Source organism: Jiangella aurantiaca (genome assembly GCF_004349105.1).
GTDB lineage: Bacteria > Actinomycetota > Actinomycetes > Jiangellales > Jiangellaceae > Jiangella > Jiangella aurantiaca.
Genome location: NZ_SMLB01000018.1, coordinates 1 through 107306, shown reverse-complemented (window position 1 = coordinate 107306; position 107306 = coordinate 1). Strand labels below are relative to the sequence as shown.

Annotated in this window: 101 protein-coding genes and 1 pseudogene; 38 read left to right on the top strand and 64 right to left on the bottom strand. The window is 72.3% G+C overall.

Annotated features, from left to right (window positions below; all coding sequences use genetic code 11):
• Window positions 1-149 precede the first annotated feature (149 nt).
• From E1262_RS15160 to mgrA, 3 genes are all read right to left on the bottom strand, one after another.
• The gene (locus E1262_RS15160) at window positions 150-578 is read right to left on the bottom strand and encodes a DUF3040 domain-containing protein (RefSeq protein ID WP_132103972.1); all 429 of its coding nucleotides are present in this window, start codon (window positions 576-578) and stop codon (window positions 150-152) included.
• A 266-nt stretch (window positions 579-844) separates the two neighbouring features.
• Window positions 845-1591 carry a class I SAM-dependent methyltransferase gene (locus E1262_RS15155; protein WP_132103971.1) on the bottom strand — a complete coding sequence of 249 codons (747 nt, stop codon included), beginning with the start codon at window positions 1589-1591 and terminating at the stop codon, window positions 845-847.
• Between the two features lie 4 nt (window positions 1592-1595).
• Window positions 1596-2657, bottom strand: coding sequence for an L-glyceraldehyde 3-phosphate reductase (mgrA, locus tag E1262_RS15150; protein ID WP_132103970.1), 1062 nt, complete (start codon window positions 2655-2657; stop codon window positions 1596-1598).
• 18 nt (window positions 2658-2675) lie between these two features.
• Between mgrA and E1262_RS15145 the strand changes: the two genes are divergently transcribed.
• A complete protein-coding gene (locus tag E1262_RS15145; protein ID WP_132103969.1) occupies window positions 2676-3497 on the top strand; it encodes a spermidine synthase in 822 nt (273 codons plus the stop codon).
• A gap of 119 nt (window positions 3498-3616) precedes the next feature.
• Window positions 3617-4285, top strand: a complete 669-nt coding sequence (locus E1262_RS15140; RefSeq protein WP_132103968.1) for a DUF998 domain-containing protein — start codon at window positions 3617-3619, stop codon at window positions 4283-4285.
• Between the two features lie 57 nt (window positions 4286-4342).
• Here E1262_RS15140 and E1262_RS15135 read toward each other — a convergent pair whose 3' ends face one another.
• From E1262_RS15135 to E1262_RS15125, 3 genes are all read right to left on the bottom strand, one after another.
• Window positions 4343-7219, bottom strand: coding sequence for a vitamin B12-dependent ribonucleotide reductase (locus tag E1262_RS15135; protein ID WP_132103967.1), 2877 nt, complete (start codon window positions 7217-7219; stop codon window positions 4343-4345).
• Between the two features lie 75 nt (window positions 7220-7294).
• Entirely contained in the window at window positions 7295-7810 is a 516-nt protein-coding gene (nrdR, locus tag E1262_RS15130) for a transcriptional regulator NrdR (RefSeq protein WP_132103966.1), read from the bottom strand.
• Between the two features lie 423 nt (window positions 7811-8233).
• The gene (locus E1262_RS15125) at window positions 8234-8695 is read right to left on the bottom strand and encodes a LysM peptidoglycan-binding domain-containing protein (RefSeq protein ID WP_132103965.1); all 462 of its coding nucleotides are present in this window, start codon (window positions 8693-8695) and stop codon (window positions 8234-8236) included.
• 223 nt (window positions 8696-8918) lie between these two features.
• Here E1262_RS15125 and lexA point away from each other — a divergent pair, with 223 nt between their 5' ends.
• A complete protein-coding gene (gene lexA, locus E1262_RS15120; protein WP_238992943.1) occupies window positions 8919-9644 on the top strand; it encodes a transcriptional repressor LexA in 726 nt (241 codons plus the stop codon).
• An 86-nt stretch (window positions 9645-9730) separates the two neighbouring features.
• On the opposite strand, the gene E1262_RS15115 is transcribed toward lexA, so the two are convergent.
• Window positions 9731-11707: an ATP-dependent DNA helicase gene (locus E1262_RS15115; RefSeq protein ID WP_132103982.1), complete on the bottom strand. Its 1977-nt coding sequence runs from the start codon at window positions 11705-11707 to the stop codon at window positions 9731-9733.
• A gap of 117 nt (window positions 11708-11824) precedes the next feature.
• On the opposite strand from E1262_RS15115, the gene E1262_RS15110 reads away from it, so the two are divergent.
• Together E1262_RS15110 and E1262_RS15105 are read left to right on the top strand one after the other, a co-directional pair.
• Window positions 11825-13669: a S9 family peptidase gene (locus E1262_RS15110; protein WP_132103963.1), complete on the top strand. Its 1845-nt coding sequence runs from the start codon at window positions 11825-11827 to the stop codon at window positions 13667-13669.
• Window positions 13670-13774: 105 nt separating this feature from the next.
• Window positions 13775-14944, top strand: coding sequence for a DUF5005 domain-containing protein (locus tag E1262_RS15105; RefSeq protein ID WP_132103962.1), 1170 nt, complete (start codon window positions 13775-13777; stop codon window positions 14942-14944).
• Window positions 14945-14967: 23 nt separating this feature from the next.
• On the opposite strand, the gene hflX is transcribed toward E1262_RS15105, so the two are convergent.
• The 4 genes from hflX to miaA form a co-directional block, all read right to left on the bottom strand.
• Window positions 14968-16380, bottom strand: a complete 1413-nt coding sequence (gene hflX / locus E1262_RS15100) for a GTPase HflX (RefSeq protein ID WP_132103981.1) — start codon at window positions 16378-16380, stop codon at window positions 14968-14970.
• 78 nt (window positions 16381-16458) lie between these two features.
• Window positions 16459-16623 carry a hypothetical protein gene (locus E1262_RS30355; RefSeq protein ID WP_158602750.1) on the bottom strand — a complete coding sequence of 55 codons (165 nt, stop codon included), beginning with the start codon at window positions 16621-16623 and terminating at the stop codon, window positions 16459-16461.
• A 173-nt stretch (window positions 16624-16796) separates the two neighbouring features.
• Window positions 16797-17636 (bottom strand): diaminopimelate epimerase, encoded by an 840-nt coding sequence (gene dapF / locus E1262_RS15095; RefSeq protein WP_132103961.1) that lies wholly within the window; start codon window positions 17634-17636, stop codon window positions 16797-16799.
• Window positions 17633-18547, bottom strand: a complete 915-nt coding sequence (miaA, locus tag E1262_RS15090) for a tRNA (adenosine(37)-N6)-dimethylallyltransferase MiaA (protein WP_203453888.1) — start codon at window positions 18545-18547, stop codon at window positions 17633-17635. Before miaA ends, dapF begins: the two co-directional genes overlap by 4 nt.
• 208 nt (window positions 18548-18755) lie before the next feature.
• On the opposite strand from miaA, the gene E1262_RS15085 reads away from it, so the two are divergent.
• Window positions 18756-18962 carry an antitoxin gene (locus E1262_RS15085; protein ID WP_132103980.1) on the top strand — a complete coding sequence of 69 codons (207 nt, stop codon included), beginning with the start codon at window positions 18756-18758 and terminating at the stop codon, window positions 18960-18962.
• 50 nt (window positions 18963-19012) lie between these two features.
• On the opposite strand, the gene E1262_RS15080 is transcribed toward E1262_RS15085, so the two are convergent.
• Window positions 19013-19723: a class III extradiol ring-cleavage dioxygenase family protein gene (locus E1262_RS15080; RefSeq protein WP_132103959.1), complete on the bottom strand. Its 711-nt coding sequence runs from the start codon at window positions 19721-19723 to the stop codon at window positions 19013-19015.
• Between the two features lie 66 nt (window positions 19724-19789).
• Between E1262_RS15080 and E1262_RS15075 the strand changes: the two genes are divergently transcribed.
• From E1262_RS15075 to E1262_RS15040, 8 genes are all read left to right on the top strand, one after another.
• Entirely contained in the window at window positions 19790-21841 is a 2052-nt protein-coding gene (locus E1262_RS15075) for a hypothetical protein (protein ID WP_132103958.1), read from the top strand.
• A gap of 300 nt (window positions 21842-22141) precedes the next feature.
• Complete coding sequence (locus tag E1262_RS15070; RefSeq protein ID WP_203453887.1) at window positions 22142-22405, top strand: cupin domain-containing protein; 264 nt, start codon at window positions 22142-22144, stop codon at window positions 22403-22405.
• A complete protein-coding gene (locus E1262_RS15065) occupies window positions 22398-23282 on the top strand; it encodes an ABC transporter permease (RefSeq protein WP_132103956.1) in 885 nt (294 codons plus the stop codon). The genes E1262_RS15070 and E1262_RS15065 overlap by 8 nt, the downstream gene beginning before the upstream one ends.
• Before the next feature lie 23 nt (window positions 23283-23305).
• On the top strand, window positions 23306-24316 hold the full coding sequence (locus E1262_RS15060; RefSeq protein WP_132103955.1) for an ABC transporter substrate-binding protein: 1011 nt from the start codon (window positions 23306-23308) through the stop codon (window positions 24314-24316).
• Window positions 24317-24336: 20 nt separating this feature from the next.
• Window positions 24337-25143: an ABC transporter ATP-binding protein gene (locus tag E1262_RS15055; RefSeq protein WP_132103954.1), complete on the top strand. Its 807-nt coding sequence runs from the start codon at window positions 24337-24339 to the stop codon at window positions 25141-25143.
• The gene (locus E1262_RS15050) at window positions 25140-26312 is read left to right on the top strand and encodes a purine-cytosine permease family protein (protein ID WP_132103953.1); all 1173 of its coding nucleotides are present in this window, start codon (window positions 25140-25142) and stop codon (window positions 26310-26312) included. Before E1262_RS15055 ends, E1262_RS15050 begins: the two co-directional genes overlap by 4 nt.
• A 96-nt stretch (window positions 26313-26408) precedes the next feature.
• Window positions 26409-27284, top strand: a complete 876-nt coding sequence (locus E1262_RS15045; RefSeq protein ID WP_132103952.1) for a sugar phosphate isomerase/epimerase family protein — start codon at window positions 26409-26411, stop codon at window positions 27282-27284.
• A 14-nt stretch (window positions 27285-27298) separates the two neighbouring features.
• Window positions 27299-31837 (top strand): ThuA domain-containing protein, encoded by a 4539-nt coding sequence (locus E1262_RS15040; RefSeq protein WP_132103951.1) that lies wholly within the window; start codon window positions 27299-27301, stop codon window positions 31835-31837.
• A 165-nt stretch (window positions 31838-32002) separates the two neighbouring features.
• Here the strand turns inward: E1262_RS15040 and E1262_RS15035 are convergent, their stop codons facing one another.
• Window positions 32003-32317, bottom strand: coding sequence for a VOC family protein (locus tag E1262_RS15035; protein ID WP_132103950.1), 315 nt, complete (start codon window positions 32315-32317; stop codon window positions 32003-32005).
• Window positions 32310-33803, bottom strand: coding sequence for a tRNA (N6-isopentenyl adenosine(37)-C2)-methylthiotransferase MiaB (miaB, locus tag E1262_RS15030; protein WP_132103949.1), 1494 nt, complete (start codon window positions 33801-33803; stop codon window positions 32310-32312). The genes E1262_RS15035 and miaB overlap by 8 nt, the downstream gene beginning before the upstream one ends.
• A gap of 398 nt (window positions 33804-34201) precedes the next feature.
• Between miaB and E1262_RS15025 the strand changes: the two genes are divergently transcribed.
• The 5 genes from E1262_RS15025 to E1262_RS15005 all read left to right on the top strand — a co-directional run bounded on the left by E1262_RS15025 (window position 34202) and on the right by E1262_RS15005 (window position 38399).
• A complete protein-coding gene (locus E1262_RS15025) occupies window positions 34202-34957 on the top strand; it encodes an amino acid ABC transporter ATP-binding protein (protein ID WP_132103948.1) in 756 nt (251 codons plus the stop codon).
• Window positions 34958-34989: 32 nt separating this feature from the next.
• On the top strand, window positions 34990-35883 hold the full coding sequence (locus tag E1262_RS15020; protein WP_132103947.1) for a glutamate ABC transporter substrate-binding protein: 894 nt from the start codon (window positions 34990-34992) through the stop codon (window positions 35881-35883).
• An 84-nt stretch (window positions 35884-35967) separates the two neighbouring features.
• Window positions 35968-36618: an amino acid ABC transporter permease gene (locus E1262_RS15015; protein WP_132103946.1), complete on the top strand. Its 651-nt coding sequence runs from the start codon at window positions 35968-35970 to the stop codon at window positions 36616-36618.
• A complete protein-coding gene (locus E1262_RS15010; protein ID WP_132103945.1) occupies window positions 36615-37499 on the top strand; it encodes an amino acid ABC transporter permease in 885 nt (294 codons plus the stop codon). Before E1262_RS15015 ends, E1262_RS15010 begins: the two co-directional genes overlap by 4 nt.
• 93 nt (window positions 37500-37592) lie before the next feature.
• A complete protein-coding gene (locus E1262_RS15005; RefSeq protein ID WP_203453886.1) occupies window positions 37593-38399 on the top strand; it encodes an aldo/keto reductase in 807 nt (268 codons plus the stop codon).
• 4 nt (window positions 38400-38403) lie between these two features.
• Here the strand turns inward: E1262_RS15005 and rny are convergent, their stop codons facing one another.
• The 8 genes from rny to E1262_RS14965 form a co-directional block, all read right to left on the bottom strand.
• The gene (gene rny, locus E1262_RS15000; RefSeq protein ID WP_132103944.1) at window positions 38404-40038 is read right to left on the bottom strand and encodes a ribonuclease Y; all 1635 of its coding nucleotides are present in this window, start codon (window positions 40036-40038) and stop codon (window positions 38404-38406) included.
• Between the two features lie 494 nt (window positions 40039-40532).
• Window positions 40533-41126, bottom strand: coding sequence for a regulatory protein RecX (locus E1262_RS14995; RefSeq protein WP_132103943.1), 594 nt, complete (start codon window positions 41124-41126; stop codon window positions 40533-40535).
• Window positions 41127-41133: 7 nt separating this feature from the next.
• A complete protein-coding gene (gene recA / locus E1262_RS14990; protein ID WP_132103942.1) occupies window positions 41134-42171 on the bottom strand; it encodes a recombinase RecA in 1038 nt (345 codons plus the stop codon).
• A 154-nt stretch (window positions 42172-42325) separates the two neighbouring features.
• A complete protein-coding gene (locus E1262_RS14985) occupies window positions 42326-43534 on the bottom strand; it encodes an MFS transporter (RefSeq protein WP_203453885.1) in 1209 nt (402 codons plus the stop codon).
• Window positions 43535-43584: 50 nt separating this feature from the next.
• Window positions 43585-44394, bottom strand: a complete 810-nt coding sequence (locus E1262_RS14980; RefSeq protein ID WP_132103940.1) for an ABC transporter permease — start codon at window positions 44392-44394, stop codon at window positions 43585-43587.
• Entirely contained in the window at window positions 44391-45185 is a 795-nt protein-coding gene (locus tag E1262_RS14975; RefSeq protein WP_203453884.1) for an ABC transporter permease, read from the bottom strand. The genes E1262_RS14980 and E1262_RS14975 overlap by 4 nt, the downstream gene beginning before the upstream one ends.
• Window positions 45185-46099 carry an ABC transporter ATP-binding protein gene (locus E1262_RS14970; protein ID WP_132103977.1) on the bottom strand — a complete coding sequence of 305 codons (915 nt, stop codon included), beginning with the start codon at window positions 46097-46099 and terminating at the stop codon, window positions 45185-45187. The genes E1262_RS14975 and E1262_RS14970 overlap by 1 nt, the downstream gene beginning before the upstream one ends.
• 373 nt (window positions 46100-46472) lie before the next feature.
• Window positions 46473-46667, bottom strand: a complete 195-nt coding sequence (locus E1262_RS14965; protein ID WP_132103939.1) for a DUF3046 domain-containing protein — start codon at window positions 46665-46667, stop codon at window positions 46473-46475.
• 123 nt (window positions 46668-46790) lie between these two features.
• Between E1262_RS14965 and E1262_RS14960 the strand changes: the two genes are divergently transcribed.
• Entirely contained in the window at window positions 46791-51386 is a 4596-nt protein-coding gene (locus E1262_RS14960; protein ID WP_132103938.1) for an ATP-dependent helicase, read from the top strand.
• A gap of 124 nt (window positions 51387-51510) precedes the next feature.
• Entirely contained in the window at window positions 51511-51957 is a 447-nt protein-coding gene (locus E1262_RS14955) for a GNAT family N-acetyltransferase (RefSeq protein ID WP_203453883.1), read from the top strand.
• Window positions 51958-52057: 100 nt separating this feature from the next.
• Here the strand turns inward: E1262_RS14955 and E1262_RS14950 are convergent, their stop codons facing one another.
• The 5 genes and pseudogenes from E1262_RS14950 to rimO all read right to left on the bottom strand — a co-directional run bounded on the left by E1262_RS14950 (window position 52058) and on the right by rimO (window position 55556).
• A complete protein-coding gene (locus E1262_RS14950) occupies window positions 52058-52537 on the bottom strand; it encodes a flavin reductase family protein (RefSeq protein ID WP_132103937.1) in 480 nt (159 codons plus the stop codon).
• Window positions 52538-52635: 98 nt separating this feature from the next.
• Window positions 52636-52905 (bottom strand): annotated as a pseudogene (locus tag E1262_RS14945) (helix-turn-helix domain-containing protein); the annotation flags it as partial.
• 171 nt (window positions 52906-53076) lie between these two features.
• Entirely contained in the window at window positions 53077-53571 is a 495-nt protein-coding gene (locus E1262_RS14940) for a CinA family protein (RefSeq protein ID WP_132103936.1), read from the bottom strand.
• Window positions 53568-54143 (bottom strand): CDP-diacylglycerol--glycerol-3-phosphate 3-phosphatidyltransferase, encoded by a 576-nt coding sequence (pgsA, locus tag E1262_RS14935; RefSeq protein ID WP_132103935.1) that lies wholly within the window; start codon window positions 54141-54143, stop codon window positions 53568-53570. The genes E1262_RS14940 and pgsA overlap by 4 nt, the downstream gene beginning before the upstream one ends.
• 9 nt (window positions 54144-54152) lie before the next feature.
• Window positions 54153-55556, bottom strand: a complete 1404-nt coding sequence (gene rimO, locus E1262_RS14930) for a 30S ribosomal protein S12 methylthiotransferase RimO (protein WP_132103934.1) — start codon at window positions 55554-55556, stop codon at window positions 54153-54155.
• A gap of 47 nt (window positions 55557-55603) precedes the next feature.
• Between rimO and E1262_RS14925 the strand changes: the two genes are divergently transcribed.
• Window positions 55604-57175 carry a beta-N-acetylhexosaminidase gene (locus E1262_RS14925; protein WP_203453882.1) on the top strand — a complete coding sequence of 524 codons (1572 nt, stop codon included), beginning with the start codon at window positions 55604-55606 and terminating at the stop codon, window positions 57173-57175.
• Here E1262_RS14925 and E1262_RS14920 read toward each other — a convergent pair whose 3' ends face one another.
• Both E1262_RS14920 and E1262_RS14915 read right to left on the bottom strand, forming a co-directional pair.
• Window positions 57176-57826, bottom strand: a complete 651-nt coding sequence (locus E1262_RS14920) for an alpha/beta hydrolase (RefSeq protein WP_132103932.1) — start codon at window positions 57824-57826, stop codon at window positions 57176-57178.
• Window positions 57819-60185, bottom strand: coding sequence for an FtsK/SpoIIIE family DNA translocase (locus E1262_RS14915; protein WP_203453881.1), 2367 nt, complete (start codon window positions 60183-60185; stop codon window positions 57819-57821). The genes E1262_RS14920 and E1262_RS14915 overlap by 8 nt, the downstream gene beginning before the upstream one ends.
• 323 nt (window positions 60186-60508) lie before the next feature.
• Between E1262_RS14915 and E1262_RS14910 the strand changes: the two genes are divergently transcribed.
• From E1262_RS14910 to E1262_RS14900, 3 genes are read left to right on the top strand one after another with little or no spacing between them, the layout of a single operon-like run.
• Window positions 60509-60871 carry a VOC family protein gene (locus tag E1262_RS14910; protein WP_132103930.1) on the top strand — a complete coding sequence of 121 codons (363 nt, stop codon included), beginning with the start codon at window positions 60509-60511 and terminating at the stop codon, window positions 60869-60871.
• A gap of 4 nt (window positions 60872-60875) precedes the next feature.
• Window positions 60876-61223: an ArsR/SmtB family transcription factor gene (locus E1262_RS14905; protein WP_132103929.1), complete on the top strand. Its 348-nt coding sequence runs from the start codon at window positions 60876-60878 to the stop codon at window positions 61221-61223.
• Window positions 61220-61672, top strand: a complete 453-nt coding sequence (locus E1262_RS14900; RefSeq protein ID WP_132103928.1) for an SRPBCC family protein — start codon at window positions 61220-61222, stop codon at window positions 61670-61672. Before E1262_RS14905 ends, E1262_RS14900 begins: the two co-directional genes overlap by 4 nt.
• 124 nt (window positions 61673-61796) lie before the next feature.
• Here the strand turns inward: E1262_RS14900 and E1262_RS14895 are convergent, their stop codons facing one another.
• The 6 genes from E1262_RS14895 to E1262_RS14870 form a co-directional block, all read right to left on the bottom strand.
• On the bottom strand, window positions 61797-63485 hold the full coding sequence (locus tag E1262_RS14895) for a ribonuclease J (RefSeq protein ID WP_132103927.1): 1689 nt from the start codon (window positions 63483-63485) through the stop codon (window positions 61797-61799).
• Window positions 63482-64414, bottom strand: coding sequence for a 4-hydroxy-tetrahydrodipicolinate synthase (dapA, locus tag E1262_RS14890; protein ID WP_132103926.1), 933 nt, complete (start codon window positions 64412-64414; stop codon window positions 63482-63484). The genes E1262_RS14895 and dapA overlap by 4 nt, the downstream gene beginning before the upstream one ends.
• A 42-nt stretch (window positions 64415-64456) precedes the next feature.
• Window positions 64457-65581, bottom strand: a complete 1125-nt coding sequence (locus tag E1262_RS14885; RefSeq protein WP_132103925.1) for a PrsW family intramembrane metalloprotease — start codon at window positions 65579-65581, stop codon at window positions 64457-64459.
• On the bottom strand, window positions 65578-66216 hold the full coding sequence (locus E1262_RS14880; protein WP_238992938.1) for an HAD-IA family hydrolase: 639 nt from the start codon (window positions 66214-66216) through the stop codon (window positions 65578-65580). The genes E1262_RS14885 and E1262_RS14880 overlap by 4 nt, the downstream gene beginning before the upstream one ends.
• 152 nt (window positions 66217-66368) lie before the next feature.
• Window positions 66369-67094: an ABC transporter permease gene (locus tag E1262_RS14875; RefSeq protein ID WP_132103923.1), complete on the bottom strand. Its 726-nt coding sequence runs from the start codon at window positions 67092-67094 to the stop codon at window positions 66369-66371.
• Window positions 67091-67792 (bottom strand): ABC transporter ATP-binding protein, encoded by a 702-nt coding sequence (locus E1262_RS14870; RefSeq protein ID WP_132103922.1) that lies wholly within the window; start codon window positions 67790-67792, stop codon window positions 67091-67093. Before E1262_RS14870 ends, E1262_RS14875 begins: the two co-directional genes overlap by 4 nt.
• Window positions 67793-67891: 99 nt before the next feature.
• On the opposite strand from E1262_RS14870, the gene E1262_RS14865 reads away from it, so the two are divergent.
• Both E1262_RS14865 and E1262_RS14860 read left to right on the top strand, forming a co-directional pair.
• Window positions 67892-68743 (top strand): sensor histidine kinase, encoded by an 852-nt coding sequence (locus E1262_RS14865; RefSeq protein WP_132103921.1) that lies wholly within the window; start codon window positions 67892-67894, stop codon window positions 68741-68743.
• A complete protein-coding gene (locus E1262_RS14860; RefSeq protein WP_132103920.1) occupies window positions 68740-69423 on the top strand; it encodes a response regulator in 684 nt (227 codons plus the stop codon). Before E1262_RS14865 ends, E1262_RS14860 begins: the two co-directional genes overlap by 4 nt.
• Here the strand turns inward: E1262_RS14860 and paaE are convergent.
• From paaE to E1262_RS14830, 6 genes are read right to left on the bottom strand one after another with little or no spacing between them, the layout of a single operon-like run.
• Window positions 69411-70514, bottom strand: coding sequence for a 1,2-phenylacetyl-CoA epoxidase subunit PaaE (gene paaE / locus E1262_RS14855; RefSeq protein ID WP_132103919.1), 1104 nt, complete (start codon window positions 70512-70514; stop codon window positions 69411-69413). The two genes, E1262_RS14860 and paaE, sit on opposite strands and share 13 nt — an antisense overlap.
• A complete protein-coding gene (gene paaD / locus E1262_RS14850) occupies window positions 70511-71026 on the bottom strand; it encodes a 1,2-phenylacetyl-CoA epoxidase subunit PaaD (RefSeq protein ID WP_132103918.1) in 516 nt (171 codons plus the stop codon). The genes paaE and paaD overlap by 4 nt, the downstream gene beginning before the upstream one ends.
• Window positions 71020-71772, bottom strand: coding sequence for a 1,2-phenylacetyl-CoA epoxidase subunit PaaC (paaC, locus tag E1262_RS14845; protein WP_132103917.1), 753 nt, complete (start codon window positions 71770-71772; stop codon window positions 71020-71022). Before paaC ends, paaD begins: the two co-directional genes overlap by 7 nt.
• Window positions 71769-72053 carry a 1,2-phenylacetyl-CoA epoxidase subunit PaaB gene (paaB, locus tag E1262_RS14840; protein ID WP_132103916.1) on the bottom strand — a complete coding sequence of 95 codons (285 nt, stop codon included), beginning with the start codon at window positions 72051-72053 and terminating at the stop codon, window positions 71769-71771. The genes paaC and paaB overlap by 4 nt, the downstream gene beginning before the upstream one ends.
• Window positions 72050-73006, bottom strand: coding sequence for a 1,2-phenylacetyl-CoA epoxidase subunit PaaA (paaA, locus tag E1262_RS14835; RefSeq protein WP_132103915.1), 957 nt, complete (start codon window positions 73004-73006; stop codon window positions 72050-72052). The genes paaB and paaA overlap by 4 nt, the downstream gene beginning before the upstream one ends.
• On the bottom strand, window positions 72901-74538 hold the full coding sequence (locus tag E1262_RS14830; RefSeq protein ID WP_132103914.1) for an MFS transporter: 1638 nt from the start codon (window positions 74536-74538) through the stop codon (window positions 72901-72903). The genes paaA and E1262_RS14830 overlap by 106 nt, the downstream gene beginning before the upstream one ends.
• Window positions 74539-74642: 104 nt before the next feature.
• Here E1262_RS14830 and E1262_RS14825 point away from each other — a divergent pair, with 104 nt between their 5' ends.
• The gene (locus E1262_RS14825; protein WP_132103913.1) at window positions 74643-75515 is read left to right on the top strand and encodes a helix-turn-helix transcriptional regulator; all 873 of its coding nucleotides are present in this window, start codon (window positions 74643-74645) and stop codon (window positions 75513-75515) included.
• A gap of 311 nt (window positions 75516-75826) precedes the next feature.
• On the opposite strand, the gene E1262_RS14820 is transcribed toward E1262_RS14825, so the two are convergent.
• Window positions 75827-76225 (bottom strand): hypothetical protein, encoded by a 399-nt coding sequence (locus E1262_RS14820; protein WP_132103912.1) that lies wholly within the window; start codon window positions 76223-76225, stop codon window positions 75827-75829.
• Window positions 76226-76515: 290 nt separating this feature from the next.
• Here E1262_RS14820 and E1262_RS14815 point away from each other — a divergent pair, with 290 nt between their 5' ends.
• The 3 genes from E1262_RS14815 (at window position 76516) to E1262_RS14805 (ending at window position 79044) form a co-directional block, all read left to right on the top strand.
• Window positions 76516-77694 (top strand): nitric oxide synthase oxygenase, encoded by a 1179-nt coding sequence (locus E1262_RS14815; RefSeq protein ID WP_203453880.1) that lies wholly within the window; start codon window positions 76516-76518, stop codon window positions 77692-77694.
• A gap of 148 nt (window positions 77695-77842) precedes the next feature.
• The gene (locus tag E1262_RS14810) at window positions 77843-78412 is read left to right on the top strand and encodes a GNAT family N-acetyltransferase (RefSeq protein ID WP_132103910.1); all 570 of its coding nucleotides are present in this window, start codon (window positions 77843-77845) and stop codon (window positions 78410-78412) included.
• Window positions 78409-79044: a DUF2461 domain-containing protein gene (locus E1262_RS14805; RefSeq protein WP_132103909.1), complete on the top strand. Its 636-nt coding sequence runs from the start codon at window positions 78409-78411 to the stop codon at window positions 79042-79044. Before E1262_RS14810 ends, E1262_RS14805 begins: the two co-directional genes overlap by 4 nt.
• A 12-nt stretch (window positions 79045-79056) precedes the next feature.
• On the opposite strand, the gene E1262_RS14800 is transcribed toward E1262_RS14805, so the two are convergent.
• Window positions 79057-79644, bottom strand: coding sequence for an ASCH domain-containing protein (locus E1262_RS14800; protein WP_203453879.1), 588 nt, complete (start codon window positions 79642-79644; stop codon window positions 79057-79059).
• 134 nt (window positions 79645-79778) lie between these two features.
• Here E1262_RS14800 and E1262_RS14795 point away from each other — a divergent pair, with 134 nt between their 5' ends.
• Together E1262_RS14795 and E1262_RS14790 are read left to right on the top strand one after the other, a co-directional pair.
• Window positions 79779-80471: an AzlC family ABC transporter permease gene (locus E1262_RS14795; RefSeq protein ID WP_132103907.1), complete on the top strand. Its 693-nt coding sequence runs from the start codon at window positions 79779-79781 to the stop codon at window positions 80469-80471.
• Window positions 80468-80779, top strand: coding sequence for an AzlD domain-containing protein (locus E1262_RS14790; RefSeq protein ID WP_132103906.1), 312 nt, complete (start codon window positions 80468-80470; stop codon window positions 80777-80779). The genes E1262_RS14795 and E1262_RS14790 overlap by 4 nt, the downstream gene beginning before the upstream one ends.
• On the opposite strand, the gene E1262_RS14785 is transcribed toward E1262_RS14790, so the two are convergent.
• From E1262_RS14785 to E1262_RS14750, 8 genes are all read right to left on the bottom strand, one after another.
• Window positions 80733-81110 carry an ArsR/SmtB family transcription factor gene (locus E1262_RS14785; protein WP_132103905.1) on the bottom strand — a complete coding sequence of 126 codons (378 nt, stop codon included), beginning with the start codon at window positions 81108-81110 and terminating at the stop codon, window positions 80733-80735. The two genes, E1262_RS14790 and E1262_RS14785, sit on opposite strands and share 47 nt — an antisense overlap.
• On the bottom strand, window positions 81100-81531 hold the full coding sequence (locus E1262_RS14780; RefSeq protein WP_132103904.1) for an SRPBCC domain-containing protein: 432 nt from the start codon (window positions 81529-81531) through the stop codon (window positions 81100-81102). The genes E1262_RS14785 and E1262_RS14780 overlap by 11 nt, the downstream gene beginning before the upstream one ends.
• 41 nt (window positions 81532-81572) lie before the next feature.
• Window positions 81573-82961, bottom strand: coding sequence for an MFS transporter (locus tag E1262_RS14775; protein WP_203453878.1), 1389 nt, complete (start codon window positions 82959-82961; stop codon window positions 81573-81575).
• 88 nt (window positions 82962-83049) lie between these two features.
• Complete coding sequence (locus E1262_RS14770) at window positions 83050-83403, bottom strand: hypothetical protein (protein WP_132103903.1); 354 nt, start codon at window positions 83401-83403, stop codon at window positions 83050-83052.
• Entirely contained in the window at window positions 83400-85301 is a 1902-nt protein-coding gene (ggt, locus tag E1262_RS14765) for a gamma-glutamyltransferase (RefSeq protein WP_132103902.1), read from the bottom strand. Before ggt ends, E1262_RS14770 begins: the two co-directional genes overlap by 4 nt.
• A 252-nt stretch (window positions 85302-85553) precedes the next feature.
• Window positions 85554-86000, bottom strand: coding sequence for a hypothetical protein (locus E1262_RS14760; RefSeq protein WP_238992937.1), 447 nt, complete (start codon window positions 85998-86000; stop codon window positions 85554-85556).
• Complete coding sequence (dapB, locus tag E1262_RS14755) at window positions 85997-86737, bottom strand: 4-hydroxy-tetrahydrodipicolinate reductase (protein WP_132103901.1); 741 nt, start codon at window positions 86735-86737, stop codon at window positions 85997-85999. Before dapB ends, E1262_RS14760 begins: the two co-directional genes overlap by 4 nt.
• Window positions 86738-86801: 64 nt before the next feature.
• Window positions 86802-87968 (bottom strand): hypothetical protein, encoded by a 1167-nt coding sequence (locus E1262_RS14750; protein ID WP_132103900.1) that lies wholly within the window; start codon window positions 87966-87968, stop codon window positions 86802-86804.
• A 501-nt stretch (window positions 87969-88469) separates the two neighbouring features.
• On the opposite strand from E1262_RS14750, the gene E1262_RS14745 reads away from it, so the two are divergent.
• On the top strand, window positions 88470-89069 hold the full coding sequence (locus tag E1262_RS14745; RefSeq protein ID WP_132103899.1) for a hypothetical protein: 600 nt from the start codon (window positions 88470-88472) through the stop codon (window positions 89067-89069).
• A gap of 23 nt (window positions 89070-89092) precedes the next feature.
• Here the strand turns inward: E1262_RS14745 and E1262_RS14740 are convergent, their stop codons facing one another.
• Window positions 89093-90412, bottom strand: a complete 1320-nt coding sequence (locus tag E1262_RS14740) for an MFS transporter (protein WP_132103898.1) — start codon at window positions 90410-90412, stop codon at window positions 89093-89095.
• A gap of 52 nt (window positions 90413-90464) precedes the next feature.
• On the opposite strand from E1262_RS14740, the gene E1262_RS14735 reads away from it, so the two are divergent.
• The 3 genes from E1262_RS14735 to E1262_RS14725 are packed head-to-tail and all read left to right on the top strand — an operon-like array spanning window position 90465 to window position 93428.
• Complete coding sequence (locus E1262_RS14735; protein WP_132103897.1) at window positions 90465-91424, top strand: GlxA family transcriptional regulator; 960 nt, start codon at window positions 90465-90467, stop codon at window positions 91422-91424.
• 17 nt (window positions 91425-91441) lie between these two features.
• Complete coding sequence (locus E1262_RS14730; protein ID WP_132103896.1) at window positions 91442-91903, top strand: tRNA (cytidine(34)-2'-O)-methyltransferase; 462 nt, start codon at window positions 91442-91444, stop codon at window positions 91901-91903.
• 43 nt (window positions 91904-91946) lie between these two features.
• Complete coding sequence (locus E1262_RS14725) at window positions 91947-93428, top strand: pyridoxal phosphate-dependent decarboxylase family protein (RefSeq protein ID WP_132103895.1); 1482 nt, start codon at window positions 91947-91949, stop codon at window positions 93426-93428.
• Here the strand turns inward: E1262_RS14725 and uppS are convergent.
• From uppS to rpsO, 4 genes are all read right to left on the bottom strand, one after another.
• Window positions 93425-94156: a polyprenyl diphosphate synthase gene (gene uppS / locus E1262_RS14720; protein ID WP_132103894.1), complete on the bottom strand. Its 732-nt coding sequence runs from the start codon at window positions 94154-94156 to the stop codon at window positions 93425-93427. The two genes, E1262_RS14725 and uppS, sit on opposite strands and share 4 nt — an antisense overlap.
• Window positions 94156-95475, bottom strand: a complete 1320-nt coding sequence (locus tag E1262_RS14715; protein ID WP_132103893.1) for a M16 family metallopeptidase — start codon at window positions 95473-95475, stop codon at window positions 94156-94158. The genes uppS and E1262_RS14715 overlap by 1 nt, the downstream gene beginning before the upstream one ends.
• A gap of 7 nt (window positions 95476-95482) precedes the next feature.
• Window positions 95483-97717, bottom strand: coding sequence for a polyribonucleotide nucleotidyltransferase (locus tag E1262_RS14710; protein WP_132103892.1), 2235 nt, complete (start codon window positions 97715-97717; stop codon window positions 95483-95485).
• 224 nt (window positions 97718-97941) lie between these two features.
• Window positions 97942-98211, bottom strand: coding sequence for a 30S ribosomal protein S15 (gene rpsO / locus E1262_RS14705; protein WP_131977549.1), 270 nt, complete (start codon window positions 98209-98211; stop codon window positions 97942-97944).
• A gap of 137 nt (window positions 98212-98348) precedes the next feature.
• Between rpsO and E1262_RS14700 the strand changes: the two genes are divergently transcribed.
• A complete protein-coding gene (locus E1262_RS14700; protein WP_162605914.1) occupies window positions 98349-99278 on the top strand; it encodes a class I SAM-dependent methyltransferase in 930 nt (309 codons plus the stop codon).
• 117 nt (window positions 99279-99395) lie between these two features.
• On the opposite strand, the gene E1262_RS14695 is transcribed toward E1262_RS14700, so the two are convergent.
• From E1262_RS14695 to infB, 8 genes are all read right to left on the bottom strand, one after another.
• A complete protein-coding gene (locus E1262_RS14695) occupies window positions 99396-100355 on the bottom strand; it encodes a bifunctional riboflavin kinase/FAD synthetase (protein WP_132103890.1) in 960 nt (319 codons plus the stop codon).
• A gap of 38 nt (window positions 100356-100393) precedes the next feature.
• Entirely contained in the window at window positions 100394-101932 is a 1539-nt protein-coding gene (locus E1262_RS14690) for an MFS transporter (protein ID WP_132103889.1), read from the bottom strand.
• A gap of 29 nt (window positions 101933-101961) precedes the next feature.
• The gene (locus E1262_RS14685; protein ID WP_132103888.1) at window positions 101962-102423 is read right to left on the bottom strand and encodes a MarR family winged helix-turn-helix transcriptional regulator; all 462 of its coding nucleotides are present in this window, start codon (window positions 102421-102423) and stop codon (window positions 101962-101964) included.
• 81 nt (window positions 102424-102504) lie between these two features.
• Window positions 102505-102948, bottom strand: coding sequence for a MarR family winged helix-turn-helix transcriptional regulator (locus tag E1262_RS14680; protein ID WP_132103887.1), 444 nt, complete (start codon window positions 102946-102948; stop codon window positions 102505-102507).
• Window positions 102945-103817: a tRNA pseudouridine(55) synthase TruB gene (truB, locus tag E1262_RS14675; protein WP_132103886.1), complete on the bottom strand. Its 873-nt coding sequence runs from the start codon at window positions 103815-103817 to the stop codon at window positions 102945-102947. Before truB ends, E1262_RS14680 begins: the two co-directional genes overlap by 4 nt.
• Complete coding sequence (rbfA, locus tag E1262_RS14670; protein ID WP_132103885.1) at window positions 103810-104271, bottom strand: 30S ribosome-binding factor RbfA; 462 nt, start codon at window positions 104269-104271, stop codon at window positions 103810-103812. Before rbfA ends, truB begins: the two co-directional genes overlap by 8 nt.
• Window positions 104272-104273: 2 nt before the next feature.
• A complete protein-coding gene (locus E1262_RS14665; protein WP_132103973.1) occupies window positions 104274-104573 on the bottom strand; it encodes a DUF503 domain-containing protein in 300 nt (99 codons plus the stop codon).
• Between the two features lie 107 nt (window positions 104574-104680).
• Window positions 104681-107306, bottom strand: a 2626-nt coding sequence (infB, locus tag E1262_RS14660) for a translation initiation factor IF-2 (protein ID WP_132103884.1), incomplete at its 5' end; no start/stop codon positions are given.

The window sequence follows — 107306 nt, the reverse complement described above, 5'->3', positions numbered from 1 at the left end:
CCCCCCGCCCGCCCGCGGAGTGAGCGGCGGGCCGGGAGGGCAGGTGACGGGCGTCGCCTCACCGCGAGGCGGCGACCTGCTTCCTCGGCGTCGCCCGGAAACACGATTGGCGCCGCCCGAGGGCGACGCCGTCCGCGTGGATCGAGGAGTTACTGCCCGTAGCCGCGCTCGCGCCGGTTGCGCCAGCGCTGCTCCATGCGCTCGATGAACGAGCCGTTGTTGCGCGGCCCCTTGGGGCGACGCTGCCGCCGCGGCGAGCCGGGGCTGATGTCGGGAACCTCGCCGGCAGCCGCTGCGGCGTCGGCCGGCGGGACGCGCCGCCAGGAGGTGACGGCGTAGAACGCCGAGCCGAGCATCACGACGAAGCCCGCCACACCGAGCGCGATCACCTGGGTCACGGCGCCCGTCATGAGCATCACGACACCGACGACGAAGACCAGACCGGCAAAGACCGCACGCCGCCGGTACCGCCGCCGCAGATCCGCGCCACGCATGGCCGTGGCGAACTTCGGATCCTCGGCGAGGAGCGCCTGCTCCATCTGCTCGAGCAGCCGCTGCTCATGATCGGAGAGTGGCACCGTTCCCCTCCAATGAACACGGAAACCTATGGGCACCTGCTGTAAGGACCAGCATATGCGGCCGACGCCACCGAAGAAAGCCGGGCGTTCGACCGAAGCGCATCGATGTCGGAGTACCCGTCCGACGGCCCGGTCACACGTCCGCCGCCGCAGGCTGTTCTCCCTTTCCTTGTGGGACTGGCCGCCGCTCGGGACCTCGCGGTCGGGCTGATTACCTTCTCCTCGAGGGGCTCGCGGCCGCCTGGACCTCGCGGTCGGCCGTCGCCTTAGGCCTTGGTGGCGAGCACGTGCAGGGCCGCGGCCACCGCCCGGAACGCCGGATGTGCGACCGCGGCGGCCTCGAGCTCGGCGAGCGCGGCCACCTCGGCGGGGTCGTCGACGACGCTGCCGGCGACCAGGTCGGTGAGCACCCGCACGCCGTGCACCTCGTCGACCCGCAGCCCGGCGCCCGTGAGCAGCGCCCTGACGCCGCTCTCGTCGAACCGGCGCGGCAGCGGGTCCGAGCGGCCCCAGTGGCCGTCCGGGTCGTCGAGCAGCCGCCGCGCATCGGCGAAGTGCCCGGCGAGGGCCTTGGCCAGCACGGCGGCGTACCGCTGGGCGACGACGACGCTGGCGACGCCGCCGGGGCGCAGCGCCGCCGCGATCGCCGTCACCGCGCCGGACACGTCGTCGACCACCTCGAGCACGCCATGACACACCACGACGTCGGCGCCGGCCGGTCCGACCACGCCGGCCAGGCCGGCGGCGTCGCCCTGGACGCCGGTGACTTGGTCGCCGACGCCCTCCTCGGCAGCCCGGCGGGCCAGCGTGGCCAGCGCGTTCGGGCTCGGGTCGACGACGGTGACGCGGTGGCCGATGCGGGCCAGCGGCACCGCGAACACGCCGCTCCCGCCGCCGACGTCGACGATGTCGAGCTCCCGGCGGCCGGTGGACGTGCTCAGCGCGGCCAGCGCCTCGTTCAGCTGCGTCCAGATGGCCTCGGTGCGCGGGTTGCGGCGCAGACGCTCGTTCATCGGGTCACTCGTCGCTCGATCGCGCCCAGAGGTTCAAACCCGCCTCGACGGCGTACTTGTCGATCTCGGCGAGCTCTTCGGCGGCGAAGTCGAGCCGGTCCAGCGCGCCAAGGCTGTCCTCGAGCTGCGCCACCGTCCGGGCGCCGATCAGCACCGACGTCACCCGCTCGTCACGCAGCGCCCACGACAGCGCCAGCTGCGCGAGCGTCTGGCCCCGCGACCCGGCGATGCCGGCCAATGAGTTGAGCCGCTCGACGACGTCCTGAGTGACCAGCGACGGCGAGAACGACCCGCCGCGGGCCGCGCGGGAGTCGTCGGGCACGCCGCCGAGGTACTTGTTCGTCAGCAGGCCCTGCGCCAGCGGCGAGAAGGCGATGATGCCGAGCCCTTCCTCCTCGCAGGCGTCGGTCAGGCCGGCCTCGATCCATCGGTTGAACATCGAGTAGGACGGCTGGTGGATGGCCAGCGGGGTGCCCAGATCGCGCATGATGGCGACCGCCTCACGGGTCCGTTCCGGCGAGTACGACGAGATGCCCGCGTACAGCGCCCGGCCGGACCGCACCGCGGTGTCGAGGGCGCCCATCGTCTCCTCGAGCGGCGTGTCGGGGTCGAACCGGTGCGAGTAGAAGATGTCGACGTAGTCCAGGCCCATGCGGTTCAGCGACGCATCGAGGCTGGCCAGCAGGTACTTCCGCGAGCCCCACTCGCCGTACGGGCCGGGCCACATGTCGTAACCGGCCTTCGTCGAGATGATCAGCTCGTCGCGGTACGGACGGAAGTCCTCGGCGAAGATGCGGCCGAAGTTCTTCTCCGCCGAGCCGGGCGGCGGGCCGTAGTTGTTGGCCAGGTCGAAGTGGGTGACACCGTGGTCGAACGCCGTGCGCAGGATGGCCCGCTGCGTGGCCAGCGGCGACTCGTCGCCGAAGTTCTGCCACAGCCCGAGTGAGATGGCGGGCAGCTTCAGGCCGGTGCGGCCGCTGCGGCGGTACGGGGTGTCGATGTAGCGCGCCTCGTCGGCCCGGTACGGCGCGCCTACGTGGAGGTTCCTTGTCGGACGGTCAGCCATGCTGCGAACCTATCGCTCGTGTCCCCGTCCCGTGGCAGCGACCGCCCCCGTCCCGAGTGGTTCGCCGGAGTCCATCACATCGACTCCGGCACGGCGGAGCTGGTGCCGGACCGCTCCGACCCGGGCGGCTGGTCGATTTTCGTCAACGGGGTGTCCAGTTCGTACGTCCACCTGGGCGACCCGACCCGGCTGGACTTCGAGTACATGCAGTGGGCCGGCCACGTCCTCGACGTCGCTGCGCCGCCCGGTGAGCCCCTATCCGCCGTCCACATCGGTGGGGCCGCCTGCACCCTCGCGCGCTACGTGGCGGCGACGCGGCCCGGCTCGCCGCAGACGGTGTTCGAGGTCGACGCCCTGCTGGTCCGGCTGATGCGGCAGGCGTTCGCGCTGCGGGCGGTGCGAGGACTGCGGTTGAAGGCCATGGACGGGCTGGACGGGCTGCGGTCGCTGCCGGACGTGTACTCCGCCGTCGTCATCCGGGACGCCTTCGACGGTGCGCAGGTGCCGCCGCACCTGGCTGACGTCGGGTTCTACGCGGAGGCCGCGCGGGTGCTGACCGCCGGCGGCGTGTACGTCGGCAACATCGCCGACACCGCGCAGGTGCGGGAGTCGCGGGTCGAGGCGGCGACGGCGCTGGAGGTGTTCGCGCACGTCGCGATGATCGCGGAGCCGGGCCAGCTGCGCGGCCGCCGGTACGGCAACGTCGTGCTGGTGGCGTCACAGGCGCCGCTGCCGGAGGACGCGCTGATCCGCAAGCTCGCCGGCGGCGCCGTCCGTGCCCGCTTCGTCGAGCCGGCCCGGGTGAAGGAGCTGGTCGCGGGCGTCAAGCCCCGGCACTGAACGTCGCCGTCCGCCGGCGCCGTGCGCGCCCACCGACAACTCCAGGCGTCTTGACAGTTTTTATTTTCGGTGGGACCGTTGGGTCAGCCGCTCACACGACGCCTCGGAAGGACCGGATCATGACCGCCATAGCCGCCACCGCCTCCGCTACCACCGCCGCCTCGACCACCGAGGCCGGCCGGGCCTCCCGCCGCCTGCTCACCGCCGGGATCGTCGCCGGCCCGCTGTACGTCGCGACCGTCGTCGGGCAGTACCTCCTCCGCGACGGCTACGACCCGAGCCGGCACGCCGCGAGTGTGCTGGCCAACGGCGACTACGGCTGGGTGCAGATCACGAACTTCGTCGTCGCCGCGGCGCTGACGCTGGCGGCCGCCGCGGGGCTGCGCCGGACGGGGCTCGCCGGCACATGGGCGCCCCGGCTGGTCGGCGTGTTCGGGGTGTCGCTGCTGGCCGCGGCCGCCTTCGTCGCCGACCCGGTCGAGGGCTTCCCGCCCGGCACGCCCGCCTCGGCCGCCGACACCATGAGCTGGCACGGGCTCGCCCACCTGGCCGCCGGCACCGTCGGGTTCACCTGCCTGGCGATCGCGTGCTTCGCGCTGGGCCGCCGGCTGCGCCGGACCGGCCGCGCCGGTGCCGCGTACTCCGTCGCCAGTGGGGTGCTGGTCCTGGGCGGCTTCCTCGCCGTGTCGGCGAGCGCGGGCGCCAGCTGGGGCGTGCTCGCCTTCACGGCCGGCATCCTGGCCGGCTGGACCTGGCTGGCCGTCACCTGCGCCCGGATGGCGCGCTGACCCCGTGAACGCGACGACGGCCGCAGGGAGATCCCTGCGGCCGTCGTGGTGCGTGCGTCAGCTGCAGCCGCTGGTGGAGCCGCAGCCCTCGCACACGTAGCAGCTGCCGGCCGGGCGCATCTTCGTGCCGCAGGTGAAGCAGAGCGGCGCGTCGGTGCTGGTGCCCTGGATGACCTCGAGCAGCTCGGCGGACGTGTGCGCCTCGATCGGGGCCGGCCGGGCGGACGCGACCTCTGCGGCCGGAGCCGCCTTGGCCGGCGCTGCCTCGGCCTTCACCGGGGCCGACTGCCGGAACGTGTCGACCTCGACCTCGACGTCGGAGTCGGGGGTGTACTCCCCCGTGTCGAGCTGCCGGGCCCGCTCCGTCGCGCTGTAGATGCCGAGCGCGGCGCGCGACTCGAAGGGCAGGTGGTCGAGGGCGAGCCGACGGAAGATGTAGTCGACCACGCTCTGCGCCATCCGCACGTCCGGGTCGTCGGTCATGCCCGACGGCTCGAAGCGCATGTTGGTGAACTTCTCGACGTACGTCTCCAGCGGCACGCCGTACTGCAGCGCGATGGAGATGGCGATCGAGAAGGCGTCCATGATGCCGGCCAGCGTGGAGCCCTGCTTGCCCAGCTTCAGGAAGACCTCGCCGAGGCCGTCGTCGGGGTAGGAGCCCGCCGTCATGTAGCCCTCGGCGCCGCCGACCGTGAAGGACGTGGTCCGGCTCGGCCGGGTCTTCGGCAGCCGCTGGCGGGTCGGCCGGTACTCGACTATGACATCGCTGCCGGCCTTCTCCTTTCCGGCGGTCTTGGCCTTGGCGTCGGACAGCGGCTGGCCGACCTTGCAGTTGTCGCGGTAGACGGCCAGCGCCTTGAGGCCGAGCTTCCAGCCCTGCAGGTAGATCTCCTCGATCTCCTCGACCGTCGCCGACTCGGGCATGTTGACGGTCTTGGAGATGGCGCCGGACAGGAACGGCTGGACGGCGGCCATCATGCGCACGTGGCCCATCGGCTCGATGGCCCGCGGCTGGCCGGCGGCGCAGTCGAACACCTCGTAGTGCTCGGGCTTGAGGCCGGGGGCGTCGACGACGTTGCCGTGCTCGGCGATGTACTCGACGATCGCCTCGATGGTCTCGTCGGCGTAGCCGAGCTTCTTCAGCGCCTTCGGGACCGTCAGGTTGACGATCTGCATGGAGCCGCCGCCGACCAGCTTCTTGAACTTGACCAGCGAGAAGTCGGGCTCGATGCCGGTGGTGTCGCAGTCCATCATGAAGCCGATGGTGCCGGTGGGCGCCAGCAGCGACGCCTGGGCGTTGCGCCAGCCGTTCTTCTCGCCGATCTTGTTGCCCTCGGCCCACACCTTGGTCGCGAGGCTGCGCACGTCGGCGTCGAGCGTGGCGACCGAGCGGAGGTCGTCGGTGGCGGCCGCGTGCTTGCGCATGACCCGGGCGTGCGCCTCGGCGTTGCGCGCGAAGCCGTCGTACGGGCCGACGACGCCGGCCAGCTCGGCGGAGCGCTTGTAGGCGGCGCCGGTCATCAGCGACGTGATGGCCGCGGCCAGCGCCCGGCCGCCCTCGGAGTCGTACGCCAGGCCCGACGCCATGAGCAGGGCGCCCAGGTTGGCGTAGCCGATGCCCAGCTGCCGGTAGGCGCGGGTGGTCTCGGTGATCGACTCGGTCGGGAAGTCGGCGAACGTGATGGAGATGTCCATCGCCGTGATGATCAGCTCGACCGCCTTGGCGAACGTGGCGCCGTCGAAGCTCCCGTCGGGCTGCAGGAACTTCATCAGGTTGAGGCTGGCGAGGTTGCAGCTGGAGTTGTCGAGGCTCATGTACTCCGAGCACGGGTTGGACGCGGTGATGCGACCGGTCTCGGGGTTGGTGTGCCAGTCGTTGATGGTGCCGTCGTACTGGATGCCGGGGTCGGCGCACTCCCACGCGGCCTGCGCCATGTCGCGGAACAGCTTGCGCGCGTTGACGGTGGAGATGACCTCACCGGTCATGCGGGCCCGCAGGCCGAACTCGTCGCCGGACTCGACCGCGCGCATGAACTCGTCGTTGACCCGGACGGAGTTGTTGGCGTTCTGGTACTGGACGGAGACGATGTCGGCGCCGCCGAGGTCCATGTCGAAGCCGGCGTCGCGCAGCGCGCGGATCTTGTCCTCCTCGCGCGCCTTCGTCTGGATGAACTCCTCGACGTCGGGGTGGTCGACGTCCAGGACGACCATCTTGGCCGCGCGCCGGGTGGCGCCGCCGGACTTGATCGTCCCGGCCGAGGCGTCGGCACCGCGCATGAAGCTGACCGGGCCGGACGCCGTGCCGCCGGAAGACAGCAGCTCCTTGCTGGAGCGGATGCGGGAGAGGTTCAGGCCGGCGCCGGAGCCGCCCTTGAAGATCATTCCCTCTTCGCGGTACCAGTTGAGGATCGACTCCATGGAGTCGTCGACGGAGAGGATGAAACACGCCGACACCTGCTGCGGCGACTTCGTGCCGACGTTGAACCACACCGGCGAGTTGAAGCTGAACACCTGGTGCAGCAGCATCCACGTGAGCTCGTGCTCGAAGATCTCGGCGTCGTCCGGCGTGGCGAAGTAGCCCTCGTCCTCACCGGTGGTCCGGTACTTCTTCACCACCCGGTCGATGAGCTGGCGCAGGCTCCACTCGCGCACGTCGGTACCGACGGCGCCGCGGAAGTACTTCGTGGTGACGATCGTCGACGCGTTCAGCGACCAGAAGTCGGGGAACTCGACGCCCTTCTGTTCGAAGACGGTCTCGCCGGTCTTCCAGTTCTGCTGGACGACGTCGCGGCGCTCCCACGTCACCTCGTCGTACGGGTGCACGCCTGCGGTCGTGTAGATGCGCTGGACGCTCAGCCCGCGCGCCTTCTTCGACCGTCCGCCCGGCTTGCTCCCCGCGCTGTTGCGGCTCGGCCCGCTCACCGTCTCCGTCATGGACCTTCCTCACTTCCCCCGGTACTTACCCGTGTGTCCGGGCCTGTCATTCGGTTGTCGTGCTGGACTGCTGGCTCACGGTTCCGCGACGGTCAGCGTGGAGTCGCGTTCCTCGCCGTCCTCGTCGCGGTGACGCTCGGCCTGCTCGCGGTCGGCCCGCAGCGTCGCGATCTCGTTCTCGAAGTCGGCCAGGCTGTCGAAGTCGCGGTAGACGCTGGCGAAGCGCAGGTACGCGACCTCGTCCAGCTCGCGCAGCGGGCTCAGGATGGCCAGGCCCACCTCGCGGCTCGGAATCTCCGCGCTCCCCGACGCGCGGAACTGCTCCTCGACCCGCTGGGCCAGCCGGGCCAGGGCGTCCTCGCTGACGCCCCTCCCCTGGCACGCGCGGCGTACCCCGGCGACGACCTTCTCGCGGCTGAACGGCTCGGTGACCCCGGACCGCTTCACCACGGCGAGCGTCAACTGCTCGACGGTGGTGAACCGGCGTTCGCAAGCCAGGCACTGCCGCCGCCGGCGGATCACGGTGCCCTCGTCAGCGGTACGGCTGTCGACCACCCGGCTGTCGGCGTGACGGCAGAACGGACAGTGCATTCGGGGCACCTCCTCGGCGCTGGACCTGTGGACGAGATGGGGACAACTTGTGCACTCTCGACCACTACCTGTGGACAGCTTACACCCGTGTAACTACTAGATATAGGGGTACCGTACGTCCGCCAGAGGGGCGCCTGCAACCGACATCGCCGGACTCGGCGGAGGGTCTTCCAAAGCCGCAGGTCATGGATGAGTCGATCAAGCGCGTCGGCGCGTCGTGCGGTTCAGCGCACAGGTGAACGCCGTTGGCCTCGTAAGCCGATCCGGAGATCACATTCACTACGAGATCTCGTGTCGCACTACGCCTGTCATCGTGTCGACGCTCGAGAAAACCCGGTGAAAGCTTGGGGCACACCAGCAGACGTGTGAGGGCATGGAGGCGATGCCAGCCCACGTCCGCCCGGCGCGCCGGACTCCGATCGGCTACTGGCCGGACGGAACCTGGATCAGGTCGCCGGGGCGGATGTCGCTCGCCGCGGAGAGGTCGTTCAGCTCCATGATGGCGGCGACCGTCTCGCGCGGGTCGGCCGTGGGCGCGACGTCGGCGGCGAGCTCCCACAGGGTGTCGCCGCCGCGCACCTCGACCGTGGTGACGGCAGCCGAGCCGCCACCCGACGACTCGGCGCCGCCCCAGGGGCGGACGAACGCCAGGACGCCGGCGACGATCAGCAGCAGCCAGGCGAACCCGACGACGACCCGGCCGCGCCGGGTGAGCCGCGAGCCGTGCAGGCTGGGCTCGGCCGAACCCACGCACGCCACCGCCGTGGGGCGCCCGGCCGGCCGACGGCGCGCGACGTGGCGGCGCGGCGGAGCGTCGGTGCGCTCGGGCTCGATCACCACCCGTGCACGGGTCTCGAACGGCGGGATGTAGGTCGTCGTCGCCATGGTCAGCCTCCGGTCTGTGTCGCACAACCGTTCGATAGAACGACTGTACGAAAGGTTGTACACGCTGCCACTGACAAAGTCGAGACACGTTCGAACAGATGTTTGATCGTGTCCTGCATTCCGGCTACTCTGACCCCATCAATCGACCTTGCGAGGCGTATTCGAACGCACGCTACGAAGCGCCGTCGCATCGACCGACATTGAGCGATCCGGAGGTGGCGTGGTGGCCAGGAACGACGACGACGAGCGCGGCGAGGCAGCTGTCGCCTCGGTGCACAACTTCCCGGAGACACATCAGCATCCCGCCGACCTGACGGTGCGGCAGCGCAAGGTGCTCGAGGTCATCCGCGAGTCGGTGGGCCGTCGCGGCTACCCGCCCAGCATGCGCGAGATCGGCCAGGCCGCCGGCCTGTCCAGCCCGTCCAGCGTCGCCCACCAGCTGGGCGTGCTCGAGAACAAGGGCTACATCCGCCGCGACCCGCACCGTCCGCGCGCGCTCGAGGTGCTACCTCCGGGGACGGCGCCGGGCGACTTCACCCGTCAGGTGATGGAGGACGAAGAGAGCAACCTGCCCACGCCGTCCTACGTACCGATGGTCGGCCGCATCGCCGCCGGTGGGCCGGTGTTGGCCGAGCAGGCGGTCGAGGACGTCTTCCCGCTGCCGCGCGAGCTGGTCGGCGAGGGCACGCTGTTCATGCTGCGCGTCGTCGGCGACTCCATGGTCGACGCCGCCATCTGCGACGGCGACTGGGTGGTCGTCCGGCAGCAGCCGGTGGCCGAGAACGGCGAGATCGTCGCGGCGATGATCGACGGCGAGGCGACGGTGAAGACGTTCAAGAAGCGCGACGGCCACATCTGGCTCTTGCCGCACAACGCCGACTACGAGCCCATCGACGGCGACGACGCCACCATCCTCGGCCGGGTGGTCGCGGTCATGCGCCGCATCTGAGCTCACTGAGCCGGCATCGGCCGGGGCGTCCAGGCCACCACCCGCCCCGGCCGATGCTCAACCCCGCGGCCGCGACGAGGACCGCCCTACGACGACACCGCCAGCCGCTGCAGTGCCCCGGAGACGACCGCCTTGTCGGTCGTGAACCACATCGGCGGCAGCGACGCCCGCAGGTAGCCGCCGTAGCGAGCCGTCACCAGCCGCGGGTCCAGCACGGCCACCACACCCCGGTCGGTCGACCGGCGGATCAGCCGCCCGGCGCCCTGCGCCAGCAGCAGCGCCGCGTGCGTGGCCGCCACCGACATGAAGCCGTTGCCGCCGGCCTTCTCGACCGCCCGCTGCCGCGCCGACGCCAGCGGCTCGTCCGGCCGCGGGAACGGGATGCGGTCGATGACCACCAACTGGCACGACCCGCCCGGCACGTCCACGCCCTGCCACAGCGACAACGTCCCGAACAGGCACGTCTTCTCGTCGGCCGCGAACGTGCGCAGCAGCGTCGCCACCACGTCGTCGCCCTGACAGAGAACGGGCAGGTCGGGCAGCCGCTTGCGCACCGCCTCGGCCGCCTCCTGTGCCGCCCGCCGCGACGAGAACAGGCCCAGCGTCCGGCCGCCGGCCGACGCCATCAGCTCGACCAGGACGTCGACCACCTCGGACCGCAGGCCGTCGCGGCCGGGCGTCGGGAGGTCGCGGGCGACGTAGAGGATGGCCTGCCTGCCGTAGTCGAACGGCGACCCGACGTCGAGCGAGCGCCACGCCGGCGCCCCCTCCCCCTGCAGCCCGAACGCCCCCGCGGCGGCGTCGAACGACCCGCCCAGCTCGAGCGTCGCCGACGTCGCCACGACGGTGTTCTGCCCGAAGAGCCGCTCGCGCAGCAGCCCGGCCACCGACAGCGGCGCGACCCGCAGCGACCGCCCGCCGCGCTCGCGGTCCTCGACCCACACGACGTCGTGCTCGCCGTTCGCCACCAGGCGCTCGGCCGTGCCGTACACGTCGTCGATCATGGTCTTGGCCGCCCGCCGCGCCGCCTCGACGTCGGCGGCCCGCTCCTCGCGCGCCGACCCGGCGAACCCCGACTGCACCGCGCGGGCCGCATCGCGCACGCCGACCAGCGCCGTCAGCAGCCCCTCAGGCACGGAGTCGAGCCGGCCGACCGGTGCGTCGAGCAGCGCCGCCCGCAGGTGCTCCCCCGCCGCGCGCAGCTCTTCGGCGTCGCCGTCGTCGACGTGCGCGCGCGAGCGCACCGCCGCGCGGTCGATGACGCCCGGCCACAGATCGGCCGTGGCGACGCTGGTGACCCGCGCGGCCAGCTCGTGCGCCTCGTCGACCACCACGACGTCGTGCTCGGGCAGCACCGGCAGACCCTCGAGCGCATCGATAGCCAGCAGCGCGTGGTTGGTGACGACGACGTCGGCGCCGTCGGAGCGGGCCCGGGCCAGCTCGGCGAAGCACTCCTGGCCGTACGGGCAGCGCGTCGCGCCGAGGCACTCGCGCGACGACACCGCGACCTGCGACCACGCGCGGTCGCTGACGCCGGGTTCGAGCTTGTCGCGGTCGCCGGTGCCGCCCGTCGCGGCCTGCTGCTCGGCCCACTCGCGGGCCCGCAGCACCTCAGCACCCAGCGGACCCGCGGACAGTTCCTCGACGGGGACCAGCTCGCCCTGGTCGTCCGGGGCGCCGTCGCGGACGCGATGGAGGCACGCGTAGTTGGCCCGGCCTTTGAGCGTCGCCCACCTGGGCAGCCGGCCCAGCAGCGGCTCGGCCGCCTTCGCCAGAGCCGGGAGGTCGCGGTCGACCAGCTGCGCCTGCAGCGCGAGCGTCGCCGTCGCGACGATGACCGGCCCGTCGGTGGCGTCGGCGTGCAGCAGCGACGGCACCAGGTAGGCCAGCGACTTGCCGGTGCCGGTGCCGGCCTGCACGAGCAGGTGCTCGCCGCCGGCCACCGCCTCGCCGACCGCCTCGGCCATCTCGACCTGACCAGGGCGTTCCGCACCGCCGACGGCCCCGACGGCCGCCGTCAACAGTTCTTCTATCGCGCCCTCGGCCGGCGGCCTGTCAGGCATCCCGGCCGTCACTTCGCCCTGGCTCACCGGCTCGACCCTACCCGAACGCACGGCCCGGAAAGCGGTTGTCCACAGCCGCGTATCGATCCTGTCCGAGGGCCATGATGGAATGCCGCAATGATGTATGACGCGGTGCCGCTGATCCCCCGGGACGTCCTGTTCGGCAACCCCGAGCGGTTGCTCCCCACGCTGTCGCCCGACGGCTCCAGGCTCGGCTTCGTCGCCCCGGAGGATGGCGTGCTGAACGTCTGGGTCGGACCCGCCGACGACCCCGCCGCCGCGCGCCCGGTCACACACGACCGGCACCGCGGCGTGCGCACCTTCATGTTCTGCCACGACGATCGAACGCTGGTGTACCTGCAGGACACCGACGGCGACGAGGATTGGCGGCTCTACGCGCTCGACCTCGAGTCCGGCCAGACCACGCTGGTCACGCCGCAGAGCAAGGTCACCGCGCACATCCTCGAGCACAACCGCTGGCACCCCACGTCCATGCTCGTCGGGCTGAACGCCGACAACCCGGAGCTGCACGACGTCTACCGCTTCGACCTCGCCACCCGCGAGCTGACGAAGGTCGCCGTCAACCCCGGCTACGCCGGCTGGCTGGTCGACTCCGAGCAGCGCGTCCGTGGCGGGGTGGCGATGACGGAGGACGGCGGCGCGGTCGTCTACCGCCGCGGCGACGACGACACCGACGAGCCGTGGTTCGAGATCGGCCCCGACGACGTCCTCACCACCGACGTCGCCGGGTTCAGCCGCGACGGCTCGGCCGCTTACCTGCTCTCCAGCGTCGGCGTCAACGCCGCCCGGCTGATTCGCGTCGACCTCACGACAGGCGACGAGACGGTGCTCGCCGAGGATTCCGAGTACGACGTCGCCGGCGTCGCCCGCCACCCCGAGACGCTGGAGCCGCAGGCCGTCACGTTCGTCAAGGAGCGCAAGTCCTGGACCTTCCTCGACCCAGCGTTCGGCGCTGAGGTCGAGCGGCTGACGCAGCGGCTGCGCGGCGAGGTGGGCATCTCGCGCCCGGTCCGCGACGACCGCACCTGGCTGGTGCACGACGTGCTGTCCGACGGCCCGGTCCGGTACTACCGCTACGACCGCGACTCCGGCGACCTGACGTTCCTGTTCTCGCACCGTCCGGAGCTGGAGCAGTACGACCTCGCCGAGATGGAGCCGTTCTCCTACACCGCCCGCGACGGCCTGACGGTGCATGGCTACCTGACCTTCCCGCGCGGTGTCGACCGCGCGCACCTGCCGGCGGTGCTCGACGTGCACGGCGGCCCCTGGGCGCGCGACACCTGGGGCTACGACCCCGAGGCGCAGTGGTTCGCCAACCGCGGCTACGTGTGCGTCCAGGTGAACTTCCGCGGCTCCACCGGCTACGGCAAGGCGTTCGGCAACGCCGGCAACAAGCAGTGGGGCCGGGCCATGCACACCGACCTCCTCGACGCCGTCGACCACCTGGTCGGCCACGGGCTGATCGACCGCGACCGGGTCGGCATCTACGGCGGCTCGTACGGCGGGTACGCCGCGCTGGCCGGCGCCGCGTTCACGCCCGACGTGTTCCGCTGCGCCGTCGACATCGTCGGGCCGTCGAACCTGCTCACGCTGCTCGCGTCGGTGCCGGAGTACTGGAAGCCGCAGATCGCGCTCATGCACAACCGCGTCGGCAACCCCGAGACCGAGCGCGACATGCTGTGGGAGCGCTCGCCGCTGTCGAAGGTCGACCAGATCACCATCCCGGTGCTTGTCGCGCAGGGCAAGAACGACCCCCGGGTGAAGATCGCCGAGGCCGAGCAGATCGTCGCCGCGCTCGAGGAGAAGGGCCTCGACCACGAGTACCTGCTGTTCGACGACGAGGGCCACGGCCTGGCCCGGCCGGAGAACCGCGAGCGGTTCTACGCCGCGGCCGAGCGGTTCCTCGCCACCCACCTGGGCGGACGGGTGCAGGAGGCCTGACGTCACCGGCGTGGGCCCAGCGGCGCAAACCACCGATCTTCGGGTCAGAACTGGACAAATATTGATTAGATGACTAGAACTCTTGGCAACCGTCAGGAGGTCTCAATGGTGCGTCGTCCCGGTCGATCCTTCGTCTCCGGCGCTGTCGCGCTCGCCTTGAGCGGGCTCAGCGCGTTCGGTCCCCCATCCACCGCAGCGCCCGCGACCCCCGACGGGCGCTCCTGCGGTGAGGTTCCGGAGGTGGTCAGCGCCGCCCCGGACGCCCAGCTGACCAGCATGTTCACCGCGTACGGCAACGACAACACCGCGCTGGACGACTGGACCGGCGCGGACGGCACGTACTCCGTCCCGCTGCGCGACGGCCGCGTCTTCTGGGTCTTCTCCGACACGTTCCTCGGCCGGGTCGACGCCGACGGCGGGCGGTCGCCGGTCACCGACGAGGGCGGCGAGACGCCGTTCATCAACAACTCGTTCGTCATACAGGACGGCGACGAGCTCACCACGGTCTACCGCGGCACCGCCGACGACCCCGAGCCGCTGATGCCGCCCGTCGACGGCTCGCACTGGTTCTGGGCCGGCGACGCGCACGCCAGCGGCAACGTCATCGAGGCCACCTACCAGGAGTACGAGCGGTTCGGCCCCGGCGCCTGGGACTGGCGCTGGAACCGCAACGTCCTCGCCCGCTACTCCCCCGAGCACCCGGACGAGCCGCTCAGCGTCCACCCGCTCCCGTCCGACGCCGGCGTCTCATGGGCGTCGGCGATCCGGCGGGTCGGCCCGTACACCTACGTCTACGGCGTCGAGGACCTCGGCTCGGAGAAGTACCTGCACGTCGCCCGGGTCCGCGGCACCAGCCTGCTCGGCGCCTGGGAGTACCGCACCGCGGACGGCTGGTCGCGCGACGAAGCGGAATCCGCGCGGGTCATGGTCGGCGTGGCCAACGAGTACAGCGTGTCACAGCACGGCGACCGCTACCTGCTGGTCACCCACGACACCACCGTGCCGCTCAACGCCGAGATCGTCGCCTACGCCTCGTGCACCCCGTATGGCCCGTTCACCGACAAGACCGTGCTGTACACCACGCCGGAGACCGGCGCGACGGGCAGCTACGGCGATCCGAACGTCTTCACCTACAACGCGCACGCCCACCCGCACATCGACCGCGACGGCGGGCTGGTGGTCTCGTACAACGTCAACACGTTCGTCAACACCGACCACTACGAGGACGTCACGATCTACCGCCCGCGCTTCGTCACCGTGCGCTTCGCGGACTGACGGACACCCGGCGCCGTCGCCCGCTACCGGCGGGCGACGGCGTACGGCTCCAGCGCCGCGGCCAGCGCCTCGGGGACGCGGGCACGTACCCGGGTGCCCTCGGCCTCGTGGTCGATGGACAGCACCTCGCCGACGGTGTGCATGCGCGCCACCAGCTCGCCGTGGTCGTACGGCACCAGCGCGTCGACCTCGACCGGCGGCTGCGGCAGCTCGCTCTCGATCAGCGCGCGCAGCTTGTCGATTCCGGCGCCGGTGCGCGCGGAGACCGCGACCGCGTGCGGCTCGTTGCGCAGTAGCCGGGCGACGACCATGGGGTCGGCGGCGTCGGACTTGTTGACGGCGACGATCTCGCGCACCCCGCCGGCGCCGATGTCGGCGAGCACCGAACGCACGGCCGTCATCTGGCCCTCGGGATCGGGGTGCGAGCCGTCGACGACGTGCACCAGCAGGTCGGCGTCGGCGGCCTCCTCGAGCGTCGACCGGAACGACTCGACCAGCTCGTGCGGCAGGTGCCGGACGAACCCGACGGTGTCGGCGAGCGTGAACACCCGGCCCTCGGCCGTCTGCGACCGGCGCACCGTGGGGTCGAGGGTCGCGAACAGCGCGTCCTCGACCAGCACGCCCGCGCCGGTGAAGCGGTTGAGCAGCGACGACTTGCCGGCGTTGGTGTACCCGACGATCGACACCGCGGGCACCGCGTGCCGGCGCCGGCCGGCCCGCTTGGTGTCGCGGGCGGTGCGCATGTCGGTGAGCTCGCGGCGCAGCTTGGCGACGCGGGTACGGATGCGCCGGCGGTCGGTCTCGAGCTTGGTCTCACCGGGACCGCGGGTGCCGACGCCGCCGCCCGCGCCGCCGGCGCGACCACCGGCCTGCCGGGACAGGCTGGCGCCCCAGCCGCGCAGCCGCTGGGAGAGGTACTCCAGCTGGGCCAGCTCGACCTGCGCCTTGCCCTCGCGGCTCTTCGCGTGCTGGGCGAAGATGTCGAGGATCAGCATGGTGCGGTCGACGACCTTGACGCCGACCTTGTCCTCCAGGTTGCGCAGCTGCGACGCCGACAGCTCGCCGTCGACGATCACGGTGTCGGCGCCCTGGGCCAACACGACCTCGCGCAGCTCCTCGACCTTGCCGGAGCCGACGAACGTGGCCGGGTCGGGCTTCAACCGGCGCTGGGCGAGACCCTCGAGCACCTGCGAACCGGCAGTCTCGGCCAGCGCGGCGAGCTCAGCGAGGGAGTTCTCGGCCTCGGTGAACGACCCGCCGGGCCAGACGCCGACGAGCACGACCCGCTCGAGCCGGAGCCGCCGATACTCGACCTCGGTGACGTCCTCGAGTTCGGTCGACAGGCCCGCCACGCGCCGCAGCGCGTGCCGCTCGTCCAGGTCGTAGTCCCCGGTGGTCTCGCCGTCGAGGTGGTCGAGTTCCTCGACCTCCGGCAGCTCGCCGGAGCCGTCATAGGGGTTGTATGCGTGGCCTGGACTATTGCTCAATGCTCCTGCTTTCGCCGAACGACGTCTTCAAGAGCGACCATAGCTCGACCCGGTGGACGCCGCCCACCGTAATTTCGCCGCGGCGCGCAGCGTGGCGGCGCGCCGTTCGGCCTTGCCGGTGGACTTCTCCTGGGCGCGCCGGGCCACTTCCTGCAGCACGGCCTCGCGTCGCTGCTTCTCCGTTGCACCCATGGCACCGCCTCCCGTCAGGCGCGCGGCCGGCCTCGTTGCCGCCCCACGCTCACAACGTTAGGCCCGCTCCCCGGCGGTTTGCATCGACCGCGAGTCTGACGTCGTGCTCCTTCTACTGAAGGAGACGTCCTCCGGGCTTCTCAGGATGCTGTGATCTGAGTCACAGCGGCCGGTCAGAGCTCGACGGTCCCCCGCAGGCCCAGCACCGCCGGGCCGGTGAGCAGCAGTTCGCCGTCCGGCCGCTCCGTCACGACCAGCCGGCCCCCGGGCACGTCGACCAGGTAGCGGGCGCCGACGCCGGCACCGTCGCGCCGCATCGCCACCCAGGCCGCCGCGCAGACGCCGGTGCCGCAGGAGCGGGTTTCGCCGACGCCGCGCTCCCACACCCGCATGGCGATGTGCTTGTGCCCGCGGTCGACGACGAACTCGACGTTCGCGGAATCGGGGAAGACGGCGGCGGGCCGCAAGTCGGGCGCGGACGTGAGGTAGCCGGGTGCCTCGAGGTCGTCGACGAACACGACGGCGTGCGGGTTCGGCACCCGGACCGGGGTGGCCTCCCAGGTGTGCCCGCCAGCGGCGACGAAGGCCAGCTGGCGGGTGGCGGCCGGCTTGGCGCGGCCCATCTCGACGGTGATCTGGCCGTCCTGCTCGGCGTGCACCGTCCGGACGCCGCCGCGCGTGGCTATGGCCAGCACCGGCCCGTCGACCAGGCCGTTCTCCCACAGGTAGCGAGCCATGACGCGCACGCCGTTGCCGCACATCTCCGCGACGGAGCCGTCGGCGTTGCGGTAGTCCATGAACCACTCGGCGTCGTCGGCCAGCTCGCGGACCTCGTCGGCGGTCTCCGTCCGGGTGACCCGGATGACGCCGTCGGCCCCGATGCCGGCGTACCGGTCGGCCAGCCGCCGGACCGCCTGCTCGTCGAGGCGGCCGGCCAGGGCGCCGTCGGCGTCCGGGATCAGCACGAAGTCGTTCTGGGTGCCGTGTCCCTTGACGAAGGAGATGCCGCTCACGACCGACGATGGTAGGTCAGAGCGCGCTCCAACCGGTCATCGGCGTCGAACGGCACCCAGCCGATGCGGTCGTCCTTGCCGAACCAGCCGTGCTGGCGGCGGGCGAACCGGCGCGTGAGCTGCACGGTCTCGGCGCGTGCGGCGTCCTCGGTGAGGTCGCCGGCGAGGTAGGCGAGCACCTGCGCGTAGCCCAGCGCCCGGCTCGCCGTCGGCCCGTCGCGCAGCCCCTTCGCCTCCAGGCGGCGGACCTCGCCGACCAGACCCTGCTCCCACATGCGGTCGACCCTGCGCTCGATCCGCTCGTCGAGGACGTCGCGCGGGACGTCCAGCCCGATCTGCACGACGTCGTCGTAGTGGTACTCGCGCGGCGGCAGAGTGGCGGTGAACGGGCGGCCGGTCAGCTCGATGACCTCGAGCGCGCGCACGACGCGCCGGCCGTTGGTGGGCAGGATCGCGGCCGCGGCGGCGGGGTCGCGGCCGGCCAGTCGCCGGTGCAGCGCGGCGGCGCCGACCTGCGTGAGCTCCTCCTCCAGGCGGGCGCGGACGCCGGGGTCGGTGCCGGGGAACTCGAATCGGTCGAGGACGGCGCGGACGTAGAGCGCGCTGCCGCCCACGAGGATCGGGGTGACGCCGCGGCGCCTGCAGTCGTCGATGGCGTGGCGTGCGAGCTGCTGGAACTCGGCGACGGTGGCCGGGCGGGTGACGTCGAAGAGGTCGAGCAGGTGGTGCGGGACGCCGCGGCGCTCCGCCGCGGTCAGCTTGGCGGTGCCGATGTCCATCCCGCGGTAGAGCTGCATGGAGTCGGCGTTGACGACCTCGCCGTCCAGCCGTAGCGCGAGGTCGACGGCGAGATCGCTCTTGCCCGCGGCGGTGGGCCCGACGACGGCGACGACGGGGACGTGCTGACTCACCCGCCGAGTGTGCCACGGCCAGACCAAGGCCGACCGCGAGGTCCCAGGCCGCGGCGAGCCCCACGAGGGAAAGGGGGCCAGTCGTGTCGCCGGAATGCCCCGAACTCGTTGCGGGCCATGGTGGGTGGGGGTATGAACGTCGGTGGGGCGCTGGTCGAGCCGCAGCGGGCGGCCCGACGGCCCACGTCAACGAGGGGAAGTGCCGATCATGGGCTTCGACGAGATCAAGAACAAGATCACCGACCTGGTCTCCGACAACGCTGACAAGGTCAGCGACGGCGTCGACAAGGCGACTGACTTCATCGACGACAAGACCGGCGGCAAGTACAGCGAGCAGCTGGAGGGCGTCGACGACAAGGCCCGCGACTTCATCGACGGCATGGACGGCCAGAAGGATGACAACAACCCGGCCTGACGCTGTCCGTCCGTCGTGGGAGCGGCGCGGATGAGTGCTCCGTCGTGCCGTCAGCCGTGCCGCTCCCAGACGCCGACCAGGTAGCCGACGCCGTACGGGGCGTCCTCGTAGGTGACCTCGGCGTCGAACAGCCCGTCGTCGGCGGCGCCCGCCAGCACCCGCAGCGCCTTGCGTCCCGGCGACCCGACCTCCGCGGCCAGCGCCGCGTCGAGGTCCAGCAGCCGCTGCGGGTCACCGTCGCGTAGGGCGTTCGCCAGCGCGGTGTCGTAGGCCGTCGCGCGGGCGCGCAGGTCGCGAGGCGTGGTGTCCGCCCGCAGCGGCGACCCGTCCGCCATCACCAGCAGCGCGACGCGGTCGGCCCGGCTCGCGATGCGCCGGCCCAGCTCGACGCAGTCGGCGTCGCCCGCGTCGCCGGCCACCGTCGCCGCCGACACCGTCCCCTCCCAGCCGTCGCGCTGCAGCAGCCAGGCGCCGACGCTGATCGACAGGGGCAGGTTTCGTTCCGTTGGGGGCGGTTCGTCCCCGGGGAGCGCGACCGTGAGGTCGACGCCGTAGGGGGCGAGGCTACCCGCCCGCGGCGCCTCGTCCTCCGTCGTGTCCCCCGGCCCGATCACCACCAGGACGTCGGGACTGGCCGCCCGCAGATCGTCGAGCGCGGACCAGCAGGCCGCGCGGAGATCGTCCAGTCGGGTGTCTCCGGACGGGCCGACTCCGGCCACCATCAGCGGCGGATAGGGACACACGGCGGCGGCGATGAGCACACCGAAAGCCTAGATGCGGCGGGGCCCGGCTGCGCTACATGCCTCTCTCATGGTCGAATGTCGGATATGTTCGACGCCGACCACAGCTTCCGCCTCACCGTCGCCGGTGTGGTGCTGCTGCTCGGCCTCGGCTTCATCATCGCCTGGCTCCCCGCGCGCCGCCGCGACCCCGCGGGACTGTCGTCGCGACTGCTGGTGACCGCGGGCCTGATCATGGGCATCGCCGACCTCGGCGGGCTCGGCAGCGTGCTCGGCTTCACCCTGGCCGCGATGGGCGCGCTGATCACCTGGGAGGCGCAGCCCGCACCGGAGGTTCCGCGCCCGCACCGCGGCGGCATCGTGGTCGCGGCCGTCCTGGCCGGGCTGGCCGCGCTGGGAACGTTCGAGGGCTGGGGTTCGCTGACCCGGGTCCCGCCGGAGCTGCGTGTGGTGGCGACGCTCGTCGTCGGGGTGACCGGCGCGCTGGCGACCCTGGCGATCGCCGACCGCGCCCGGGTGCGGCTCCGGGTCGCGATCAGGCGCCGCTTCGCTCCCGTCCGGCCGCGGCCGCGGGTCGCCCACGTGGAGGCTGGTGCCGCGGTCAGCGCCGTTCAGGAGGCCGCCGCTGGTCAGGCGGCCATGAGGAAGCTCACGGTCGCTGAAGCGGCCCCAAGGAACCTCGCGGCCGACGAGCCGGCGCAGCCGGAGTTGCGGCCCCGGTCGGCCAGCATCGCCGCCCAGTCGCCGAGCCGCCCCTCCGGCGTCATCCGCCACCGGTTCGCCGCCCCGCGCCTGCGCACCGAGTCGTCGGCACCGGTACCGCCGGCCGAATCGGCGCCCAGTGAATCGACCCCCGGTGAATCGGCGCCGGCGGAGTCGGCGCCGGCGGAGTCGGCGCAGCCCCGCGGCCGGCGCCGGGTGTCGCGACCGTCGAGCGAGATCACCGTCGCCGGCCGGTCCCCGGCTCAGCTCCGCGACGCGCTCACCCGCCGGCTCGCTGCCACCCGGCGTGAGGCCGAGCCCGCGACCGAGACGGCCGACTCCGCCCGCCCGGACATCGCCGAGCCCCCAGCCCGGCCGAACACCGTCGAGGCACCCGCTACCGAGACCGACGCCGCCCCGCCGGCCGGCCCCAGCCGCTCGAAGTTGGAGCTGCGGCGGGCGGTCGGCCGGCGCCTCGCCGCGTCGTGGCCCGATCGAGCGCAGTCGGAGCCCGGTCCGCGAATCGGCTCCGCGCCGGAGGAACCGCCGCCGTGGGCGGCGCGGATCCGGGCGGCGTTCGGCCGCGCCGGAACCACCCGGCCGGAGCCAGTGGACGAGCCGCCTCCTGCGGCCCCATTGCCCGTCGACACCGTGGCCGGCGAGCCCACCGAGCCGCGGGAGGATCAGGGCGGGCCGGCCTGGGTCCGCGCCCGCGACTCCCTGCGCCGCCTCACCACGTCGCGACTGGAACAGCTCGGCGATCAGCCGCTGGCGGCCGAGCGCTGGCGGTCGCCGTCCGCCGCTCCGCCCGACGACGAGGGCCCGCGGCACGATGCTCAGGAAGTCGTACCCTGGGCCCGCCGCGACGCCTTGCAGCGGCTCACGGTGATCCGGCTGGAGCGGCTGGACGAGGAACCCGAGGCCCGCACGGACACCGGCCGGAAGCGCCGCAACGGCACCGAGCCGGTCCTGGCGAGCCGGCGACCTACGTCGGCGGGTGCTCCGACGGGCGATGTAGAGAAGGGCGAGGGAGCGGGGCCGGAGCGCACGGACACGCCGGCGCGAGGGTCGGGGGCGGCTGTCCCAGGCAAGAGCGACGAGCGGGCGACGAGCGAGCTGGCCCACGACGCCGGTACCTCGGTGTCGTCGTGGGGTGGCCGGTTGCGGGACGCGGTCCGTGGACGGTTCGCTCGGCCGGCGTCCGACTCGGCGCGGACGGAGTCGACACGCGGCGATCGCGACACTGCAGCCTCCGGGTCCGAGCCCTCGGGCGCCGCGAAGCCCGCGGCAACGCCAGAGCGGCCCACCGCAGCCGTGACTGTGAACGGCGTGAAGCTGCCGCCGCCTCCCCCGCCGCCGGCGGCTCGGCGTACGCCGGTGCGTGTGGTCGGCGTACCGCCCGGCACGCCGCCGCCCCCACCACCGCCCGCCGACTGAACCGCGCGGCACCCCCGGTGCGGTCTCCTTGATCATGTGCGGTGGCGGCGTGTCAGCGACCGCGAGGGAACATGATCACGGGTTGCTCGCTAGCCCTGACCCTTGACCATCTCGGCAACACACCGGTAACGTCGGCCGACACAGGAAAGCGTTTTCCATTGACGTACTTCTGCAGCGGAGGCGCGAATGGCCGCACGCTCGACAGCACCGTCGCCAACAACCCCGGCAGCACCCGCCACAGCCAAGCTCGACACGATCGAGCCGCGCGCGTGTTCCTGCGGACAGACCCGCCGGGCCTTCGTGGACGTCGAGCCGGGGACGGCGAGCGTCCACCTGCTCGATGTCGACGCCGCAACCAGCCACTACCACCGGAAGGCCACCGAGATCTACGTGGTCCTGGAGGGTGAGGGCCGGGTCGAGCTCGACGGCGTCGCGTACCCGGCCGGGCCGCTGAGCGCTTTCCTGATCCCGCCGGGCACCCGGCACCGGGCGATCGGCGAGCTCCGCGCGCTGGTCGTCGCCATCCCCGCCGCCGACGACGAGGACGAGTACTTCGATGCCTGAGGTGATCTCCCGGGCCGCGCCGCCCGCAGCCGAGCCCCCCGAACCCCCCGCCGCCGAGGATGACGCGCCCACACGACACACAGCGGCGCAACGTGCGGGGCAGGTCCTGTCCGCCGCCTGGCGGCCCGCCCTCCTGCTGATCCTGCTGGGCGTCGGCTGGTGGGCGATCACGGCGGCCGAAGTGTTCCCCGCCTACCTGGTCCCCACGCCCGGCGACGTCGCGAACGAGCTCGTCACCGAACGCGAGATGCTCGCCCGCCACACCTGGGTGACGACGTACGAGACGGTGCTGGGCTTCCTGCTCGCCGCGGCGATCGGGATGCTGGCCGCCGTCCTCATCGTGTACTCGCCGACGCTGGAGAAGGCGCTGTATCCGCTGATCCTGTTCGCGCAGGTGATCCCGAAGATCGCGATCGCGCCGATCCTCGTCGTCTGGTTCGGGTTCGGGCCGATGCCGAAGGTGATCCTGGCCGTGCTGATCGCGTTCTTCCCGGTGGTCGTCTCCGGGGTCGCGGGCCTGCGGTCGACGGATCCGGAGCTGCTGGACCTCTCCGCGACGATGGGCGCGAGCCGCTGGAAGACGTTCCGGAAGATCAGGTTCCCGAACTCGCTGCCGCACCTGCTGTCCGGCCTGAAGGTCGCCGTGACGCTGGCCGTCGTCGGCGCGGTGGTCGGCGAGTTCGTCGGCGCCGACGAGGGACTCGGGTATGTGCTGCTGCTGGCCAGCGGCAACCTGAACTCGTCGCTGCTGTTCGCCGACCTGATCCTGATGTCCGCCCTCGGCGTCGTCCTGTTCGTCATCGTCGAAGCGGCCGAAGCACTGCTCATCCCCTGGCACGCCAGCCGGCGGCAGGGCGTCCCGCTCACCACGTCATGAACCACGTCATGAAAGGGCCGATCATGCGACGTAGCCTGCTGGTCACCTCCGCCGTGGCACTCCTCGCCCTGTCCGCCTGCGGCGGCGACGACACCACCGCCGAGAGCGGCGCCGACGGCGGCGAACTGACCGCGGTGACTCTGACCCTGAACTGGGTCCCGTACGGCGAGCACGCGCCGTTCTACTACGGCGTCGCCGAGGGCATCTACGAGGAGGAGGGCATCGACCTGGAGATCCGGCCGGGCAGCGGCTCCGGCACGACGGTCCAGCAGGTCGCCCAGTCGCAGACCGACTTCGGCTGGGCCGACACGCCGCCGCTGCTCAACGGCATCACCGAGGGCATGCCGATCAAGAGCCTCGGCGTGTTCCTGCAGACCGGCCCGGCCTCGGTGGAGTTCTTCACCGACCAGGGCATCAGCGAGCCCTCCGACCTCGTCGGCAAGGTCGTGGCCGGGACGCCGGGCGACGCCATGTACGCGACATTCCCCGCCTGGCTGGAGCTCAACGGGGTGAACCCGGACGACGTCGAGATCGTCAACGTCGACCCGGCCGGCAAGGTCGCGGCGCTGGTCGAGGGCCGCGCCGACGCGATCATGGGCTTCTTCCACGACCAGGGCCCGACCATCGAGGACCTCAGCGGCAAGGAGGTCGACGCGCTGCTGTTCACCGACTGGGGCATGAACCTGCTGGGCACCGGTCTGGTGGCGCACCAGAAGACCATCGACGACGACCCCGAGCTGGTCGAGGCGTTCGTGCGGGCGACGGCGCGGTCGTGGGAGGCCGCCGCCGACGACCCGGACGGCGCCGCCGCCGCCATGGAGGAGGGCGCTGACGAGACCCCGCCGGCCGAGGTGCTGCGCGCCCAGCTGGAGCAGAGCATCGAACTGCTCCGTCTGGACGAGGCGGGCACGCCAGGCGTCAACACCGAGGAGCAGTGGCAGGAGACCATCGACCTGCTGGCCGAGGCCGGCTCGCTGTCGGAACCGGCCGATCCCGGGACCTACTGGGAGTCGTCGTTCAGCGAGGCCGGGTGAGCACGGAGATGACGGAGACCATGACGACGCAGCCCTCGGACGCCGCCGAGCAGCAGCACGCCACCATCGACATCACCGACCTCACCTGCACGTTCACCAGCAAGCGGAAGCGGACGACGGCGCTCACCGGCGTCTCGCTGTCGGTCCGGGCGGGCGAGTTCGTCAGCATCGTCGGACCGTCGGGATGCGGCAAGTCCACCCTGCTGAAGATCGTCGCCGGGCTGGTCCCGCCGAGCAGCGGCGACGTCCGCCTGCTCGGCAATCCGGTCACTGGCCCGCAGCGGGAGATCGGCTTCGCCTTCCAGCGGGCCGCGCTGCTGGAATGGCGCGGCGTCCGGGCGAACATCCTGCTGCAGGCGGAGATGCGCAACATGGACAAGCGCAAGGCCGCCGCCCGGGCCGACCACCTGATCGAGCTGACCGGCCTGACCGGGTTCGAGAACTCGCTGCCGCACGAGCTCTCCGGCGGCATGCAGCAACGCGTCGCGCTGTGCCGTGCGCTGCTGCACGAGCCGCCGGTGCTGCTCATGGACGAGCCGTTCGGCGCACTGGACGCGCTCACCCGCGAGCACATGAACGTCGAGCTGCACCGCATCTGGCGCGAGACCGGCACGACGGTGGTGCTGGTGACGCACTCCATCGCGGAGGCGGTCTACCTCGGACAGCGGGTGGTCGTGATGACGCCGCGGCCGGGCCGCATCGAGCGGGTCTACGACGTCGACCTGCCCGCGGTCCGCGACTACGGCGCCACCATGTCCAGCCCGACGTTCGAGAAGCTGGCGCGCGAGATCCGGGTGCTGCTGGGGGCCAGCGGCCACCACGGATGACGGCCGAGCGCCGCTGGTGGAACACCGCCGGCGCGTGGCTCGCCATCGGCACCGGCCCGGCGGCGCTGGTGCTGGGAGCAGGACTCGCCGACCGGCACGACGGCCCCGTGCCGGTCGGCGCCCTGCTCCTCGGCGGCGTCGCGATGACGGTGCTGCTGCTGGTGCCGGGGCGGCTCGGGCTGCGGCCGCCGTACGGCGAGGGCCGGCCGCTGGCCGAACTGCTCGAGGCGTACCTGCCGCGCGGCGACCGCACGGTGGTCGGCGCGCTGATGGCGCTGGCGATGGCCGGCTGGCTGGGCTTCAACGCGGGCCTGGGTGGCGCGGCGCTCGGGTCGCTGCTCGGCATGCCGATGTGGGCCGGCGTCATCGTGCTGGGGCTGCCACTGCTGGCGATCGCGGCGGCCGGTCAGCACCGGTGGAACGCGCTGGCCCTGGTGACGACGGCGGCCGCACTCGCGCTGATCGTGGTCATCGCGACGCATGGCGCCGGGGCGCGCTCCGAGACGCCGCTGGACGCCGGGTTCGGGACGTCGTCGACGCTGCTCACCGACGTCGCGGTGTTCGTCGGCTACGTCGCGGTGTTCGGGCTACGCGCGCCGGACTTCACCGCCGGGCTGCGCGGCCGCGGCGACCTGTGGGCGTGCGCGGCGTTCCTGGTGCTGCCGACCCTGGTCGCGGCCACCGCTGGGACCACGATCGCGCTGCGCAGCGACTCCGCCGACCTCGTCGAGCACCTGCGCACGTCCGACCTGGGCACGGCCCTGGTCGTGGTGGCGGTCGCGGCGCCGTGCCTGACGTCGTTCCACTCCGGCGGGCTGGCGCTGCGGTCGGTGACCGGGCTGCCCGAACGGGCGGCGGCGGCCGTCATCGGGGTCGCCGGGCTCGCCGTGGCGACCACCGGGTTCGAGAACGCCCTGCTTCCCTGGCTGACGGTGCTCGCCGCGGTGCTGCCGCCGCTGGTCGTCCCGCTCGGCTGGGAGGCCCGGGCCCGACGGCGGCAGCGCCGGCCGCCGCGCCCCGTCAGCGCAGCGATGTGGCTGCCGGCCGCCACCCTCGGAGTCGCCCTGACGATCGCCGGCGTGCCGGGTGCCCCGCTCGCCGGCCTCGCCGCCGCTGTTCTCTGCACGGCCGGAGTGCACGGATATCACCGGATCCGCTCCAGGCGTTGACTCCGCCCGTGCCCCGCCGTTAGCCTTCCGTTCACACGGAAAGCGCTTACCACCGCGAGAAGTTCACCGTCGAACAACGAAAGGTGGAGCCCACCGATGTCCCCACGCCCGCTCGACCGCCGCTCGTTCCTGCGCGCCACTGCCGCGACCGCCGCCACCGCCCTCGCCGCCGGAGCGGCGACCAACGCCGGCGTCCTCCCCGCTGCGGCCGGCACCGGCAACCGGCTGATCCCCCGCCCCGCCATCGGCATGCACCTGTACACGATGCGCCGCTCATTGGCCGTCGACTTCGCCGGCACCGTCCAGGCGCTCGCCGACATCGGCTACGCCACGGTCGGCGTCAGCGGCCGGCACGGCCACAGCGCCGCCACGATCCGGGCCATGCTCGACGACGCCAGTCTGAAGGCCGTCCTGGAGCACGTCGGCTACAACCGCCTGACGGACAACCTCGAGGGCGCCTGCGCGGACGTCGTCACGCTCGGCGGCCACTGGGTCGTCACGTCGAGCCTGCCCGGCTCGCTCTACACGCTCGACGGCATCCGCCGCGCCGCCGCGGAGTTCAACCGGGCCGGCGCGGTCGCCGCGACCTACGGGCTGAAGGTCCTCCACCACAACCACGACGCCGAGTTCCGCACCGACGGCGGCCGCGTGCTCTACGACGTGCTGCTGGAGGAGACCGACCCGGATCTTGTCGGCTTCGAGCTGGACGTGTACTGGGCGGCCCGCGGCGGCTACGACGCCGGCGACTACTTCGCCCGCTACCCGGCACGGTTCCCAGCGCTGCACGTCAAGGACATGGCGCCGGACGGCGGGTTCGCCGACGTCGGCTCCGGGATCCTCGACTTCGCGGCGATGTTCGAGCACGCCCACCGCGGCGGCGCCCGGCAGTTCCTCGTCGAGCACGACAACCCCGCCGACGAGCTGAGCACCGCACGCAACAGCTTCCGGTCCCTACGCGACCTGCGATTCTGACGGAGGCGGGCGCCATGCTGCGATTCGGGCTCGCCGCCGCCCTGGCGGCCACGGCGCTCACCGGCGGCGGCCTCGCGAGCAATGCCGCGGAGCCGACGGCCGAGAGCTTCGACGCGCTGGTCTTCTCGCGCGTCACGAACTTCTATCACGACTCCATCCCTGCTGGTCAGGCGCTGATCGAGCAGCTGGGCGAGGAGCACGGGTTCAACGTCACCGTCTCCGACGACCCGGCGAACTTCACCGACGAGACGCTGGCCCATTACGAGGTGGTGATCTTCAACAACACCAACTCCACGCCGCAGGCCGGCGACCTGCTGAACGCGGACCAGCGCGCCGCGTTCGAGCGCTATATCCAGGCCGGCGGCGGGTACGTCGGCATCCACTCCGCGTCGGGCACCGAGCGCGACTGGGAGTGGTACGGCGAGCTGGTCGGCGCGTTCTTCCTCAGCCACCCGCCGATCCAGGAACTCGAGGTCGAGGTGGACGACCGGATCCACCCGTCGACCGGCCACCTGCCGCAGGAGTGGACCCGCACCGAGGAGCCGTACGACTTCGTCACGAACCCCCGCGGCGACGTGCACGTGCTGGCCAGCTACGACTCGAAGTCCTACACCGGGCACCGGATGGGCGCGGACCACCCGATCAGCTGGTGCCAGAACTTCGACGGCGGCCGGTCCTGGTACACCGGGATGGGGCACGCGTCGTCGGCGTTCACCGACGAGCCGCTGTTCGTGCGGCACCTGCTCGGCGGCATCCAGTGGGCGGCCGGCGTGATCGAGGGAAATTGCTCGGCGACTTCCGAAAGGAACTTCGAGAAGATCCAGCTCGACGGCAACACCGACGACCCGCTGGCGATGGACGTCGACGACACCGGCCGGGTCTTCTACGTGCAGCGCGGCGGCGACGTGAAGGTGTACGACCCGGCGACCAGACGGACGGCGCGGGCTGCGACGTTCGATGTGCTGGTCGAGCATACGCACGGCATGCACGGCATCGTCCTGGACCCCGATTTCGCCACGAACCACTGGCTGTACCTGTACTACTCGCCGCTGGACGAGCCGAACACCGTCGTCGCGCGGTTCACCTACGACGAGGCCACCGGCACCATCGACCCGGACTCGCGGGTGACGATCTTCGAGCTGCCGTCGCAGCGCGAAGTCAACGCGCACGAGGGCGGCGGCATGGACTTCGACGCGGCCGGCAACCTCTACGTCGCGACCGGCGACAACTCCTCGCCGTGCTGCGGCGGCTACGGCGCCACCGACGAGCGGCCCGGGTTCGAGTACAACGACGCGCAGCGGTCGTCGGCGAACACCAACGACCTGCGCGGCAAGATCCTGCGCATCCACCCCGAGGACGACGGCACCTACACGATCCCGGAGGGCAACCTGTTCCCGCCCGGCACCGAGGGCGCCCGGCCGGAGATCTACGTCATGGGCCTGCGCAACCCGTACCGGATCCACGTCGACGAGGAGACCGGCTGGCTCTACTGGGGCGACGTCGGCCCGGACGCCCGCGTCGACAGCGCGACGCGCGGCAGCCGCGGCTACGACGAGTGGAACCAGGCCCGCGGCGCCGGCAACTTCGGCTGGCCACACTGCATCGGCGCGAACAAGGCGTACAACGACCACGACTTCGCCACCGGCGAGTCCGGCCCGCTGTACGACTGCGCCGGCGGCCCGGTCAACGACTCGCCGAACAACACCGGCCTGACCCAGCTCCCGCCCGCCCAGCCGGCCTGGCTGCCCTACCAGTACGAGGTCACGCCGGAGTACCCCGAGCTGGGCAGCGGCGGGCGGCTGGCGATCGGCGGCCCGACCTACCACTTCGACGGTGACAACCCGTCGGAGGCGAAGTTCCCCGAGTACTACGACGACACCGTCTTCATCGCCGAGTGGACCCGCAACGCGATCTTCGAGGTCCAGCTCGACGAGGCCGGCCGGCCGGCGATCATCAACCGGTTCCTGCCCGGCGTGGAGTTCCTCCGCCCGATCGACCTGCAGTTCGGGCCGGACGGCTCGCTGTACGTCATCGAGTGGGGGTCGAACTACGGCGGCTCCGGGCGCGGCGACCCTAACACCGACTCAGGCATCTACAAGATCAACTACGCCCGGCCGGGCGAGCGGTCGCCTGTCGCCCGCGCAACGGCCGACCCCACGTCCGGGCAGCCGCCGCTGACGGTGGAGTTCTCCAGCGCCGGCTCCGGCGACCCGGACGAGCACGAGATCACGTACGCGTGGGACTTCGACTCCGACGGCACCGTCGATTCGGCCTCGCCGAACCCGTCCCACACGTACACGGAGAACGGCGACTACACGGCGCAGCTGGTGGTCACCGACCCGACCGGCCGCACCGGCGTCGCCAACGTGCCGATCAGCGTCGGCAACACCCGGCCGGAGGTCGAGCTGGTCGAGCCGCTGGACGGGCAGGTCTTCGACTTCGGCGAGCCGGTGCCGTACGAGGTGCGGGTCGACGACGCAGAGGACGGGGTGAGCGGCGCCGGCGTCGACTGTGCGGACGTCGTCACCCAGCCGGCGCTCGGGCACGACCAGCACGGTCACCCACTGGAGCAGTACACCGGATGCACCGGCGAGATCCAGACCATCGTCGACGACGGCCACGACGCGGCCGACAACATCTTCTACATCGTCGACTCGACCTACACCGACCGCGGCGGCGACGGCGTCGCGCCGCTGACCGGCGGCGACTCGGCGATCCTGCAGCCGCGGCACAAGCAGGCCGAGCACTGGACGTCGGCGAGCGACGTCGTCCTGTACGACACGCGGGAGGGCACCGGCAACCGGATGGTCGGCCAGATCGGCCACGGCGACTACCTGTCCTACGAGCCGGTGAACCTGCGCGGCGTGAACCGCCTGACGTTCCGGTACGCGTCGTCCGGGACCGGCGGGACGGTGACCGTCCGGCTGGACGCGGTCGACGGGCCGGTCGTCGGCAGCGGACAGCTGGAGCCGACCGGCGACTCGTACGCGTTCGAGGAGGTCAGCATCCCGGTCGAGGACCCGGGCGGCAGCCACGAGCTGTTCCTGGTGTTCACGAACGATCCGGGCGACGACTACCTGTTCAACCTCGACGCGTTCCGCTTCGGGCACACCCTGCTCGACGGGGTCCGGGCGGCGCGGGCGGCCGTGCGGGACGTGTCGGCCGCGGCGGACGAGCACGCAGGGGCGCTGACCGAGGAGCAGGCCGCGTACCTCGCGAGCGCGGCGACGCGGATCGACGGCGAGCTGGCCGCCGCCATGGACACGGCGACGGACCACCCGGACTTCGCCCGGCGGCTCGACCGCGCGCTGATCTTCACCGATCAGGCCCGGCAGTGGGTCGGCGACCAAGGGCTGCCGGCGGAGGTCGCCGGCGCGCTGCTGGCGCCGTTGGACGAGGCCGCGGCCGCGCTCGACGGCGTCATCGGCATCGTCGACGGGGTCAGCGCGACGCTGGCGGCGGACGGCGGCGAGGTCACCGCGGGCGAGACGGTCCGAGTGACGGCGACGCTGACCAACGACGGCGCGCAGACCGTGCGGGCGCCGGCGGTCGAGCTCGCCGTGCCCGACGGCTGGCAGGCGGTCGCTGTCGGGCCGACGTCGGCGGCGTCCCTGGAGCCCGGGTCGACGCTGACCGGTGCGTGGGACGTGTCCGTCCCGGCCGATGCGGCGCCCGGCGAGGTGACGCTGACCGGGTCGGCCGGGTATGCCCACGTGGGCCGGGAGCGGGTCACGGTCCCGCTGTCGGCACCGGTGGTGGTGCGGCCGGCGGTGTCGGCGGACGGCGTGACGGTAGGCGCGCCGCTGTTCAGCGGCCGGACGTCGGCCGCGTCGATGACGGTGACGAACCACCGCTCGGCGGCCGCCGCGGAGGTGACCGCGACGGTCACCGTCCCTGAGGGCTGGACCGCGGGCAGCGCGACGGCGACGGTCGCGCCCGGTGCGACGGCGACGCTGGAGGTGCCGGTCACCGCGCCGGCCGGCGGCGTCGTCGCCGGGCCGCTCACCGAGGCGGTGCTGACGGCGTCCGTGACGGTGCCCGGCGTGGTGGTCGGCGGCGCGCCGACGGCCCGCACGTACGCCGTCCCGCACGGCGACGACCTCGTGCTGGCCCTGGACGGCGGCTCGGCTACCAGCCCGGTGCTGGCGTCGTACGCCGCGCTGGCGCCGTCGCACGCGTGGGACCCGGCGCGCCGCTACGGCTGGGTCACCGGTGCGCCCCTGCTGCGCGACCGCGGCCACCCGGACGCCCTGCGGCGCGACTTCGTGCTGGACAACCGGGGTCCGGGCGTCCTGCGAGTGGCGCTGCCGCCGGGGCCGCACACGGTGTCGCTGCTGACCGGCGACCCGGACTTCTCGACGTCCGGCTTCGTGGTGGAGGCCGACGGCCAGGTGGTGGTGCCGGCGCGGGCGACGCTGCCGACCGGGTCGTACGCCTGGGAGCAGTTCACGCTCGACGGCGGCGAGGCGGGCCGGACGGTGGACCTGCGGCTGTCCAGCCCGACCGGCAACTACTGGCGGGTCCTGGCGCTGCTGGTCGACGACACGGCGTAGCGATCAGAGCTCGGCCGGCGGCGGGACGATCCGCAGCGTCCCGTCGCCGGCCGGTTCCGCCCTCACCTGGTGAGCGCTCGGAGTCGGGACTGCTCGTCAGGCGTGTTGACATCAACGCCAACAGTTGGCGCTCAGGTCAACACCTCCGATCGCACTCACCATCACCTAGGCCTGTGCGGCGTCGACGCCGACGACGCGGCCGTCCACGTCGGTGCGGTAGCGGCCGCGGGACAGGTCGATGAGCACCAGTGCGTTGCCGAACGGGTCCTCGACGATCCCGACCCGGCCCACCGGCACGTCGGTCGCCAGCAGCAGCTCGCTCTCGCCGCCGGGCAGCCGGAGCCCGGCCTGTCCGATCGCGTCGTGCCGCCAGAGCAGCTCGTGCCCCAGCTCGTCGCGGTAGAACGCCAGGCCGGCGTCGACGTCGGGCACGCGGACGACGACGGCGTCGACGGCCCGCAGCACGGGATCGTCAGGCATGGCCGCAGGCGGGCGCGGCGTCGGCGACGGGCAGCAGGGCCGGCGCGCCGACGGTCGGCATGCCGAGCAGCACGCCGGGCGCGGCCGCCGCGGGCGACGTCGTGGCCCGCTCGTAGGCGTCGCCGGCGCGGGTGCGGCGCAGCGCGTAGGTGGGGCCGTCGGCCACCAGGTGGTGCGGTGCGGCGTAGCTGACCCGCACCGTCACCATGTCGCCCGGCCGTGGCGTCTCGGCATCGGGCGGGACGGAGAAGTGCACCAGGCGGTTGTCGCGGGCCCGGCCGGACAGCCGGTGCGTCAAGCCGTCCTTGCGGCCCTCGCCCTCGGCGACCAGCACCTCGACGTCGCGGCCGACGAAGGCACGGCTCTCGTCCCAGGCCACCTCCTCCACCAGCGACGCCAGGCGCTGGTAGCGCTCGCGCACCACCTCGGGCGGCACCTGGTCGTCCATGGTGGCGGCCGGCGTGCCGGGCCGCTTGGAGTACTGGAACGTGAACGCCGACGCGAACCGCGCCTCGCGGACGACCTTCAGCGTCTCCTCGAAGTCGTCGTCGGTCTCGCCCGGGAACCCGACGATGATGTCCGTCGTGATGGCGGCGTGCGGCATGGCGGCGCGCACCTTCTCGACGATGCCGAGGTAGCGCTCCTGCCGGTAAGAGCGGCGCATAGCGCGCAACACACGATCGGACCCCGACTGCAACGGCATGTGCAGCTGCGGCATCACCGTCGGCGTCGACGCCATGGCCTCGATGACGTCGTCGGTGAAGTCGCGCGGGTGCGGGCTGGTGAACCGGACCCGCTCGAGCCCGTCGACGGCGCCGACGGTGCGCAGCAGCTTGCCGAACGCGTACCGGTCGCCGAACTCGACGCCGTAGGCGTTGACGTTCTGGCCGAGCAGCGTGACCTCGATGACGCCCTCGGCGACCAGCGCCTGCACCTCGGCCAGGACGTCGCCCGGACGGCGGTCGCGCTCGCGCCCGCGCAGCGCCGGCACGATGCAGAACGTGCAGGTGTTGTTGCAGCCGACGCTGATGGCCACCCAGGCCGCGTACGGGCTCTCGCGCCGCGACGGGAGGTCGGACGGGAACGTCTCGAGCGCCTCCACGATCTCGACCTGCGCCTCCTGCTCGATGCGCGCGCGGTCGAGCAGCGCCGGCAGCGAGCCGACGTTGTGCGTGCCGAAGACGACGTCGACCCAGGGTGCCCGGCGGGTGATCTCGGACCGGTCCTTCTGCGCCAGGCAGCCGCCGACGGCGATCTGCATGCCGTCGCGGCCGGCCTTCACCGACGCCAGGTGGCCGAGGTTGCCGTACAGCTTGTTGTCGGCGTTCTCGCGGACGGCGCACGTGTTGAGCACGACGACGTCAGCCGGCTCACCGTCCGCCGCCCGGGCATAGCCGGCGTCCTCCAGCAGCCCGGCCAGCCGCTCGGAGTCGTGGACGTTCATCTGGCACCCGTAGGTGCGGACCTCGTACGTGCGCGCGTTCATCTCGCCACCCAGGATAAGCGCTCGCCCTGACAGCCCGTCCGGGCGAGCGCCCGTCCCCGACCGGACTCCGACGGCGGGTCGACCGTCACGACGTGACCACGAGAGCCTCCGGGGATGAAACCGCCAAGTCACCGGCGCGGTTGGGGGGCAATTCGTCCGGCTTGTGGGCGAATGATCCCACAGTGCAGTATGACAGCGCATGACTCGGCCCACACAGCGGACGGCCGCATGCGCCCGACGCGGGCGTTGTCGGTTTGTTACCAACCAGTGACCGCAACCGCAGCTCAAAGGGCATGACAGGCGGTCGTCTCCACCATACCGTTGACGCTTGTCCCGGGATCGTCGTGAAGGTGGTGGTGTGAGTCCATGAGCCGAGACCGCAGCCGGAGCGTCACCCGATGAGCGTCGAGTCGGCCGGCGAGCTGCTGGTCGAGCTGCGCGACGTCAACAAGCACTTCGGCGCCCTGCACGTGCTGCGCGACATCAACCTGAGCGTCGCCCGCGGTGAGGTCGTCGTCGTCATCGGCCCTTCGGGGTCGGGCAAGTCGACGTTGTGCCGGACCATCAACCGCCTGGAGACCATCGACTCCGGCACCATCGCCATCGACGGCCAGCCGTTGCCCGCCGAGGGCAAGGCGCTGGCCCGGTTGCGCGCCGACGTCGGCATGGTGTTCCAGGCGTTCAACCTGTTCGCGCACAAAACGGTGCTGCAGAACGTCACCCTCGGTCCCATCAAGGCCAAGGGGATGCGCAAGGCCGACGCGGAGAAGCTTGCGATGGAGCTGCTCGATCGCGTCGGCGTCGCCGACCAGGCCGCGAAGCTGCCCGCGCAGCTCTCCGGCGGCCAGCAGCAGCGGGTCGCCATCGCCCGCGCGCTGGCCATGAAGCCCAAGGTCATGCTGTTCGACGAGCCCACCTCCGCGCTCGACCCGGAAATGATCAACGAGGTGCTCGACGTCATGATCACCCTGGCTCGGGACGGCATGACGATGATGGTCATCACCCACGAGATGGGGTTCGCCCGCAGGGCGGCCAACCGGGTGATCTTCATGGACGCCGGGAGCATCGTCGAAGAGGCCACCCCGGAGGAGTTCTTCACGAACGCCCAGAGCGACCGGGCGCGGGACTTCCTCAGCAAGATCCTGACTCACTGAGACGTCGAAAGTAAGCAGAGGAGATGCACACGATGCGTACCCGATCGACACTGCGGCGCTCCAGCGCGCTGGCGGCAATGGCGCTGACCGCGTCGCTGGTTCTGGCCGCCTGTGGCGACGACGACGGCGGCGACGACGGCAACGGCGAGGAGCCGACCGCCGAGGCCGGCGACTTCCCCGAGGGCAGCACCATGGCCGAACTGGCCGAGGCCGGTGAGATCACCGTCGGCACCAAGTTCGACCAGCCGCTGTTCGGCCTGGTCGGTCCCGACGGCACCCCCGTCGGCTTCGACGTCGAGATCGCGAAGATCATCGCCAGCGAGCTGGGCATCAGCGAGGACAACATCGAGTGGGTCGAGACCGTCTCGGCCAACCGCGAGCCGTTCATCCAGGACGGCCGCGTCGACATCGTCGTGGCCACTTACACGATCAACGACGAGCGCAAGCAGCTGGTCGACTTCGCCGGCCCGTACTTCGTCGCCGGCCAGACGATCATGGTGCTGGAGGAGAACACCGACATCAACGGCCCGGACGATCTGGCCGGCCGGAGGGTCTGCTCGGTCGAGGGCTCCACACCGGCGGAGAACATCCGCACCAACTACCCCGAGGCGGAGTTGTTCCCGACCGGTGCGTACTCGGACTGCCTCGAGCCGCTGCGCAACGGCCAGGTCGACGCGGTCACCACCGACAACGTCATCCTGTCCGGCTTCGTCGACCAGAACCCGGGCGAGTTCAAGCTGGTCGGCGAGCCGTTCACCGAGGAGCCGTACGGCATCGGCCTGATGCACGGTGACACGGAGTTCCGCAATTGGATCAACGACGTCCTCGAGGCGTCCTTCGAGGACGGCCGCTGGGAGGAGGCGTGGGCGGAGACCGCCGGCGCGGTCCTCGAGACGCCGGAGCCGCCGCAGGTCGACCGCTACTGACGGGTCATCGATGGGCCGTCGCCGTCGCCTCGGCACGGCGGCGGCCCACCCACCTGAGTTCGGCCGGACGGGAAGGGCTGCCTGATGGACGCCGTCATGGATGAGCTTCCGCTCTACTGGGAGGGTTTTCGTACCACCCTCGCACTCACGCTGGTCTCCGCCGCGATCGCGCTCGTGCTGGGGACCATCCTCGGTTCCTTCCGCGTCTCGCCCGTGCCCACCCTGCGCGGGTTCGGCACCGCGTACGTCGAGATCGTCCGCAACACCCCGCTGACCCTGGTGTTCATCTTCTTCGTCTTCGTCGCGCCACAGCTGGGCTGGACTCCGAGTGACTTCTTCGCTCCCGCTGTGGTCGCGCTGTCGGTGTACACCGCGGCCTTCGTATGCGAGGCGATCCGCTCCGGCATCAACAGCGTCGGTCAGGGCCAGGCCGAGGCCGCCCGCGCCATCGGTCTCACCTTCCCCCAGACGCTACGGCTCATCGTGCTACCGCAGTCGTTCCGCACCGTCATCCCGCCATTGATCAACATCTTCATCGCGCTGACCAAGAACAGCTCCGTCGCCGGTGGCTTCTTCGTGGCCGAGCTGTTCGGCGTCGGCGAGCAGCTGGCCAATTCCCATCCGGGTGACATCATCGCCGTGCTGCTGGGCGTCGGCGTCTGCTATCTGGTCATCACCATCCCGGCCGGCCTGCTGGCCGGGTACGCCGAGCGGAAGGTGGCGTTCGCGCGATGAGCTCGGTTCTCTACGACGTCGCCGGCCCACGGACCCGGCGCCGCACGTTGGCCTGGTCGATCGTCGGCGGCCTCTTCGTGCTCGCCCTGCTGTTCCTGGCCTACCGACAGCTCGACAGTCGCGGCCAGTGGGAGGCCGAACGCTGGCAGGTCTTCTGGGAGCCGCCGCTGGGTCAGTCGGCCGAGGACGTGTGGCGGTCCATGCTGATCACCGGGCTCGGCGCGACGCTGCGAGCGGCGGGAGTGGCCGCCGTGATAGCCCTGACCGCCGGCCTCGTCCTGGCCGTGATCCGGATGTCGACGTCGAGGCTCGTACGCTGGCCCGTCACCACCGTCATCGAGTTCTTCCGCGGCCTGCCGGTCGTGCTGCTCATGTTCTTCGCCGTCTTCGCCCTCGGGCTGCCGACGTTCTGGGGTGTCGTCTTCGGGCTGGCCGTGTACAACAGCGCGATCTTCGCCGAGATCCTCCGAGCCGGCATCGTGTCGCTGCCCAAGGGCCAGTCCGAGGCCGCCTACGCCGTCGGACTGAGCCGGATGCAGACGCTCTTCTCGATCCTGCTGCCGCAAGCGGTTCGGCGGATGCTGCCTTCATTGGTCAGCCAGTTGGTCGTGCTGCTCAAGGACACCTCGCTGGGCTTCATCATCGCCTACCCGGAGTTGCTGCGGCATCTGCAGACCAACACGCAGTTCTTCGGGCAGCGGTACTGGTTCCAGTTCTTCGTGGTGGGCGCCGCCATCTACATCGCGGTCAACTTCACCCTGTCGCGGCTGGCCGTGTACCTGGAGCGACGCGGCACGAAGAAGGCGGCCGGCGGTGTCGCCAAGGCCGCGGAGCCCGTCGGCGGGAAGGTCGGCGGCGGCGAGGCCGGCCCGGCCGTCTGACCTCTACGAGACACCCACGACGTTTGAGAAGCGGCCCGACGGCTACGGTCCTCCCAGACTCCGGTGATGCCTGCGCACCCGCGAGGAGGAACCATGGACGTCCAATCGACGCTGCCCCTGCACAGCGGCCGGGAGATGCCGATGTTGGGGCTGGGCACCTGGCAGCTCACCCACGACACGGCGGCGACGGTCGAGGAGGCCTTGCGTCTCGGCTACCGCATGATCGACACGGCTGTCGACTACGAAACCCAACCCGGCATCGGTGAGGGGATTCGCCGCAGCGGCCTGGATCGGCAGGACTTCTACCTGGTGACCAAGGTCGAGGAGAACGAGGACGCTTACAGGGGCACGGTCCGCGACCTGCGCGAGCTCGACTTGGACCATGCCGACCTGATGCTCCTCCACCGGCCGCCGCCGGGCGGCGCCGGCCAAGAGCTCTGGGCGGGCCTCATCCGGGCGAAGGAGGACGGCCTCACCCGCGACATCGGTGTGAGCAACTACAAGATCGAGCAGATCGAGGAACTCATCGATGCGACCGGCGAGGTGCCCACCGTCAACCAGATCGAGTGGACGCCGTTCGGCTGGAGTCCGCAGATGCTCGACTACTGCCGGCAGCGGCGGATCGTCGTCCAGGCGTACAGCCCGCTGACCCGGGCCGAGCGGCTGACCGACGACAAGCTGGCAGGCATCGCGTCGGAGTACGGCAAGAGCCCCGCCCAGGTTCTGATCCGGTGGAACCTCCAGCGCGGGGTCTCGGCGATACCGAAGGCGAATCGGCGGGATCACCTCACGGAGAACCTCGAGGTCTTCGACTTCGAGCTCGCCGACACCCACATGGAGCAGCTGAACGGCCTCGACGAGCACTGGTCGGCGCTCGGCCCGGCCCCCATGTACGTGTAGGGCGCTAGCGGGCGAACTCCGTCGACCGCGACTCGCGGACGACGGTGATGCGGATCTGGCCCGGGTAGGTCAGCTCCTCCTCGACCTGCTTGGCGATGTCGCGGGCCAGCACCTGCGCCTGGATGTCGTCGACGACGTCGGGCAGCACCATGACCCGGACCTCGCGGCCGGCCTGCATGGCGAAGACCTTCTCGACGCCCTCGTGGCTCATCGAGATCTCCTCCAGCCGCTCCAGCCGCTTGACGTACGCCTCGAGCGACTCGCGGCGGGCGCCTGGCCGGCCGCCGGAGATGGCATCGGCGGCCTGGGTGAGAACGGCCTCGACGGTGCGCAGCTCGACCTCATTGTGGTGCGCCTCGATGGCGTGCACGACGTCGTCGTTCTCGCCGTAGCGGCGGGCGATCTCGGCGCCGATGAGCGCGTGGCTGCCGTCGACCTCGTGGGTGAGCGCCTTGCCGATGTCGTGCAGCAGCGCGCACCGCTTCGTCAGCTTGACGTCGAGGCCCAGCTCGCCGGCCATCATGCCGGCCAGGTGCGCGGACTCGATGAGGTGCTTGAGCACGTTCTGCCCGTACGACGTGCGGTAGCGCAGCCGGCCGAGCAGCGCGACGAGGTCGGGGTGCATGTCAGTGACGCCGACTTCGACCAGCGCGTCCTCGCCGGCGCGCACGCACAGCGCCTCGACCTCGGCCTTGCTCTTCTCGTACTGCTCCTCGATGCGGTGCGGGTGGATGCGGCCGTCGAGCACGAGCTCCTCCAGCGTCAGCCGCGCGACCTCGCGGCGGACGGGGTCGAAGCAGGACAGCAGGACCGCCTCGGGCGTGTCGTCGATGATCAGGTTGACGCCGGTGACCTGCTCGAACGCACGGATGTTACGGCCCTCGCGGCCGATGATGCGGCCCTTCATCTCGTCGCCCGGCAGGTGCAGCACCGACACCACCGACTCCGCGGTCTGCTCCGAGGCGAGCCGCTGGATGGCCAGCGTGATGATCTCGCGGGCGCGGGCCTGGCCGTTCTCGTTCGCGTCCTTCTCGATGTCGCGCACCCGCACGACGGCGGCGCGCTTCGCCTCGTCCTCGACGGCGGCGATCAGCTCGGCCTTCGCCTGCTCAGCGGTCAGCTGGGCGGTCCGCTCGAGGACGGCGCGCCGCTCGGCCTCCAGCGCCGTCAGCTCCTCGGTGCGGACGGCGAGTTCGGCGGCCTGCGCCTCGACCTCGCGGAGCCGCTCCTCCAGCGACTGGGTGTCGGCGGTGACGCGTTCCTCGCGCTCGACCAGCCGCTGCTCGCGGCGGTCGAGGTCGGCGCGCTGCTCGCGGAGCTCGGCGGTCGCTTCGTCGGCGCGCTCGCGGGCCTTCTCGGCCTCGGCAGCGGCCCGGGCCTTCACGTCAGCGGCGTCGGCGGCGGCCTTCGTCCGCAGGTCCTCGGCCTCGCGGCGGGCCGCGGCCCTGACGTCGTCGGCGTCGCTCTGGGCGGCCGAACGCAGCCGCAGCGACTCGGTCTCGATTTGTGCGAACAGCTCAGCGGAGTTGGCGCGCGTGCCCTCGACGCCGCGGAGCCGGCTGAACAAGGCGAACAGCGCTACGCCCAGTAGCGCCACGACCACCAGTCCGACCAGCAGAATTGCCGTTCCGGTGTCCATCGGCGGGCTCCCTCACATATCGCGGTCTGCGCAGGCAAACCGGCTGATGGCGGGAACCGCACCGCGACCGCACCCACACCGCGGACGGCGCGAGCCTCGAACCACCGACGTGCCGCATCAACGCTGCGGCACGCACACCTCGACGAGCCGTTTCGGCCTGCCCTGCGCCGGCCTCGACGGTGCTGTGGTGTCGAGAATTGCCATGTTCTCTATGTCCGATCCGCGGTCGCGGAGTTGTTCTCCACCTTTGGAGTTGAGGTTACGTAAGGGTGTACAGACGGTCAAGCAGCGGGAACGCGCGCCGCGCCGCGTTTTGCGGCGCTGGGCTGGGACGATGCCGCCGCATTCGCCAGGGCGCAGTGGTACGCCGGGTTCGCGACGGCGAGGTGGACTCGAAATGATCACGTTGAGTAGGGGTGCTACCGCTCTACCAGGCATGCCTGGTGAACCGTGAAGACGCCTAGTCCGACGGCCGTCGCAAGGTCGCCGTGGCATCAGTCGGCGAGGAAGTCTTCGGGGAGGTCCATGCCGTCGACGCCGTCGGACTCGAGGGCTTCGCGGACGACGCGGAAGGCCAGGCCGGGCGGGTAACCCTTGCGGGCCAGCATGCCGGCGAGCCGGCGGGTGCGGGCGACGGGATCGAGGCGCCGGGTGCTCGGCAGCCGCGCCGCGACGAGAGCGCGGGCGGTCGCCTCCTCCTGCTCGGGGTCGACGGTCTCGACGGCTTCGTCGGCGACCTTGGGCTCGACGCCGCGTTTGCGCAGCTCGTAGCCGAGGGCGCGGCGGGCGAGGCCGCGGCCGGTGTGGCGCGACTCGACCCAGGCGCGGGCGTAGGCGGGGTCGTCGACCAGGCCGACGTCGGCGAACCGGTCGAGGACGCTGTCGCGGACTTCCTCCGGCACGCCCTTGCGCGCCATGGCGGCGTCGAGCTGGGCGCGCGTCTGCGGCGCGACCGACAGCCGGTTCAGCGCGACCCTCCGCGCCACCGACTCCGGGTCGGCGTCGGGATCGGGCTCACGCCCGTGGTCGTCGGACTCGGGAGGGTCCGGGCGGCCGCGTCGCGACCGCCCGGCGTTGGTGCTCACCATGGCCGGCTCAGAAGTCGACCGGGGCCTCTTCGACGGCGGCATCGACCTTCGGGCCGACGCCGAGCTTCTCCTTGATCTTCTTCTCGATCTCGTCGGCGAGGTCGGGGTTGTCCTTGAGGAAGTTGCGGGCGTTCTCCTTGCCCTGCCCCAGCTGGTCGCCCTCGTAGGTGTACCAGGCACCGGACTTGCGCACGATGCTCTGCTCGACGCCGAGGTCGATGAGGCCGCCCTCGCGGCTGATGCCCTCGCCGTAGATGATGTCGAACTCGGCCTGCTTGAACGGCGGGGCCACCTTGTTCTTGACCACCTTGACGCGGGTGCGGTTGCCGACCGCGTCGGTGCCGTCCTTGAGCGTCTCGATGCGACGGACGTCGAGGCGGACGGAGGCGTAGAACTTCAGCGCCTTGCCGCCACTGGTGGTCTCGGGTGAGCCGAAGAACACGCCCACCTTCTCGCGCAGCTGGTTGATGAAGATGGCGGTGGTCTTGGACTGGTTCAGCGCACCGGCGAGCTTGCGCAGCGCCTGGCTCATCAGCCGGGCCTGCAGACCGACGTGGCTGTCGCCCATCTCGCCCTCGATCTCGGCGCGCGGCACCAGCGCCGCCACCGAGTCGACGACGATGATGTCGAGCGCACCGGAGCGGATGAGGGTGTCGGCGATCTCGAGCGCCTGCTCACCGGTGTCGGGCTGGGAGACGAGCAGGGAGTCGGTGTCGACCCCCAGCGCCTTCGCGTAGTCGGGGTCGAGCGCGTGCTCGGCGTCGATGAAGCCGGCGACGCCGCCCGCACGCTGAGCGTTGGCCACCGCGTGCAGCGCGACGGTGGTCTTACCGGAGGACTCCGGGCCGTAGATCTCGACCACTCGGCCGCGCGGCAGCCCGCCGATGCCGAGCGCGACGTCGAGCGAGATGGCACCGGTGGGGATCACCTCGATGGGCACCCGGGCCTCCTCGCCCAGCCGCATCACCGAGCCCTTCCCGAACGAGCGCTCGATCTGCGCGAGCGCGGCATCGAGTGCCTTGTCGCGGTCCGCGGGAACAGCCATGGGCACCACCTGGGGTCGACGGGCCGGCGCGCGGCCCTGCGTTTTCTTGGTCATCGCCGGAGACGTTACGCGGTGCCACCGACAGGATCGGGAACGAACTCCCGAGATTGTGGACAACCGCGCCAACCGGACTCCGGTGTGGACAGAGTCGACTCTATGCCGAACGGGTGTTCGAGAGCGAGCGACACGCCGGAATCAGCATCGCGATGACCGGAGCGGCGAGCAGGACAGCGGCGGAGGCATTCAACACTCCGTATCCGAACGTTCCCACGACGATCCCGGCCAGTGCTCCCCCGCCGGCGGCCGCCAGCCCCATCAGCAGGTCGGACGCGCCTTGGACGGCCGGCCGGTCGTCCCCGCCGACGGCGTCGGTCAGCAGCGTCGAGCCGGCCACCATGCACGCCGACCAGCCCAGGCCCAGCAGGAACAGCCCGGCCGTCAGCCCTGCCGAGTGGCCCTCGTGCGCCGTCCCCGCCAGCGCCACCGACGCGAGCAGGATCAGCACGCCGCCCAGGATCACCGGGACCCGCCCGACGCGGTCGGCCAGCCAGCCCATGACCGGCGACAACGCATACATGCCGGCCACGTGCACGCTGATGACGAACCCGATGACGGAGATCGAGGCGCCGCCGTGCGTCATGTGCACCGGCGTCATGACCATGACGGTCACCATCACGGTGTGCCCGACGACGACGGTGGTCAGCCCGAGCACCGCGGGCGGGCTGGCCGTGATGGCCGTCCACCCGGCCCGCAGCACGCCTCGCCGGCGCACAGGCGGATCGCCGGACGCGCTGCCGAGCTGGCGTGCCGTCAGCAGCGGGTCGGGGCGCAGGCCGGTGAGAATCACCAGCGCGCCCAGCCCGAGCACCACGGCGCCGACGAGGAACGGCCCGGCCAGCGGCTCGATGCCCATCGACGACGCGAGGTCACCGGCCGGTCCGGCCAGGTTCGGACCGGCCACCGCGCCCACCGTCGTCGACCAGACGACGACGGAGAGCGCGCGCCCCCGACCACCCGCTGGCGCGAGGTCCGTCGCCGCGTAGCGGGCCTGCAACCCGGCCGCCGTCCCGCCGCCCAGCAGTGCCGTGCCGAGCAGCAGCAGCGGGAAGACCTGTAACTCCGTGGCGACCACCGCGATCAGCGCGCCCACGGCGCCGAGGGCGTACGTCACGCCGAGCCCGACGCGCCGTCCGTACGACACCGCCAGCGACGCGGCGGGCATGGCCAGCAGCGCCGCACCGAGCACCTGCGCACTCTGCACCAGGCCGGAGAGGTCGTCGCGGCCGAACACCTCGGTGACGACGACCGCGCCGACGGCGATCGCGGCGGACACGCCGAGCCCGCCCGCGACCTGGCTCGCCACGAGCGTCCGCACCGTATGCCGTTGGACGGGCTGGACCGCTTGGACGTCGCTCACCGCAGCAACAGCCGTTCGATGCGCCGGGCCGCGAACAGCAGCCCCGCCAGACCCATGACGACGAGGTACGCCACGTGCGCCAAGATGCCCCACGCGACGTCGCCGAGCATGAGGTCCCTCATCATCGCGACTCCGTGGTACAGCGGCGTCACCTGTACCACCCACCGGACCGACTCGTCGTACGTCGACAGCGGGTAGAACGTGGCCGAGAACAGGAACATCGGCAGCAGGGCCAGCTGGATGTAGTCGAAATCCTGCCAGCTGCGCAGGTACGTGGTGACGGACATGCCGATGGCGGCGAACGCCAGGCCGATGAGGCTGGCCGCGGGCAGCGCCAGCAGCGCCCACCAGGAGTGCACGACGCCGGCGGCCGCGGCCACGACCAGGAACGTCGTGGAGTACAGCAGCCCGCGCAGCAGCGCCCAGCTGATCTCGCCGACGGCGACGTCGCGTGGCCCCAGCGGCGTGGCCAGCACGGAATCGTACAGCTTGGCGTACTTGAGCTTGAAGAACAGGTTGAACGTGGAGTCGAAGACGGCGCCGTTCATCGCGGCGGCCGCCATCATGGCCGGCGCGACGTAGGCGGCGTACTCGATCATGCGCCCGCCGCCGGCGTCGACGTCGCCGATCAGCGCACCCAGCCCGACGCCGAGCGAGAACAGGTAGAAGACCGGCTCGAACACGCCGCTGACCAGCGTGACCCAGCCGTGCCGGAACGCGCGGGCGTTGCGTTCGACCAGCGTGCGGGCCAGCCCGGCGCCGGCCGGGATGGGCAGCGCGCGGGCGATCGCATTGACGGCGCTCATGTGACCAGCCGCTTCCGGAAGCTCGCGAACGCCAGCCACAGCCCGCCGACGACCCACACCGCGAGGTAGGCGACGTGCCCGAGCGAGCCGGCCGCCGTCGCCGTCTCCATGACGAGGCTCCGGCACAGCTCGACGCCGTGCCACAGCGGCGTGACCTTGGCGATCGCCTCGAGTACGGCGGGCAGCTGCTCGACCGGGAAGAACGTGCCGGAGAACAGGAACATCGGCATGACGATGAACCGGAACAGCACGTTGAACCCGCTGTCGTTGTCCTGCCGGGCGGCGAACGCGAACACCGGCGTGGTGAACGCGAGCCCCGTCAGGACGGCGGCGAACACCGCGGCGGCGACCCACCAGGACGTGATGGCGCCCAGCGCGACGGCGACGACGGCGAACGCGACGCTGGTGATGGCCACCCGCATGGCGACGAACGCGACGTGCCCGAGGACGAGGTCGGCGATGCCCAGCGGCGCGGCCAGCATGGCGTGGTACTGGCGCTGCCACTTCAACGCGCCCATGACCGGGAACGTCGACTCGCCGACGGCGGTCTGCATGGCCTGGGCGGCGAGGATGCCGGGCGCGATGAACTCGACGTACCCGGGTGCGCCGAGGCCGCCGTCGTCGACCAGCGTGCCGAGTCCGAACCCCATGGCGACCAGGAAGAACAGCGGACCGAGGAAGCCGCTGATGATCGTGCCTCGCCACACCCGGCGGTAGTTGGTGATCCAGTACGCGAAGGCTCGGCCCGCCATACGTCCCTCGGCCGGCTGCGCGCGCGTCGTCGTCGTCATCAGTCCACCAGCGTCCGGCCGGTGAGGTGCAGGAACACGTCCTCCAGCGTCGAGCGGCGGGCCAGCACCGACAGCGGCTGCAGCCCGCGCCGCTGGACCGCGGCGGCCGTGGCGTCGCCGTCGTCGGTGTAGAGGAGCAGGCGGTCGGGCAGCACCTCGACGCGTTCGGCGAGGTCGGTGACCTTGGCGGCGTACGGCGCGTGGTCGTCGGCGGCGAAGCGCAGCTCGAGCACCTCGCGGGTGGAGTGCAGCGCGATGAGCTCCCGCGGCGACCCCTCGGCGACGATGCGGCCGCCGTCCATGACGACCAGGCGGTCGCACAGCTGCTCGGCCTCGTCCATGTAGTGCGTGGTGAGCACCAGCGTGACGCCGGAGCGTTTCAGCCGGAACAGGCGGTCCCACAGCACGTGCCGGGCCTGTGGGTCCAGCCCGGTGGTGGGCTCGTCGAGCAGCAGCAGCTCGGGGTCGTTGACCAGCGATCGGGCGATGGTGAGCCGCCGCTTCATGCCGCCGGACAACGGCTCGACGACGCTGTTCGCCCGCTCGGTGAGCTGGGCGAACTCGAGCAGCTCGTCGGCCTTCGCACGCACGTGCGCCCGCGAGAGCCCGAAGTAGCGGCCATACACGAGGATGTTCTCGCGCACGGTGAGCTCTTCGTCGAGCGTGTCGCGCTGCGGCACCACGCCCAGCCGCGCGCGGATGGCCGGCCCGTCCGTCGCCGGGTCGAGCCCGAGGATGCGCAGGCTGCCGTCCGTCGGCGGCGACACGCACCCGATCATGCGCATGGTCGACGACTTGCCGGCGCCGTTGGGCCCGAGGAACCCGAACGCCTCGCCCCGGCGCACCTCGACGTCGATGGCGTCGACCGCGGTGAACTCGCCGAACCGTTTGGTGAGGCGGTGGGCGCTGATCATGGGCTGGTCGGGTCGAGGCGTCACGATTCCGGACGCTACCCCTCGGATCCGACAACCGGCATCCGAGTTTCCGGCGGGTGGGTCTCCATGCGGCCCAGCCTGCAACCTCAAGCGCGGTGGAGGTCAAGTGGCCGGGGGTCGGCGCTGGAGCGTGCGGCCGTTGGCCGGGTTCTGAGGCTGGCCGTCCCCCTGCTGCCCCATTCTCTTGCCGCGACCGTGCGCCTCTTGGTCCTCAGTAGCGCTTCCCGGCCCGAAACAGCCCTCCAGCGTTACCCAGAACCAAGACGTTGACTCCGTCCCTTGATCATCAGCCTTTCTGGTCGTCACAGCAGCTCACGCCGAGACCGTCGCGGCGAACGGCCGCCCGGCGAACTCAGCGTTCGCTGGGCGGCAGGCGCAGCGCGTCGCAGACCGCCCGCCAGACGACCTTGGTGTCCTCGCCGGCCTGGAGCGCCTGGTGGACCGTCCGCCCGCCGAGGCCATCGATGACGTAGTCGCGCGCCCACGAGTCGGCGTACGCGGGGCCCAGCTGGCGCTCCATGCGCTCCCAGAAGTCCGTCAACCGCACGACGCCAGTATCCCCCACCCCTGTGGTTTCCTTTCCTCGTGAGACTCACCGTCGCCGGAGACCTCGCGGTCGGCACCGCGAGAGCACGCCGACCTTGTCGGTGCCCCGAGCGATGATGGGTCCATGAGTGACGTCCTCGAGCTGTTCGGCCCGGCCACGCGCGCGTGGTTCGCCGGGTCGTTCGCCGCGCCCACGGCGGCGCAGGAGGGCGCCTGGCGGTCGGTCGCGGCCGGCCACAACGCGCTGGTGGTGGCGCCGACGGGATCGGGCAAGACGCTGGCGGCGTTCCTGTGGGCGCTGGACCGGCTGGCGTCGGAGCCGACGCCGGAGGATCCCACCCATCGCTGCCGCGTCCTCTACGTCTCGCCGCTCAAGGCCCTGACGGTCGACGTCGAGCGGAACCTGCGGGCGCCGCTGGCCGGCATCGGGCACGCCGCGGCCCGCCTCGGCGTCCCCGCGCCCGGCATCAGCGTGGGCGTCCGCACCGGCGACACCCCGGCCGACGAGCGGCGCAAGTTCGCCAAGCATCCGCCCGACATCCTCATCACCACGCCCGAGTCGTTGTTCCTGCTGCTCACGTCGCAGGCGCGCGAGTCGCTGCGGCACGTCGAGACGGTCGTCGTCGACGAGGTGCACGCGGTCGCCGGCAGCAAGCGGGGCGCACACCTGGCCTTGTCGCTGGAGCGGCTCGACGCGCTGCTGGAACGGCCGGCGCAGCGCATCGGGCTGTCCGCGACGGTGCGGCCCATCGAGGAGGTGGCCCGGTTCCTCGGCGGCAGCCGCCCGGTCGAGGTCGTCACGCCGCCGAATGAGAAGCGGTGGGACCTCCGCGTCGTCGTGCCGGTGCCCGACCTCGACGAGCTCGACGCCGTCGCGCCGCCGGTCCCGGCCCCGGTCGGGTTCGACGAGGACGGCGACGGCGGCAACGCGTCCATCTGGCCGCACGTCGAGCAGCGCGTCGTCGACCTCGTCGAGCAGCACCGGTCGACCATCGTGTTCGCCAACTCGCGGCGGCTGGCCGAGCGGCTGACGGCCAGGCTGAACGAGATCGCGGCCGAGCGCGACGACGAGCGCCCGCCTGATCAGAAACCCGCCACGAACCATCCGCCCCCGGCGTCGCTGATGGCCCAGGCGGGTTCGACGCACGGCGCGACGGCCACCATCGCCCGGGCGCACCACGGCTCGGTCAGCAAGGAGCAGCGGGCACTCATCGAGGACGACCTCAAGTCCGGCCGGCTGCCCGCCGTCGTCGCCACCAGCAGCCTCGAGCTGGGCATCGACATGGGCGCGGTCGACCTCGTCGTGCAGGTCGAGTCGCCGCCGTCGGTGGCCAGCGGGCTGCAGCGGGTCGGCCGGGCCGGTCACCAGGTCGGCGCGGTCTCCAGCGGCGTGCTGTTCCCGAAGTACCGCGGCGATCTCGTGCAGACCGCCGTCGTCGCCGAGCGCATGGTGTCCGGGCAGATCGAGCAACTGACGGTTCCGCGCAACCCGCTCGACGTGCTCGCGCAGCAGATCGTGGCCATGGTGGCCATGGACGACTGGCCGGTCGACGACCTCCTGACGCTGGTCCGGCGGGCGCACCCGTTCGCCACGCTGCCGCAGTCGTCGTACGACGCCGTTCTCGACATGCTGGCCGGGCGGTATCCGTCCGACGAGTTCGCCGAGCTGCGGCCGCGACTGGTCTGGGACCGCACCGCCGGCGTCCTCAAGGGCCGCCCGGGCGCCCAGCGGCTGGCCGTCACCAGCGGCGGCACCATCCCCGACCGCGGGCTGTTCGGCGTGTTCCTGGTCGGCTCCGACCCGCGTCGCGGCGGCGCGCGGGTCGGCGAGCTCGACGAGGAGATGGTGTACGAGTCGCGGGTGGGCGACGTGTTCGCGCTCGGCGCCACCAGCTGGCGCATCGAGGACATCACGCACGACCGCGTCATGGTCTCCCCCGCGCCCGGGCACCCGGGCAAGCTGCCGTTCTGGCATGGCGACACGCTGGGCCGGCCGGCCGAGCTGGGCGCGGCCGTCGGCGGCTTCGTCCGCGAGATCAACCGGCTGCCGGAGGCGAAGGCGCGCGAGCGGGCGGCGAGCGCCGGGCTCGACGAGTGGGCCGTCGACAACCTCCTCGGCTACGTGCGCGACCAGCGCGAGGCCACCGGCCACGTGCCCGACGACCGCACACTGGTGGTCGAGCGGTTCCGCGACGAGCTCGGCGACTGGCGGCTGGTGGTGCACTCCCCGTACGGCGCGCGGGTGCACGCGCCGTGGGCCCTGGCCATCGGAGCCCGGCTGCGCGAGCGGTACGGTGTCGACGTCCAGGCCGCACACGCCGACGACGGCATCGTCCTGCGCATCCCCGACACCCTCGACGGCGTCGACGAGCTCGCCGGCACGGAGGCGCCGGACGCCCGGCTGGTCGTGCTCGACCCCGACGAGCTGGACGACATCGTCACCGGCGAGGTCGGCGGGTCGGCGCTGTTCGCGTCGCGGTTCCGCGAGTGCGCCGCGCGGGCGCTGCTGCTGCCCCGTCGCTCCCCCGACCGCCGTTCGCCGCTGTGGCAGCAGCGGCAGCGGTCGGCCCAATTGCTGCAGGTCGCGTCGAAGTACGGCTCGTTCCCCATGCTGCTCGAGACCATGCGCGAGTGCCTGCAGGACGTCTACGACCTCGACGGCCTGCGCGACCTCATGCGCCGCGTCGCCGGGCGGCAGGTCAAGGTGGTCGAGGTCGAGACCCCCACGCCGTCGCCGTTCGCGCGGTCGCTGCTGTTCGGGTACGTCGCGGCATTCATGTACGAGGGCGACTCCCCGCTGGCCGAGCGGCGGGCGCAGGCGCTGACGCTCGACTCCACCCTGCTGGCCGAGCTGCTCGGGCAGACCGAGCTGCGCGAACTGCTCGACCTCGAGGTGGTCGAGCGCACCGAGGTCGAGCTCCAGCGGCTGGTACCCGAGCGGCAGGCGCAGAACGTCGAGGCGGTCGCCGACCTGCTCCGGCTGCTCGGCCCGCTGACGACGGACGAGGTGGCGGCCCGCTCGGCGGAGCCCGCCGACGCCGCCGGGCACCTCGACGAGCTGGTGCGGCAGCGGCGGGTCATCGGGGTGCGCATCGCCGGCCAGGAGGTCTGGGCCGCCGTCGAGGACGCCGCCCGGCTGCGCGACGCGCTCGGCGTGGCGCTGCCGGGCGGCGTGCACGACGCGTTCACCGCGCCGGTGCCCGACCCGCTCGGCGACATCGTCGCGCGGTACGCCCGCACGCACGGCCCGTTCCACGCCGCCGACCTCGCCACCCGGTTCGGCCTGGGCGTCGCCGTCGTCGTGTCGACGTTGCGCCGGCTGGCCGCCGAGGGCCGCGTGGTCGAGGGCGAGCTGCGGCCGGGCAGCAGCGGCACCGAGTGGTGCGACGCCGAGGTGCTGCGGCTGCTGCGCCGCCGGTCGCTGGCGGCGCTGCGCAAGGAGGCCGAGCCGGTCGACGCCGCGACGCTGGGCCGGTTCCTGCCCGCGTGGCAGTCGGTCGGCAGCTCGCTGCGCGGTCCCGACGGCGTGCTGCGGGTGGTCGAGCAGCTGGGCGGTGCTGCGGTTCCGGCCAGCGCGCTGGAGAGCCTCGTGCTGCCGGCGCGGGTCGCGGCGTACTCGCCGGCCTGGCTGGACGAGCTGACCGCGGCCGGCGAGGTGGTGTGGTCCGGGCACGGGACGCTGCCCGGGTCGGACGGCTGGGTGTCGCTGCACCTGGCCGACGCGGCGCACCTGACCCTGCCCGACGTCGATCTCGCGGAGGCCGACGCCGAGTTGCATCGGGCCGTGATCGAGACGCTGGCCGGCGGCGGCGCGTACTTCTTCCGGCAGCTCAGCGACGCGGTGGCGGGACGGCTCGAGTCGCCGCCCGACGACCCGGCGTTGGCGACGGCGCTGTGGGACCTCGTGTGGGCGGGGCTGGTCACCAACGACACGCTGGCGCCGTTGCGGTCGCTGCTCACCGGGCGGCCGGCGCACCGGTCCCGGCCGGCCCGGCCGCGGTCGCGATACGCCCGCGGCCGCCCGGCGATGCCGTCGCGCACGGGTCCGCCGGCTGCGGCCGGCCGCTGGTCGCTGCTGCCCGACCGCGACACCGACACCACCCGCCGCGCACACGCCGCCGCCGAGGCGCTACTCGACCGCCACGGCGTCGTGACCCGCGGCGCGGTGCAGGCCGAGCGGCTGCCCGGCGGGTTCGCGGCGGCGTACCGGGTGCTGTCGGCGTTCGAGGACACCGGCCGGGCCCGGCGCGGCTACTTCGTCGCGGGTCTCGGCGCGGCACAGTTCGGCACACCGGGCGCGGTCGACCGGCTGCGCTCGTTCGCCCAGCTCGACGACGCGCGGCCGGCCAGCGCGCTGGTGCTGGCCGCGACCGACCCCGCCAACCCGTATGGCGCGGCGCTGCCCTGGCCGGAGCGCGGCGAGTCGGGGTCGGCCGGACACCGGCCCGGGCGCAAGGCGGGTGCCCTGGTCGTGCTCATCGACGGCGCCTTGGCCCTGTACGTCGAGCGGGGCGGCCGGACACTGCTGTCCTGGACCGACGACACCGACCAGCTGCGCGCCGCCGCCGACGCGTTGGCGCTCTCGGTGCGCGAGGGGGCGCTCGGCGCGCTGCGGGTCGAACGTGCCGACGGCGCGCAGGTCACCACCACGCCGCTCGGCGAGGCCCTCACCGCGGCCGGTTTCCACGTGACGCCGCGCGGCCTGCGCCTGCGCGGCTGACGACCCGCCTGCCGGCCGGTGACGCCGGCGATCCCCACCCACCTCTGCGCCGCCAGAGTTGATCGGTGGGCGGCCCAAGGCCCGCGCTCTACGGCCGACCGCCGACGAGCCGTAACCTGGCCGGGTGATTCTTGCGACCCACGCCGGCTACGAGGTCGACGACGACCAGGACCGGCTCGATCTCGATGTCATCATCGGGTTCCTGCTGACGACCTACTGGAGCAAGCACCGTTCGCGCGAGACGGTCGAGCGCGCCGTCCGCCGATCGTTCGGCGTCGGGCTCTACGAGCCCGGCGGTGCGCAGGCGGGCTTCGCGCGGGTGGTCGGCGACGGCACGACGTTCGCCTGGCTGGCCGACGTGTTCGTGTTGCCGGAGCATCGAGGACAGGGGCTGGCTCGGGTTCTGGTCAAGGCCGTGCTGGAGCACCCGGACCACGCCGGCGTCGAGCGCTGGATGCTGGCCACGCTGGACGCCCACGAAGTGTACGCGCCGCTCGGCTTCGGGCCCATCGAGTCGCTCGACCGCTACATGGTCCGCCAGACGCCCCCTCGCCCCACCCAACAAAGTTGATCTTGGAGTAACCGGGGAATCAATCGGACGAATCACCCCGCAACTCCCCGGTTACTCCAAGATCAACGGGGAGGGCGGCCGCCGTAGGGGGCCGGCGGGTTCAGGAGTCGAACGAGACCTCGGTGCCGGGCTCGTAGTAGCGCCGATCCACATGAACCAGGGGCACCGCTCCGCCGGCGTCCCGGGCGACCGCCGTGACACGGCCGAGGGCGATGGTGTGGTCGCCGGCGTCGACCAGGTCATAGGGGACACACTCGACGGCGGCGACGGCGCCGGTGAAGATCAGTTCGCCGCGGGCGGCCCGCCGGGTCGGCCAGGGCGAGAAGTCGTCGCGGGCGCCGGGGTGGCGCTCGCGGGCGCCGTAGTCGGACAGATCCAGCTGGTCGGCGGCGAGAAACGACAGCGACCACCCGTCGGCGACGAACAGGGCGTCGTGGATGAAGCCGTCCTTCTTGACGCAGGCCAGCACCAGCGGCGGCTCCAGCGACACCGACGACACGGCGGTCACGGTGAGGCCGCAGTCGCGCCCGACCGGGTCGAGCACCGTGAGCAACGCCACACCGCCCGCCAGACGGGCCATGGCGTCACGGAACTCCGGGGCAGGCTTCGACCGCGGCGTGGACTCCGGCAGCAGCGTCAGCCGACCCTGACGACGTCGCGAGGCCGGGCGGACTCCCGGGGACGCAGCTCGGTGAGCGCACCCACCGCCGCCGCCTCGACGCGCATCATCTCGTCGCTGACCTCGCGCAGCACCTCGGACATCGGCAGGTCGAGAGCCTCGCAGATGGCCGCGAGCAGCTCAGACGACGCTTCCTTGCGGCCACGCTCGACCTCGGACAGGTACCCGAGACTCACGCGCGCCGCGGCCGAGATCTCACGGAGGGTGCGGCCCTGCTCGATCCGGCGACGCCTCAAGACATCGCCGACGAGCCGTCTGATGAGAACCATCGGCTACCCCTCTCGCGATTCGTCTCGACTGTGCTTGAGTCCACCGTACCTTCTGTTTCGTACGTTTGCGTTTCCAGCCTCGCCGGGAAAGACGGGGTGCACAGAAGAATTCATCTCGAGCTTTGAAACGTCCCGCCCCGCTCGGAGATTCCCGGCTGCCGGGGCGGCGTCTCAGACCTCGGACAGCAGCGCCAGGACGGCCCCGACGGTCGCAGCGCGGACCTGCTCACGGCCACCGGGCAGCGCCTCCTCCCCCGTGAACGACCGCACCCGCGCGCCGCCGGCCGTCGCGACAGCGACGTGCACTGTGCCGGGCGGGTGACCGTCCTGCGGGTCCGGGCCGGCCACGCCGGTGGTCGCCAGGCCGACGTCGGCACCCAGCCGCCGCCGGACGCCGTCGGCCATCGCCACCGCGGTGGACGCGGCGACCGGCCCGTCGGCGGCCAGCACGGCCTCCGGCACCCCGGCCAGCGTCGCCTTCAGCTCCGTCGCGTAGACGACGACACCACCACGGACCACCGCCGAGGATCCGGGCACCGACGTCAGCGCGGCGCAGACCAGCCCGCCCGTCAACGACTCCGCCGCGGCGACGGTCAGCCCGCGCGCCTTCAGCCGGCGGACGACGTCGGCGGCACCGTCGCCGCCCGCGGCCCACTCCACGCTCACGGCGTCGCGCTGCGCCGCAGCCGGATGGCCGACAGCACGTAGTCGACGCCGGTGACGACGGTGACGATGACGGCGACGGCCATGACCGACGCCTCGATCGGGTCGAACCAGCCGGGCAGCGGGAGGATGTACAGGCCGAGCGCCAGCGCCTGCAGGACGGTCTTGAGCTTGCCACCGCGGTTGGCCGCCATGACGCCGTAGCGCAGGACGGCGAACCGCAGCACCGTGATGCCCCACTCGCGCACCAGCACGACCACCGTCACCCACCAGGGCAGCTCATCGAGCAGCGACAGCCCGACGAACGCCATGCCGGTGAGCGCCTTGTCGGCGATCGGGTCGGCGATCTTCCCGAAGTCGGTCACCAGGCCGCGGCGGCGGGCGAGGTCGCCGTCCAGCCGGTCCGTCATCATCGCCACGCCGAACGTGAAGAACGCGGCGACGCGGGACGGGTCGTGGTCGCCGCCCTCACGCAGCAGCAGCCAGCCGAACAGCGGAACGAGCACCACGCGCGCGACGGTGAGCGCGTTCGCGATGTTCCACGGGCTCGGCGGCACGGTCGACTGTTCGGCCACGGCCCAAGGCTAGGGCACCGCGAGCAGGTCGGCGCCGTCACTTCCGGTGACAGTCGCCGTGAGGATGTCACCGACGGCCGCCCGCGTGCCTGTGACCGTCGTGGTGCCGTCGACCTCGGGGCCCTGGTGGTCGGCGCGGCCCTCGACCGCACCGTCCGCACCCACCGACTCGACCAGGACGGACACCGTCTCGCCGACGCGGTCCTCGGCGCGCTGGGCGACCAGTTCCTCGACCAGGTCGCCCACCCGCGCGACCCGCTCGTCGATCTCGTCGGCGTCGAGCTTGCCGTCGAACGACGCCGCCTCGGTGCCGTCCTCGTCGGAATAGCCGAACACCCCGACGACGTCGAGCCGGGCCTGGGTGAGGAACGACTCCAGCTCGGCGACGTCGTCCTCCGTCTCGCCGGGGAAGCCGACGATGACGTTGGACCGAATGCCGGCCGACGGCACCCGGTCACGAATGGACGAGATCAGCTCCAGGAACGACTCCGTCCCGCCGAACCGCTTCATCCGGCGCAGCAGCGGCGTGCTGGCGTGCTGGAAGGAGAGGTCGAAGTACGGGACGACGCCGGGCGTCGACAGCATGGCGTCGACCAGCGTCGGGCGCATCTCGGCCGGCTGCAGGTAGGAGACGCGCACGCGCTCGATGCCTTCCACACGAGCCAGCTCCGGCAGCAGCGTCTCGAGCAGCCGCAGGTCGCCGAGGTCCTTGCCGTACGAGGTGGAGTTCTCGCTGACGAGGAACAACTCGCGCACACCCTGCCCGGCCAGCCAGCGGGCGTCGGCCAGCACATCTGACGGACGGCGGGACAGGAACGAGCCGCGGAACATCGGGATGGCGCAGAACGTGCAGGCGCGGTCGCAGCCGCTGGCCAGCTTCAGCGGCGCCATCGGGCCGCCATCGAGCCGCCGCCGCACGGACCGGGGTCCCGACGCGGGCGACATGCCGGCGGGAAGGTCGGGAGCCGCGTAGGCGGCGGCCTGCCGCTCCACCGGCGTGACGGGGAGCAGCTTGCGGCGGTCGCGTGGCACGTGCGGGACGTGCGCGGTGCCGCCGAGGATGCCGCGCAGCCGCTCGCCGATGGCCGCGTAGTCGTCGAAGCCCAGGACGGCGTCGGCCTCGGGCAGCTCGCCCGCCAGCTCGACGCCGTACCGCTCGGCCATGCAGCCGACGGCGACGACGGCCTTGGTGGCGCCGGACGACTTGAGGTCGGCCGCGGCCAGCAGGGAGTCGACGGAGTCCTTCTTCGCCTGCTCGACGAAGCCGCAGGTGTTGACCAGGACGGTTTCGGCGGCGGCGGGGTCGTCGACGAGCTCGAAGCCATCGGCGTCGAGGCGCCCGGCCAGTTCCTCGGAGTCGACCTCGTTGCGGCTGCAGCCCAGCGTGACGATCGCGACGGAATGTTTGCTCATGTCGCCCGCCACTCTACTCGGCGGCCCAGCCCGCTACGTTGTCGCGCATGCCCGACCCCGACCTCATCCCACTGCCCCTTGTCCACGAACGGCGCGCCGGGACGTTCGCCGTCGACACCGGCACCGCGATCGGCGCGGACGGCGACGCCCGGCCGGCCGCCTGGGTGCTGCACGACGTGCTCGCGGGAGCAGGGGTGCGCGCGCCGGTCGTACCAGCCGCCGATCCCAGCGCGTCGATCGTCCTGCGCGTGGGCGAGCCGGTCCGGGACCACCCCGAGGGCTACCGGCTGACGGTAACGCCCGAGCGGACCGTGCTCGACGGCGGCACCGGCCCGGCCCTGGCGCGCGCCGTCCAGACGTTCCGCCAGCTGCTGCCGCCCGCGGCCCTGCGCCGCGCACCGGTCGCCGACGGCCCGCCGGCGATCGAGTGCTGTCACATCGAGGACGCGCCGCGGTTCGACTGGCGCGGTGTGCATCTCGACGTCGCGCGGCACTTCATGCCGGTCTCGTTCGTGCTCAAGCTCATCGACCTCGCGGCGCTGCACCGCCTCAACGTCGTGCACCTGCACCTGACCGACGACCAGGGCTGGCGCCTGGAGGTCCCGTCCCGCCCGCGGCTCACCGAAGTGGGCGCCTGGCGCACCGAGACCGTCGTCGGCAAGGAGACCGACGCCTTCGACGGCACGCCGCACGGCGGCTACTACACGCTCGACGACCTCCGCGAGATCGTCACCTACGCCGCCCAGCGCTCCATCACCGTCGTCCCCGAGATCGACCTGCCCGGCCACGTGCAGGCGGTTGTCGCGGCGTATCCGGAGCTGGGCAACACGGGCCGGCCGATCGAGGTCCGCCGGACGTGGGGCATCTCGCCGCACGTCCTGGCGCCCACCGACGAGGCGCTGGCGTTCGCCCGCGAGGTGCTCGGCACGGTCCTGGACGCCTTCCCGGGCCCGTGGGTGCACCTCGGCGGCGACGAGTGCCCGCGCACAGAGTGGCGCGAGAGCCCGGCCGCCGCCACCCGCGCCGCCCAGCTCGGCCTGGGCTCCGTCGACGAGCTGCAGAGCTGGTTCCTGCGCGCGCTGCACGCGGACGTGACAGCGGCCGGCCGGCGGGTCGTCGGCTGGGACGAGGTGATCGACGACGGCGGCATGCCGGCGGACACCGTCGTCATGGCCTGGCAGGACGGCGCCCGCGGACCCGCCGCGACGGCCGCCGGGCACGACGTCGTCATGAGCCCCCAGCAGGTGACCTACTACGACCACTACCAATCCGACGGCGCGGACGAGCCGCTCGCCATCGGCGGGCTGACCACCGTCGAGGACGTGGCGGCCTGGGAGCCGGCCGCCGGTGCCGGGCCCGGCCGGCTGCTCGGCGTCCAGGGCCAGCTCTGGACCGAGTACCTGCCCACGCCCGCCGCCGTCGAGTACGCCGCCTTCCCGCGCCTGAACGCCCTGGCCGAGGTCGCCTGGACCGCGCCGGCCCGCCGCGACGCCGCCGGCCTGCTGCGGCGGCTGCCGGAGCACCTGCGCCGCCTCGACGCGCTGGACGTCGGGTATCGGCCGCTCGACGGCCCGCTCCCCGGTCAGCGCGGCGGCACTGGACGCCGTCGGCGCCCCTGATCAGCCGGCCGTCAGCCCGGTCCGGGCCAGGACGAAACTGGTCACCTCGCGGTGCCAGACCGACGGGTGCCGCAGCAGTGCGTGCCCGTCGCCGGCCACCGGAATGTACCGGCAGGACGCCGCGACCCCGTCCAGCCCGGCTGCCAGCGCCGCCGTCGCCCGCGGGTCGGTCGTGGTGTCGGCGCTGCCGTGCATGAGCAGCACGTGCTTCCCGGCCAGCAACTCCGGCGGCTCCGACGGCGTCAGCCACGGCGCCAGCGCGGCGACCGCGACGACACCGGCACCCGCGCGCCCGTCCTCCCCCGCCACCCGGATCGCCGCCCGGCCGCCCATCGAGTACCCGACCAGCGCGACCGGCACGTCCGGGTCCCGCGACCGCACCGCGGCGAGCGCCGAGCGCACGTCGGCCAGCGGCGACTCCTCGGCGCCGTTCCACCCTCGGATCGTGTAGCGCAGCCGCCACACCGTCAGCCCCAGCGGACCACCCGCCCGCCGCAGTGCGAAGGCGAACGGCGCCAGCCGGACCACCGAAGGCTGCCGCCGCCGCACCGGCTCCCTGCTCTCCGACCGGCCGCCGTGCAGCAGCAGGACGGCCGCGCGGACGTCGCCGCGCGGCCGGTCCTCGGTCAGGACGTACGCCGGCTCAGCCACCGCGCAGCGCGTCCAGCACCTCGTCGAGGTCGTCGGGCTTGATCAGCACGTCGCGCGCCTTGGACCCCTCGGACGGGCCGACGATGCCACGGCTCTCCATCAGGTCCATGAGCCGGCCGGCCTTGGCGAACCCGACCCGGAGCTTGCGCTGCAGCATCGACGTCGAACCGAACTGCGTGTTGACGACCAGCTCGGCGGCCTGGCAGAGCAGGTCGAGGTCGTCGCCGATGTCCTCGTCGACCTCGCGCCTCGACGACCCAGTGGCCGCGGTCACATCTTCGCGGTAGGTCGGCGCCAGCTGCTCCTTGCAGTGCGCGACGACCGACGCGATCTCGCTCTCCGTCACCCAGGCGCCCTGGACGCGGATCGGCTTGCTCGCGCCCATCGGCAGGAACAGGCCGTCGCCCTGACCGACCAGCTTCTCAGCGCCCGGCTGGTCGAGGATGACCCGCGAGTCGGCCAGTGACGACGTCGCGAACGCCAGCCGCGACGGCACGTTGGCCTTGATGAGGCCGGTGACGACGTCGACCGACGGCCGCTGCGTCGCCAGCACCAGGTGGATGCCGGCCGCCCGGGCCAGCTGGGTGATGCGGACGACGGAGTCCTCGACGTCGCGGGGGGCGACCATCATGAGGTCGGCCAGCTCGTCGACGATGACCAGCAGGTACGGGTACGGCGTGAGCACCCGCTCGCTGCCCTCGGGGGCCTTCACCTTGCCGGCGCGGACGGCCTTGTTGAAGTCGTCGACGTGCCGGAAGCCGAAGTTCGCGAGGTCGTCGTAGCGCATGTCCATCTCGCGCACGACCCACTGCAGCGCCTCGGCCGCCTTCTTCGGGTTGGTGATGATCGGTGTGATGAGGTGCGGGATGCCCTCGTACGCCGACAGCTCCACCCGCTTCGGGTCGACCATGATCAGCCGGACCTCGTCGGGTGTGGCCCGCATGAGCACCGACGTGATCATCGAGTTGATGAAGCTGGACTTGCCGGATCCGGTGGCGCCGGCGACCAGCAGGTGCGGCATCTTCGCCAGGTTGGTGACGACGAAGCCGCCTTCGACGTCCTTGCCGAGCCCGGCGATCATCGGGTGGTGGTCCTTGCGGGCCACCGCTGAGCGCATGACGTCGCCGAGGCTGACGATCTCCTTGTCGGTGTTCGGGATCTCGATGCCGATGGCCGACTTGCCCGGAATGGGCGACAGGATGCGCACCTCGGCGCTGGCGACCGCGTACGAGATGTTCTTCGACAGCGCGGTGACCCGCTCGACCTTCACCGCGGTGCCGAGCTCGACCTCGTACCGGGTGACCGTCGGGCCGCGCGTGTAACCGGTGACGACGGCGTCGATGTTGAACTGATCGAACACGCCCATGAGCGCGTCGACCACCTGGTCGGACGCGGCCGACTTGGCCTTGTGCGGGCTGCCCTGCCGGAGCAGGTCGCTGTTCGGCAGCGTGTAGGTGATGTCGCCGGACAGCGCCAGCTGCTCGACCCGCTGCGGGATCGGTGTGTGCGGTGGCGGCTCGGCCGGGCCGTCGTTTGCCTTCTTCTTCTTGCGCAGCTCGCGGGCGACGATGGCCGGCTCGGTCGGTGTCTCGTCCTCGCCGTCGAGACCGCCCAGCTCGGCGGTGTCGGCGTCGGAATCGGGCTCGGGGTCGCTCTTACGCCTGCGCTTGGGCTTCTCGCGCAGCACCGGTGAGTCGTACGGCTCGTCGTCGGAGGGCGCGAGACGGTCGCGTCGGCCGCCTTCCTCGTCGTCGGCGACGGGACGGCGGAAGCCCAGCCAGCCGCCGACCACCAGCGCGGCGGCGCGCAGCTGCGCGGTGACCTCGTACAGTGGGATGCCGGTGATGACGAGCACGCCGAACAGCGTCAGCAGGCCCAGCAGCGGGCCGGCCACCCACACCGTCAGCAGGTCGGCGAGGATGGTGGACGAGACGTACCCGATGGCGCCGCCGGCCCGCTCCATGGCCACCTGCCCGTCGACCGGGCGCGGCATGCCGCCGGCGATGTGCGCGAGGCCCAACGTGCCCAGCGCGAGGCAGGCCCAGCCGATGACCTGGCGGCCGCCGGGACCGTTGCGGTCGGGGTGCCGCAGCGTGCGCCAGGCCGCCATCAGCAGCAGCACCGGCGCGACGTAGGCGCCGGTGCCGATGGCGCCGGCGATGCCCTGGTAGACGGCGTCGTAGACCTGTCCGTCGAGCGTCCACCACACCGACGCGGCCACGATGAACGCCCCGCCGATGAGGAACAGCCCCACGCCGTCGCGGCGCTGGTCGGCCTCGAGACTGGTGGCGGTGCGCCCGATGCTCCGCGCGACGCCGCCGACCAGGTGGGCGATGCCCATCCAGATGCCGACGATCATCCGGCCGATGCCGCCGAAGAACTGCGCGGCGAGACTCGGCTCCGGAGGTGGTGGCGGCGGGGGCGGCTGAGGTGCGCGACGCTTCCGGCCGCGAGCCGGGGTACGCCGCTTCGGGGTACCCGACGAGCTTCGCGACCGTGCGGTAGCTGTTCGGGTCGCCATGGAGATCACACTACAGCCGACACAGGCGCATCTTCAGTCACACGAGCCCCGGCGCGTCGGGTGAAATGTCCGTTCCCGCAGGTCGCGGCAACTGGAAATGATCATTTCCGGCCGCCCGCGCGGCTTGACGCGTAGGATTTTCCCTACCTATAGTTCCGGCCATGAGCCTGACACAGATCCAGACCGTGACCGTGTTCGTCGACGACCAGGAGCGCGCCCGCTCGTTCTACGCCGACGTGCTCGGCTTCGAGGTCCGCACCGACGTCACCATGGGTGACAACCGCTGGCTGGAGGTCGCCCCGCCGGGCGCCGCGACGGCGATCGTCCTGCACCGGCCGTTCCCCGGCGCCACCGCCGGCACGTCCGCCGGAACGATCCTGGCCTCGTCCGACCTGGACGCCGACGTGGAGCGGCTGCGGTCCGCCGGGGTCGGCGTCGACGGACCCACCGAGATGCCCTGGGGCCGGCAGGCGACGTTCGCCGATCCGGACGGCAACGGGTTCGTGCTCTCCGCGGCGGGCTGACGGCGTGCCCCACCGCGGCAAGACGTCCAGCACCGACCGGCTCTTCGGCGCGCTGGCCAATCCGACCCGGCGCGACATCCTCGACCTGCTCCTCGACGGCGAGCAGACGGTCCAGACGATCGCCGACCGGTTCGACATGGCCCGGCCCAGCGTCTCCGAGCACCTGCGCGTGCTCCGCGACACCGACCTGGTCCGCGAGGAGCAGCGCGGGCGGCACCGTTACTACGCGGTGCATCCGGAGCCGCTGGTCGGCGTCCGCGACTGGCTGTCGCCGTACGAGCGGTACTGGCGGGCTCGCCTCACCGACCTGGGCGAGGTGCTCGACGACCTCGCCGGCGGGGAGCAGCCGTGACCGACCGCACGTCGATCGAGCTGGACCAGTTCTACCCGCACGCGCCGGAGCTCGTGTGGCGGGCGTTGACGACACCGGAGCTGCTGGCCCGCTGGCTGATGCCTCCGGACGGGTTCGAGCCGCGGGTCGGCGCCCGGTTCACCATGGCGGCGAAGCCGATCGAGGCGGTCGGCTTCTCCGGCACCGTCGCCTGCGAGGTGCTCGAGCTGGTCGAGCCCGAGCTGCTCAGTTTCAGCTGGGACGACGCCGCCGCGGCCCAGCCCAGCGGCTGGGTGGTCAGCTTCGCGCTGCGCCCGGAGGGCCGCGGCACCCGGCTGCTGTTCGCCCACCGCGGCTTCGACCCCGACTCCCCAACCGCCCAGCTGTCGCGGACGATCATGGGCGGCGGCTGGCGGCGCATCCTCGCCGCGCTCGGCGAGGCGGCCGCCGACGGCGGCAACGGCGCCTGACCTGTCCCCCCCCCCCCGTTGATCATGGAGAAATGGGGGTTCCCAGTCGCGGGGAACCCCCATTTCTCCATGATCAACTTTGCCTGGGGGTGTGGCGGGCGCGAGCGGCGCCGGCTGCCCGGCGCTACGACTCCACGACCACCGGGATGATCATCGGACGGCGCCGCAGGCGGCCGCCGACCCAGCGGCCGATGGTGCGGCGCACCGTCTGCTGCAGCTGGTAGGTGTCGGCGTTGCCGCCCTCGGCCGCCTTCTCCAGCGCGCTGACCAGCTCCGGCCGGATGTCGTCGAAGACGCTGTCGTCCTCGGCGAACCCGCGGGCGTGGATCTCCGGTCCGCCGGTGACCTTGCCGGTGACGGAGTCGACCACCACGACGACGGAGATGAAGCCCTCCTCGCCGAGGATGCGGCGGTCCTTCAGCGACGCCTCGGCCACCCCTCCGACGTTGGAGCCGTCGACGTAGACGTAGCCGCACGGCACCGCGCCCACGACGCGCGCCACGCCGTCCACGAGGTCGACGACGACGCCGTCCTCGGCCAGCGCCACCCGCTCGCGCGGCACGCCGGCGGCGACCGCGATGTCGGCGTTGGCGAACAGGTGCCGGGTCTCACCGTGGATCGGCATCACGTTGCGCGGCTTGACCAGGTTGTACGCGAACAGCAGCTCACCGGCGGCGGCGTGCCCGGACGTATGCACCTTGGCGTTGCCCTTGTGCACGACGGTGGCGCCCTCGCGGGTGAGGCCGTTGATGACGCGGGACACGGCGTTCTCGTTGCCGGGGATCAGCGACGACGCCAGCACGACGACGTCGCCGGGCTCGATGTGGATGGCCGGGTGGTCGCGGTTGGCGATGCGCGACAGCGCCGCCATCGGCTCGCCCTGCGAGCCGGTCGACATCAGCACGACCTTGTCGGGCGAGAGGTCGTCGATGCTCTTGAGGTCGACCAGCGTGCCGCCGGGGACGGTGAGGTAGCCGAGGTCGCGGGCGATGCCCATGTTGCGGACCATGGACCGCCCGACGAAGGCGACCTTGCGGCCGTGCGCGACGGCGATGTCGAGCACCTGCTGCACGCGGTGGACGTGGCTGGCGAACGAGGCGACGACGATGCGTCGCGGCGCGCGGGCGAAGACGCCGTCGAGGACGTCGGCGATGTCGCGCTCATGCGGCGTGAACCCGGGTACCTCGGCGTTGGTGGAGTCGACCATGAACAGGTCGACCCCGGAGTCGCCGAGCCGGGCGAAGCCGTTGAGGTCGGTGAGCCGGCCGTCCAGCGGCAGCTGGTCCATCTTGAAGTCGCCGGTGTGCAGCACGACACCGGCCGGTGTGCGGATGGCCAGCGCCAGCGCGTCCGGGATGGAGTGGTTGACGGCCAGGAACTCGACCTCGAACGGGCCGAACCGCTCCGTCTGTCCCTCGCGGACCTGCAGCTGGTAGGCGTCGATGCGGTGCTCCTTGAGCTTCGCCTCGACCAGCGCGAGGGTCAGCCGGGAGCCGACGATGGGGATGTCCTGCTTCTCGCGCAACAGGAACGGCACGGCGCCGATGTGGTCCTCGTGCCCGTGGGTGAGCAGGATCGCTTCGACGTCGTCGAGGCGGTCGCGGATGTACTCGAAGTCGGGCAGGATGAGGTCGACGCCGGGCTGGTTGTCCTCAGGGAACAGCACGCCGCAGTCGACGACGAGCAGCCGGCCCCTGTGCTCGAACACCGTCATGTTGCGGCCGACCTCGCCCAGCCCGCCGAGCGGGACGACGCGCAGCGCGGCGGGGTCGAGCGGGGGTGGCGAGGACAGTTCCGGGTGCGGATGACTCATGCGAGCCCCGCCTCGGCGAGGTCGGCGCGCAGCAGCGCGACCTGCTCGTCGGTGGCGGGGATGAGGGGCGAGCGGACCGTGCGGTTCCGGATGACGCCGCGCAGCTGGACGGCCGCCTTGGCCATGATGGCTCCTTGGGTTCGGGTCATGATGCCGCGCACGGCAGGGATGAGCCGCCGGTGCAGCTCCAGCGCGCGCGGCAGATCGCCGGAGTCGAGCGCGCGGATCATGTGGGCGTACTCGGCGGCCGCGACGTGGCCGACCACGCTGACCATGCCGACGGCGCCGTGCGTGAGCAGGGCGAGGTTGAGGGCGTCGTCGCCGCTGTAGTAGGCCAGCCCGGTGCGGGCCATGACCTCCGACGACGCGAACACGTCGCCCTTGGCGTCCTTGACCGCGACGATGCGGTCGTGCTCGCTCAGGCGGATCAGCGTCTCCGTGGCGATGGGCACGCCGGTGCGGGCCGGGATGTCGTAGAGCATGACCGGCAGGTCGGTGGCCGAGGCGACCGCGGTGAAGTGCTGGTACAGCGCCTCCTGCGGCGGCTTGCTGTAGTAGGGCGTGACGATCAGCAGGCCGTGCGCGCCGGCCTTCTGCGCGGCCTGGGCCAGCTCACTGGTGTGGCGGGTGTCGTTGGTGCCGACGCCGGCGACGACGCGGGCGCGCGAGCCGACGGCCTCGAGCACGGCCCGCAGGACGAGATCCTTCTCGGCGTCGGAGGTGGTGGGGCTCTCACCGGTGGTGCCGCCCACCACGAGGCCGTCGCAGCCGTCGTCGACGAGCTTCTCCGCGAGCGCGGCGGTCCCCTCGAGGTCGAGCCCGCCGTCGTCGAGGAACGGCGTGACCATGGCGACCGACACGCGGCCGAAGGGTGCGGCCGCCGGCACGCCGGACGTGGCAGCGGCGAGGGTGAAGAGCTCGTCAGGCATGGATGAAAGGCTACCGTGGTCCGGGCCCGCGGGCCGACCGCCTCACCGTCCGGCGCTGGTCAGGGCGACGGCCCGGGCGCGGGTCTCGCCCACCGCGGCGAGCAGCTCACCGACCCGTGGGTCAGTCCGTTCGTCCGACCGGCTGTGACGCAGCCGGGTGACGAGGAAGGCCAGCTCGGTGACGGCCACCTGGTAGGCGCGTACCGCGCGGGCGGCGTCGCGGCCGTACTGCGCCTTCATCGCAGTGGTCCAGCGGCGCCGGCTGCGCATGGTCGACAGCAGGTCGAGCTCGTACCACGGGATCCAGCCGGCCTGCACGAACTCGCCCAGCCGGGCGGCGACGACCCGCTGCTCGCGGCGGCGCTGCCACAGCGCGAGGCCGAGCATGCTGCCGAACAGCGGCACCATGACGACGACGTAGACGGCGATGAAGCCCCGTCCCTTGTCGTCCCACAGCGCCGACGCGTTCCACAGCGCGTGCAGCCCGGCCGCCAGCAGGTACCCGACGAGCGGCAGCACGACCCGGACGGCGGCCGAGCGCCGATGCGCCGCGAGGCCGACGGCGATGCCGATGAACACGGTGAACAGCGGGTGGGCGAACGGCGAGAAGACGCCGCGCACGACGAACACGGTGTAGCCGTCGATGGACGCGGTGTCGAACGCCCGGCCCAGGTAGAGGATGTTCTCGACGAACGCGAACCCGGCCGCCACCAGCCCGGCGTAGACGATGCCGTCGACCAGCCCGTCGATCTCGTCGCGCCGCCACAACAGCAGGCCGACGAGGAACGCGCCCTTCAACGCCTCCTCGGCGAACGGCGCGGACACCACCGACGACGTGTACTCGCCGTAGGTGATGGCGACGACGGAGTTCACCAGCAGCGCGCCCATCGTCGCGACGCCGGCGCCCCACAGGAACGCCGCCAGCATCGTCCGTCCGGGCTCGGGCTCCCAGCGATCCAGCCACAGGAACGCGCCGACGACCACCACGACCGGCAGCAACGCGAACAGCGTCGCGGTGGCGACGGTGGACGGCGCGAGGTCGCCGACCGCGAGCCCGATCACCACGACGGCGCAGCAGGCCGCCGTGACCAGCCCGAGGACTGGCCAGAAGACGCGGCGGCGCTGCTGCCGGCTCCACGGCTGGTGCCGGGTGAGTGGGGTAGTCACGGGGCTACGACGTCCACGAGCAGCGGGCCGGTTCCGTCGACGCGCACCTGCGCCGGCGCGCCGGCGATCAGGTCGGCCTCCAGCTGCCGGGCCTCGTGGGTGGACACGATGCCGACGACGGCCATGCCGGCCGCCCGCGCCGCGGCGATGCCGCTGGGCGCGTCCTCGACGACGACGCACCGCTCGGGGTCGACGCCGAGCCGCTGGGCGCCGAGCAGGTACGGCTCGGGGTGCGGCTTGCCGCGCAGGACGTCGTCGGCGGTGACGACGACGGCGGGCGCCGGCAGCCCGGCGGCGTGCATGCGGGCGGCGGCCAGGACGGCGTTGCCGGACGTGACGACGGCGCGCCGGTCGGCCGGAATCGAGGCCAGCAGCTCGGCCGCGCCGGGCATCGGACGGACCGTGCCGGCGTCCTCGATCTCCAGCTCGTCGACGCGGGCGATCGCCGCCGTCACCAGTCGGCCGGGCAGCAGTTCGGCGACGATGTCGGCGGTGGTGCGGCCGTGTGCGCCGACCAGGCTCGCCGGGTCGACGTCGTACTCGCGGCACCAGCGCAGCCAGCAGCGCGCGATGGAGTCGGTCGAGTCGACCAGCGTCCCGTCGAGGTCGAGCAGGATCGCTTCGGCTTTCAGCACCACGATTCACCCTTGACGCGATGGGTCATGCACAACACCCTCACGCCCACCTGTCGTCCTGCGGCCTGGACCGGCGGCTCGAGGGGACCTCCGGCCCCCTGTCGCCGCCGGTGTGCATGACCCATCACAGGATGTGACCCTATCGGGTCGGCTCAGGCGTCGCGGCGGACCAGCACGGCGCCGGCGACGGCGAGCAGCGCGGCCGTCCACGCGGCCATCACCAGCCCGCCGGGCAGCGGCGCGAGCGCGTCGTCGATCGCGATCCGGTCGTCGCCGGCGAGCATCCGCATGCCGGCCAGATCCGGCAGGTAGCGGGCCAGCGGTGTGACCAGGTACAGCAGGAAAGACACGGACACCACCGAGCCGTTCGCGATCAGGACGATCAGCGGGACGATCCCGCTGCGGGTCAGCACGGTGATCGCCAGCGCGATCAGCCCGATGAGGACGGCGTAGACGCCGGCCCCGATGGCCCGGCCGAGGACGTCGTCCGCCCCCGGCCCGGGGCCGGCGACCAGGCGGGCGACCAGCAGCGAGGCCGGGAACGCGACGGCCGCCGCCACCGCGACCAGGACGGCGACGGCGGCTGCCTTGGCGGCCAGCACGGTCAGGCGCCGCGGCATCGCGGCGAACGTGCTGGCGATCTGCCGGCCGCCGTTGTACTCGCTGCTGACGGCGATGACGCCGAGCACGATCGCGCCGATCGTGATCAGCGGCTCCGCGGCCAGAGCCGCCTCAGCCGCCGAGTCGGCCGTGCCCTGCGAGGCGTTGAGCGCGGCCAGCGCGACCGGCCCCAGCACGGCGACCGCCAGCCCGGCGAGGGTGGCCGGCAGGGTGAGCGCCTTGCGCAGCTCGGCGGCGACGGCGTCGGCGGCGCTCACGACGCACCCCCGGTCAGCGCGAAGAACGCGTCCTCCAGCGTCGGGTGCCCGGCCGTGACCCGGTCCAGCGGCCCGGCCGCCACCACCCGTCCGGCGGCGATGACGACGAGGTCGTCGGCCAGCTCCGCGACCTCGGCCATGAGGTGGCTGGACAGCAGCACCGTCCCACCTGCGTCGGCGTGCGAGCGCAGCAGCCGGCGGATCCACCGGATCCCCTCCGGGTCCAGCCCGTTGACCGGCTCGTCCAGCACCAGCGCCGCCGGCTCGCCGAGCAGCGCGGCGGCCAGGCCCAGCCGCTGCCCCATGCCGAGCGAGAGCCGGCCGGCCCGGACGCGCGCCGCGTCGGTCAGGCCGACCTGCTCCAGCACCTCACTGACCCGGCGGCGCGGGATGCCGTTGCTGCAGGCCAGCCAGGTCAGGTGCTGACGGGCGGAGCGGGACCGGTGTGCGCCGGAGCCGTCCAGCACCGAGCCGATCACCTGCAACGGCCGCCGCAGCGCCTGGTACGGACGGCCGTCCACCAGCGCCGTGCCGGACGTCGGCCGGTCCAGCCCGAGCAGGATCCGCAGCGTCGAGGACTTGCCGGCGCCGTTCGGCCCGAGGAAGGCGGTCACCCGGCCGGGCTCGGCCCGGAACGTCACGCCGGCGAGCACGTCGCGGGAGCCGCGGCGTTTCACCACATCGTCGAAGGTCAGCATGCGCCCATGTCAGCCGAGCGCGGGCCGGTTGTCATCGGGCCACGGTCGCTCGGACCGTGGTCCGATGCCCGGCGCCGGGGCCGTCCCTAGACTCGGACCATGGAGAGCCGCCCGACCTGGAGCTCGCGGGCCTGGCCGGTGGCCTGGGCGATGCTCTTCCTGCTGGTGTCGGGGCTCATGACGGTCGGCAACCAGGACCCGGCGACACAGATGCTGCCGCTGGTCGTCGTCGGGCTCGCGGTGCTGGTGTCGGCCTGGGCCGTGCTGCGGACCCGCCGGGAGCGCCGGGCGCACGAGGACCGGCTCGCGGCGTGGGCCGGCGAGCGAGCGGCGCAGGCCGAGCGGCTGCGCATCGCCGGCGACCTGCACGACCTCGTCTCGCACGGGCTCGGCCTCATTACCGTCCGGGCCGCCGTCGCCGCACGGCTGGGCGGGCCGGACGGGCCGGCCGAGCAGGCGAGCGCCCTCGCCGACATCGAGGCGGTCAGCCGCGAGACCACCACCGAACTGCGCCGCATGCTGACCGTCCTGCGCACCCCCGAGGCCGCGGCGGCGCTGCGGCCGGCGGAGTCGCTGGCCGACCTGCCGGGCATCGTCGCCGCCGCCCGTGGCGCCGGCCTGGACGCGACGCTCGATCTGCCCGCCCTGGACGGCGTCTCGCCGGGCGTGCAGCTCACCGTGTGCGCGGTGGTTCGCGAGGCGCTGAGCAACGCCGCCCGGCACGCCGGCCCGACCCGGGTGCGGGTGGGCGTGCGGCGCGACGGCGGGACGGTCGTCGTCACGGCCGTCGACGACGGACCGGCCGACGGCTGGGAGCCACGGCCCGGCGCCGGGCACGGGCTGGACGCCCTGCGGGAACGAGTGACGGCCCTCGGCGGCACATTGGACGCGCGTGCCGAGGGCGCCGGGTTCGCCGTCACCGGGCAGCTGCCCGACGGAGCCGCGCCGTGACCGCGCCGGCGTCGTCGCCGGTCCGGGTCCTGATCGCCGACGACCAGCCGCTGCTGCGGCACAGCCTGGCGCTGCTGCTCGACGCCGCGCCGGACCTGGCCGTCGCGGGGACGGCCGCGACCGGCGGCGAGGCGGTCCGGCTGGCCGGCGAGCTGCGGCCCGACGTCGTGCTGATGGACATCCGGATGCCCGGCGGCGACGGGATCGAAGCGACCCGGCGGATCACCGGCGACCCCGCGCTCGGCGCCGTCCGGGTGCTGGTGCTCAGCATGTTCGAGCTGGACGAGTACGTGTACGCCGCGCTGCGGGCCGGGGCCAGCGGGTTCCTGCTCAAGGACGCCCGGCCCGAGCAGTTGCTCGACGCGGTCCGGCGCACGCACGGCGGCGAGTCGCTGTTCGCGCCGGCCATCCTGACGCGGCTGGTCGAGCACTACCTCGGCCGGCCCGCGGCCGGTCCAGCGGCACGCGCGCGGCTGGACGTGCTCACCGAACGGGAGACCGAGGTGCTGGCGCTGGTGGCGTCCGGTCTGTCCAACGACGAGATCGCCGCCGCGCTGACCATCTCGATCAAGACGGTGAAGACGCACATCGGTCATCTGCTGGCCAAGCTGGCCGCCCGCGACCGCGCCCAGCTGGTCATCGCCGCCTATGAGAACGGCCTGGTGGGTCAGGCGTCGTAGTCGACCTCGAGGGTCGGCGTGGTGGGGTGCGACTGGCAGGTGAGGACGTAGCCGGCCGCGATCTCGTCGTCCTCCAGGGCGTAGCGGCGCTCCATGGTGACGGCGCCGTCGACGACCTTCGCCCGGCAGGTGCCGCAGACGCCGCCCTTGCAGGCGAACGGCGCGTCGTTGCGGACCCGCAGCACGGCCTCGAGGACGGTCTCGTCCGGGTCGTCCACGGTGACCTCGGTGCGGCGGCCGTCGAGCGAGGCGGTGACGGCGCAGGTCACGGCCTGCAGGCGGGCCTCCTCGCGGATCGCCGGCGGCGGGTCGCCCACGTGGTACAGCTCGGCGTGGACGTGGGCGCGTTCGACGCCGCGGCGGGAGAGGACGTCGCGTGCGGTCGTGATCAGCTCGTACGGCCCGCACAGGTACCAGTCGTCGACGGTCTCCGGCGGCAGCAGGGTGTCCAGCAGGCGGCCGAGCCGCTCGCCGTCGATGCGGCCCGACAGCAGCTCCGTCGACCCGGGCTCGCGCGACAGCAGGTGCACCAGCTGCAGCCGGTCCGGGTGCCGGTCCTTGAGGTCGGCCAGCTCGTCGAGGAACATCACCGACGACGACGTCCGGTTGCCGTAGAGCAGCGTGACCCGGCTGCCCGGCTCGGTGGCCAGCGCCGTCGCGACGATCGACAGCACCGGCGTGATGCCGCTCCCGGCCGCGACCAGCGCGTAGTGCTTGGCCTGGTCCGGGTCGAACGACGGCGTGAACCGGCCGGCCGGCGTCATGACGTCGACCTCGTCGCCGGCCGCCAGCGTCGTCAGCGCGTGCGACGAGAACACGCCGCCGGGGATCCGCTTCACCGCGATGCGCAGCACGCCGGAGCCGGCCGGCGAGCAGATCGAGTAGCTGCGCCGCACACCGTCGCCTCCGGGCAGGGCGACGTTGACGTGCTGGCCGGCGGCGAAGTCGTAGTCGGCGGCCAGCTCGGCCGGGACGGCGAACGTGACGGCGACGGCGTCGTCGGTCAGCCGGTCGACGGCGGCGACGCGCAGCCGGTGGGTGACGGAGTGCCGTCGCCGCTCGGTGCGCGGGGCCGCGGTGGTCGTCGTCATAGCGCCTTCACGTGGTCGAACGGCTCCTGGCAGGCCCGGCAGACCCACAGCGCCTTGCACGCCGTCGAGCCGAACCGGGAGAGCTCGCGAGTGTCCGGCGAGCCGCAGTGCGGGCAGCGGACGGAGAGCGTGAGATCAATCGGAGCGGCCGGGCCATGCGATTTCCGGCCTCGACTGAGAAGCGTGTCTCGGCCGGGTGGCGCGATGCCGTGCTCCTCCAGAGCGGCCCGGCCGTCCGGGGTGATCCAGTCGGTCGTCCACGCCGGGGCGAGTTCCGTCCGGACGTCGACGCTGTGGATTCCATGCTCGGCCAGCCGCGCGACGATGTCCGCCCTGATCGCGTCCATCGCCGGGCAGCCGGAGTACGTCGGCGTGATGTCGACGGTGACGTGGCCGCTGGGGCCGACCCGGACGTCGCGCAAGATGCCGAGCTGCTCGATGGTGACCACCGGCAGCTCCGGGTCCGGGACCGTCGCGACGATCTCGCGCAGATCCTGTGTCGTCGTCACCATGTCGCACCTGGGTGTGACCGGTGCAGGTGCTGCATCTCCGCCAGCAGGAAGCCGAGATGCTCGGTGTGCAGCCCGCGGCGGCCGCCGCTGCGCGGCGCGGCCGCTTCCGGAAGCTCCAGACCGGCCTCGGCCAGCACGCCCTCGACGTAGGACGTCCACGGCTCGCGCAGGGTCGGAGGATCGACGGCGACACCGTCCGCAACGAGCGCGGCGGTGGCGTCGTCGGGCTGGAACAGCTCGTCGGCGTAGGGCCAGACGGTCGCGAGGCCGGCGACCATGCGGCGGCGGCTCTCGTCCGTCCCGTCGCCCAGCCGCAGCACCCACTGGGTGGCGTGGTCGCGGTGGTAGTGGACCTCCTTGACCGCCTTGCCCGCGACGGCGGCCAGCGTGTCGTCGCTGCTGGCGCGCAGCCGGTCGTACAGCTCGTACTGGTAGGCGGCGAAGACCAGTTGCCGGGCCATCGTCACCGCGAAGTCGCCGTTCGGCAGCTCGACCAGCAGCGCGTTGCGGAAGTCGCGGTCGTCGCGCCAGTACGCCAGCGCGTCCTCGTCGCGGCCCGCGCCCTCCAGGTCGCCGGCGTACCTGAGCAGCGTGCGGGCCTGGCCGAGCAGGTCCAGCGCGATGTTCGCCAGCGCGACGTCCTCCTCCAGCTCCGGCGCGCGGGCCACCCACTCCCCAAGCCGCTGCGCCAGCACCAGGGCGTCGTCGCCGAGTGCCAGGGCGTACGCGACCCGCGGCGTGGTCACAGGTGCTTCGCCTCCGCCGGCACCTCGTAGAACGTCGGGTGCCGGTAGACCTTGTCGCCCGCGGGGTCGAAGAACGCGTCCTTCTCGTCCGGGCTGCTGGCGGTGATCTGGTCGGACGGCACCACCCAGATCGAGACGCCCTCGCCGCGCCGGGTGTAGACGTCGCGGGCGTTGCGGACCGCCATGGCGGCGTCGGGCGCGTGCAGGCTGCCGACGTGGATGTGCGACAGCCCGCGCCGTGCCCGGATGAAGACCTCCCACAGCGGCCACTCGCTCGTCATGCCGCCTCCGTCTCCGCGCGCCGCTTCGCCGCGTAGGCGGCGGCCGCCTCGCGCACCCAGGCGCCGTCGGTGTGCGCGGCGACACGGTGCGCCAGCCGCTGCGCGTTGCAGGGGCCATCTCCCTTGATGACCCGGAACAATTCGTCGTAGTCGGGCGGGGTGAAGTCGTAGTGGCCGCGTTCGGCGTTCCAGCGCAGGTCGGGGTCGGGGATGGTGAGCCCGAGCACCTCGGACTGCGGCACCGTCATGTCGACGAACCGCTGCCGCAGCTCGTCGTTGCTGAACCGCTTGATCCCCCACCGCATCGACTGCTCGGTGTGGCCGCCGGAGACCTGCTCACCGGTGTCGGGCGGGCCGAACATGGCCAGGCTCGGGTACCACCAGCGATCCAGCGCGTCCTGGGCCATCGCCTTCTGCGCCGGCGTGCCGCGGGTGAGCGTCAGCAGCGCCTCGAACCCCTGCCGCTGGTGGAAGGACTCCTCCTTGCAGATGCGCACCATCGCGCGAGCGTACGGGCCGTAGGAGCAGCGCGTCAGCGGCACCTGGTTGGTGATCGCCGCGCCGTCGACCAGCCAGCCGATCGCGCCGACGTCGGCCCAGGTCAGCGTCGGGTAGTTGAAGATCGACGAGTACTTCTGCTTGCGCGTGTGCAGCTGCTCGAGCAGCTGGTCGCGCGAGACGCCGAGGGTCTCGGCCGCGGCGTAGAGGTAGAGCCCGTGGCCGGCCTCGTCCTGCACTTTGGCCAGCAGGATCGCCTTGCGGCGCAGGCTCGGCGCGCGGCTGATCCAGTTGCCCTCCGGCTGCATGCCGATGATCTCGGAGTGCGCGTGCTGGGCGATCTGCCGGATCAGCGTCTTGCGATACGCCTCCGGCATGTCGTCGCGCGGCTCGATGCGCCCGTCGGCGTCGACGATCGCATAGAACGCCGCCTCCCTCTCCTCGGTACCCGCCATGCCTCCAGAGTAGGCGGTGCTTGTGACAGATGTCCAGCAGATGTGCTGTTCGCGTGTAACACTCCGCGCGTCGTCGATCGGGGAATCCAGCGCAGGGCGAGGATGCCGAGTGCGATGTGCAGGAGGCCGGCTGCCGCGGCGACCGCGTGCAGGCCGGTGACGAAGGCCGTCTTCGCCTGCTCGACCACCGCGGTCCCGATGTCCGGGAGCTGGAGTGTTTCGTCGAGCGTGGGCGCGAGGTCGGGCCCCTGGAGCCGGAACACCAGGGCGGCGAGTGAGCCGAGGAGTGCGATGCCGAGGGCGTTGCCGATCTCGTTGCTGGTCTCCGCGATCGCCCCCGCTGAGCCGGCTCGTTCCGCGGGGACGGCGCCGACGGCGGTGTCGGCGACGACGGCGAAGGAGATGCCGTAGCCGACGCCCGCGACGGCCGTGGACGCGATGTACCAGCCGATCCCGCTCGTGATCGTCGTGAGGAGCACGAACAGCAGGCCGGCCGCGATGGAGAAGTGGGAGATGGCGAGGACGGTGCGCTTGCCGAGGCGATCGACCACGGCCGGCGTCACGATGCAGGTGATGGTGAGCACCGCGGCGCCCGGAAGGGCGAACAGCGCCGAGCTCAGCACCGGCAGGTCGAGGACGGACTGGAGGTAGAGGCCGGTCAAGTACGCGGCCGCCGACCACGCCGCCAACGGCAGCAGACCGGTGATGATCGCGACCGCGAAGACACGGTCGCGGAAGAGCGCGAAATCCAGCAACGGGTGCTCGAGGTGCCGCTGCCTGCGGGCGAACCAGGCCAGCAGCACCAGCCCCGCGATCCCGACGAGAACCGAGACCACCGATGGACCGTCGGCCGCGGCGTGCTTGAGCGCGTAGATCGTGAACAGGAGACCGGCCGCGGAGGTCAGGACACTGAGCACGTCGACGCGACCTGGTCGGGTCGCACGGACCTCGCGGAGCAGGATCGGCGCGAAGACCAGGAACAGCGCGATGACGGGGAGGTTGATCAGGAAGACCGATCCCCACCAGAACCGTTCCAGCAGGAGTCCGCCCACAACGGGGCCGACGGCGAATCCGGCGGCGAACGCGGCGGCGAAGATGCCGATGGCCTGCGCCCGTCGCCGCGGGTCGGCGAACAGCTCGCTCAACACCGCCAGTGCCGACGGCAGCAGTGTCGCGCCGGCCACCCCCATCAGTGCGCGGGCGGCGATCAGCAGTTCCGGACTGGGCGCGAACGCCGCCGCCGACGAGCCGAGGCCGAACACCGTCGCGCCGACCATGAGCAACTTCAACCGGCCGTACCGGTCGCCGAGGTTGCCGAACGCGATCAGCAGGGAGCCGACGGCGAAGCCGTAGATGTCCAAGATCCACAAGGCCTGGTCGGCGGTCGGCGTGAGGGCCTGGCCGATCCGCGGCGTCGCCAGGAACAGGATCGACCCGTCCATGGAGACCAGGAGTACCGGCCCGAGGATCACGACGAGCCCGAGCCAGGCCCGCAGGCCCGGTGGGTCGTTGCGCGTGTGCTGTCGAGACATGCCGTCGACGGTCGGGCACGCGGCGCTCGACAGCCATCCCCGTGCGCTGGGTACACCCGGCAGGTACACCCACCCGCCTGCTCGGGCGGCCTAGGCTCGATGCCGTGGAGAGCCTGGGAGCGTTCCTGAAGAGTCGTCGCGATCGCGTCACCCCGGCCGACGTGGGCCTGCGCACGTACGGCACCGCTCGCCGGGTCCCTGGACTGCGGCGGGAAGAGCTCGCCCAGCTCGCCGGGGTGAGCGCGGGGTACTACACGCGTCTGGAGCAGGGCCAGGCCGACACCGCCTCCGAACAGGTTCTCGACGCCCTCGCGCGGGTGCTCCAGATGGACGAGATCGAGACCGTCCACCTGCACAACCTCGCTCGACGACCCGCGAATCCCGGGCTCTCCGAACCGGGCGACGAGGAACCCCACCCTCGGGTCCTCGCGCTCCTGGAGTCTCTGGGGGACGCGACGCCGGCGATCGTGCTCGGCCGGCGTGGCGACGTGCTCGCGTGGAACCGCACCGGACACGCGCTCAAAGCCGAGCACCTGCCCTACGAAGCGCTGCCAGGGCCGGCGCGCCGCCCCTCCATCCCACGGATGTTCTTCCTCGATCCACTCACGCGCGACCTGCACCGCAACTGGGACGAGCTCGCCCGCATCCACGTCGCGTATCTGCGGCTGACGGCGGGTCGATTCCCCACCGACGCACGCCTGGCGGCACTGATCGGGGAACTCACGATGCGCAGCGACGAGTTCGCGACGATGTGGGCGACGGGGGACGTCGCCGACTGCACCGTGGGGACGATGCACCTGCAGCACCCCACCGTCGGCGCCGCGAGCGTCGCCTACCAGGTCTGGCTCCAGCCCGACAGTCCCGACCACCGACTCGAGATCTACACGCCGAACGACTCCAGCTCCGCCGACGCGCTGCGGATCCTGGCGCAGCAAACCCGCCAGGACACCGAGCCGGAGCCCGTCCGGCAGCACTGAGCCTCACCGCCTACGACCGCCAACGACCGATCGGACTCACGGGCCCGTTTCTGTGTGGCGCTGGTGTCGCAGGGCGTCCACGTGGTGAGACTTCGCCGCGTTTCGCGGGCCGCCCACCACGATTACCCGAGCCTCAACACGCTTACAACCGTGTTGAGGCTCGGGTAATCGTGGTGACGTACACGATCGTTGATGATCATCGCTGTCCACAGGCCCACGGCGCACCGTGACCACGGCCGCGAACCCTCGAGTCGTGCCCAGACTTGCCCCGTCCCCTGATAGCTGCCCGTTCTTGGCCGCGGGACCGCGGGTCAAGTGGTCATCGTCGCGCGAAGCGCCAGTTGGTCCGCTTGAGGCGCGGTTGCGCGGCTAAGAGAATGGGCAGCAGGGGGACGGCCAACCTGGGACGCCACCGAACGGACCGAACGGGCACACCGACCAACGAGAAGCCTGAGCCGACCATCGAGCAGCACGTCCTCGACCCGGCGCAGCGCGTGAAAGGGCACCGCCGCCGGCGCGGTGAACCGGTCGCGCCGATACCGCTCCAGCACCGCGGCCGGCGACAGGGCGGCGGCCCGGCGGCGGGCGAGCTCGAGCTGCAGCGTGGTCAGGTCGGATCCCGCCAGCCCCACCAGCGCCTCGAGTACGTCCTCGCCGCCGACCCGGCGCACGACGCGGCCCAGCGCCGCGCGCGATCCGTTCTCCGTCATCCTCCATGACTATCCGTGGCCGGCGGCAGCGGTCCACCGGTTTTCGCCGGCGGGCCGCCTCCGCCCTGCGGCGCCCGCATCGTCACGCAACGTAACGGCTGTTGTGGCCCGGGTTGGCATAGTCGGGACCGATTCCGGCGAACCGCGGGCGGCGTCGTCCGCCTTCTGAGATCATTCGTGACGGTGCGTCATTTTCACGGCACGATGATCATGTTCCGGTCGATTTGCCGGAAATGTCCGCATCTGGAGATCCGGCAGACGCCACCTGCGACAGCGGAGGAGCTGACCCTGTGACGACCGATGGGACGCACCACCATCCGGGCCTTCCAGACGTTCCGATCCACTCCGTCGACCTCAGCGAAGCCGAAGCGTTCTTCCGGCAGCACGCCGCTGAGAACGCTGACGCTCCCGATCCCGAGGAGCGGTTCAGCGAGGCGCTGATCGAGTTCGGCCGGCGTGGCACGTTCAGCCACACCACCGAGGAGCTGGAGTTCGGCGCCCGGGTCGCCTGGCGCAACGCCAACCGATGCATCGGCCGGCTGTACTGGCGCAGCCTGATCGTCCGCGACCGGCGCACCGTCCGCACCGCCGAGGGCGTGGCCGCCGAGTGCGTCGAACACCTGCGGGTCGCCACCAACGACGGGCGTATCCGGCCGGTGCTGACGCTGTTCGCGCCGGACCAGCCGGGCCGGCCGGCGCCGCGGCTGCGCAACAGCCAGCTGGTCCGGTACGCGGGCTACCAGGGGATGGACTCCGTCATCGGCGACCCCGCCCAGGCCGAGTTCACCCGCTGGGTCGAGAGCCTGGGCTGGTCGGGCAAGGGCACCGACTTCGACGTGCTCCCGCTGGCCATCGAGACCCCCGAGGACGGCGTCCGTCTGTTCGACATCCCCGGCGACGCCGTCCTCGAGGTACCTCTCTCCCACCCGGAGCTCCCCTGGTTCGCCGACCTGGACCTCAAGTGGCACGCCGTCCCGGCCATCTCGTCGATGCCGCTGCGCATCGGCGGCATCACCTACCCGACGGCGCCGTTCAACGGCTGGTACATGGGGACGGAGATCGGCTCGCGCAACCTCGTCGACGCCGACCGGTACGACCGCATGACGCAGGTCGGCCGGCTGCTCGGCCTCGACGTCGACGACGACCGGTCGCTGTGGAGGGACCGCGTCCTCGTCGAGATCAACCGGGCGGTGCTGCACTCGTTCGACGCCGCCGGGGTGAAGATCGCCGACCACCACCACGAGTCGGAGATGTTCATGCAGTTCGTCACGAAGGAGGAGCGGGCCGGCCGCACCCCGCACGCCGAGTGGTCCTGGGTCGTGCCGCCGCTGTCCAGCACGACCTCGCCGGTGTACCACCGTTACTACGACGACTCGACGGCACTGCCCGGCTTCCTGCCCAGTCCCGGCTGGACGCCGCCGAGCGACGAGGACGTCCCCGCCGAGTGCCCGTACCACGCGCGCGCATGACACGGGAGTCGTCGGGCCGGGCAGGCGCTTCCCGGTCGCTCAGTCCTGAACGGCGCACCGACGATCTCGAGGGGACCTCCGGCCCCCTCTCACCGCCGGTCCTGCCCGGCCCTCCTTGGGACGCGACCGGCCACGTAGGGTAGGACGGGTGTCCGAGCAGCCCGTCGCCGATCGTTCCGTCCGTCTCGCCTGGGCCGCCGACACCGACGCCATCGGTGCCGTGCAGGCCCGGGCCTGGACGGCGTCCTATGCTCCCCTGCTGCCCGCGGCCCTGCTCGCCGACGTCGACGCCACGTCGTTCGCGTCCGCCTGGCGCGAGGCTGTCACCCGTCCCCCATCGGCCCGGCACCGCGTGCTCGTCGCGCTCGACGCCGGCCGGGTGGTCGGGTTCGCCGCTACCGCGCCGTCGGAGGACCCCGACGCCCAGCCCGGCGACGGCGAGGTGGTCGCGTTCCACGTCGACCCCGCCGCCCTCGGCGAGGGGCACGGCTCCCGGCTGCTGGCCGCCGTCGCCGACACCATGCGCGCCGACGGTTTCACCCGCGCCCGCATGTGGCTGGTCGTGGGCGACGACGCCATGCGCGGGTTCCTCGAACCGGCCGGCTGGGCGCCCGACACCGCGCACCGCACGCTCGACCTCACCGGCGACGGGTCGGTGACGCTGCGGCAGGTGCGGCTGCACACGTCGCTGCGTTCGGATGAGGAGGCCGAGTCGTGACCTTCACCGGCATCCCGGTCGAGGCGCTGGACTTCTACGAGGACCTCGAGAACGACAACAGCAAGTCGTTCTGGACCGCGAACAAGCACGTCTACGAGAAGTCCGTCCGCGACCCGATGCGCGCGCTGGCCGAGGAGCTCTCGCCCGAGTTCGGCACCATCCGGTTCTTCCGGCCCTACCGCGACGTCCGGTTCGCCGCCGACAAGAGCCCGTACAAGACCCACCAGGGTGTCGTGGTCGGCGGCCACTACGTGCACGTCGGCGCGCCCGGCCTGTTCATCGCCGTCGGCTACTACCAGATGGCGCCCGACCAGATCGCCCGCTACCGCGTCGCCGTCGACGACGCCCGCCGCGGCGAGCCGCTGGCGGAGATCGTCGAGTCGGTGCGCGACGCCGGCTACGTGGTGGGCGGCGACGCGCTGAAGTCCCGGCCGCGCGGCTACGACGCCGACCATCCGCGCATCGAGCTGCTGCGCCAGAAGGCGCTGGTCGGCTGGGTCGACGTCGGCGCGCCGGACTGGCTGCACACGCCTGCGGCCGCGACGCACATCGCCACGGCCTGGCGTGAGCTGGCGCCGTTGAAGCAGTGGCTCGACGACCACGTCGGGCCGTCCGACCAGCCGCGCCGCTGACGCCGTCGGGCCTCAGTCGTCCGCGGTCGCGTCGAGGTAGGCGCGGCCGCGCGGTGAGATGCGGTAGCCGATCGGAAAGCTCTGCGTCAGCCCGAGGTTCTTCAGCTTGCGCACGTCGAGCTTGAACGGCGCCCGCTCGCGGCCGACCATCTCGGCGAGGTCGCCGGCCCGGCGCTCCGGATGTAGCTCGATCAGCCGGAGCGTCTCGCGGGTCCACGCGCCGTAGGACGACGCGCGGTCGAGGCGGTCCAGGCGCTTCGTGATGGCCGCGATCTCGTCCGAGTCGAGGGCGGCGCCGGCGGCCAGCTCCGCACGCGGGTCCGGGTTCGTCGCCGGGCGGAACTCGATGCGGTAGGTCGGGTTCGCGGGGTCGCCGGGAAGGTCGGCCAGCAGGCCGGCCGCGTCCGGGTGACCGGCGGCGCGGGCATCGTCGTCGGTGATGTCCGCCGGGTCGACGACGGTGACGGCGGTGACCTCGATGCGGCCGGCCGGCGTGCGGTACGGGCGGCCGGGCAGCACCTGCTGACGGGCCCAGCGCCGGAACGCCAGCGTCACCGTCCCGTCGGCGATACCCGCCCAGAAGCGCTTCTGGAACAGCACGCGCATCAGCCTAGCCACACGCCGACCGCGAGGTCCCGGGCAGCGGCGAGTCCCGCAAGGGAAAGGGACCCAGCGGTATCGCCATGCGGAATCGGACTCATCACTGTCGGTCCGGTTCAGTACTGTCTGGCCGCATGGGTCACGATTCGCGGTCCGCGATCCGGCGCGACGCCGCCGGCATCGCCGCCTACGCCGCGGCCTTCGGCGCGTCCTTCGGCGCCGTTTCCGTCGCGTCCGGGCTCAGTGTGTGGCAGACCATGGTGCTCAGCCTGATGATGTTCAGCGGCGCGTCGCAGTTCGCGCTGGTCGGCGTCATCGGCAGCGGCGGCGCCGGGCTGGCCGCCGTGCCCACGGCGCTGCTGCTGGGTGTGCGCAACGCGTTCTACGGCGTCCCGCTCACCCGCATCCTCGCCCGCCGCGACCTGACCGGGCCGCGGCGACTGGTCACCGCGCAGCTGGTCATCGACGAGACCACGGCCATGGCGGTGGGCCGGGACGAGCGGCCGGAGCAGCGGTACGCGTTCTGGGTCACCGGCCTGCTGCTGTTCGTGCTGTGGAACAGCGGGACGCTGGTGGGCGCGGTGGCCGGGTCGTCGATCGGCGACCCGGCGACGCTGGGGCTGGACGCGATGGTGCCCGCGGCGTTCCTGGCGTTGCTGTGGCCGCGGCTGCGCACGGCGGAGGGCCGCTGGGTGGCGGCCGGCGGCGCACTTGTGGCGACGGCGCTGATCCCGCTGGTCCCGGCCGGCGTCCCGGTGCTGGCGGCCGCCCCGATCGCCGTCGTCGCCGGTCTGCTGCCGCGCCGGGGGCGGGAGGCGGCCCGATGACCGCGATCTGGGTCGCCGTCCTGGTCGCCTCGGTCGGCTGCTACCTGCTCAAGCTCGCCGGCGTCTCGCTGCCGCCGTCGATCCTCGAACGCGACGACGTGCAGCGGGTGGCCACGCTCCTCCCGGTGGCGATGCTGGCCGGGCTGGTCGCCGTCGAGCTGTTCGACGGTGGCGGCTCGCTCGGCCTCGACCTCCGGCTGCTGGCCGGGGTCGCCGCCGGCGTCGTCGCCCTGCTGCTGCGGCAGTCGTTCCTCGTGGTGATCATCGTGGCGGCGGTGACGACGGCGCTCCTGCGCGCGGTGACCTAGCCTCGCGGTCGAGGTGGTCCTTCAAGGCGTCGAACGGGCCGTCCCAGTCCCGGGCCAGCGCGGCCAGGAACTGCTGCGCCACCTGCATCGGCGCGGAGCGGAGGCGGTACCGTACCCGCCGCCGCTCCCCCGGCTCCGCCGTCACCAGGCCGGCCTCGGTCAACAGGGCGAGGTGCTTGGCGATCGCCTGACGCGTGATCGGCAGACGATCGGCCAGGTCCGTGGCCGTGGCCGGCCCTCCCGACGCCAGCGCGGCGAGGACGGCCCGCCGGGTCGGGTCGCCCAGGGCGACGAAGACCCGCTCGGCGATCGCCTCGGCGTCATGCGTCATCGAGATAGCCGGCCAGTTCGCCTAGCTCGCTCGCCCAGCCCTCGGTGTGCGCCTCGTACGCCTTGCGGTAGGCGTCCTCGGGCAGCTGGGCGAACCCCGTCTCGACCACCCGCAGTCGGGTACCGTCGCCGACCGCCTCGAGGGTGAACTCGACATAGGTACGGCGCGGATCGTCGTCGGGCAGCCCATAAATCTGCCAGGTGAAGCCGAACACCGTCGGCTCCTCGACCCGTTCCACCCGCATCTCGACCGTGTGCCCGCCGGTCCACGTCACGCGGGCCGCTCCACCCGGCCGCGGGTCGATGGTCGCCTCGTGGCCGAGCCATGCGCCCAGACCCTCGGCCGTCGTGATCGCCGCCCACACCTTGTCCGGCGGGTGCGCGACGTCCATCGTTCGCTCGATGCGGTCAGGAAATCCCATGCCAGCCTCCCACGCGCGGCAACCCGGATACTGTGCGGAGCCTATAGCAACCGGTCGGTTTCATACTCGCGCGGCCGAAGCCCGAACCAGATCAGGACCACACTGGTGAGCGTGATGGCCACGTTGACACCGAGCGCGAGGTGGATGCCGGTCAACTGCACGCTCTGCGTGGCGGCGATGGCACTCAGCATCGGGATGCCGACGGTGATGGCCACCTGCTGGGTCATGGACGTCAGGCCCGTGGCCAGGCCCTGTTCGTGGTCCGGCAGGCCCGAGGTGCCGGTGACCATGAAGGCCACGATCGCGGTCACATGCCCGAAGAATCCGATGAAGAGTGCGGGGATCAGGATGGCCAGTGCCAGGCGATCGGCGCCGAGGAACACCAGCGGGAGCGTGGCCAGTCCCTGCACGGCCAGGCCGGCTACGAGGACCTTGCGGCTGCCGGAGCGGGAGATGAAGCGCCCGGCGAGCACGCCGGCCGTGACGGCGGCCAGGCCCGGGACGCCGAAGATCAGGCCGGTCACCAGAGGGGAGAAGCCCAGCAGGTTCTGCAGGTAGATCGTCGTGAGGAAGATCATGGCGGGCTCCATGGTGAAGACCACGAGCCCCGCGTAGTTGCCCCACCTCACCGTGGGCCGCTTGAGGATGCGCACCGAGGCGAGCGGGGCGGGCGAGCGCAGCTCGATCGCCCAGAACGCGACCAGCAGCAGCACGCCCACGACGGCCACGGCAACGTTGGTCTCGATCACCGCGTACACCACGGCCAGCAGACCGCCGGTCACGGTCACGGCTCCAGGCAGGTCCAGCTTCTGCCGCTCGAGCACGCTGCTCTCACCGATCAGCACCGGGGTGAGCAGCAGCATGACCACGGCGACGGGGACGTTGATGAAGAACGCCGCCCGCCAGCTCAGCAGGCCGACCAGGGTGCCGCCGATCAGCGCGCCCACGGTGAAGCCACCGGAGAGCATCGCGCCGTTGAGGCCGAGGACGCGGTCGCGCAGGGCGCCCTCGGTGAACGTGGTGGTGAGCAGCGACAACGCCGCGGGAATCGTCATCGCGGTGGCGAGGCCCTGCAGCGCCCGGGCGGCCAGCAGCGTCTCGGCGGTCGACGCGAAGCCACCGAGCAGCGACGCCCCGATCAGCACGACCATGCCGCCCATGAACAACCGGCGGCGGCCGAACAGGTCTGCCAGCCGGCCGAACAGCAGCGTGAAGCCCGCCGCGGGCAGCGCGTACGCGGACGTGATCCACGGAAGGCCGGCCATGCCCAGCCCGACGCCCGCGCCGACCTCCGGTAGCGCGACGTTCAGGATCGAGAAGTCGACCGACAGCAGGAACCCGGCACCGAGCAGCACGAACAGGATCAACCGCTGCCTGCTGCTGAACCGCGGCGGCGAAGCGGCGTCGATGGCCAGGGCGGAAGAACTCACAACAGCCTCCAACGAGTAGCAACCAATCGGTTGCCACCTTATGGCAACCGATTGGTTGCGTCAATGCTCGCCGCAGGCGTGCTGACGGTCAGCCGGAGCGCAGGCGGATCGGCCTCAGGTAGGCGACGAGCACGGCGCCGGGCGCTGACGCCTCCGCGGCACGCAGCGCGGCCAGCTCGGCCTCGGTCAGCTCCGCCGGCTCCAGCAGGCGGCACAGGTGCAGCCCAGCACCGTCCGTCAACGGTTCGGTCCGCCCCGCGCGATACGTGACGACGTGGTGACCGAGTCGCTCCTCCAGCTCTCGCCGGGCCGCCGCGAGCTCCGGCCCGGGCACCAGCAGGCTGTTGAGGTCCAGCCGCTCGGCGAGCGGCGCGGGCAGTTCGGCCAGCACCGGCAGCGCGCGACGCAGCCGGTCGAGCGCGCCGCGGGCCGTGCCGGTCATCGAGGCCAGCGCTGCGGGAACACCACTCCCGCGCTGCCGCCGCCGCGGCGCACCGGTTCGGCGACCGCCTGGAGGCGGTGCTTGCCCAGGAACTCGATGCCGGTGGCGGCGCCGATCTCCGCCGTCCTGACGAGTGTGTGGCGATACACATCGCGCAGGATCGCGCCGAGCGGGCCGTCGGCGATGGCGGGTTCTGCCGACGTGTTGACGTTGTTGGGCTGGAACAGGCGGGGCGCGGCGACCGCCGCGGGGAGGTCCATGCCGAGGTCGACGCGGTTGACCAGCGTCTGCAGCACCGTGCCGATGATGGTGGCGCCGCCGGGGCTGCCGAGCGCGAGCAGCGGCTCGCCGTCGTCGTCGAGCACGATGGTCGGCGCCATGGAGGAGCGCGGCCGCTTGTCCGGGCCGGGCAGGTTCGGGTCCGGCGCACCGCCCTGCGTCGGGACGAAGTTGAAGTCGGTGAGCTCGTTGTTGAGCAGGAAGCCGCGGCCGGGAACGGTGATGCCGCTGCCGCCGGTCTGCTCGATGGTGAGCGTGTATGCGAGGACGTTGCCCCAGCGGTCGGCCGTGGTCAGGTGCGTGGTGGAGCCTTCATCGGCGACGGCGGCCGGCTCGGGGGCGGTCGCGCAGCCGTCGCCGTAGTCGCCGTCCGGCACCCCCGGCGCGACGGGCTTCGGCGCGGCGGCCTCGGGGTCGAGCAGGCAGGCGCGCTCGTCGGCGAACTCCTGCGACAGCAGCTCGTCCAGCGGCACGTCGATGACGTCGGGGTCGCCGACGTAGCGGTTGCGGTCGGCGAACGCGAGCGCCGTCGCGTCCAGGTAGTGGTGCAGCGCCTGGGCCTCGTCCATCGCGCCGAGGTCGTAGTTCTCCAGGATGTTCAGCGCCTCACCGACCGTCGACCCGCCCGACGACGGCGGCGCCATGCCGTACACCTGCAGGCCGCGGTACTCGACGACGGTCGGGTCGCGCTCGATGACCTCGTACGCGGCCAGGTCGTCGGTCGTCATGTCACCGGGCCGGACGTTGCGCGTCGCGCCGTCGCGGACCGGCGGGTCCTGCACGGTGGCCGCGATCTCGGCGCCGATAGGCCCCTCATAGAAGACGTCGATGCCGTGCCGGGCGATCTGCCGGTAGGTGTCGGCGAGGTCCGGGTTCGGCAGGACGGTGCCGACCGCGGGCGGCGCGCCGCCGGGTAGGTACAGCTCGGCCGTCGCCGGGAAGTCGGCGAAGATCGCGGCGTTCGCCGCGACCTGCGTCCGGAACGTCTCGTCGACCACGAACCCGTCCTCGGCCAGCTCGATGGCCGGGCGCAGGTTGCGGGTGAGGTCGAAGCGGCCCCAGCGGTCCAGTGCCTCGGCCCACGTGGCCAGCGTGCCGGGGGTGCCCACGGACAGTCCGCTGACCCTGGCCTCCGGGAAGGTCAGCGGCGTCCCGTCCTCGATGAACAGCTGGTCGGTCGCGCTCGCGGGTGCACTCTCGCGGCCGTCGAGCGTGCTGACCTCACCGGACTTCGCGTCGTAGTGGACGAAGAACCCGCCGCCGCCGATGCCCGCCGAGAAGGGCTCGCTCACGCCCAGCGCCGCGGCGGCCGCCACGGCAGCGTCGACCGCCGTCCCGCCCCGGCGCAGTACCCGCAGACCGGCCGCCGTCGCGTCGGCGTCGACGGTCGCGACCGCGCCGCCGTAGCCGGTGGCGGTGGGCTGCTTGGGCGGCGGCTCGGCGGTGTGGGGCGGGCGACCGGCCGGCCGCACGGACGCGGTGTAGAGGCCCGGCTGTGCGGCCGCGGCTCCCTGAGCCGGCTGCGCCGCTTGAGCCGGCCCTAGCGCGCCGGCCCCGGCGGCGGTAAGCGCCGCGACGATGGCTACTGCTGCTGTCCGCCTGCTCCGCTGCACACCCATCACCCGATCTCCCGTCCGCTCTCACCCCGTGCGTCCCTACCCTGCCCGGTTTCGATCTCCGTGAGAAGAGGAAGGTGGCCACGGGTCGCCGAACGGGTGAGCACGCCGTGGCCGGCCTCCCAGGAGGGTGTCGCGGACATACCCGCCCGGCCGGTCCGCATGCGACCAGAGGTCGCTCGATCATGGAGAAGGCCGGCTCTGGAGTCGCGGGAAACCCGACCTTCTCCATGATCAACCCGGACAGGGGGCCCGTCAGCCGTGCAGGGCCACCGCCCGCCGAGCGGCCTCACGGGCCCGCGACCGGTCGCCGGCGTCGTCGTAGGCGAGCGCCAGCCGGAACCAGACCCGCCAGTCCTCAGGGCTCGCCTCGGCCTCGGCGCGACGCCGCTCGAACAGCTCGTCGGCCGCCGAACGCTCGGCTCGGCCGCTGGGCCGGCGCGGCAGGTCGTCGACCGGCAGGCCGCCCTCGCCCTCGAGCTCGCGAGCCAGCGCCTGCATGCGCAGCCCGAACCGCACCGACCGCCACAGCACCCACGCGCCGACCGCAGCGATCACCACGACCGCCACGCCGATGCCCGCGCCGGCCGCCGTCCCGGACCCGATCAGCAGCACGCCGCGCCACACCACCAGCACGAGCAGTGCGCCGACGAGAACGGCCATGCCTGCGGCCCAGATGCGGTCGCGCCGTTCGCCTCTCACAGGTCGAGGATCTCCTCGAGCCCCACCGTCAGCCCGGGCCGGTCGACGACGCCGCGCACGCCGGCCAGCACGCCAGGCATGAACGACGCACGGTGGAAGGAGTCGTGCCGGATGGTCAGCGTCTCCCCCGGCGAGCCGAACAGGACCTCCTCGTGCGCGACCAGGCCACGCAGCCGGACCGCGTGCACCGGCACGCCGTCGACCTGGGCACCTCGAGCACCGTCGAGCGCGCTCGTCGTGGCGTCCGGGGCCGGCGGGACGTCAGCGGCACGGCGGGCATCGGCGATCACCTCGGCCGTCCGGATCGCCGTCCCGCTGGGCGCGTCGATCTTGTCGGGGTGGTGCAGCTCGATCACCTCGACCGACTCGTAGAACCGAGCCGCCTGGGCGGCGAACAGCATCGTCAGGACCGCCCCGATGGCGAAGTTGGGCGCGATGAGCACGCCGACCTTCGGCTGGACGGCCAATGCCGACCTGACCTGGCTCAACGACTCGTCGGTCCAGCCAGTGGTGCCGACGACGGCGTGCACGCCCTGCTCGACGCAGTGGAGCACGTTGGCGAGCGTGGCGCCCGGCACGGTGAACTCCACGGCGACGTCGGCCCCGCCGAGGTCGCCGAGGTCGTCGCCCACGTCGAACCGCCCGGCGAGCTCGAGGTCGTCGGCGCGCTCGACCGTCTCGACCACCTGCTGCCCCATACGACCGGCCGCGCCGATCACCGCCACACGTAGCGTCATGGGCACAGTCTCTCGTACGCCCGCGATCACCTCCCGCCCTGGTCGGCCGTCGTCGCCCAGCCTGTCACCGGGCTCGCTCCGCACCCACCGGTTCGGCGGCGGCGAGCGACAGGAAGCGCTCGCGGTCGAGCCCACTGCTCGCCGCCGCCAACGCTCGCCACAGCGCCCCGTACGACGGCCCGACGAGCCGTCGCCGCACCTCGGCTTCGACCGCCGAATCGGCGAGGGCGTCGGCGGCGTGGAAGGCGTAGACCGGCGTCGAGCCGGGATCGACCGAGTACATCGCGACGAGCGACTGCACCATGGCGAAGCGCTCGGCAGCCACCCGGTCCAGGCCCTGCTCCATCAGCAGCCGCACGCCCGCGGCCGGCTCCTCGTCGTACTCGGGTGGCGCCTGCAGGTACTTGACCCCGGACCGGACCGCCGCGCCGAGGCCGACGCACCGTTCGACGAGGTGGTGTGGGTCGAAGTCGGGCAACCGCGCCAGCTGCTGTGCCCCGGCCTCGTCGACCACCGAGGGCGGCCCGGCGAAGACCGCCGCGGGCGTACCAGGGACCTGGAGGATGCGCCCGTAGAGGAGCGCGTCAGGCGGCAGTCCGACGGTTTCGCCGAGGTGCCGGACCACCTGCCACTCCCCCGTGCCGCGATCGCGAACGCGGAGCTCGACTCCGGTGACCTGACCCGGCTCGTACACCCGTGCAGACGTGCTCGCCCAGCTACCGCCGCCTCCGCCGCGGCAGTCGAGCTCGGGCGCGATGCGGACCAGGAACAGCTCGAGCATGAGCTCGTCGAACAGGAGCACGTCCGCGGCGGCGCGGGCGATCGCGGTGTGTTCGGCCGCGACCCGCCACGAGTGGTCACCGGGCCCGGGCGCCAGGCTGACACCCGCTCCGGCGCAGATCTCGCGTTCGATCTTGGCGGCGAGCGGGCTGGGGATGACGCCGACCCACCGTTGTCCGGCGGCCACCGCGAACCTGGCCCATTGCCATTCCTCGGCGCGGTCGCCGAGCGTCACCAGCTCGAGCACCTGTCTCGCCCAGGGGCTGCCGAACCGATGCGGTGTTCGTAGCAGGCAGTCGAGTGCGTACTCGAGATCACCGGCCTGTTCCGCGGCCATGGCCTCGAGGACGAGCTCGCGGTCGCGGGTGGTGAAGTCGACGCGGCTGCTATCGCGGCCGCGGTGGGCGGCTCGCCGCTTGGCGCGGCGCTTGTGTGCGCGTGTCTTGGTCATGGCTTCGACACTGCTCCGCCGGACCGGCCGGTTCAACGGCGATCCGCCGGAATGTGGACAACTCCGCGAAGTCGCCGGGCCTGTGGACGAGCGCTGCCAGTTGTTGGCCGGGCAACAGATCCAACCACTCGGGCAACCGCTCTGATCTGCGTACACAGCGTTCGGGCAAGTTTCCGGGCAAGTGCGGTCCGCGAGCGTGGAGGCGTCCCACCCCGGAGGGAGCCACCCCGTGTCCGCAGCCATCACCGCCCCCGCGCCCGCCGAGACCCACCATGGCTATGCCGCCGGCGACGGCCGGGCCGGGTCGGCCGGCCCAGTGACCCGGGCCGCGCGACGGGTCCGGCGCGGCGCAGCGACGACAGCCTCATCGGGCGGCTGAACGCCGAATGGGTCCGGCTGTGCGCCGACCCGGCGACCGAGTCGGCCGTCGCGCGTTGGCGGCTGGCGGAGGTCCGGTCGCTGGGCGGCCTCGAGGCCGCGGTCCGGCGCGACGCCGACGGGGTGTTGCTGGCGCTGCTGCGGCTCGGCCGGTCCGGTGACGCGCTGGCGCTGCGGTCGGTGTTCCAGCTCATGCTCGGCAAGGCGGTCCGCATCGCCGCCACCCACGCGGGCCGCGACTCGCGGGCGAGCCTGGAGCAGGCCGCCGTCACGGCGTTGTGGGCGGTCGTCGCGGGGTATCCGGTCGAGCGCCGGCCGGTGAAGGTGGCGGCGAACATCGCCATGGACACGCTCCGGCTGACCGTCACCGAGCTCGCGCACCAGCGGCACGAGATCCCGTCCAGCCCGGAGCAGCTACACCCGGCCGTCGGCGCCGGCGAGCCGTCCGACCCGGCCGACGCCTCCGACCCGCCGGACCTCGAGCTGTTCGAGCTGCTCGCCTGGGCGGTGGGCAACGGCACGGTCAGCCGGGAGGACGCGACCCTCCTGGCCGACATCTACGCGCCGGCTCCCGGCTACGAGGGCGGGAGGGCGGCGGCCGAGCGGCGCGGCATCAGCTGGGCGGCCGCGCGTCAGCGCGCCAGCCGGGCCACCCGGCGCATCGCCGAGGCGGTGCGTGCGGACGACTTCGAAGGAGGTCTGCGCGAGTCGAGGGCGTGCTGACGACGCCCAGGTGGGCGGACGAGCTAACCGGTGCCGGCGGCGACGGGCCCGGGCATCCGGCGGCGGATCGCCAACGACATCGCCGCGGCCATCGCGCACAGGGCGCCGGCGCCGATCCAGGCCATGTCGTAGCTGCCGTAGGCGTCCCTCGTCAGGCCGGCACCGAACGCGACCAGGGCGGCCCCGATCTGGTGCGACGCGAGGACCCAGCCGAACACGATCGGGCCGGACGTGCCGAAGTGCTCCCGGCACAGGGCGATCGTCGGCGGTACGGTCGCGACCCAGTCGAGGCCGTAGAAGACGATGAAGAACAGCATCGGCGGATGCACCGTGTCGGCCAGCAGCAACGGCAGCACCATCAGCGACACCCCGCGCAGCGCGTAGTACACGCCGAGCAGCAGGCGCGGGTCGAACCGGTCGGTGAGCCAGCCTGAGGCCACCGTGCCGACCAGGTCGAAGATCCCGATCACGGCGAGCAGGCCGGCCGCCGTCGTGACGGGCATGCCGTGGTCGTGGGCGGCCGGGACGAAATGGGTGCCGACGAGGCCGTTGGTCGACGCGCCGCAGATGGCGAAGGTGCCGGCGAGCAGCCAGAACGCCTTCGTCCGGGCGGCCGTCGTGAGCGCCGTGACCGCCCGCCGCGCGGCACCCGTCGGTGCTGGCGGCGGCGCCACCACCGGCTCGTCAGACTCCGGCGCGCCGTACGGACGCAGCCCCACGTCCTCGGGCCGGTCGCGCAGCAGGAACCACACCAGCGGCACCGCCGCCAGCGCCACCCCGGTGACGACCAGCGACGCCGGGCGCCAGCCGCGGTCCTCGACCAGGACGGCCAGCAGCGGCAGGAAGACCAGCTGGCCGGTCGCCGTCCCGGCAGTGAGGATCCCTGACACCAGCCCACGGCGCGCGACGAACCAGCGATCGGTGACGGTGGCGACGAACGCCAGCGCCATGGACCCCGTCCCCAGGCCGACCAGCAGCCCCCAGCACAGCACCAGCTGCCAGCTCGCCGTCATGAACACCGTCAGGCCGCTGCCGGCGGCGACCAGCGACAGGGCGCCCGCCACCACCCGGCGCATGCCGAACCGCTCCATCAGCGCCGCCGCGAACGGCGACGTCAGCCCGTACAGCATGATGTTGACGGAGATCGCGAACGAGATGGTCCCGTGCGACCAGCCGAACTCCTCGCGGAACGGGTCGATCATCACGCTCGGCGTGGCCCGGAACGCCGCCGCCCCGACCAGCGCTGCGAACGCGACGAGCGCGACCCACCAGGCACGGTGTACGCGGGGAGACTGACGAGGGGGCGCGGACACGGTCTGCGTCACCTGACGATCGTGCGGCATCGGCACGCACGCCACCAGTGGCCCGACAGCCACTATGTGAAAGAATCCGGCCATGACCCATCGCGTGGTCGTGCTCGCCCGGCACGGCGTCATCCCGTTCGAGCTGGCCATCCCGGCGCGCATCTTCGGCGCAGCCCGGACGGCGGACGGCCGGGCGCTGTACGACGTGCGCACCTGCGGCCTCGCCGCGGGCCCCGTCCGCACCGACGCCGACTTCGACGTCGTCGTCCCCCACGGCCCCGAGGCGCTGACCGGCGCGGACACCGTCGTCGTCCCCGCGTCGTACGAGACCACCAGTGTGTCGCACGAGGGCACGCTGCCGCCGGACCTCGCGGCGGCGTTCGCCCTGATCACAACGGGCACGCGCATGGTCTCGATCTGCACCGGCGCGTTCGCGCTGGCCGCCGCCGGCCTGCTCGACGGCCGCCCGGCCACGACGCACTGGCGCGGCGCCGGCCGCTTCGCGGAGCTGTTCCCGCAGGTCAAGCTCGACCCCGACGTGCTGTTCGTCGACGATGGCGACATCCTGACGTCCGCGGGGGTCGCCGCCGGCATCGACCTGTGCCTGCACATCGTCCGCCGCGACTTCGGCACCGCCGTCGCCAACCGCGCCGCCCGGCGCTGCGTCGTCCCGCCGTGGCGCGACGGCGGTCAGGCCCAGTACGTCGACCAGCCGGTCCCCGAGCCGGCCGCACCCACCACCGCCGACGCCCGCACCTGGGCACTCGCGCACCTCGACCGGCCCCTGACGCTGCACGACCTCGCGACCCGGCAGGCGATGAGCGTGCGCACGTTCACCCGCCGGTTCCGCCAAGAGGTCGGCGTCAGCCCCGGCCAGTGGCTGACCCAGCAGCGCGTCGACCGCGCCCGCCACCTGCTGGAGGACAGCGACCTCACCGTCGACGAAGTGGCGAGCCGCTGCGGCTTCGGCACCGCGGCCTCGATGCGTCAGCACCTGCGCGCGAGCCTCGGCGTGTCGCCGTCGGGCTACCGCCGCACCTTCCGCAGCTGACGCCGTACCCTCGCAGCGTGTTCCACGTCGTCTTCTACGAGCCGCGCATCCCGCCGAACACCGGCAACGCGATCCGCATGGTCGCGGCCACCGGCGCCCACCTGCACCTGATCCGTCCGCTCGGCTTCGACCTCGACGACGCCAAGCTGCGCCGCGCCGGCCTGGACTACCACGACCTCGCCCACGTGACCGTGCACGACGACCTCGCCGCGGCCTGGGCAGCGCTCGCTCCGGAACGCGTCTACGCGTTCGCCACCAGCGGTGCCACCCGGCACAGCGACGTCGCCTACCGACCCGGCGACGTGCTGCTGTTCGGCCCGGAGCCGACCGGGCTTCCGTTCGGGGTCCTGGCCGATCCGCGGATCACCGACCGCGTCCGCATTCCGATGCTGGCCGGACGGCGCTCGCTCAACCTGTCGAACTCCGCCGCCGTCGCCGTCTACGAAGCCTGGCGCCAGAACGACTACGCCGGCGTCTGACGTCACCCGGGCCGTCACACGCCCGCGGGAGTACCGTCGGGCCATGCAGCGACCCGAACCCGTTCCCGACCTGGACTGGACGCCGGACCGCGCCGCCGAGTTCGGCCAGAGCGCGCTGGACCTGTGGACGGAGTACCTGCGGCGGCTGCCCGGCCTCCCGGTCATGCACCCGCACACGCCCGCGCAGACCCGAGCCGCGGTCCTCGACGGCCGCGACGTGCCTGACAAGCCGCTCACCGACGACGAACTGCTCGCGCACCTGCGCACCGTCGTGTTCGAGCACGGCGCGCAGACCGGCCACGGCGGCTTCATGGCGTTCATCAGCGGCGCCGGCACCGTGCCCGGCGCGCCCGCGGCGCTGCTGGCCGCCGGCATCAATCAGAACCTCGGCGGCTGGCCGCTCGGCCCGGCCGCCACCGAGATCGAGAACCACGTGCTGGCCTGGTTCACAGCCCGCCTCGGGCTGCCACCGGAGTCGTCCGGCGCGTTCGTCACCGGCGGCGCCACCGCGAACCTCATGGCGCTCGCCGTCGCCCGCGACGCGCTGGCCGGCTGGGACGTGCGGCGCGATGGCGTCGCCGCCGGGCCCCGGCTGGCGGTCTACGGCTCCCACGACGTGCATGAGACGGTGGACCGGGCCGCCGATCTGCTCGGACTCGGCACCGCCGCGGTCCGCCGCGTCGCGACGGACGACCGGTACCGGCTCCGCCCGGACGGCGTCGAGGCGGCCATCCAGCGCGACCTCGCCGACGGCGTCCGGCCACTGGCCGTCGTCGGCACCGCCGGGACGACGGAGCTGGGCGCCATCGACCCGCTCGACGAGCTGGCCGACGTCGCGCAGCGCTACGGCTGCTGGTTCCACGTCGACGCCGCATACGGCGGACCGGCCGCGATGGTCGAGGAGCTGCGGCCGGCGTTCGCCGGTATCGAGCGGGCCGACTCGATCACCTGCGACCCGCACAAATGGCTGAACATGCCGATCTCGGCCAGCCTCGTCCTGTTCCGCGACCCGACCCGGCATGTCGCCGCGTTCACGCTGCAGCCCGACTACACCAAGCTCGACGCCGAGGTGCAGAGCGACATGATGCTGCGCTACCAGTGGACGCCGCAGTTCACCCGGCCGTTCGACGCGCTGCCGGTCTGGGTGTCGCTGCTCGCGCAGGGCTGGGACGCCGGCGCCCGGCGCATCCGGCACGACGTCGAGCTCGCCCGCTGGCTGCACCACCTGGTCGGCGAGCACGACGAACTGGAGGCGGTGGCCGACCCGGAGCTGTCGATCGTCTGCTTCCGCTACGTCCCGCCCGGCGAGCACGAGCCGGCCTACCTCGACGACCTCAACGAGCGCATCCTCTACGCCGTCCAGCGGGCCGGCAAGGTGTACCCGTCGAACGCCGTCATCGAGGGCCGGTACGCGATCCGCGCCTGCCTGATCAGCTACCGCACCGAGGCCGAGCACGTCGAGACGCTGGTCGACGAGGTGGTCGCGCACGGCCGTCAGCTGCACGCCCAGCGGCTGACGTCCTAGACGCCGGCCTTGCGCCGCGCGTACGTGCGCAGCGCACGGACGAAGTCGACCTGACGGAAGCCGGGCCAGTAGGCGTCGCAGAAGTACAGCTCGGCCTGGGTGGACTGCCACAGCAGGAAGCCGGACAGCCGCTGCTCGCCGCTGGTGCGGATGACGAGGTCGGGTTCCGGCTGGCCGTGGGTGTAGAGGTGCCGGGCGATGTCGTCGGGCGCCAGCCGCTCGGCGTCGCCGCCGTCCTCGAGGTACGCGCGCACGGCGTCGACGATCTCCTGGCGGCCGTCGTAGCCGATCGCGACCGTCAGCTCGAGCTCCGTCGACCGGGTCGCCGTCGCGTCGACCGCCAGCTTCAGCGCGTCGCGAGTGGTGTCGGGCAGCAGGTCGAGCCGGCCGGCGACGTGCAGGCGCCAGCGGTGCGCGGGGTCGGCCAGCCGGGTCGAGACGACCTCCTCGACCATGCGCATGAGGTGGTCGACCTCGTCGGAGTCGCGCTTGCGGAGGTTGTCCGCCGACGCCACGTACACCGTGACGTGGCCGATGCCGAGCCCTGCGCACCAGCCCAGCAGGTCGTCGACATGCTCGGCGCCGAACCGGTGCCCGACCGACGGGTCGGCGTAGCCGGCCTGCCGCGCCCAGCGGCGGTTGCCGTCCATGACGACGGCGACGTGGCGGGGCAGCCGGCCGCCGCGCACGTACCACCGATACAGCAGCTCGCGCGGCGACCGCATCATCAGCCCAGCACGGCCTCGAACCGGCCGGCCGACTCGAACGGCCCGACGACCGCGAGCGTCGGCGTGGCCGGCAGCAGGGTCCGGGCCAGCTCGGTGACCTGGTCGATCGTGACGGCGTCGACGCGGGCGATCAGCTGGTCGACGCTGGGCAGCTCGTCGTAGACCAGCTCGGCCTTCGCCAGCCGGCTCATCCGGGCGCTGGTGTCCTCGAGCCCGAGCACCAGCCCGCCGCGGGCCTGGCCCTTGCCGCGCTCGAGCTCCTCGGGGGTGATGCCGCCGCGGACGACGTCGGCCAGGACGGTGCGGCACAGCTCCAGCACCTGGTCGACCTTCTTCGGCTGGCAGCCGACGTAGACACCGAGCAGCCCCGCCGCCGCGTGCTGCGAGGCGTACGAGTAGACCGAGTACGCCAGCCCGCGCCGCTCGCGGACCTCCTGGAACAGCCGCGACGACATGCCGCCGCCGAGCGCGGCGTTCAGCACGCCCAGCGCGAACCGGCGCTCGTCGTTGCGGGCCAGCCCGGGGACCGCCAGCACGACGTTGGCCTGCTCGGTGGGCCGGTGCAGCAGCGTGACGCCGCGGCCGGACGACGGCGCGACGCCACCCGTGCGGGCCGGCGCCGGCTCGTCGTCGCCGTCGAGGAAGCCGGCCGCGCCGAACGCCTTCTCGACCAGCGCGACGACGTCGTCGTGGCGAACGTTGCCGGCGACCGCGACGACCATGTTGCGGGCCAGGTAGTGCCGCCGGTAGTAGTCGTTGACGGTGTCGCGGGACATGCCCGAGATACTGTCGACCGTGCCGAGGATGGACCGGCCGAGCGGGCTGTCGCCCCACATGTGCCCGGCCAGCAGGTCGTGCACGGCGTCGGACGGGTCGTCGTCGCGCATGGCGATCTCTTCGAGGACGACCTCACGCTCGCTCTCGACGTCGACCGGCGCGATCAGCGACGACGTGACCATGTCGGCGACGACGTCGACCGCCAGCGGCAGGTCGGTGTCGAGCACCCGCGCGTAGTAGCAGGTGAACTCCTTGGCGGTGAACGCGTTGATCTCACCGCCGACGGACTCGATGGCCGAGGAGATGTCCAGGGCCGTGCGCTTCGGCGTCCCCTTGAACAGCAGGTGCTCGAGGTAGTGCGTGGCGCCGGCCTCGGCCGGCTGCTCCTCGACGGAGCCGACGCCCACCCAGATGCCGAAGGCGACCGACCGGACCGTCGGTACGGCCTCGGTGACGATACGCAGCCCGCCGGGGAGGACGGTGCGGCGGACCAGCCCGCCCTCGTCCTCCCCCAGCAACGTCCGCGTCGACGGGGTTGTCACGCGGCCGTCAGGACTCGTTCGCCTCGCCGGCGGCGGGAGGAGTCTCGTCCTCGACGATCGGCGTCAGGGCGAGCTTGCCGCGGTCGTCGATCTCGGTGATCTCGACCTGGATCTTCTGCCCCACCGAGACGACGTCGTCGACGTTCTCGACCCGCTTGCCGCCCGCGAGGGACCGCAGCTTGGAGATGTGCACCAGGCCGTCCTTGCCCGGCAGCAGCGAGACGAACGCGCCGAAGCTCGTCGTCTTGACGACGGTGCCGAGGTAGCGCTCGCCCACCTCGGGCATCGTCGGGTTGGCGATCGCGTTGATCTGCGTACGCGCGGCCTCGGCGGACGGCCCGTCGACCGCACCGATGAAGATCGTGCCGTCGTCCTCGATGGCGATCTCGGCGCCGGTGTCGTCCTGGATCTGGTTGATGATCTTGCCCTTGGGCCCGATCACTGCGCCGATCTGGTCGACCGGGATCTTGATGGAGATGATCCGCGGCGCATAAGGACTCATCTCGTCCGGCTCGGCGATGGCCTCGGCCATGACGTCGAGGATGGTGAGCCGGGCGTCGCGCGCCTGCTGCAGCGCGGCGCCTAGCACCGACGCCGGGATGCCGTCGAGCTTGGTGTCCAGCTGCAGCGCCGTGACGAACTCGCGGGTGCCGGCGACCTTGAAGTCCATGTCGCCGTAGGCGTCCTCGGCGCCGAGGATGTCGGTGAGCGTGACATATCGACGTTCGGACTCGCCGGCCTCGTTTTCTATCTCACCGGAGATGAGGCCCATGGCGATGCCGGCGACCGGGGCGCGCAGCGGCACACCGGCGTTCAGCAGCGACATCGTCGAGGCGCAGACCGACCCCATGGACGTCGAGCCGTTGGAGCCCAGCGCCTCGGAGACCTGCCGGATGGCGTACGGGAACTCCTCGCGTGCTGGCAGAACCGGCAGCAGCGCCCGCTCGGCGAGCGCGCCGTGGCCGATCTCGCGCCGCTTGGGCGAGCCGACCCGGCCGGTCTCACCGGTCGAGTAGGGCGGGAAGTTGTAGTTGTGCATGTACCGCTTGGACTTCTCGGGCGAGAGCGTGTCGAGCTTCTGCTCCATGCTCAGCATGTTCAGCGTGGTGACGCCCAGGATCTGCGTCTCGCCGCGCTCGAACAGCGCGGAGCCGTGCGCCCGCGGGATCGGGCCGACCTCGGCCGACAGCGTGCGGATGTCGGTGAGACCACGGCCGTCGATGCGGACCTGGTCGCGCAGGACGCGCTCGCGCACGACCGACTTGGTGAGCGATCGGAACGCGGCGCTGATGTCCTTGTCGGCGCCCTCGAACTGCTCGGCCAGCCGCTCCTTGACGGAGGCCTTGATCTCGTCGAGGCGCTCCTCGCGCTCCTGCTTGGCGGCGATGGTCAGCGCCTTGGCCAGCTCGTCGCGGGCGGCGGCCTCGACGGCGGCGTAGATCTCGTCGGTGTAGTCGAGGAAGATCGGGAACTCAGCCGTCTCCTTCGCCGCGGCGTCGGCCAGCTGCCTCTGCGCGTTGGCCAGGGCGGTGATGAACGGCTTCGATGCCTCGAGCCCAGCGGCGACGACATCCTCGGTCGGCGCCGTACGGCCGGCCTGGACCAGGCCCCACGTCTCGGCGGTGGACTCGGCCTCGACCATCATGATGGCGACGTCGCCGTCGGGCAGCACCCGGCCGGCCACGACCATGTCGAAGACCGCCTCGGACAGCTGCGAGTGGTTCGGGAAGCCGACCCACTGGTCCTCGATCAGCGCGACCCGGACGGCGCCGACGGGGCCGGCGAACGGCAGCCCGGCGAGCTGGGTGGACGCGGACGCGGCGTTGATGGCGACGACGTCGTACAGGTGGTCGGGGTGCAGCGACATGACCGTCATGACGACCTGGACCTCGTTGCGCAGGCCCTTCGCGAACGACGGCCGCAGCGGCCGGTCGGTGAGCCGGCAGGTGAGGATGGCCTCCTCGCTGGGCCGGCCCTCGCGGCGGAAGAACGAGCCGGGGATGCGGCCCGCGGCGTACATGCGCTCCTCGACGTCGACCGTCAGCGGGAAGAAGTCGAGGTGCTCCTTCGGCTGCTTGGAGACCGTGGTGGCCGACAGGAGCATGGTCTCGTCGTCGAGGTAGATGACGGCGGAGCCGGCGGCCTGCTGGGCGAGCTGGCCGGTCTCGAAGCGAATGGTGTGGGTGCCGAACTTTCCGTTGTCGATGACGGCTTCGGCAGTGTGAATCTGGGGACCCGACATGGGTCGTCCTCCTGGAGCGTGGCGGGAGGCCGCTCGAATGAGATCTCGTACGCGCCGGTCTTCGATGGAAGCCCGCGGGTCAGACGTTCCCGAGGGCCACAACCGAGGACCGGCCTGCTGCGTTCAAGTCGGCCGCCCTGTTCGGTTGGGCGTTGTTCAATTGTGTGGCTGATATGCCGAGGGAGCGGATCCCGGGTTCGGGAGTCCGCTCCCTCGGCGTCAGCTCATCGGCGCAGGCCGAGCTTCTCGATCAGCGCGCGGTAGCGCTCGATGTCGACCCGCTGCAGGTACTTGAGCAGCCGGCGGCGCTGGCCGACCAGCAGCAGCAGCCCGCGGCGGCTGTGGTGGTCGTGCTTGTGCACCTTCAGGTGCTCGGTGAGGTGGTTGATGCGGTGCGTGAGCAGCGCGACCTGCACCTCGGGCGAGCCCGTGTCGCCGTTGCCGCGAGCGTGCTCGGCGATGATCGTCTCTTTGGTCTTCGTGTCGGTCGGCACGGAACTCCTTGTCGAATCGTTGCGCGGCGCTTCCGGGCATGTCCACCGGCGCACTCTGAAACCGCGGCCGTTCTGACGGCGGCGCCAAGGATACCAGCGCAGCCCAGCCAGGACCCAATCCACCTAGGGTGACACCCGTGACCGGTGGCATCTGGGACCGCGTGGCGGCCGAGTACGAGAGTACCGGCGTCGACTTCTTCGCACCGCTCGGGCGCGAACTGGTGGCCCGCGCCGGGCTGCGGCCGGGCGAGCACGTACTCGACGTGGGCACCGGTCGCGGCCACGTCCTGGTCCCGGCCGCCGCGGCCGTGGGCCAGACTGGGCGCGTCATCGGCGTCGACCTCTCCCCCGCCATGGTCGAGCTGACGGCGGCCGACCTCGCTGGGCGCGGGGTCACGAACGCGACGGTCCACGTCGGCGACGCCGCCGCACCTGACCTCGCTCCGGAGAGCGTCGACGCCGTGCTCGCCGGCTTCATGCTGTTCCTGCTGCCGGACCCCGGCGCGGCGCTGCACACGTACCGCTCGATCCTCGCCCCAGGAGGGCGGCTCGCCGCCAGCACCTACGGACCACCGGATCCGCACGCCGACGAGGCCCGTCACCGGCTGCGCCGACGCGCGGGGCTCGGTGCGGACGCCCCGGACGTGTTCGACGATCCGGCCGCACTGGCCGCGATGGTCCGATCGGCGGGGTTCACCGACGTGGTCGTCGACGACGTCGCCGTGCCGGTCCGGTTCCGCGACGTCGACCAGTGGTGGTCCTGGGCGCGGTCGGTGGGCTATCGCGGCGCGCTCGAGCGGATCGCGCCCGCGGACCTCCCGGCGGCCCGGGCCGACGTCGCCGACGCACTGGCCGGCGCCCGCCAGGACGACGGGACGCGTACGTCACCATGTTTCCTGGTGCGTCAACACGGTTGCAAACGTGTTGACGCACCAGAAGACCTCATGATGACCCGCGAATCGCGGCGAAATCTCACCACGTGGACACCGCACCGGCCACCCCGGCGCCTCGATAGCCGACGCCGCGCCCCGGGGCGGGCTGTTCCCGCTCTTCCCCTGTCCCCCTGATAGCTGCCCGTTCTTAGCCGCGTACGCGGCCAAGACAATCGGGCAGCAGGCGGACGGCCAACGCTGCATCCCCGGCGAACCGGACCGCGACCGACCCACTGAACGGGTCGACGAGCCTCAGATGCCGAGGACGACGCGGGCCTTGGCGACGTCGTCGTTCATGGTGGCGATCAGGTCGTCGACGGAGTCGAACGTCAGGGTGGGCCGGAGGCGCTCGGCGAACTCCAGCATGATCTCGTCACCGTAGAGGTCGAGGTCGGTGCGGCCGATGACGTAGGCCTCCACGCGCCGCGACTCGCCGGCGAACGTCGGATTGGTGCCGATGGAGATCGCGGCCGGCAGCCGCTCCCGCGACCCCGCGTCGGGCCGCACGACCGACAGCCAGCCCGCGTACACGCCGTCGTCCGGCACCAGGCCGTCGGCGTCCGCCGACAGGTTCGCCGTCGGGAAGCCGAGCTCACGACCACGCTTGTCGCCCTCGACGACGACGCCGCGCAGGCGGTGCGGCCGGCCGAGGATCTCCGCCGCCCCGGAGACGTCGCCCACGACCAGCAGCTCGCGCACCCACGTCGACGACCAGCGGCGGGCGCCGTCGGGGGTGGTGACCTCGGGGATCACCTCGACCGTGAACCCGTACTCCGTTCCCAGCTCCAGCATCGTCGACAGGTCGCCGGCGTTCTGCCAGCCGAACCGGACGTCGTGGCCGACGACCACGGTGACAGCGTGCAGGCCGTCGACGAGGAAGCGGCGGACGAACTCCTCGGGCGACTGCCGGGCGAACTCCCAGGTGTAGGGCTGGACGAGGACGGCGTCGAGGCCGGTCTCGGCGAGCAGCTCGAGCTTGTCGCGCACGCCGGTGATCAGCGGCGGCGCGTCCTCGGGCCGGTGCAGCTGCCGAGGGTGGGGGTCGAACGTGACGGCGACGGCTTGCGCGCCGCCGCCGGCCGCGTGGGCGTCGGCCACCATGCGGGTGAGCACCTGCCTATGGCCCAGGTGGACGCCGTCGAAATTGCCGATGGTGACCACCGACGGGCCGAACCCGGGAGGGACCTGGTCCAGATCGGTCCAGCGGTGCACGCGTGTTCTCCCGGGTTCGGTGGCGTTTGACTACGACATTATGCCCGCGCGGTGGCCCCTTCCAGCTCGGCCAGCTCGGCGTCGCCCACCGTCGTCCGCAGCGAGGTCTCGCGCATGAACAGGACGGCGACGAACGCCACCAGCGCGATCGCCCCTGCGATGAGGAACACCAGCGCAGTCGCGTCGCCGTAGGCGTGCTCGACGATGACCCGCACCGGCTCCGGCAGCCCACTGAGGTCCAGTGACGTCGACCCGCCGCTCTGGGTCGCCGCCCCGGCGCCCGGGATCGACGCCAGCCCGTCGTTGATCAGGTCCGTGACGTGCGTGGCCAGGATCGCACCGAGGACGGAGACGCCGGCCGCACCGCCCAGCGAGCGGAAGAACGTCACCGTCGACGTGCCGGCGCCGAGGTCGCGGTAGTCGAGACCGTTCTGCGCGGCCAGCACCAGGTTCTGCATGCTCGACCCGACGCCGACACCCAGGATGGCCATGTACACGCCGATCAGCACCAGCGAGGTCGAGTGGTCGATGGTGCCCAGCAGTCCCAGCCCGACGACGATCAGCGCGGTGCCGGCGACGAGGAACCTCTTCCACCGCCCGAACCGGGTGACCAGCTGACCGGTGATCGTCGACGCCAGCAGCAGGCCGACGATCATCGGCAGCGTGAGCAGGCCGGCCGCCGTCGGTGAGTAGCCGCGGGAGATCTGGAAGTACTGGCTGAAGAAGACCGAAGAGCCGAACATCGCGATGCCGATGGCGACGCTGGCGATGATCGCCAGCACCATGGTCCGCTGCTTGATCAGACGCGGCGGCACGACCGGGTCCGCCACCCGCCGCTCCACGACGACGGCCAGTGCGATCAGCAGGACGCCGCCGGCGACGAACGCCGCGCTCGCCCAGGACACCCAGTCGAAGTTCTTGCCGGCCAGCGTCACCCAGATGAGCAGCACGCTGATGCCGCCGGGGATGAGCAGCGCGCCCAGCAAGTCGATCTTCGTGTCGGACGTCAGCACCGGCAGCTTCAGCGTCCGCTGCAGCAGCACCAGCGCCGCCACGCCGAACGGGACGCCGACCCAGAAGCACCAGCGCCAGCCGAGCAGCTCGGAGTCGACGAGGAAGCCGCCCAGCAGCGGGCCACCGACCGTCGCCACCGCCATGACGGCGCCGAAGTACCCCATGTACCGGCCGCGCTCGCGCGGGCTGACGACCGAGGCCATGACGATCTGCACGAGCGCCTGCAGGCCGCCCAGGCCCAGGCCCTGGAGGACCCGGAATCCGATCAGCGCCTCGGTGGTCTGGGAGAATCCGGCCAGCACCGAGCCGATCACGAAAACGGTGATCGACAGCTGGACGAGCAGCTTCTTGTTCATGCGGTCGGCGAGCTTGCCCCAGATCGGGGTGGTCGCCGTCGCCGCGAGCAGGGTCGCCGTCACGACCCACGTGTACTGGTCCTGGTTGCCGCCGAGGTCGCCGATGATGCGTGGCAGCGCGTTGGCGACGATCGTGCCGGACAGCATCGCCACGAACATGGCGAGCAGCAGCCCGGACATCGCCTCCAGCACCTGTCGATGGGTCATCGTCGCAGGCGCAAGAGCGTCTGTCGTCGTCATCGGACGCGTTCCTTTCCTCCGCAGAGCTCCTCGCGGAGATCGCCGGTGAGCTTGGTGAGCAGGTCGACCAGCTGCCGGGCTTCGGCCTCGCTCCAGTCGCGGAGCGCGGCGGCGACGATCTGGCCGCTGCGCTCCCGCGCGCGCTCCAGGACCGCGTGGCCGTCGGCCGTGAGGTCGAGGATGCCGGCGCGTGCGTCGTCCGGGTCCGGACGGCGTTCCACCAGCCCGCGCTCGACCAGCTCGGCCGCCTGCCGGCTGGCGACGGACGGGTCCACCTGCAGCTGGTCGGCCAGCGCCGTCAGCCGCATCGGTCCGCCCTTCCTCAGCGCGGCGAGCATGCCGTCCAGCGTCGGACCCACGCCCTCGTAGATCTCGACGTGGCGGTGAGTGAGCAGCTTGCCCAGCCGGACCAGGAGCCGTCCCTGATCGACCAGCTCGCTCCAGACATCGCTGCGCATGGCGCGCGTCACCGCCTCGGTTGGTTGACCCCTGCAACTATAGAGGCTAAATGGTTGCAGCAACCAACTTTACTCTCGAGGCTACTCCTGCGACAGGGACGCGTTCAGGCGTTTGAGCAGAGCGGCGAGGGCGTCGACGTCGGCGTCGGGCCAGTCCTCCAGCGCCTCGCCGAACCAGCGGCCGCGGGCGCCACGCAACTGCTGGACGCGGGCGCGGCCCTCGTCGGTGATGTGCAGCAGCCGGGCCCGCCCGTCCTGCGGGTCGGGCACCCGCTGGATCAGGCCCATGGACTCCATCTGGGTGATTTGACGGCTGACGGTGGACTTGTCCAGCCCCATCCGCTCGGCGAGGTCGGCGGCGCGGACGTCGCCGCCGTCGGCGAGTAGTCCGAGCAGACCGTACGCGGCCGCCTCGAGGCCCTCGTCGACCTGCCGGGCGAGGTCGATGGAGAGCCGGCGCACGCGGCGCCACAGGAAGGCGAGCTCGGCCTCGAGCTGCTCGTGGACCTGCTGCCGATCGTTCATACGAACACCGCCAGGTGCTTCGCCCGGGATCCCCGGTCCTCGACCAGGGACAGCAGCCTACCGTCCGGCCCGAACACCGCGACCGGCCCGGGGCCGCGCCCGGTGGCCGGCAGCGGCATCCCGTGTGCGACCTTGCCGGCGGTGCCGGCGTCGACGTCCAGCCGCGGGAACGCCGCCGCGGCGGCCTCGGCCAGCGGGAGGACGGCGAAGTCCGCGGCGAGCGCCTCCAGCGTGCGGGCGCGGTCCAGCCGGTACGGCCCGACAGCGGTGCGGCGCAGCGCGGTCAGGTGGCCGCCGACGCCCAGCGACGCGCCGAGGTCGCGGGCCAGCGCCCGGATGTAGGTGCCGGACGAGCAGGCGACGGAGACGTCGAGGTCGACGTAGGGCCCATCACGGCGGGTGGCCAGCACATCGAACCGGCTGACGACGACGTCACGCGCGGGCAGCTCGACGTTCTCGCCGGACCGGACCCGGTGGTACGAGCGCACGCCGTCGATCTTCACGGCCGAGACGGCGCTCGGCACCTGCTGGATCGGCCCGGTGAGTGCGGCAACCCCCTCCGCGACGGCGTCGTCGGTGACGGCGGACGCGTCGGCCGTCGCGGTGACCTCGCCCTTGGCGTCGTCGGTGACGGTGATCGCGCCGAGCCGGATGGTGGCGTCGTACTCCTTCTCCGTGAGCGCCAGGTGGCCGAGCAGCTTGGTGGCCTTGCCGACGCCGACGACGAGGACGCCGGTGGCCATCGGATCGAGCGTGCCGGCGTGGCCGACGCGGCGAGTGCCGGCCAGCCGCCGGATCCGGGCGACGACGTCGTGCGAGGTCCAGCCGCTGGGCTTGTCGACGACGACGAGGCCGTCGGGATCAGCCACGGTCGTCGTCGTCCTCGTCCCCGGGCTCGTCGTCCTCCGCCGGCTTGCGGTACGGGTCGGGGTCGCCCGCGTACTCGGCCTCGGCGGCCGCCTGGGCGACCCGCTCGTCGGACTCGCGGGCGGCCCGCAGCAGGTCGTCGATGTTCGCGGCGTTCTCCGGGATGGCGTCGGCCACGAACTCCAGCGTGGGGGTGAACCGGACGCCGGTGCGCCGGCCCACCTCGGACCGGACCAGGCCCTTGACGCTCTCGAGCGCGGCGGCCGTGGCCGTGCGCTCCTCCTCGTCGCCGAGGACGGTGTAGAAGACGGTGGCGTCGCGAAGGTCGCCGGTGATGCGGGCGTCGGTGACCGTCACGAACCCCAGCCGGGGGTCCTTGACCCGGCGCTCCAGCGTTTCGGCCGCGATCTCGCGGATGCGGTCGGCCAGCTTGCGCGCCCGCGCTGCATCGGCCATGGCTACTCCTCGTCTTCGTCGTTGTGGATCCGTCGCCGGGTGGAGAGCAACTCGATCTCCGGCCGGTCCGCGACGTGCTGCTCGACGGCGTCGAGCACGTCGATGCACTGCCGGGAGTCGCCGGCGACGACGGCGACCCCCACCTCCGCGCGGCGGTGCAGGTCCTGGTGGCCAACCTCGGCGACGGCGACGTCGAAACGGCGCCGCAGCTCGGCCACGACGGGCCGGACCACGGCGCGTTTCTGCTTCAGCGACCGCACGTCGCCCAGCAGCAGGTCGAACACGATGGTTCCGACGAACACTCGCACCCCTGAGAGGCCATCACCGGGCGTTCTCCCGCTTCACCAGGAAGGCATGCCTGGCGAAGCGGGAGCGACCCAACTCAATGTGATCATCCGGTGCCGGAGGATCAGCCGCGCGGCTTCTCCTTCATCTCGTAGGTCTCGATGCGGTCGCCGACCTGGATGTCGTTGAACGAGCCGAGGCTGATACCGCACTCGAACCCGTCGCGAACCTCCGTGACGTCGTCCTTCTCACGCCGCAGCGACACGACCGTGAGGCCCTCGCCCACTACCACGCCGTCGCGGACCAGCCGCGCCGACGCGTTGCGCCGCATGATGCCGTTGGTGACCATGCAGCCGGCGATGTTGCCGATCTTGGACGACCGGAACACCTCGCGGATCTCCGCGGTGCCGAGCTGGACCTCCTCGAACTCCGGCTTGAGCATGCCCTTGAGGGCCGCCTCGATCTCCTCGATGGCCGAGTAGATGACCGAGTAGTACCGGATCTCCACACCCTCGCGGTCGGCCAGGTCCTCGACCGTCCGGCTCTGCGGCCGGACGTTGAAGCCGATGATGATGCCCTGGTCGATGGAGGCGAGGTTGACGTCGTTGGCCGTGATGGCGCCGACGCCGCGGTGGATGATGTTGAGGCTGACCTCTTCGCCCACGTCGATCTTGAGCAGCGCGTCCTCGAGTGCCTCGACCGAGCCCGAGACGTCGCCCTTGAGGATCAGGTTCAGCGTCTCGACCTTGCTCTCGGCCATGAAGCTCTCGAGCGTGACCCGCTTGCGGGCCTTGGCCAGGGCGGCGTTGCGCTCCATGGCCTCGCGCTTCTCGGCGATCTGGCGCGCGGTGCGGTCGTCGTCGGCGACGAGGAACTTGTCGCCGGCGCCGGGCACCGCGGTGAGACCGAGCACCTGGACCGGACGGGACGGGCCCGCCTCCTCGACCAGCTTGCCGTACTCGTCGAGCATGGCGCGCACGCGGCCGTAGGACTGACCCGTGACGATGGCGTCGCCCGGGTGCAGCGTGCCGCGCTGCACCAGGACGGTGGCCACCGGGCCGCGGCCGCGGTCGAGGTGACCCTCGATCGCCACGCCGCGCGCCGCCATGTCGGCGTTGGCCCGCAGGTCCAGCGCCGCGTCGGCGGTCAGCAGGACGGCCTCGAGCAGCTTGTCGATGTTGATGCCCGGCTTCGCCGCGACGTCGACGAACATGGTGTCGCCGCCGTACTCCTCGGCCACCAGGTTGTACTCGGTGAGCTGCTGGCGGATCTTCGCGGGGTTGGCGCCCTCGACGTCGATCTTGTTGACCGCGACCACGATCGGGACGCCGGCCGCCTGGGCGTGGTTCAGCGCCTCGATGGTCTGCGGCATCACGCCGTCGTCGGCCGCCACCACGAGGATGACGATGTCGGTCACCTGCGCACCACGGGCACGCATGGCGGTGAACGCCTCGTGACCCGGGGTGTCGATGAAGGTGATGGCCCGCTGCTCGCCCTCGTGCTCGACGTAGACCTGGTAGGCACCGATGTGCTGGGTGATGCCGCCGGCCTCGGACTCGACGATGTTCTCCTTGCGGATGGCGTCGAGCAGCTTCGTCTTACCGTGGTCGACGTGGCCCATGACGGTGACCACCGGGGGCCGCGCGACGGCGTTGGTGTCGTCCTCGGCCTCGAAGTCGATGTCGAACGACTCCAGCAGCTCGCGGTCCTCGTCCTCCGGCGACACCATCTGGATGTCGTAGCCGAGCTCCTCGCCCAGCACCCGGAAGGTGTCTTCGTCCACCGACTGGGTGGCCGTGACCATCTCGCCCAGGCCGAACAGCACCTGGACCAGCTGCGCGGGGTCGACGTCGATGCGCTCGGCGAAGTCGGCCAGCGACGCACCGCGAGGCAGCCGGACGGTGTCGCCGTTGCCGCGCGGCAGCCGTACGCCACCGATGCTCGGCGCCTGCATGTTGTCGTATTCCTGGCGCTTCTGCCGCTTGCTCTTGCGGCTCTTCGCCGGCTTGCCGCCGGGACGGCCGAACGCGCCGGCCGTGCCACCGCGGCCGCGGCCACCGCCGCCACCGGGACGGCCACCGCCGCCGGGGCCGCCGAAGCCGCCGCCACCGCCCGGGCGGCCACCGCCACCCGGGCCGCCGCCGAAGCCGCCGCCGCCACCGGGACGGCCACCGCCCATGCCGGGACGGCCGCCACCGCCGCCGCCACCAGGACGGCCACCGCGGTCACCGCCGGGACGGCCACCGCGCTCGCCCGGGCCACTGGGCCGCTGCGACGGGCGCGGCGGCATCATGCCGGGGTTCGGGCGCGGGCCGCCGGCACCCGGGCCACCGCCCGGACGCGGCGCCGGAGCGCTGGGCCGCGGGCCGCCCGGCCCGGCAGCGCCACGGCCGTCGGCGTCGCGGCGCGAGCCGGGACGCTGCATGCCGGTGGAGCCACCGGACGAGAACGGGTTGTTGCCCGGCCGCGGGCCGCCGCCGGGACGAGGCCGGCCCATACCGGTGCTCTCGCCGCCGAACGGGTTGTTGCCCGGTCGCGGCCCGGCCGGCCGGGGTGCGGCGGGACCCGGCTTCGGGGCACCCGGACGGGCGCCGCCGCCGGGCCGCTGGCCCTGGTCGGGGGCGGGACGCTGACCCTGGCCGGCGCCTGGGCGCTGACCGGGGCCGGGACGCGGCCCCTGACCGGTGCCCGGCGTTGCCGGGCGCGGACTCGGCGCGGGCGCCGGGCCTGGCCGCGGGGCCTGGGTGGGC

Coding starts and splice junctions, on each gene's coding strand:
- E1262_RS15155 (WP_132103971.1), bottom strand. CDS start 1,591: ATGAACGAGCGTCTGCGCCGCAACCCGCGCACCGAGGCCATCTGGACG.
- mgrA (WP_132103970.1), bottom strand. CDS start 2,657: ATGGCTGACCGTCCGACAAGGAACCTCCACGTAGGCGCGCCGTACCGG.
- E1262_RS15140 (WP_132103968.1), top strand. CDS start 3,617: ATGACCGCCATAGCCGCCACCGCCTCCGCTACCACCGCCGCCTCGACC.
- E1262_RS15135 (WP_132103967.1), bottom strand. CDS start 7,219: ATGACGGAGACGGTGAGCGGGCCGAGCCGCAACAGCGCGGGGAGCAAG.
- nrdR (WP_132103966.1), bottom strand. CDS start 7,810: ATGCACTGTCCGTTCTGCCGTCACGCCGACAGCCGGGTGGTCGACAGC.
- E1262_RS15125 (WP_132103965.1), bottom strand. CDS start 8,695: ATGGCGACGACGACCTACATCCCGCCGTTCGAGACCCGTGCACGGGTG.
- E1262_RS15115 (WP_132103982.1), bottom strand. CDS start 11,707: ATGCCTGACAGGCCGCCGGCCGAGGGCGCGATAGAAGAACTGTTGACG.
- E1262_RS15110 (WP_132103963.1), top strand. CDS start 11,825: ATGATGTATGACGCGGTGCCGCTGATCCCCCGGGACGTCCTGTTCGGC.
- E1262_RS15105 (WP_132103962.1), top strand. CDS start 13,775: ATGGTGCGTCGTCCCGGTCGATCCTTCGTCTCCGGCGCTGTCGCGCTC.
- E1262_RS30355 (WP_158602750.1), bottom strand. CDS start 16,623: ATGGGTGCAACGGAGAAGCAGCGACGCGAGGCCGTGCTGCAGGAAGTG.
- E1262_RS15085 (WP_132103980.1), top strand. CDS start 18,756: ATGGGCTTCGACGAGATCAAGAACAAGATCACCGACCTGGTCTCCGAC.
- E1262_RS15075 (WP_132103958.1), top strand. CDS start 19,790: ATGTTCGACGCCGACCACAGCTTCCGCCTCACCGTCGCCGGTGTGGTG.
- E1262_RS15065 (WP_132103956.1), top strand. CDS start 22,398: ATGCCTGAGGTGATCTCCCGGGCCGCGCCGCCCGCAGCCGAGCCCCCC.
- E1262_RS15060 (WP_132103955.1), top strand. CDS start 23,306: ATGCGACGTAGCCTGCTGGTCACCTCCGCCGTGGCACTCCTCGCCCTG.
- E1262_RS15055 (WP_132103954.1), top strand. CDS start 24,337: ATGACGACGCAGCCCTCGGACGCCGCCGAGCAGCAGCACGCCACCATC.
- E1262_RS15050 (WP_132103953.1), top strand. CDS start 25,140: ATGACGGCCGAGCGCCGCTGGTGGAACACCGCCGGCGCGTGGCTCGCC.
- E1262_RS15045 (WP_132103952.1), top strand. CDS start 26,409: ATGTCCCCACGCCCGCTCGACCGCCGCTCGTTCCTGCGCGCCACTGCC.
- E1262_RS15040 (WP_132103951.1), top strand. CDS start 27,299: ATGCTGCGATTCGGGCTCGCCGCCGCCCTGGCGGCCACGGCGCTCACC.
- E1262_RS15035 (WP_132103950.1), bottom strand. CDS start 32,317: ATGCCTGACGATCCCGTGCTGCGGGCCGTCGACGCCGTCGTCGTCCGC.
- miaB (WP_132103949.1), bottom strand. CDS start 33,803: ATGAACGCGCGCACGTACGAGGTCCGCACCTACGGGTGCCAGATGAAC.
- E1262_RS15025 (WP_132103948.1), top strand. CDS start 34,202: ATGAGCGTCGAGTCGGCCGGCGAGCTGCTGGTCGAGCTGCGCGACGTC.
- E1262_RS15020 (WP_132103947.1), top strand. CDS start 34,990: ATGCGTACCCGATCGACACTGCGGCGCTCCAGCGCGCTGGCGGCAATG.
- E1262_RS15015 (WP_132103946.1), top strand. CDS start 35,968: ATGGACGCCGTCATGGATGAGCTTCCGCTCTACTGGGAGGGTTTTCGT.
- E1262_RS15010 (WP_132103945.1), top strand. CDS start 36,615: ATGAGCTCGGTTCTCTACGACGTCGCCGGCCCACGGACCCGGCGCCGC.
- E1262_RS15005 (WP_203453886.1), top strand. CDS start 37,593: ATGGACGTCCAATCGACGCTGCCCCTGCACAGCGGCCGGGAGATGCCG.
- rny (WP_132103944.1), bottom strand. CDS start 40,038: ATGGACACCGGAACGGCAATTCTGCTGGTCGGACTGGTGGTCGTGGCG.
- E1262_RS14995 (WP_132103943.1), bottom strand. CDS start 41,126: ATGGTGAGCACCAACGCCGGGCGGTCGCGACGCGGCCGCCCGGACCCT.
- recA (WP_132103942.1), bottom strand. CDS start 42,171: ATGGCTGTTCCCGCGGACCGCGACAAGGCACTCGATGCCGCGCTCGCG.
- E1262_RS14980 (WP_132103940.1), bottom strand. CDS start 44,394: ATGAGCGCCGTCAATGCGATCGCCCGCGCGCTGCCCATCCCGGCCGGC.
- E1262_RS14975 (WP_203453884.1), bottom strand. CDS start 45,185: ATGACGACGACGACGCGCGCGCAGCCGGCCGAGGGACGTATGGCGGGC.
- E1262_RS14970 (WP_132103977.1), bottom strand. CDS start 46,099: ATGATCAGCGCCCACCGCCTCACCAAACGGTTCGGCGAGTTCACCGCG.
- E1262_RS14960 (WP_132103938.1), top strand. CDS start 46,791: ATGAGTGACGTCCTCGAGCTGTTCGGCCCGGCCACGCGCGCGTGGTTC.
- E1262_RS14950 (WP_132103937.1), bottom strand. CDS start 52,537: ATGGCCCGTCTGGCGGGCGGTGTGGCGTTGCTCACGGTGCTCGACCCG.
- rimO (WP_132103934.1), bottom strand. CDS start 55,556: ATGAGCAAACATTCCGTCGCGATCGTCACGCTGGGCTGCAGCCGCAAC.
- E1262_RS14925 (WP_203453882.1), top strand. CDS start 55,604: ATGCCCGACCCCGACCTCATCCCACTGCCCCTTGTCCACGAACGGCGC.
- E1262_RS14915 (WP_203453881.1), bottom strand. CDS start 60,185: ATGATCGTCGGCATCTGGATGGGCATCGCCCACCTGGTCGGCGGCGTC.
- E1262_RS14910 (WP_132103930.1), top strand. CDS start 60,509: ATGAGCCTGACACAGATCCAGACCGTGACCGTGTTCGTCGACGACCAG.
- E1262_RS14895 (WP_132103927.1), bottom strand. CDS start 63,485: ATGAGTCATCCGCACCCGGAACTGTCCTCGCCACCCCCGCTCGACCCC.
- dapA (WP_132103926.1), bottom strand. CDS start 64,414: ATGCCTGACGAGCTCTTCACCCTCGCCGCTGCCACGTCCGGCGTGCCG.
- E1262_RS14870 (WP_132103922.1), bottom strand. CDS start 67,792: ATGCTGACCTTCGACGATGTGGTGAAACGCCGCGGCTCCCGCGACGTG.
- E1262_RS14865 (WP_132103921.1), top strand. CDS start 67,892: ATGGAGAGCCGCCCGACCTGGAGCTCGCGGGCCTGGCCGGTGGCCTGG.
- paaE (WP_132103919.1), bottom strand. CDS start 70,514: ATGACGACGACCACCGCGGCCCCGCGCACCGAGCGGCGACGGCACTCC.
- paaD (WP_132103918.1), bottom strand. CDS start 71,026: ATGGTGACGACGACACAGGATCTGCGCGAGATCGTCGCGACGGTCCCG.
- paaB (WP_132103916.1), bottom strand. CDS start 72,053: ATGACGAGCGAGTGGCCGCTGTGGGAGGTCTTCATCCGGGCACGGCGC.
- paaA (WP_132103915.1), bottom strand. CDS start 73,006: ATGGCGGGTACCGAGGAGAGGGAGGCGGCGTTCTATGCGATCGTCGAC.
- E1262_RS14830 (WP_132103914.1), bottom strand. CDS start 74,538: ATGTCTCGACAGCACACGCGCAACGACCCACCGGGCCTGCGGGCCTGG.
- E1262_RS14820 (WP_132103912.1), bottom strand. CDS start 76,225: ATGACGGAGAACGGATCGCGCGCGGCGCTGGGCCGCGTCGTGCGCCGG.
- E1262_RS14795 (WP_132103907.1), top strand. CDS start 79,779: ATGGGTCACGATTCGCGGTCCGCGATCCGGCGCGACGCCGCCGGCATC.
- E1262_RS14790 (WP_132103906.1), top strand. CDS start 80,468: ATGACCGCGATCTGGGTCGCCGTCCTGGTCGCCTCGGTCGGCTGCTAC.
- E1262_RS14785 (WP_132103905.1), bottom strand. CDS start 81,110: ATGACGCATGACGCCGAGGCGATCGCCGAGCGGGTCTTCGTCGCCCTG.
- E1262_RS14780 (WP_132103904.1), bottom strand. CDS start 81,531: ATGGGATTTCCTGACCGCATCGAGCGAACGATGGACGTCGCGCACCCG.
- E1262_RS14770 (WP_132103903.1), bottom strand. CDS start 83,403: ATGACCGGCACGGCCCGCGGCGCGCTCGACCGGCTGCGTCGCGCGCTG.
- ggt (WP_132103902.1), bottom strand. CDS start 85,301: ATGGGTGTGCAGCGGAGCAGGCGGACAGCAGCAGTAGCCATCGTCGCG.
- dapB (WP_132103901.1), bottom strand. CDS start 86,737: ATGACGCTACGTGTGGCGGTGATCGGCGCGGCCGGTCGTATGGGGCAG.
- E1262_RS14750 (WP_132103900.1), bottom strand. CDS start 87,968: ATGACCAAGACACGCGCACACAAGCGCCGCGCCAAGCGGCGAGCCGCC.
- E1262_RS14740 (WP_132103898.1), bottom strand. CDS start 90,412: ATGCCGCACGATCGTCAGGTGACGCAGACCGTGTCCGCGCCCCCTCGT.
- E1262_RS14735 (WP_132103897.1), top strand. CDS start 90,465: ATGACCCATCGCGTGGTCGTGCTCGCCCGGCACGGCGTCATCCCGTTC.
- E1262_RS14725 (WP_132103895.1), top strand. CDS start 91,947: ATGCAGCGACCCGAACCCGTTCCCGACCTGGACTGGACGCCGGACCGC.
- uppS (WP_132103894.1), bottom strand. CDS start 94,156: ATGATGCGGTCGCCGCGCGAGCTGCTGTATCGGTGGTACGTGCGCGGC.
- E1262_RS14710 (WP_132103892.1), bottom strand. CDS start 97,717: ATGTCGGGTCCCCAGATTCACACTGCCGAAGCCGTCATCGACAACGGA.
- E1262_RS14690 (WP_132103889.1), bottom strand. CDS start 101,932: ATGACCCATCGACAGGTGCTGGAGGCGATGTCCGGGCTGCTGCTCGCC.
- E1262_RS14685 (WP_132103888.1), bottom strand. CDS start 102,423: ATGCGCAGCGATGTCTGGAGCGAGCTGGTCGATCAGGGACGGCTCCTG.
- E1262_RS14680 (WP_132103887.1), bottom strand. CDS start 102,948: ATGAACGATCGGCAGCAGGTCCACGAGCAGCTCGAGGCCGAGCTCGCC.
- rbfA (WP_132103885.1), bottom strand. CDS start 104,271: ATGGCCGATGCAGCGCGGGCGCGCAAGCTGGCCGACCGCATCCGCGAG.